This is a genomic window from Paraburkholderia sp. A1BS-2L (assembly GCF_051125205.1).
In the GTDB taxonomy this organism is placed as follows: Bacteria; Pseudomonadota; Gammaproteobacteria; order Burkholderiales; family Burkholderiaceae; genus Paraburkholderia.
Genome location: NZ_CP120429.1, coordinates 1,429,093 through 1,541,402 on the forward strand (window position 1 = coordinate 1,429,093; position 112,310 = coordinate 1,541,402).

103 protein-coding genes and 4 pseudogenes (2 of these 107 only partly in view) are annotated in these 112,310 nt (G+C 65.8%); 45 read left to right on the plus strand and 62 right to left on the minus strand.

The genetic code is table 11. The annotated features are described in order from the left end of the window. On the minus strand, window positions 1–916 hold the 5' portion of the coding sequence (gene phnD, locus P5W98_RS21190) for a phosphonate ABC transporter substrate-binding protein (RefSeq protein ID WP_421026130.1). It extends 71 nt beyond the left edge of the window; the window shows 916 of its 987 coding nt (coding positions 1–916); it begins with the start codon at window positions 914–916; its stop codon lies beyond the left edge, outside the window. A 41-nt stretch (window positions 917–957) separates the two neighbouring features. After that, window positions 958–1,822: pseudogene (gene phnC / locus P5W98_RS21195) on the minus strand (phosphonate ABC transporter ATP-binding protein). Between the two features lie 306 nt (window positions 1,823–2,128). Here phnC and P5W98_RS21200 point away from each other — a divergent pair. From P5W98_RS21200 to P5W98_RS21225, 6 genes and pseudogenes are all read left to right on the plus strand, one after another. Then, the gene (locus P5W98_RS21200) at window positions 2,129–3,163 is read left to right on the plus strand and encodes a M14 family zinc carboxypeptidase (protein WP_421026129.1); all 1,035 of its coding nucleotides are present in this window, start codon (window positions 2,129–2,131) and stop codon (window positions 3,161–3,163) included. Next, window positions 3,160–3,930: an alpha/beta fold hydrolase gene (locus P5W98_RS21205; RefSeq protein ID WP_421026128.1), complete on the plus strand. Its 771-nt coding sequence runs from the start codon at window positions 3,160–3,162 to the stop codon at window positions 3,928–3,930. Before P5W98_RS21200 ends, P5W98_RS21205 begins: the two co-directional genes overlap by 4 nt. Before the next feature lie 43 nt (window positions 3,931–3,973). Continuing rightward, a complete protein-coding gene (gene selD, locus P5W98_RS21210; protein ID WP_421026127.1) occupies window positions 3,974–5,050 on the plus strand; it encodes a selenide, water dikinase SelD in 1,077 nt (358 codons plus the stop codon). Continuing rightward, window positions 5,047–5,952, plus strand: coding sequence for a cation diffusion facilitator family transporter (locus P5W98_RS21215; protein ID WP_421026126.1), 906 nt, complete (start codon window positions 5,047–5,049; stop codon window positions 5,950–5,952). Before selD ends, P5W98_RS21215 begins: the two co-directional genes overlap by 4 nt. A gap of 524 nt (window positions 5,953–6,476) precedes the next feature. After that, a pseudogene (locus P5W98_RS21220) lies at window positions 6,477–6,560 on the plus strand (ESPR domain-containing protein); the annotation flags it as partial. A 64-nt stretch (window positions 6,561–6,624) separates the two neighbouring features. Next, on the plus strand, window positions 6,625–8,799 hold the full coding sequence (locus P5W98_RS21225; protein WP_421026125.1) for a YadA family autotransporter adhesin: 2,175 nt from the start codon (window positions 6,625–6,627) through the stop codon (window positions 8,797–8,799). Between the two features lie 179 nt (window positions 8,800–8,978). Here the strand turns inward: P5W98_RS21225 and P5W98_RS21230 are convergent, their stop codons facing one another. After that, window positions 8,979–9,983, minus strand: a complete 1,005-nt coding sequence (locus tag P5W98_RS21230; protein ID WP_421026124.1) for a LysR family transcriptional regulator — start codon at window positions 9,981–9,983, stop codon at window positions 8,979–8,981. Window positions 9,984–10,182: 199 nt separating this feature from the next. Here P5W98_RS21230 and P5W98_RS21235 point away from each other — a divergent pair, with 199 nt between their 5' ends. The 5 genes from P5W98_RS21235 (at window position 10,183) to P5W98_RS21255 (ending at window position 18,704) form a co-directional block, all read left to right on the plus strand. Then, on the plus strand, window positions 10,183–11,085 hold the full coding sequence (locus P5W98_RS21235) for an alpha/beta hydrolase (protein ID WP_421026123.1): 903 nt from the start codon (window positions 10,183–10,185) through the stop codon (window positions 11,083–11,085). 66 nt (window positions 11,086–11,151) lie between these two features. Beyond that, the gene (locus P5W98_RS21240; RefSeq protein WP_421026122.1) at window positions 11,152–12,381 is read left to right on the plus strand and encodes an efflux RND transporter periplasmic adaptor subunit; all 1,230 of its coding nucleotides are present in this window, start codon (window positions 11,152–11,154) and stop codon (window positions 12,379–12,381) included. A gap of 70 nt (window positions 12,382–12,451) precedes the next feature. Continuing rightward, window positions 12,452–15,637 carry an efflux RND transporter permease subunit gene (locus P5W98_RS21245; protein ID WP_421026121.1) on the plus strand — a complete coding sequence of 1,062 codons (3,186 nt, stop codon included), beginning with the start codon at window positions 12,452–12,454 and terminating at the stop codon, window positions 15,635–15,637. 54 nt (window positions 15,638–15,691) lie between these two features. Further along, window positions 15,692–17,251 (plus strand): efflux transporter outer membrane subunit, encoded by a 1,560-nt coding sequence (locus tag P5W98_RS21250; protein ID WP_421027041.1) that lies wholly within the window; start codon window positions 15,692–15,694, stop codon window positions 17,249–17,251. Between the two features lie 127 nt (window positions 17,252–17,378). Then, window positions 17,379–18,704, plus strand: coding sequence for an Nramp family divalent metal transporter (locus P5W98_RS21255; RefSeq protein ID WP_421026120.1), 1,326 nt, complete (start codon window positions 17,379–17,381; stop codon window positions 18,702–18,704). A gap of 119 nt (window positions 18,705–18,823) precedes the next feature. Here the strand turns inward: P5W98_RS21255 and flhC are convergent, their stop codons facing one another. Continuing rightward, a complete protein-coding gene (gene flhC, locus P5W98_RS21260; protein WP_421026119.1) occupies window positions 18,824–19,426 on the minus strand; it encodes a flagellar transcriptional regulator FlhC in 603 nt (200 codons plus the stop codon). A 10-nt stretch (window positions 19,427–19,436) separates the two neighbouring features. Then, window positions 19,437–19,757: a flagellar transcriptional regulator FlhD gene (gene flhD / locus P5W98_RS21265; RefSeq protein WP_175195331.1), complete on the minus strand. Its 321-nt coding sequence runs from the start codon at window positions 19,755–19,757 to the stop codon at window positions 19,437–19,439. Window positions 19,758–20,408: 651 nt separating this feature from the next. On the opposite strand from flhD, the gene P5W98_RS21270 reads away from it, so the two are divergent. Continuing rightward, a complete protein-coding gene (locus P5W98_RS21270; protein ID WP_421026118.1) occupies window positions 20,409–20,867 on the plus strand; it encodes a universal stress protein in 459 nt (152 codons plus the stop codon). Window positions 20,868–20,890: 23 nt separating this feature from the next. Here P5W98_RS21270 and P5W98_RS21275 read toward each other — a convergent pair whose 3' ends face one another. The 7 genes from P5W98_RS21275 to P5W98_RS21305 form a co-directional block, all read right to left on the minus strand. Next, entirely contained in the window at window positions 20,891–22,207 is a 1,317-nt protein-coding gene (locus P5W98_RS21275; RefSeq protein ID WP_421026117.1) for an MFS transporter, read from the minus strand. A gap of 23 nt (window positions 22,208–22,230) precedes the next feature. Continuing rightward, a complete protein-coding gene (locus P5W98_RS21280) occupies window positions 22,231–23,028 on the minus strand; it encodes a peptidylprolyl isomerase (RefSeq protein ID WP_421026116.1) in 798 nt (265 codons plus the stop codon). A gap of 20 nt (window positions 23,029–23,048) precedes the next feature. Further along, window positions 23,049–23,732, minus strand: a complete 684-nt coding sequence (gene narI, locus P5W98_RS21285; protein WP_421026115.1) for a respiratory nitrate reductase subunit gamma — start codon at window positions 23,730–23,732, stop codon at window positions 23,049–23,051. 52 nt (window positions 23,733–23,784) lie between these two features. Further along, entirely contained in the window at window positions 23,785–24,483 is a 699-nt protein-coding gene (gene narJ / locus P5W98_RS21290; RefSeq protein ID WP_421026114.1) for a nitrate reductase molybdenum cofactor assembly chaperone, read from the minus strand. Next, the gene (gene narH / locus P5W98_RS21295) at window positions 24,484–26,007 is read right to left on the minus strand and encodes a nitrate reductase subunit beta (RefSeq protein ID WP_421026113.1); all 1,524 of its coding nucleotides are present in this window, start codon (window positions 26,005–26,007) and stop codon (window positions 24,484–24,486) included. It lies immediately after the preceding gene. Beyond that, window positions 26,004–29,810, minus strand: coding sequence for a nitrate reductase subunit alpha (locus tag P5W98_RS21300; protein WP_421026112.1), 3,807 nt, complete (start codon window positions 29,808–29,810; stop codon window positions 26,004–26,006). The genes narH and P5W98_RS21300 overlap by 4 nt, the downstream gene beginning before the upstream one ends. 487 nt (window positions 29,811–30,297) lie before the next feature. Continuing rightward, window positions 30,298–31,143, minus strand: a complete 846-nt coding sequence (locus P5W98_RS21305; protein ID WP_421026111.1) for a helix-turn-helix domain-containing protein — start codon at window positions 31,141–31,143, stop codon at window positions 30,298–30,300. A gap of 230 nt (window positions 31,144–31,373) precedes the next feature. On the opposite strand from P5W98_RS21305, the gene P5W98_RS21310 reads away from it, so the two are divergent. The 3 genes from P5W98_RS21310 to P5W98_RS21320 all read left to right on the plus strand — a co-directional run bounded on the left by P5W98_RS21310 (window position 31,374) and on the right by P5W98_RS21320 (window position 32,583). After that, a complete protein-coding gene (locus tag P5W98_RS21310) occupies window positions 31,374–31,535 on the plus strand; it encodes a hypothetical protein (protein WP_421026110.1) in 162 nt (53 codons plus the stop codon). Window positions 31,536–31,801: 266 nt separating this feature from the next. Then, window positions 31,802–32,233 carry a DoxX family protein gene (locus tag P5W98_RS21315; RefSeq protein WP_421026109.1) on the plus strand — a complete coding sequence of 144 codons (432 nt, stop codon included), beginning with the start codon at window positions 31,802–31,804 and terminating at the stop codon, window positions 32,231–32,233. Between the two features lie 80 nt (window positions 32,234–32,313). Then, window positions 32,314–32,583 carry a hypothetical protein gene (locus P5W98_RS21320; RefSeq protein WP_421026108.1) on the plus strand — a complete coding sequence of 90 codons (270 nt, stop codon included), beginning with the start codon at window positions 32,314–32,316 and terminating at the stop codon, window positions 32,581–32,583. On the opposite strand, the gene P5W98_RS21325 is transcribed toward P5W98_RS21320, so the two are convergent. Continuing rightward, window positions 32,580–34,100: an MFS transporter gene (locus P5W98_RS21325; RefSeq protein WP_421026107.1), complete on the minus strand. Its 1,521-nt coding sequence runs from the start codon at window positions 34,098–34,100 to the stop codon at window positions 32,580–32,582. The two genes, P5W98_RS21320 and P5W98_RS21325, sit on opposite strands and share 4 nt — an antisense overlap. Window positions 34,101–34,321: 221 nt before the next feature. On the opposite strand from P5W98_RS21325, the gene P5W98_RS21330 reads away from it, so the two are divergent. Continuing rightward, window positions 34,322–35,044 carry a response regulator transcription factor gene (locus P5W98_RS21330; RefSeq protein WP_421026106.1) on the plus strand — a complete coding sequence of 241 codons (723 nt, stop codon included), beginning with the start codon at window positions 34,322–34,324 and terminating at the stop codon, window positions 35,042–35,044. A 113-nt stretch (window positions 35,045–35,157) separates the two neighbouring features. On the opposite strand, the gene P5W98_RS21335 is transcribed toward P5W98_RS21330, so the two are convergent. Both P5W98_RS21335 and P5W98_RS21340 read right to left on the minus strand, forming a co-directional pair. Then, the gene (locus tag P5W98_RS21335; protein WP_421027040.1) at window positions 35,158–35,427 is read right to left on the minus strand and encodes a hypothetical protein; all 270 of its coding nucleotides are present in this window, start codon (window positions 35,425–35,427) and stop codon (window positions 35,158–35,160) included. A gap of 201 nt (window positions 35,428–35,628) precedes the next feature. Further along, on the minus strand, window positions 35,629–35,961 hold the full coding sequence (locus tag P5W98_RS21340) for a hypothetical protein (RefSeq protein WP_421026105.1): 333 nt from the start codon (window positions 35,959–35,961) through the stop codon (window positions 35,629–35,631). Between the two features lie 328 nt (window positions 35,962–36,289). Between P5W98_RS21340 and P5W98_RS21345 the strand changes: the two genes are divergently transcribed. Continuing rightward, window positions 36,290–39,520 (plus strand): transglycosylase domain-containing protein, encoded by a 3,231-nt coding sequence (locus P5W98_RS21345; protein ID WP_421026104.1) that lies wholly within the window; start codon window positions 36,290–36,292, stop codon window positions 39,518–39,520. A gap of 11 nt (window positions 39,521–39,531) precedes the next feature. On the opposite strand, the gene P5W98_RS21350 is transcribed toward P5W98_RS21345, so the two are convergent. Both P5W98_RS21350 and P5W98_RS21355 read right to left on the minus strand, forming a co-directional pair. Further along, the gene (locus P5W98_RS21350; protein ID WP_421026103.1) at window positions 39,532–40,053 is read right to left on the minus strand and encodes a YMGG-like glycine zipper-containing protein; all 522 of its coding nucleotides are present in this window, start codon (window positions 40,051–40,053) and stop codon (window positions 39,532–39,534) included. A gap of 21 nt (window positions 40,054–40,074) precedes the next feature. Then, the gene (locus P5W98_RS21355; RefSeq protein WP_421027039.1) at window positions 40,075–40,425 is read right to left on the minus strand and encodes a hypothetical protein; all 351 of its coding nucleotides are present in this window, start codon (window positions 40,423–40,425) and stop codon (window positions 40,075–40,077) included. Window positions 40,426–40,829: 404 nt separating this feature from the next. Here P5W98_RS21355 and P5W98_RS21360 point away from each other — a divergent pair, with 404 nt between their 5' ends. From P5W98_RS21360 to P5W98_RS21385, 6 genes are all read left to right on the plus strand, one after another. After that, a complete protein-coding gene (locus tag P5W98_RS21360; protein WP_421026102.1) occupies window positions 40,830–41,300 on the plus strand; it encodes a DUF2844 domain-containing protein in 471 nt (156 codons plus the stop codon). Between the two features lie 14 nt (window positions 41,301–41,314). Continuing rightward, the gene (locus tag P5W98_RS21365) at window positions 41,315–42,751 is read left to right on the plus strand and encodes a DUF3443 family protein (protein WP_421026101.1); all 1,437 of its coding nucleotides are present in this window, start codon (window positions 41,315–41,317) and stop codon (window positions 42,749–42,751) included. Window positions 42,752–43,005: 254 nt separating this feature from the next. After that, complete coding sequence (locus P5W98_RS21370) at window positions 43,006–44,703, plus strand: methyl-accepting chemotaxis protein (protein ID WP_421026100.1); 1,698 nt, start codon at window positions 43,006–43,008, stop codon at window positions 44,701–44,703. Window positions 44,704–44,718: 15 nt separating this feature from the next. After that, complete coding sequence (locus P5W98_RS21375; protein ID WP_421026099.1) at window positions 44,719–45,570, plus strand: CheR family methyltransferase; 852 nt, start codon at window positions 44,719–44,721, stop codon at window positions 45,568–45,570. After that, window positions 45,557–46,054, plus strand: coding sequence for a chemotaxis protein CheD (locus tag P5W98_RS21380; RefSeq protein WP_421026098.1), 498 nt, complete (start codon window positions 45,557–45,559; stop codon window positions 46,052–46,054). The genes P5W98_RS21375 and P5W98_RS21380 overlap by 14 nt, the downstream gene beginning before the upstream one ends. An 80-nt stretch (window positions 46,055–46,134) precedes the next feature. Beyond that, the gene (locus P5W98_RS21385; RefSeq protein WP_421026097.1) at window positions 46,135–47,634 is read left to right on the plus strand and encodes a chemotaxis protein CheW; all 1,500 of its coding nucleotides are present in this window, start codon (window positions 46,135–46,137) and stop codon (window positions 47,632–47,634) included. Window positions 47,635–47,693: 59 nt separating this feature from the next. Here the strand turns inward: P5W98_RS21385 and P5W98_RS21390 are convergent, their stop codons facing one another. Both P5W98_RS21390 and P5W98_RS21395 read right to left on the minus strand, forming a co-directional pair. Continuing rightward, window positions 47,694–48,704 carry a DUF2891 domain-containing protein gene (locus P5W98_RS21390; RefSeq protein ID WP_421026096.1) on the minus strand — a complete coding sequence of 337 codons (1,011 nt, stop codon included), beginning with the start codon at window positions 48,702–48,704 and terminating at the stop codon, window positions 47,694–47,696. A 64-nt stretch (window positions 48,705–48,768) separates the two neighbouring features. Further along, window positions 48,769–49,515 (minus strand): TetR/AcrR family transcriptional regulator, encoded by a 747-nt coding sequence (locus P5W98_RS21395; RefSeq protein ID WP_421026095.1) that lies wholly within the window; start codon window positions 49,513–49,515, stop codon window positions 48,769–48,771. A 270-nt stretch (window positions 49,516–49,785) separates the two neighbouring features. On the opposite strand from P5W98_RS21395, the gene P5W98_RS21400 reads away from it, so the two are divergent. The 6 genes from P5W98_RS21400 to P5W98_RS21425 all read left to right on the plus strand — a co-directional run bounded on the left by P5W98_RS21400 (window position 49,786) and on the right by P5W98_RS21425 (window position 56,980). Further along, window positions 49,786–50,967: an isovaleryl-CoA dehydrogenase gene (locus P5W98_RS21400; protein WP_421026094.1), complete on the plus strand. Its 1,182-nt coding sequence runs from the start codon at window positions 49,786–49,788 to the stop codon at window positions 50,965–50,967. A gap of 24 nt (window positions 50,968–50,991) precedes the next feature. Continuing rightward, the gene (locus P5W98_RS21405; protein WP_421026093.1) at window positions 50,992–52,599 is read left to right on the plus strand and encodes a carboxyl transferase domain-containing protein; all 1,608 of its coding nucleotides are present in this window, start codon (window positions 50,992–50,994) and stop codon (window positions 52,597–52,599) included. Between the two features lie 23 nt (window positions 52,600–52,622). Next, the gene (locus P5W98_RS21410) at window positions 52,623–53,414 is read left to right on the plus strand and encodes an enoyl-CoA hydratase/isomerase family protein (protein WP_421027038.1); all 792 of its coding nucleotides are present in this window, start codon (window positions 52,623–52,625) and stop codon (window positions 53,412–53,414) included. A 48-nt stretch (window positions 53,415–53,462) separates the two neighbouring features. Beyond that, complete coding sequence (locus P5W98_RS21415) at window positions 53,463–55,481, plus strand: acetyl/propionyl/methylcrotonyl-CoA carboxylase subunit alpha (protein WP_421026092.1); 2,019 nt, start codon at window positions 53,463–53,465, stop codon at window positions 55,479–55,481. Window positions 55,482–55,586: 105 nt separating this feature from the next. Further along, the gene (locus P5W98_RS21420; RefSeq protein ID WP_421026091.1) at window positions 55,587–56,753 is read left to right on the plus strand and encodes a DUF4382 domain-containing protein; all 1,167 of its coding nucleotides are present in this window, start codon (window positions 55,587–55,589) and stop codon (window positions 56,751–56,753) included. A gap of 68 nt (window positions 56,754–56,821) precedes the next feature. Beyond that, window positions 56,822–56,980, plus strand: coding sequence for a hypothetical protein (locus tag P5W98_RS21425; protein WP_421042716.1), 159 nt, complete (start codon window positions 56,822–56,824; stop codon window positions 56,978–56,980). Between the two features lie 5 nt (window positions 56,981–56,985). Here P5W98_RS21425 and P5W98_RS21430 read toward each other — a convergent pair whose 3' ends face one another. Next, the gene (locus P5W98_RS21430; RefSeq protein ID WP_421026090.1) at window positions 56,986–57,459 is read right to left on the minus strand and encodes a carboxymuconolactone decarboxylase family protein; all 474 of its coding nucleotides are present in this window, start codon (window positions 57,457–57,459) and stop codon (window positions 56,986–56,988) included. Between the two features lie 66 nt (window positions 57,460–57,525). Between P5W98_RS21430 and P5W98_RS21435 the strand changes: the two genes are divergently transcribed. After that, window positions 57,526–58,029, plus strand: coding sequence for a MarR family winged helix-turn-helix transcriptional regulator (locus P5W98_RS21435; protein WP_421026089.1), 504 nt, complete (start codon window positions 57,526–57,528; stop codon window positions 58,027–58,029). Here P5W98_RS21435 and P5W98_RS21440 read toward each other — a convergent pair. The 5 genes from P5W98_RS21440 to P5W98_RS21460 all read right to left on the minus strand — a co-directional run bounded on the left by P5W98_RS21440 (window position 57,959) and on the right by P5W98_RS21460 (window position 61,717). After that, on the minus strand, window positions 57,959–58,747 hold the full coding sequence (locus tag P5W98_RS21440) for a CDP-diacylglycerol diphosphatase (RefSeq protein WP_421026088.1): 789 nt from the start codon (window positions 58,745–58,747) through the stop codon (window positions 57,959–57,961). The two genes, P5W98_RS21435 and P5W98_RS21440, sit on opposite strands and share 71 nt — an antisense overlap. 178 nt (window positions 58,748–58,925) lie before the next feature. Then, window positions 58,926–59,237, minus strand: coding sequence for a DUF6587 family protein (locus tag P5W98_RS21445; RefSeq protein WP_421026087.1), 312 nt, complete (start codon window positions 59,235–59,237; stop codon window positions 58,926–58,928). Then, entirely contained in the window at window positions 59,234–61,093 is a 1,860-nt protein-coding gene (gene feoB, locus P5W98_RS21450; RefSeq protein ID WP_421026086.1) for a ferrous iron transporter B, read from the minus strand. The genes P5W98_RS21445 and feoB overlap by 4 nt, the downstream gene beginning before the upstream one ends. Continuing rightward, the gene (locus P5W98_RS21455) at window positions 61,090–61,371 is read right to left on the minus strand and encodes a FeoA family protein (RefSeq protein WP_421026085.1); all 282 of its coding nucleotides are present in this window, start codon (window positions 61,369–61,371) and stop codon (window positions 61,090–61,092) included. Before P5W98_RS21455 ends, feoB begins: the two co-directional genes overlap by 4 nt. 211 nt (window positions 61,372–61,582) lie before the next feature. Beyond that, window positions 61,583–61,717 carry a hypothetical protein gene (locus P5W98_RS21460; RefSeq protein ID WP_421026084.1) on the minus strand — a complete coding sequence of 45 codons (135 nt, stop codon included), beginning with the start codon at window positions 61,715–61,717 and terminating at the stop codon, window positions 61,583–61,585. Window positions 61,718–61,852: 135 nt separating this feature from the next. On the opposite strand from P5W98_RS21460, the gene P5W98_RS21465 reads away from it, so the two are divergent. Next, window positions 61,853–62,293: a hypothetical protein gene (locus tag P5W98_RS21465; protein WP_421026083.1), complete on the plus strand. Its 441-nt coding sequence runs from the start codon at window positions 61,853–61,855 to the stop codon at window positions 62,291–62,293. A gap of 66 nt (window positions 62,294–62,359) precedes the next feature. Here P5W98_RS21465 and P5W98_RS21470 read toward each other — a convergent pair whose 3' ends face one another. The 7 genes from P5W98_RS21470 to P5W98_RS21500 all read right to left on the minus strand — a co-directional run bounded on the left by P5W98_RS21470 (window position 62,360) and on the right by P5W98_RS21500 (window position 69,382). Next, entirely contained in the window at window positions 62,360–63,163 is an 804-nt protein-coding gene (locus P5W98_RS21470; RefSeq protein WP_421026082.1) for a transporter substrate-binding domain-containing protein, read from the minus strand. A gap of 73 nt (window positions 63,164–63,236) precedes the next feature. Beyond that, window positions 63,237–64,691 (minus strand): indoleacetamide hydrolase, encoded by a 1,455-nt coding sequence (gene iaaH, locus P5W98_RS21475; protein ID WP_421026081.1) that lies wholly within the window; start codon window positions 64,689–64,691, stop codon window positions 63,237–63,239. A gap of 41 nt (window positions 64,692–64,732) precedes the next feature. Further along, window positions 64,733–65,665: a ferritin-like domain-containing protein gene (locus P5W98_RS21480; protein ID WP_421026080.1), complete on the minus strand. Its 933-nt coding sequence runs from the start codon at window positions 65,663–65,665 to the stop codon at window positions 64,733–64,735. 64 nt (window positions 65,666–65,729) lie between these two features. Next, on the minus strand, window positions 65,730–66,014 hold the full coding sequence (locus P5W98_RS21485) for a transcriptional regulator (protein WP_421026079.1): 285 nt from the start codon (window positions 66,012–66,014) through the stop codon (window positions 65,730–65,732). Window positions 66,015–66,366: 352 nt separating this feature from the next. Next, window positions 66,367–67,053 (minus strand): NADPH-dependent FMN reductase, encoded by a 687-nt coding sequence (locus P5W98_RS21490; protein WP_421026078.1) that lies wholly within the window; start codon window positions 67,051–67,053, stop codon window positions 66,367–66,369. A 369-nt stretch (window positions 67,054–67,422) separates the two neighbouring features. Continuing rightward, on the minus strand, window positions 67,423–67,860 hold the full coding sequence (locus P5W98_RS21495) for a hypothetical protein (RefSeq protein WP_421026077.1): 438 nt from the start codon (window positions 67,858–67,860) through the stop codon (window positions 67,423–67,425). Between the two features lie 241 nt (window positions 67,861–68,101). Further along, window positions 68,102–69,382 carry a cyanate transporter gene (locus P5W98_RS21500; RefSeq protein WP_421026076.1) on the minus strand — a complete coding sequence of 427 codons (1,281 nt, stop codon included), beginning with the start codon at window positions 69,380–69,382 and terminating at the stop codon, window positions 68,102–68,104. Window positions 69,383–69,564: 182 nt separating this feature from the next. On the opposite strand from P5W98_RS21500, the gene P5W98_RS21505 reads away from it, so the two are divergent. Continuing rightward, on the plus strand, window positions 69,565–70,347 hold the full coding sequence (locus tag P5W98_RS21505; protein WP_421026075.1) for a GntR family transcriptional regulator: 783 nt from the start codon (window positions 69,565–69,567) through the stop codon (window positions 70,345–70,347). 42 nt (window positions 70,348–70,389) lie between these two features. Here P5W98_RS21505 and P5W98_RS21510 read toward each other — a convergent pair whose 3' ends face one another. Further along, complete coding sequence (locus tag P5W98_RS21510; protein WP_421026074.1) at window positions 70,390–71,022, minus strand: glutathione binding-like protein; 633 nt, start codon at window positions 71,020–71,022, stop codon at window positions 70,390–70,392. 156 nt (window positions 71,023–71,178) lie between these two features. On the opposite strand from P5W98_RS21510, the gene P5W98_RS21515 reads away from it, so the two are divergent. The 3 genes from P5W98_RS21515 to P5W98_RS21525 all read left to right on the plus strand — a co-directional run bounded on the left by P5W98_RS21515 (window position 71,179) and on the right by P5W98_RS21525 (window position 72,280). Then, window positions 71,179–71,373, plus strand: coding sequence for a DUF1653 domain-containing protein (locus P5W98_RS21515; protein ID WP_035528235.1), 195 nt, complete (start codon window positions 71,179–71,181; stop codon window positions 71,371–71,373). A 29-nt stretch (window positions 71,374–71,402) separates the two neighbouring features. After that, window positions 71,403–71,597, plus strand: a complete 195-nt coding sequence (locus tag P5W98_RS21520; protein ID WP_035527789.1) for a YqaE/Pmp3 family membrane protein — start codon at window positions 71,403–71,405, stop codon at window positions 71,595–71,597. 140 nt (window positions 71,598–71,737) lie between these two features. Continuing rightward, entirely contained in the window at window positions 71,738–72,280 is a 543-nt protein-coding gene (locus P5W98_RS21525; RefSeq protein WP_421026073.1) for a hypothetical protein, read from the plus strand. A 140-nt stretch (window positions 72,281–72,420) separates the two neighbouring features. Here P5W98_RS21525 and P5W98_RS21530 read toward each other — a convergent pair whose 3' ends face one another. Next, entirely contained in the window at window positions 72,421–72,684 is a 264-nt protein-coding gene (locus P5W98_RS21530; protein ID WP_421026072.1) for a DUF4148 domain-containing protein, read from the minus strand. A gap of 355 nt (window positions 72,685–73,039) precedes the next feature. Between P5W98_RS21530 and P5W98_RS21535 the strand changes: the two genes are divergently transcribed. Next, entirely contained in the window at window positions 73,040–73,330 is a 291-nt protein-coding gene (locus P5W98_RS21535; protein WP_421026071.1) for a DUF4148 domain-containing protein, read from the plus strand. 136 nt (window positions 73,331–73,466) lie between these two features. Here the strand turns inward: P5W98_RS21535 and P5W98_RS21540 are convergent, their stop codons facing one another. The 4 genes and pseudogenes from P5W98_RS21540 to P5W98_RS21555 form a co-directional block, all read right to left on the minus strand. Continuing rightward, window positions 73,467–73,781, minus strand: a complete 315-nt coding sequence (locus P5W98_RS21540; protein ID WP_421026070.1) for a 2Fe-2S iron-sulfur cluster-binding protein — start codon at window positions 73,779–73,781, stop codon at window positions 73,467–73,469. Then, window positions 73,778–74,908 (minus strand): VIT1/CCC1 transporter family protein, encoded by a 1,131-nt coding sequence (locus P5W98_RS21545; protein ID WP_421026069.1) that lies wholly within the window; start codon window positions 74,906–74,908, stop codon window positions 73,778–73,780. Before P5W98_RS21545 ends, P5W98_RS21540 begins: the two co-directional genes overlap by 4 nt. A 93-nt stretch (window positions 74,909–75,001) precedes the next feature. Next, window positions 75,002–75,310, minus strand: coding sequence for a helix-turn-helix domain-containing protein (locus tag P5W98_RS21550; protein WP_421026068.1), 309 nt, complete (start codon window positions 75,308–75,310; stop codon window positions 75,002–75,004). Further along, window positions 75,280–76,192: pseudogene (locus P5W98_RS21555) on the minus strand (sigma-54-dependent Fis family transcriptional regulator); the annotation flags it as partial. The pseudogene P5W98_RS21555 and the gene P5W98_RS21550, both read right to left, overlap by 31 nt. Window positions 76,193–76,548: 356 nt before the next feature. Between P5W98_RS21555 and P5W98_RS21560 the strand changes: the two are divergent. Further along, window positions 76,549–76,767 carry a DUF2964 family protein gene (locus P5W98_RS21560; protein WP_421026067.1) on the plus strand — a complete coding sequence of 73 codons (219 nt, stop codon included), beginning with the start codon at window positions 76,549–76,551 and terminating at the stop codon, window positions 76,765–76,767. Window positions 76,768–77,067: 300 nt separating this feature from the next. Continuing rightward, complete coding sequence (locus P5W98_RS21565; RefSeq protein ID WP_421026066.1) at window positions 77,068–77,361, plus strand: DUF1488 domain-containing protein; 294 nt, start codon at window positions 77,068–77,070, stop codon at window positions 77,359–77,361. Between the two features lie 94 nt (window positions 77,362–77,455). Here P5W98_RS21565 and P5W98_RS21570 read toward each other — a convergent pair whose 3' ends face one another. From P5W98_RS21570 to P5W98_RS21585, 4 genes are all read right to left on the minus strand, one after another. Continuing rightward, a complete protein-coding gene (locus tag P5W98_RS21570) occupies window positions 77,456–77,989 on the minus strand; it encodes a cytochrome b (RefSeq protein WP_421026065.1) in 534 nt (177 codons plus the stop codon). A 175-nt stretch (window positions 77,990–78,164) separates the two neighbouring features. Beyond that, the gene (locus P5W98_RS21575) at window positions 78,165–79,466 is read right to left on the minus strand and encodes an NCS2 family permease (protein ID WP_421026064.1); all 1,302 of its coding nucleotides are present in this window, start codon (window positions 79,464–79,466) and stop codon (window positions 78,165–78,167) included. 315 nt (window positions 79,467–79,781) lie between these two features. After that, the gene (locus P5W98_RS21580) at window positions 79,782–80,036 is read right to left on the minus strand and encodes a DUF4148 domain-containing protein (RefSeq protein ID WP_421026063.1); all 255 of its coding nucleotides are present in this window, start codon (window positions 80,034–80,036) and stop codon (window positions 79,782–79,784) included. Between the two features lie 112 nt (window positions 80,037–80,148). Next, on the minus strand, window positions 80,149–81,273 hold the full coding sequence (locus tag P5W98_RS21585) for an AraC family transcriptional regulator (RefSeq protein ID WP_421026062.1): 1,125 nt from the start codon (window positions 81,271–81,273) through the stop codon (window positions 80,149–80,151). A 121-nt stretch (window positions 81,274–81,394) separates the two neighbouring features. Between P5W98_RS21585 and P5W98_RS21590 the strand changes: the two genes are divergently transcribed. The 4 genes from P5W98_RS21590 (at window position 81,395) to P5W98_RS21605 (ending at window position 86,306) form a co-directional block, all read left to right on the plus strand. Continuing rightward, window positions 81,395–82,528: an acyl-CoA dehydrogenase family protein gene (locus P5W98_RS21590; RefSeq protein WP_421026061.1), complete on the plus strand. Its 1,134-nt coding sequence runs from the start codon at window positions 81,395–81,397 to the stop codon at window positions 82,526–82,528. A 72-nt stretch (window positions 82,529–82,600) separates the two neighbouring features. Then, window positions 82,601–84,316, plus strand: coding sequence for an AMP-binding protein (locus tag P5W98_RS21595; protein WP_421026060.1), 1,716 nt, complete (start codon window positions 82,601–82,603; stop codon window positions 84,314–84,316). Between the two features lie 19 nt (window positions 84,317–84,335). Further along, window positions 84,336–85,121, plus strand: coding sequence for an enoyl-CoA hydratase (locus P5W98_RS21600; protein WP_421026059.1), 786 nt, complete (start codon window positions 84,336–84,338; stop codon window positions 85,119–85,121). 3 nt (window positions 85,122–85,124) lie between these two features. After that, the gene (locus P5W98_RS21605; RefSeq protein ID WP_421026058.1) at window positions 85,125–86,306 is read left to right on the plus strand and encodes an enoyl-CoA hydratase/isomerase family protein; all 1,182 of its coding nucleotides are present in this window, start codon (window positions 85,125–85,127) and stop codon (window positions 86,304–86,306) included. 139 nt (window positions 86,307–86,445) lie between these two features. Here the strand turns inward: P5W98_RS21605 and P5W98_RS21610 are convergent, their stop codons facing one another. Continuing rightward, on the minus strand, window positions 86,446–86,766 hold the full coding sequence (locus P5W98_RS21610; protein WP_421026057.1) for a pyrimidine/purine nucleoside phosphorylase: 321 nt from the start codon (window positions 86,764–86,766) through the stop codon (window positions 86,446–86,448). Between the two features lie 328 nt (window positions 86,767–87,094). Here P5W98_RS21610 and P5W98_RS21615 point away from each other — a divergent pair. After that, a pseudogene (locus tag P5W98_RS21615) lies at window positions 87,095–88,160 on the plus strand (TonB-dependent receptor); the annotation flags it as partial. Between the two features lie 105 nt (window positions 88,161–88,265). Here the strand turns inward: P5W98_RS21615 and P5W98_RS21620 are convergent. After that, window positions 88,266–89,066, minus strand: coding sequence for a family 1 encapsulin nanocompartment shell protein (locus P5W98_RS21620; RefSeq protein WP_421026056.1), 801 nt, complete (start codon window positions 89,064–89,066; stop codon window positions 88,266–88,268). Beyond that, the gene (locus P5W98_RS21625; protein ID WP_421026055.1) at window positions 89,059–90,138 is read right to left on the minus strand and encodes a Dyp-type peroxidase; all 1,080 of its coding nucleotides are present in this window, start codon (window positions 90,136–90,138) and stop codon (window positions 89,059–89,061) included. Before P5W98_RS21625 ends, P5W98_RS21620 begins: the two co-directional genes overlap by 8 nt. 218 nt (window positions 90,139–90,356) lie before the next feature. Between P5W98_RS21625 and P5W98_RS21630 the strand changes: the two genes are divergently transcribed. Then, window positions 90,357–90,626: a hypothetical protein gene (locus tag P5W98_RS21630; RefSeq protein WP_421026054.1), complete on the plus strand. Its 270-nt coding sequence runs from the start codon at window positions 90,357–90,359 to the stop codon at window positions 90,624–90,626. Between the two features lie 43 nt (window positions 90,627–90,669). On the opposite strand, the gene P5W98_RS21635 is transcribed toward P5W98_RS21630, so the two are convergent. The 7 genes from P5W98_RS21635 to P5W98_RS21665 form a co-directional block, all read right to left on the minus strand. After that, complete coding sequence (locus P5W98_RS21635) at window positions 90,670–92,724, minus strand: VTT domain-containing protein (protein WP_421026053.1); 2,055 nt, start codon at window positions 92,722–92,724, stop codon at window positions 90,670–90,672. A 247-nt stretch (window positions 92,725–92,971) separates the two neighbouring features. Then, window positions 92,972–94,663, minus strand: coding sequence for a cation acetate symporter (locus P5W98_RS21640; RefSeq protein ID WP_421026052.1), 1,692 nt, complete (start codon window positions 94,661–94,663; stop codon window positions 92,972–92,974). After that, entirely contained in the window at window positions 94,660–94,983 is a 324-nt protein-coding gene (locus P5W98_RS21645; protein ID WP_421026051.1) for a DUF485 domain-containing protein, read from the minus strand. The genes P5W98_RS21640 and P5W98_RS21645 overlap by 4 nt, the downstream gene beginning before the upstream one ends. A gap of 43 nt (window positions 94,984–95,026) precedes the next feature. Beyond that, entirely contained in the window at window positions 95,027–96,241 is a 1,215-nt protein-coding gene (locus P5W98_RS21650; protein ID WP_421026050.1) for a CaiB/BaiF CoA transferase family protein, read from the minus strand. Between the two features lie 85 nt (window positions 96,242–96,326). Continuing rightward, the gene (locus P5W98_RS21655) at window positions 96,327–97,463 is read right to left on the minus strand and encodes an acyl-CoA dehydrogenase family protein (protein ID WP_421026049.1); all 1,137 of its coding nucleotides are present in this window, start codon (window positions 97,461–97,463) and stop codon (window positions 96,327–96,329) included. A 21-nt stretch (window positions 97,464–97,484) separates the two neighbouring features. After that, window positions 97,485–98,693 (minus strand): acyl-CoA dehydrogenase family protein, encoded by a 1,209-nt coding sequence (locus tag P5W98_RS21660; protein ID WP_421026048.1) that lies wholly within the window; start codon window positions 98,691–98,693, stop codon window positions 97,485–97,487. A gap of 41 nt (window positions 98,694–98,734) precedes the next feature. Then, the gene (locus P5W98_RS21665) at window positions 98,735–100,882 is read right to left on the minus strand and encodes a 3-hydroxyacyl-CoA dehydrogenase NAD-binding domain-containing protein (RefSeq protein ID WP_421026047.1); all 2,148 of its coding nucleotides are present in this window, start codon (window positions 100,880–100,882) and stop codon (window positions 98,735–98,737) included. Between the two features lie 170 nt (window positions 100,883–101,052). On the opposite strand from P5W98_RS21665, the gene P5W98_RS21670 reads away from it, so the two are divergent. Continuing rightward, on the plus strand, window positions 101,053–101,976 hold the full coding sequence (locus P5W98_RS21670) for a LysR family transcriptional regulator (RefSeq protein ID WP_421026046.1): 924 nt from the start codon (window positions 101,053–101,055) through the stop codon (window positions 101,974–101,976). Here P5W98_RS21670 and P5W98_RS21675 read toward each other — a convergent pair. The 10 genes from P5W98_RS21675 to P5W98_RS21720 form a co-directional block, all read right to left on the minus strand. Next, on the minus strand, window positions 101,964–102,401 hold the full coding sequence (locus P5W98_RS21675; RefSeq protein ID WP_421026045.1) for a Na+/H+ antiporter subunit G: 438 nt from the start codon (window positions 102,399–102,401) through the stop codon (window positions 101,964–101,966). The two genes, P5W98_RS21670 and P5W98_RS21675, sit on opposite strands and share 13 nt — an antisense overlap. A gap of 24 nt (window positions 102,402–102,425) precedes the next feature. Then, window positions 102,426–102,701: a K+/H+ antiporter subunit F gene (locus P5W98_RS21680; RefSeq protein ID WP_421026044.1), complete on the minus strand. Its 276-nt coding sequence runs from the start codon at window positions 102,699–102,701 to the stop codon at window positions 102,426–102,428. Continuing rightward, window positions 102,695–103,189, minus strand: coding sequence for a Na+/H+ antiporter subunit E (locus P5W98_RS21685; protein WP_421026043.1), 495 nt, complete (start codon window positions 103,187–103,189; stop codon window positions 102,695–102,697). Before P5W98_RS21685 ends, P5W98_RS21680 begins: the two co-directional genes overlap by 7 nt. Before the next feature lie 2 nt (window positions 103,190–103,191). Further along, window positions 103,192–104,895, minus strand: coding sequence for a monovalent cation/H+ antiporter subunit D (locus P5W98_RS21690; protein WP_421026042.1), 1,704 nt, complete (start codon window positions 104,893–104,895; stop codon window positions 103,192–103,194). Further along, window positions 104,892–105,269, minus strand: a complete 378-nt coding sequence (locus P5W98_RS21695; protein ID WP_421026041.1) for a Na+/H+ antiporter subunit C — start codon at window positions 105,267–105,269, stop codon at window positions 104,892–104,894. Before P5W98_RS21695 ends, P5W98_RS21690 begins: the two co-directional genes overlap by 4 nt. Beyond that, window positions 105,269–108,070: a monovalent cation/H+ antiporter subunit A gene (locus P5W98_RS21700; RefSeq protein ID WP_421026040.1), complete on the minus strand. Its 2,802-nt coding sequence runs from the start codon at window positions 108,068–108,070 to the stop codon at window positions 105,269–105,271. Before P5W98_RS21700 ends, P5W98_RS21695 begins: the two co-directional genes overlap by 1 nt. Window positions 108,071–108,304: 234 nt before the next feature. Then, on the minus strand, window positions 108,305–108,790 hold the full coding sequence (locus P5W98_RS21705) for a carboxypeptidase regulatory-like domain-containing protein (protein ID WP_421026039.1): 486 nt from the start codon (window positions 108,788–108,790) through the stop codon (window positions 108,305–108,307). Window positions 108,791–108,917: 127 nt separating this feature from the next. Continuing rightward, window positions 108,918–110,639, minus strand: a complete 1,722-nt coding sequence (locus P5W98_RS21710) for a lactate permease LctP family transporter (RefSeq protein ID WP_421026038.1) — start codon at window positions 110,637–110,639, stop codon at window positions 108,918–108,920. A gap of 78 nt (window positions 110,640–110,717) precedes the next feature. Further along, window positions 110,718–112,196, minus strand: a complete 1,479-nt coding sequence (locus tag P5W98_RS21715; protein ID WP_421026037.1) for a LutB/LldF family L-lactate oxidation iron-sulfur protein — start codon at window positions 112,194–112,196, stop codon at window positions 110,718–110,720. Continuing rightward, on the minus strand, window positions 112,193–112,310 hold the 3' portion of the coding sequence (locus tag P5W98_RS21720) for a LutC/YkgG family protein (protein ID WP_421027037.1). Its footprint extends 668 nt past the window's final position; the window shows 118 of its 786 coding nt (coding positions 669–786); its start codon lies off the right edge, out of view; it ends in the stop codon at window positions 112,193–112,195. Before P5W98_RS21720 ends, P5W98_RS21715 begins: the two co-directional genes overlap by 4 nt.

Sequence of the window (112,310 nt, forward strand, 5' to 3'; positions counted from 1 at the left end):
CGTCGGAGAGGTGCGTGTCGGCGGCGATCTTCTCTTTCTGGCGGGACAGCGCGACTTCGCGGATCGGCACCAGCTGGGCGTCGGAGGCGGGCGCGAAGCCTGCGTAGCCCGTGATGCCGGCCATGATCTCCTTCTCCTTCGGATCGGCTTTCGCATAGCGATAGAAGAAGTCGCGCAGCTTCTGTTTGGTCGCTTCGGGCAGATCCTTGCGCCACACGAGCGGATCGGACGGGATCAGCGGTGAGGTCCACAGCACGCGGACCTGGGCGAACTGGTCCGGATGCTTTTGTTGCAGGTTGGCGAGCTCTAGCGTGTTGTTGGTCGCGATGTCGACCTTGTTGTTGACTACCGCGAGCAGGTTCGCTTCGTGGCTCGACGGCAGCACCGTCTTGAACGTCGACGCATTCACCTGGACGCCGCGCTGCGCGAACAGGTAATAGCCCGGAATCAGCGTGCCCGAGGTGGAATTCGGGTCGCCCCAGCCGAGCGTGAGATCCCTGGTGTTCCTGAATACATCGTCGAGCGTCTTCACGCGGCTGTTGACGTTGGTGATGAGCACCGACTTGTAGCCCGCGGCGCCGTTGGCGTAGAGCACCTTCGCGAAGATCTCTCCGTTCGAGCGGTCCACGGCTTCCATGGCGGAGGCGTTGCCGAAGTAGCCGATCTGCACCTTGTTGAAGCGCATCGCTTCGATGATGCCCGAGTAGTCGGTGGCGAAGAATGCGCTCACGTGCAAGCCGGTCTGGCGGTTCATGTCGTCGATGAACGGCTGCCAGCGCTGCTGGAGCACCGCGGAGGAATCGGTCGAGATAATGCCGAAGTCGATGTCTTCCGCGTGAGCGGCCGCGGCGCCCAGCGAGGCGACCGCGACGGCGCCGGCGGCGCACCAGGAGAGCATGGAACGGAGCAGTTTCATGAGAGGGCGGGTCCGTATGTGTGAGGGGAAGGTTGGCGTGATCAGACTGCTTTGGACTGCGCGCCGAAGCACTGCTCGACCGCGTGAGCAGCCGCATCGGCTTCGAGCAATTCGAGCGCGGCGCTGCCGTAAAGCTGTTGCAGCAGGGCGGGCGTGAGCGCGGCGGACGGGCCGTCGTAGACCACGCGGCCATCGCGCAGTGCGACCGTGCGCGGGCAGTACTGCATTGCGATATCGACCTGATGCAGCGACACCACCACCGTGAGCCCGTGATCGCGGTTGAGCATGCGCAGCATGTCCATCACGCGGCGCGACGATTCCGGGTCGAGCGAGGCAATCGGTTCGTCGGCGAGAATCACGCGCGCGCTGCACCAGCGCGCGGGCGAGCGCGGCGCGCTGCTGCTGGCCGCCCGAGAGATTCGCGGCGCGTTCGCCGGCCTTGTCGCCGATGCCCACTTGCGCGAGCGCCGCCGCCGAGCGTTCACGCTCGCTGCGCGGAAAGCACCCGGTGAGGCGGCGCCACGGCGGCAGGCGCGCGAGTGCGCCAATCGGCACGTTGGTTTCCACCGTGAGCCGGTTCACGAGATTGAACTGCTGAAACACGAAGCCGATATCGCGGCGAATGCGGCGCACTTCGCGCACGATGCGTCCGTTGCGCTGAATCGGCCGGCCAAGTATTTCGATCTGCGAAGGTTGTGGATCGGCAGCCACGAAGCCAGCGATATGGCGCAGCAGCGTAGACTTGCCCGAGCCCGATGCGCCGAGCAGCGCGACCATCTCGCCCACGCTCACGTGCAGATTGATTTCGTCGAGCGCCTTGCGGTTCGCGCCTCCGGCTGAGGCGCCCTTGCCAGGGCGCCCCCCACCAAAGGTCTTCGAGAGACGTTCGATACGGATTGCGTTCATGCCGATTCGTCGTGTGGCCACGCGTCGTTGATTGAGTCCGGGACATTCCAGGAAGCGACTATGACGGTTGAGTGAAGGCATCGCGACGTCTAGACGACTACACGTCTTGCGGGACCGTGCGCTTTTCGAGTGATTTCTGTGCGCTTCGGGCGGGTCCGAAACATGTCGGTCACATGACAGCGCGAGCGCGCGTGACATCTGTGTGATGCCTCTCACGTGTCACGCGCAACGCCCGGCGAACGGGCTATATTGTGGGCAGACGTGCGTGCTGGCCCCGGTTTTTCATGGCAAATCCATTGGACAGAGATGCCCGGACTAAGCTTCCTACCCGATAGCTTCGCGGAATACGAGGACCTGAAAACGCTTCTCGATGCCGGCGCAAACTGGTTCGACATCCGCAGCGCGGGCGAGGTCGAAGTGCGCGGCCGCGCGTTCTCGCTTTACGTGGCTGCGGCGGGCTCGCGCGATCCGGATGCGCCTGCGATCGGCTTTTTCGGCGGCATTCACGGGCTTGAGCGCATTGGCTCGCAACTCGTGCTCGATTACATGCGCGCGCTCATCGGGCGTCTCGCGTGGGACGAACTGCTGATGCGCCAGCTCGAATCGGTGCGGCTCGTCATCATGCCGATCGTCAATCCCGGCGGCATGTGGCTCGCCACGCGCGCGAATCCGAACGGCGTCGACCTCATGCGCAACGCGCCGCAGGACGCCGACGAGCATGTGCCGTTTCTCGCGGGCGGCCAGCGCGTAGGCTCCTGGCTGCCGTGGTATCGCGGCGAGCGCGGCGCGCGCATGGAGCCGGAGGCGGCGGCGCTGCTGAAGGTCGTCGACGAGGAGCTCGCGCATCGGCCACTCGCGTTCGCGCTCGATTGTCACTCGGGCTATGGCTGGAGCGACAGCATCTGGTTTCCGTACGCGCGCACGCGTCAGCTCATGCGCCACTTGCCCGAGATGTACGTGCTCAAGACGATGTTCGAGCGTGCGCATCCGCATCACGGCTATACGTTCGAGCCGCAGAGCCACCAGTATCTGCTGCACGGCGATCTCTGGGATTGCGCGTACGACCGCGCGCCCACGGCCAGCATATTCCTGCCGCTCACGCTCGAATTGGGCTCGTGGCTCTGGATCAAGAAGAATCCGCGCCAGCTTTTTTCCCGCCAGGGCATGTTCAATCCGGTCATGCAGCACCGCACCGCGCGTGTTTTGCGGCGTCACGCGAACCTGTTCGAATTCCTCACGCGCGCCGCGTTTTCGTCGCCGCGCTGGCTGCCGCAGGGCGTGGCGCGCCAGCAGGTGCTGCAAAGCGCGATCGGGCACTGGTACCGGAAGCCGGGTTCATGACGGCGCGCTGGATCCTGCTGCGCGGCCTTACGCGCGAGTCGCGCCACTGGGGCGCGTTCGCGCCTCTGCTCGAAACGCGTTGCGGCGCGGTGCTGCCGCTCGACTTGCCCGGCAACGGCATGCTTGCGCATCTGCGCTCGCCCATCGATGTCGATGCCTATGTGGACGCCGTGCGCGCAGAAGTGCAGCGGCGCGGCGCGCGGCCGCCGCATCGGGTGCTGGCGATGTCGCTGGGCGGCATGGTGGCTTCGGCGTGGGCGCTGCGCTTTCCCGACGAGATCGAGCAGCTCGTGCTCGTCAACACGAGCATGCGGCCCTATAGCCGCTTTTACGAGCGGCTGCGGCCCGCCGCGTGGCCCGCGCTGCTGCGTGCGGCCTGGCACTGGCGCGATGGCGTGGCCGAAGCGGCAATCCACGCGCGCACCTGCGCGCGCTGCGACACGCTCGCCTCCGATCTCGACGACTGGTGCGCGATCCGCGCGAGCGCTCCCGTGAGCCGCGCCAATGCGTTGCGCCAGATGCTGGCGGCGGCGCGCTACGAGGTGCGCGGCGTGCCGCCTTGTCCGGCGCTCGTGCTGTCTTCGCGCGAGGATCGTCTCGTGAATCCAGCATGCTCGGCGCGGCTCGCGCGGGCGTGGAGCGCGGCGCATCGCGAGCATCCGTGGGCGGGCCACGATCTGCCGCACGACGACCCGCAATGGCTCGTGGATGCGGTTTGCGAGGCCGGGCCGCAGCGCGCCATCGCGCCCGCGGGGTTTGCCCCATAATATGCGGACCGTTTTTCCGGCTTTCCCCTGGAACACTCCGCATATGACGCACACGAACGACAACGACCGCCCCGCGCCCGCCGCGCCGCGCCTCACGAGCCTCTCGCACGGCGGCGGCTGCGGCTGCAAGATCGCGCCGGGCGTACTTTCCGCGCTGCTCGCGCGCAGCACGCCGCTCACGGCCACGTTTCCGAACCTGCTGGTCGGCACCGAAACGGCCGATGACGCCGCCGTCTACAAGCTCAACGACGAGCAGGCCATCGTCGCGACCACCGACTTCTTCATGCCGATCGTCGACGATCCCTACGATTTCGGCCGCATCGCGGCCACGAATGCGCTCTCGGACGTCTATGCGATGGGCGGCAAGCCGATTCTCGCGCTTGCGCTGGTGGGCATGCCCATCAACGTGCTGCCGCACGAAGTGATCGCCCAGGTGCTGCGCGGCGGTGAGGACGTGTGCGCGGCAGCCGGCATTCCGGTGGCGGGCGGCCATTCGATCGATTCGGTCGAGCCGATTTACGGGCTCGCCGCGCTCGGCATCGTGCATCCGGAGCGCGTGAAGCGCAATGCCTCGGCGCGCGCGGGCGACGTGCTGGTGCTCGGCAAGCCGCTGGGCGTGGGGGTGCTGTCGGCCGCGCTCAAGAAGGACCTGCTCGACGACGCCGGCTACCGCGCGATGGTTGCGGCCGCCACGATGCTCAACAAGCCGGGCGCGGCGCTCGCCGAACTCGATGGCGTGCACGCGATGACCGACGTGACCGGCTTCGGCCTGCTGGGCCATACGCTCGAAATCGCGCGCGGCGCGAATCTCACGGCGCGCGTGCGCTATGCCGATCTGCCGTGGCTGCCGGGCGTGGAGGCGTTCGTGGCGCAAGGTGTGTTCACGGGCGCGTCGGGCCGCAACTGGGCCTCGTATGGCGAGAGCGTGACGCTCGCGGCCCAGTTGCCGGACAGCGCACGCACGCTGCTCACCGATCCGCAAACCTCGGGCGGCCTGCTTGTGGCTTGCGCGCCGGAGCAAGTGGATGCCGTGCTTGCGCGCTTCCACGCGGACGGCTTCGCGGATGCGCGCGTGATCGGCGAATTGACGGACGGGCCCGCACGCGTGGAAGTCGCATGAGCGGAGAGTCGCCGAAGGCCATTATCTACGCCCTCGCGGCGAACACCGGCATCGCGATCTGCAAGTACGCAGCGGCGGCGTTTACGGGTTCGGGCTCGATGTTCGCGGAGGCCATCCACTCGACGGCCGATTGCGGCAATCAACTGCTGCTGCTGTTCGGCCTGCGCCAGTCGCGCGAGCCACCCACGCCGCTGCATCCGATGGGCGCGGGCCGCGCGATCAACTTTTATTCGCTGCTCGTGGCGCTGCTGCTGTTCTTCGTGGGCGGCGCGTTCTCGGTGTACGAAGGCATTCACCGGCTGATCGCGCGCGAGCCGCTGCAATACACGTATGTGGCGCTCGCGGTGCTGGGCATTTCCGTGGTGCTCGAAGCGCTCTCGCTTTACGGGGCGCTGCGCGAAATTCGCAAGGGCGCGCCCACGAAGTCGCTGTGGCGCTGGGCGCGCGAAACGCGCGACTCCGATCTGCTCGTGGTGGCCGGCGAGGACATTGCCGCGCTCGCAGGTCTCGCCATTGCGTTCGCGGCGGTGCTGGCGACGGTCATCACCGGCAATCCGGTATGGGACGCGTGCGGCTCGATCGGCGTGGGCGTGCTGCTGATGCTGATTTCATGGTTCATCGCGCGCGAGGTGAAGTCGATGATCGTGGGCGAATCGGCGAGCCCGGAAATGCGTCGCGACATCGAGGCGTTCTTGCGTGCGCGGCCGGAGATTCGCGGCATCATCAGCCTCATCACGCTGCAATGGGGCAAGGAGGTGGTCGTCGCCGTGCAGGCCGAGATGATCGATTACGACCATAGCCGCACGATGGTCGAGGCGATCAATGTAATCGAAGCCGATTTGCAGGCGAGATTTCCGGTGGTGCGCTGGGTGTTCTTCGAACCGGATTTCGTAAAGCGCTAAGCGCGATTTAATTTAATCTGCATGGGCCATGGCGACATCGATGAACGCCATGGCCTTTATCCTGACCCCATCATAGTCCCGCTGTTCGTCACGAATCGGCTGACGACGTCACTTTCGGGCCTCTCCGAATCTCCTTTAATATCCGCCCCTAAATACTTGGGGCGGTGGTGCATTGTCCGCTGCGCCCGACAGCGCACCGCGAGTCAAAAGGCTTTTGCGGCAGGTTCCTGGATTCCTATATCGAAATAGAAATCGTCTTATTCATTGCCAGGTCCTGTGCGAATAATCCTACAAACGTAGTCGATGAGCTTCAGTGATCTCCCGTGAGGTGGCGCGCACGAAACCCGCACCCGCCGGATTTCACGGTGATGAACCTATAGCTGTGTTGCTGAAAAAGCAGGACTGCAAATTATTCGTCAAGTAATAAATCGCTGGATTGGCAACTGAGGATTTTGATCCGCGGACGTATTGCGTTCCGCGCGGACCACGCCTGTCCAGTCATTTCCTGGCTCTGGTGGAAAATTATGAATAAGGCATATCGCGTCGTCTGGAATGAAACTACCGCAAGTTGGGTTGCGGCTTCGGAATTGGCTTGTGGGCGCAAGAAGGGCGCTTCGCGCAAGGCTCGACTCTTGTCGTCGATTGCCGCGATTGCGCTGACGACCCTGACGTTTGGCCTGGCCGCGCCGGGGGATTGCCGAGGCCGGTTCGGTGGCGGCCAACGGCACGGCGCTGTACGGCACCTACGACAGCGCCACGACCGACTACTATCAGTATCTCTACCGCAACGGCGCGTACGCACCCACGAAGGGTTGGGACAACCAGTATGCACTGGGCGCCTATGTGTCGATCGGTATCTATGCGTCCACCAAGGTCAACAAGGCCGACGACGCGATCTTCAAACTCGACGGCTACAACAGCAATGGCCGCGGCGGTGGCGTTGCGCTGGGCGACAGCGCTTCGGTGATGGGGGAGACCGGCGTTGCGTTGGGCGCGCATTCCTCCGCAAGCCGAAACTTTTCCATGGCGCTTGGCGGCAACTCGACGGCTGGCGGTCTCGGTGCGATCGCCATGGGCCGTGAGTCTCTCGCCAATGGCAACTACAGCATCGCCAACGGCTTCGTCTCGACCGCTACCGGCACAGGCGCCATCAGCATGGGCCAGTCCGCCAATGCCGAGCGGGCTGCGCTCCATCGCCATCGGCACGTCGAATCGAACACGTCGTCGATTGAAGCCAACACGGCTTCGATCACGAATCTTGACGGCCGCGTGACGCAAAACAGCACGGACATCACCTCGATTCAGGGCGACATCAGCACGATCAACAACAACCTGAATAGCGGCACGATTGGCATGGTGCAGCAGGCATCGGCGGGCGCGGACCTCACCGTTGGCAAGGACACGGATGGCGCAGCGGTGGATTTTGCCGACAAGAGCGGCAACACCCGCACGCTGAAGAGTGTGGCGGCCGGTGCGGTGACTGCCGCGAGCACCGATGCGGTGAATGGCTCGCAGCTCCATGGCGTGGCCAGTTCGACGGCGAGCGCGATGGGTGGCGGTGCAAAGGTCAATCCGGATGGTTCGATCTCGGCCCCGGCGTATGTGGTGGGCGGCAAGACATTCGACAACGTCGGCGACTCGCTCACGAACCTCGATGGGCGCGTAACCAGTCTTGCCGACGAGATTAGCAGCGGTTCGGTGGGTCTGGTGCAACAGGACGCGGCGACACGCAACATCACGGTCGCGAATAGCACGGACGGCACGGTCGTGGACTTCGCGGGCACGGCGGGTACGCGCGCGCTGACCGGCGTGTCGGCGGGCAAGGTGAATGCCGCAAGCACCGATGCCGTGAACGGCTCGCAACTCTTCGCACAAGCTGTTTCTACGGCTCGCGCGCTGGGCGGCGGATCGGCGGTGAGCAGCGATGGCACGGTCACCGCGCCTTCGTACGTGGTGGGCGGCATGACGGTCAACGACGTGGGCTCGGCGGTCACGAACCTCGATGGCCGCGTGACGCAGAACACGACCGATATCGCCAGCCGCCAGGGCAACATGTCGAACCTGAGCGGTCAGGTGGCGAATGCAGTGGCGTACGATTCGTCGGCGCACGATTCGGTGACGCTCGGCGGCAACGGCTCGGCCACGGCGGTTGCGCTCCACAACGTGGCGGCCGGTACGGCTACTACCGATGCAGTCAACGTCGGTCAGTTAAACGATGCAATTACCACGGTGACCAACATCGCGCAGAACGGCGGCACCCCGATGTTCGCGGCAACCGGCGACCGCAACAGCGAAGTCGCGGCTGCAACAGGCGCGCACGCGACTGCCGCGGGCGCGAATGCCGTGGCGGCCGGCGGCCAGTCGACGGCGGTCGGCGCGGGCGCGGTGGCACGGGCGCACAACTCGGTCGCGCTGGGCGCGGGCTCGATGGCCAACCGCGATAACTCCGTTTCGGTTGGGGCGGGCGGCAGCGAGCGTCAGATCACCAACGTCGCGGCCGGCACCGAAGGCACCGATGCGGTCAACCTGAACCAGTTGAACAACTCGATCGCGCAGCAATCGAACACGTTCGGCCAGCAGGTCGGCAATCTGCAGAGCTCGATCAACATGGTTTCGAAGAACGCATACGCGGGCGTGGCGGCGGCGATGGCCATGCCGAACCTCACGCCTTCGGGTCCGGGGCGCACCGTGGTCGCGGCCGGCGGCGGCTACTACATGGGCGGCAGTGCGGCGGCCGTGGGCGTGACGTATCGTTCGACGAACATGCGCTGGCTCGTGAACGGCGGCGTATCGGTCACCAACACCGGCAATACCGCCGCGCGTGCTCAGGTCGGCTACGAGTTCTGATCGAAACCTGGTTATGCGCCGTCGCGGCCTACCTGTGCGGCGGCGCGTGACCGGGCGGGGCAATCAACACCCCGAAGACTGGATCTCCGTCCAGCCGTTGGGGTGTAGTTCATTTTGACGGGGGCGAATGGAGGTCCGCAAGCTTCAGCGTCCATGCCGCCCGGCCTATGCCGCCCAGCCTATGCGGCCCATTCCGAAATCACCGGCGTTTCGAGCGCCGGTGCGTTTTCCCGCTCTTCGAGCGTGCGCATCGTGCAGGTCTTGTCGAGCGAGGCGCGGCCGCTCAACAGCGGGCAACGGTCGAAGACTTCGGCGATCCAGTCGACGAACACGCGCACTTTCGGCGACAAATGCCGGCTATGCGGATACACGGCCGAAATCGGCATGGGCAGCGGCTTGAAGTCGGGCAGCACTTCGACGAGCGCCCCGGACTTCAGGTGCGGCAGCACCATGTAGCGCGGCCCCTGAATCAGGCCGAAGCCTTCGATGCCGCAAGTCACATAGGCGTCGGCGTCGTTCACCGAAACCATGCTCTTGAGCTTGATTTCCACTTCCTTGCCGTCGACGAGAAACGCCCAGTCGATCACGCGCCCCGTGCGCTGCGAAAAATAATTCACGGCGCGATGCTCCGCGAGCTCTTCTAGCGTTTGCGGCGTGCCGTGGCGTTCCAGGTACGAAGGCGACGCGCACGACACGCCTTCGAACAAGCCGATGCGGCGCGCGACCAGCGACGAATCCTGCAGCGCGCCCACGCGCACGACGCAATCCACGCCCTCCTGGAGCAGGTCGACGGGACGGTCGGTCAAGCCCAGTTGCAGATCGATGTCAGGATAGCGCCCATGAAATTCGCATAGCGATGGAATCACGATGAGGCGCCCGATCGAACCGGGCATGTCGATGCGCAGCTTGCCGTGCGGCTTGCGATTGCGGTCCTGGAAGGTTTGCTCGGTCTCTTCCACGTCGGAAAGAATGCGCACGCAACGCTCGTAATACGCTGCGCCATCGGGCGTGAGCGAAAGACGACGCGTGGTGCGGTGCATGAGGCGCACACCGAGAAACGCTTCGAGATTCTGGATGATCGTCGTGACCGAGGCGCGCGGCATGTCGAGCGTCTCGGCTGCGCGCGTGAAGCTGTTGGTATCGACGACGCGGGTGAACACCTGCATGGCCTGAAGGCGGTCCATTGCCACTCTCCGAAAGACATCGGACGCACACCGCGCCGACCCGCACCCGCTTTTGCCGGGCCGGTCGCGCGAATAAAAGGAAACTGATTGTTCAGGTGCGCCGAATTGTGTTGACGGATTATAGGCATTTATTTGCAGATCTGCCGAACCCACAATGCGCATCATTCGAATCTAATCTCGCGCATTGCGCTGTTTCGACATGGATCCCTTCAAACGCTCGACGCCGTGGATTTCCGCTGACTTGTCCGTGCTCGCCGATAAACCCGCGCCCGTGCGCCAGGCAGCGGCCTCTTCGGCGAAGACACGCGCGCCCAAGCCCATCGACGTGAGCGAAGCGACGATCCCCGGTCATGCGCAGGACATCGTGCTGCGCATGTACCGCCCGCGCGGCGCGAACAATTTGCCGGTGCTGCTGTATTTCCATGGCGGCGGGTTCGTGCGCGGCACGCTCGACGACGCCGATCGCGCCGCCCGCTTTTTCGCAGAGCACTTACCAGCGCTCGTGGTTTCGGTGGATTATTCGCTCGCGCCCCGGTTTCCGTTTCCGGCCGCGCCCGAAGACGCGTATCTCGCTGCGCAATGGGTGCGCGCACGGGCGCGCGCATTCGGCGGCAACGCGAAGCGCGTCGTTGCGGCGGGGCATGACGCGGGCGGCCAGATCGCCAATGTGCTCGCGTTCATGGCGCGCGATCGCGGCGATGTGCGCCTCGCCGCACAGGCGCTGTTTGCGCCGATGCTCGACCCGAGCCTCACGCGCCTGGGTGACGAAGCACGGCTCGCTTCGGACATTTCCGCGAGCGAATGCGCGGCCTGCTATCGCGCCTATTTGCCTGAAGCCTCGCAGCGCATGCATCCGTATGCAGCGCCGCTGGAGTCTTCGCGCCTCGCCGGCTTGCCGCCCACGTTCATCGTCACGGCGCAAAACGATGTTCTGCATATCGAAGCGGAGAAGTATGCAACGCGCCTGATCGAAGCGGGTGTGCGCACGCACGTAATGCGTTATCCAAGCGTTTCGCATGCGCAGATTGGTGCGCATCCCGAAGCGCTGGCCGAGGCGGTGCGCTTTTTCCGCTGTTGTTTCGAAGCCGGCGTGGTCTGGTAGCGCCGCCGCAGCGGCGCGCAAAAGTATTTATCGAAAAACAATCAATCCATTTCGCTGGAGCTCGCTATGTCTCTCAACTCGCATTCACGTACGCGCATTGCACTCGTGGTGGCCGCTGTTCTCGTCGTTGCGGGGCTCGGCTCGCTCGTCGCCATGCGTCTCGATTCGCACCCGGCCGTGGCCGCCGAAGCGCCACCCGCACCCGAGGTGGATGTCGCCGCCGTACTCAAGCGCAACGTCACCGACTGGCAGAGCTACTCGGGCCGCATGGCCGCCGTCGAGAAAGTCGAGGTGCGCCCGCAGGTTTCCGGCACGATCGTCTCGGTGAATTTCCGTGATGGCGCGCTCGTGAACAAGGGCGACACGCTGTTCGTGATCGACCCGCGCCCGTATCAAGCCGCCGTCGATCAGGCCGCCGCGCAACTGGCCGCCGCGCAGGCGCGCACTGGCTACGCGCAGAGCGACTGGCAGCGCGCGCAGCGCCTGATTGGCGATAACGCCATTGCGAAGCGCGACTACGACGAAAAGCAGAATGCCGCGCGCGAGGCGAATGCGAATTTGAAGGCCGCGCAAGCGGCGCTCGAAGCCGCGCAGATCAACCTCGGCTATACGCGCATCGTCGCGCCGGTGTCGGGCCGCGTTTCGCGCGCCGAGATCACGGTGGGCAACGTGGTGTCGGCGGGGGCGAGCGCGCCGCCGCTCACGACGCTGGTTTCGGTGTCGCCGATCTACGCCGAATTCGACGCCGACGAACAGACCTATCTCGACTACATCAGCCGCATGAAAGACGGCTCCAAAGTCCCCGTTGAACTGGGACTCGCGAACGAAACCGGTTATTCGCGCAGCGGCACGATCGAGTCGGTGGACAACCGGCTCGACACGTCCTCGGGCACGATCCGCGTGCGTGCGCGCTTCGACAACGCCGACGGCGCGCTCGTGCCGGGCCTCTATGCACGCATCAAGGTGAGCGGCAGCGCGCCTCACGCTGCGCTGCTCGTCGACGAAGCGGCCATCGGCACGGACCAGGACAAGAAGTTCGTGTATGTCGTCGATGGCGCGGGCAAGGTCGCGTACCGCACCGTGCGCACCGGCGGGCAGCAGGGCAATTTGCGCGTGATCGTGGGCGGCCTGCAGGCAGGCGAGCGCGTGATCGTGAACGGCACGCAGCGCGTGCGGCCGGGCGAGGCCGTGCGCTCCCACGAGGTGCCGATGAACGGCGACCCGGACGCGGGCGTGGCCAATGCGGCTGCGCCTTCGCCTGAAAATTCCCCTGCCAGGGCGGCCAAGGCTTCCTGAAGCGCGGTGCTCGCCCTCTGCGCGAGCGCGATCTCGCCGCCAGTTAGTCATCCGAAATATAGAGCGACCCATGAACATTTCGAAATTCTTCATCGACCGGCCGATCTTCGCGGGCGTGCTGTCCGTGCTGATTCTGCTGGCCGGGGTGATAGCACTGTTCCAGTTGCCGATCTCCGAGTATCCCGAAGTCGTGCCGCCTTCGGTGGTCGTCCATGCGCAGTATCCGGGCGCGAACCCCAAGGTGATTGCCGAAGCCGTGGCCGCGCCGCTCGAAGAGCAGATCAACGGCGTCGAGAACATGCTGTACATGCAGTCGCAGGCCAATAGCGACGGCAATCTCACGCTCACGGTCACGTTCCGGCTGGGCACCGACCCCGACAAGGCCACCCAGCTCGTGCAGAACCGGGTGAACCAGGCGCTGCCGCGCCTGCCCGAGGACGTCCAGCGCCTTGGTATCACGACCATCAAGAGCTCGCCCACGCTCACGATGGTAGTGCACCTGATCTCGCCGAACAATCAGTACGACATGACGTACCTGCGCAACTACGCGCTGCTCAACGTCAAGGACCGTCTCTCGAACATTCGCGGCGTGGGCCAGGTGCAGCTGTGGGGCTCGGGCGATTACGCCATGCGCATCTGGCTCGATCCGCAGAAGGTGGCGCAGCGCAATCTCACGGCGCAAGACGTAGTGAATGCGATTCGCGAGCAGAACGTGCAGGTCGCGGCGGGCGTGATCGGCGCGTCGCCGAGCGTGCCCGGCACGCCGCTGCAACTGAACGTGAATGCGCGCGGGCGTCTGCGCACGGAAAGCGAATTCGGCAACATCATCGTCAAGACCAATCCTGATGGCGGCGTGACCTATCTGCGTGACATCTCGCGTATCGAACTCGCCGCGTCCGAATATGGCCTGCGTTCGCTGCTCGACAACAAGCCGGCCGTTGCGCTCGCCATCAACCAGGCGCCGGGCGCGAATTCGCTCGCGATTTCCGACCAGGTGCGCGAGGCGATGAAGGCGCTCAAGGAGGACATGCCCGCGGGCGTGGACTACCGCATCGTCTACGACCCGACGCAGTTCGTGCGCTCCAGTATCGAGGCAGTCGTGCATACGCTGCTCGAAGCCATCGCTCTGGTGGTGGTCGTGGTGATCGTGTTCCTGCAAACGTGGCGCGCGTCGATCATTCCGCTGATCGCCGTGCCGGTGTCGATCGTGGGGACGTTCTCGCTGCTGCTGGCGTTCGGTTTCTCGATCAATGCCCTGTCGCTGTTCGGGATGGTGCTCGCGATCGGCATCGTGGTGGACGACGCGATCGTGGTGGTGGAGAACGTCGAGCGCAACATCGCCAGCGGGCTTTCCGCGCGCGACGCCACCTATAAAGCCATGCAGGAGGTGAGCGGGCCGATCATCGCGATCGCGCTCACCCTCGTGGCCGTGTTCGTGCCGCTCGCGTTCATGAGCGGCCTCACGGGCCAGTTCTACAAGCAGTTCGCGATGACGATCGCGATTTCGACGGTGATTTCGGCGTTCAACTCGCTCACGCTTTCGCCAGCGCTCTCCGCGCTCTTGTTGCGCGGCCACGGCGAGAAGGAAGACTGGCTCGCGCGGGTGATGAATACGCTGTTGGGCGGTTTTTTCCGGCGCTTCAACAAGGTGTTTCATCGAGGCTCGGAGGACTATGGGCGCGGCGTGAACGGCGTGCTGCGCCACAAGGGCGCGATGCTTGCGGTGTACGCGGTGCTGATCGGCGCCACGGTGCTGATGGCGCGCGTCGTGCCGGGCGGCTTCGTCCCCGCGCAGGACAAGGAGTACCTGATCGCGTTCGCGCAATTGCCCAATGGCGCTTCGCTCGACCGCACGGAAACCGTGATTCGCGACATGAGCGCAATCGCACTCAAGCAGCCGGGGGTGGAAAGCGCGGTGGCGTTCCCGGGCCTTTCGGTGAATGGCTTCACCAATAGCTCGAGCGCGGGCATCGTGTTCGTCACGCTCAAGCCGTTCAAGGAGCGCAAGAGCAAGGCGCTCGCGGCGGGCGCGATTGCGGGCGCGCTCAACCAGAAATATGGCGCGATCAAGGACTCGTTCATCGCCGTGTTTCCGCCGCCGCCGGTGCTCGGCCTCGGCACGCTGGGGGGCTTCAAGATGCAATTGGAGGACCACGGCGCGCTCGGCTATGAGGCGCTCAATCGCGCAACCGAGGACTTCGTGAAGCGTGCGGCGAAGACGCCCGAGCTGGGCCCGACGTTCTCGAGCTATCAGATCAACGTTCCGCAACTGAATGTCGATCTCGACCGTACCAAGGCCAAGCAGCTTGGCGTGCCGGTCACGGATGTGTTCGAGACCATGCAGATCTATCTGGGCTCGCTCTACGTGAACGACTTCAACCGCTTCGGGCGCGTGTACCAGGTGCGCGTGCAGGCCGATGCGCCGTTCCGCCAGAAGGCCGACGACATCCTGCAGCTGAAGACGCGCAACGCCGCCGGAGATATGGTGCCGCTCTCGTCGCTCGTGACGGTGACGCCCACTTACGGTCCGGAAATGGTGGTGCGCTACAACGGCTACACGGCCGCCGACATCAACGGCGGGCCCGCGCCGGGCTACTCGTCGGGCCAGGCGCAGGCGGCGGCCGAGCGCATCGCGGCTGAGGTGCTGCCGCGCGGCGTCAAGTTCGAATGGACCGACCTCACGTATCAGCAGATCCTCGCGGGCAACTCGGGCATCTGGGTGTTCCCGATCAGCGTGCTGCTGGTGTTCCTCGTGCTGGCCGCACTCTACGAGAGCCTGACGCTGCCGCTCGCGGTGATCCTGATCGTGCCGATGAGCGTGCTATGTGCGCTGACCGGCGTGTGGCTCACCCAGGGCGACAACAACATCTTCACGCAGATCGGCCTGATGGTGCTGGTTGGCCTGGCTTCCAAGAACGCGATCCTGATCGTCGAGTTCGCACGCGAACTCGAACACGACGGATATACGCCCCTTTCGGCCGCCATCGAGGCAAGCCGGCTGCGCCTGCGCCCGATTCTGATGACGTCCATCGCATTCATCATGGGTGTGGTGCCGCTCGTGCTGTCGTCGGGAGCGGGCTCGGAGATGCGTCACGCGATGGGCGTAGCGGTGTTCTTCGGCATGCTCGGCGTGACGGCCTTCGGCCTGTTGCTGACGCCGGTGTTCTATGTCGTGCTGCGCACGATCGCGGGCGGCAAGATCCACGTCGCGCAAAAAGATAACGCACGCACCACAAGGTCCACGGTGGACGCGTAAGCAAGGATGATAAAGATGACTAACTATTCAGCCTCGCCCGCGCAACATCGCGGCATGGAAGATATAAGCCGATTCTGGCGCGTGACGCGGCTCGCCGCGGGCGTGGCGCTTTTCGCCTGGCTGGCCGCGTGCTCGGTCGAGCCCACCTACAAGGTGCCCGATGCAGGTGTGCCGAAGGCGTACAAGGAAGCGCCGCTGCAAACGCAGGATCAGCTCGCCGGTCCGCACGACGTAGGCACTTGGACGCCCGCGCAACCCGCCGACGATGCGCATCGCGGCGAGTGGTGGAAGGCGTTCGGCGACCCCACGCTCGATCAGCTCGAGGAACAGGCGCAAGCCGCGAACCAGGACCTCAAGGCTGCAGCCGCGCGCGTGCAGCAAGCGCGCGCGGTGACGCAGGCGGCGCGCGCCTCGTGGTTCCCGTCCATCGACGCAGGCTTCGGGCCGACTCGCGAGCGCGCCTCGCCGGCCTCGCTGTATCTGCCGCAGAACGCCAACGTGCCTGCGCAGACGCTGTGGCGGGCACAGGCGACGGCGAGCTACGAAGTCGATCTGTTCGGCCGCGTGAGCTCGAATGTGCACGCAACCCAGGCCGATGCGCAGCAGAGCGAGGCGCTGTTCCGTTCGGTGCAGCTCGCGTTGCAGGCCGATGTCGCGCAGAACTACTTCCAGTTGCGCCAGTTCGACTCCGACGTCGATCTCTACCGGCGCACGGTCGCGTTGCGCGAGGACGCGCTCAAGCTCGTCGAGCGCCGTTTCAAGGAAGGCGACATCAGCGAGCTCGACGTTTCGCAGGCGCGCAACGAACTCGCGAGCGCGCGCGCCGACGCCGTGGGCGTGGCGCGCCAGCGCGCGGCTTCGGAGCATAGTCTCGCGATCTTGCTGGGCAAGGCGCCGGCCGACTTCACGTTCCCCGCGACGCCGCTTGCGCCGGTGGTCGTGCAGGTGCCAGCCGGCCTGCCTTCGACCTTGCTCGAACGCCGTCCCGACATCGCCGCCGCCGAGCGGGCGATGGCGGCCGCGAACGCGCGCGTGGGCCTTGCGAAGGCGGCGTTCTTCCCGAAGCTCGATATCACGGGGGCGTTCGGTTATGAATCCGCGACGCTCGGCGATCTGTTCATGTGGTCGAGCCGCGCGTTCCTGCTCGGGCCGCTCGCGGGCACGGCGCTCACGCTGCCGCTGTTCGACGGTGGCCGGCGCCGGGCCAATCTCGCGCAGTCGCGCGCGAAGTACGACGAGGATGTCGCGCAGTATCGCCAGCAGGTGCTCGTGGCGTTCCGCGAGGTCGAGGACAATCTCTCCGACCTGCGCCTGCTCGGCGACCAGATCGGCGCGCAGGACGATGCGGTGAGCGCCTCGCAACGCGCCGCGCATCTCTCGCGCACGCAGTATGAAGAAGGCGAGGTGAGCTATCTGAATGTGATCGACAGCGAACGCTCGGTGCTGGTTTCGCAGTTGCAGGCGAGCCATTTGCAAGGCTCGCAGGCGGTGGCAACCGTCAATTTGATCCGCGCGCTGGGCGGCGGGTGGGGCGATGCGAAGCCTGATTCAGCGCCTGCTGCCGGTGCGCCCGTCGCAAGTTCGGCGACTGCCGCGCCGCTCGCTTCACGCTGAGCGCTGCCGTGGCGACATGCGCGCGAGCCGCAAGGCGGCTGGCGCGCACGCGCGGGAACGACCTGAACCGAACCGGTACACTCGAGAAACTGGGCGCGCGACAGCCCGCTTCCCGAGGAACGTTCCGTTGGAGTTCAAACTACCGACCACGGCGACGGCGCCGTTTTGCCCGTCCGAAGTGCAGGGCAGCGTGGAGGTCTCGCCGCGCGCGCCATTCTGGAAGAAGTTCTGGCAGTTTGCCGGACCCGGCTTGCTGGTGTCGATCGGCTATATGGACCCCGGCAACTGGGCCACCGATATCGAGGCCGGTTCGCGCTACGGTTACCAGTTGCTGTTCGTTGTGATGCTGTCGAGCATTGCGGCCATGGCGCTGCAATGCCTCGCGATGCGCCTTGGCATCGTCACCGGGCGCGATCTGGCTGAGCTTTCGCGCACGCGCTACGCCAGGCCGGTTGCGCTCGGGCAGTGGGCGCTGGCCGAAGTCTCGATCATCGCGTGCGACCTGGCCGAGGTGCTGGGCGGCGCGCTCGCGTTTCATCTGCTGCTGGGCTGCTCGCTGCTATGGGGCGTGGTGCTCACCGCGTTCGACACCGTGATCGTGCTCGGCCTCAAGGGCAAGAATTTCCGCACGCTCGAAGCAATCATGGCTGGCCTCATCGCCACCATCGGCTTGGGCTATGTGATCGAGCTGACGCTCGTGAAGCCGCATTGGCCCGCCGTGTTCGCGGGCGCGCTGCCCTCGTGGCAAGCGGTCTCGTCGCAGGAGCCGCTGTATCTCGCCATCGGCATTCTCGGCGCGACCATCATGCCGCACAACCTCTACCTGCATTCGTCGATCGTGCAGACGCGCGCCGTGAAGCGCGATCACGCGAGCCTCGCGCAGGCTATCGGGCTGTCGCGGCTCGACACCATCGGCTCGCTCACGCTCGCGCTGCTGATCAACGCGGCGATTCTGATTCTCGCGGCGGCGGCCTTTCATGCGACCGGCCACAACCAGGTCACCGAGATCGAAGATGCCTACAAGCTGCTCGCACCCGTGGTGGGCAGCGGCGTTGCGTCCGCGCTGTTCGCCGTGACGCTGCTGGCCTCCGGGCAGAGCTCGACCTTCACCGGCACGGTGGCGGGGCAGGTCGTAATGGAAGGTTTCCTGCAGATGAAAATCCCCTGCTATCAGCGGCGTCTCATCACGCGCGTGCTTGCGCTGATTCCTGCTTTCGTGGGAGTGTGGCTGCTCGGCAATGGCGCGGTGGGCAAGCTGCTGGTCGCAAGCCAGGTGGCGTTGAGCCTGCAATTGCCGTTCGCGCTTTGGCCGCTCATCCGCATGACGAACGATCGCGCGCTGATGGGGGATTTTGCGAACCGGCTGCACACGCGCGTGATTGCGTGGCTGCTTTTCGCCGTGATCACGGCGGCAAATTCCTGGCTCGTCTGGGGGACGCTGAGGGGAAGCTGAAGAAGGGAAAGGCGCTTCGCCGTCCGGCTCTCGTTCCGAGCGCCGGACGGTTTCGCGTCTGATTTGATGCGTCCGGTTTTTGAGCGTGCTCCGCCCGCCGGATCTTTGGTCTCCTACGCTTATGCAGCCTCGGCAATGCCATCCGGTAACTGCTCCGGAAGGTCGCGGTCGGTCTGCTCGGCGCCCCGTCGCGCTGCAGCGGCCTTTTTCGTCTTGCCCGCGCGCGAAGGCGGCTGGCATGCGCCGCACACGACGTTGTGCTGCAAGTCGTGGCGGTGCGCGACGAACCTGCCGCTACAGCGGCAGCAAGGCGTCATCTGCAGAATATCGGCATCAAAAAAACGCACCAGGGTCCATGCGCGCGTGAGATCGAGCACCGGCTCGGTCCCGCTGTGGCTGCAGTGTTCCAGATAAAGCCGGAACCCCTTGGTGAGCGCGTCGAGATGCGAGCAACGCGCTTCATTCTTCAAAAACAGGTACGTGTTGTAGAACAGCGATGCATGAATATTCGCCAGCCACGTCATGTACCAGTCTGCCGAAAACGGCAGCATGCCCTTGGGCGGCGACACGCCGCGGATCTCGCGATACAGGCGGATCATGCGGTCGCGCGAAAGCGAGAGCTCGCTCTCCAGCACCTGCATGCGCGCGCCCAGTTCGATCAGCGCAATGGCACGAAAGACTTCTTGCGCGTCTTCGGTGAGGCTGCGCCGGTTCGTCGACATGACCCGTTCCTCAGGCGAACTGCACAGCGGGCTGTCCTGCAAGCAGGATGGCCGTGTGCGTGGCCGCCACGTCGGCATGCCGGGTTGTCTGCGTGAGCGCGGACAGCATGGCGTGATCGTCGAAGCGGAACAAACAAAGGAGCTGGTCGGAAGCGGCCAGCTTCACGATCTGCGCGAGCGACAGACCGGAAAGCAGATCGGCCAGTTCCGACGACAGGCCCAGTCGGAACATCCCGACTGGCTTGTCCTCGCGAAGCATGCGCTGCGCGAGCATCAGGTACGACAAGTTAATTTCGCGGATTGAATCCAGCGTCTCGCTGCTGCGGTCCATTTTCTCTTTTCCGAAGCCCCGATTAACCCCCCGGCGTTGTGCGCCGTTGTAACTTTTATGGCTCTTGGTCGGCCCGCTCATGAGTGGCGCGCCTGACTTTTTGATACAACACGTTACAACTCGTAACATGTTGGAGCGAATTGTATGAGGGGAGATCTCAGAAATCAATCCCTGTGACAAAAAATAATCGGTCTGTTACAAATGAATTCGGTAATTTTTTCTGTTTGCCGGGGAGTGACTCCGATTGGCATCGCGTTTCCCCTTATTGGATAAGGAGTTTCACGTAAGGTGCCGTAATAAAAGGACTTTTTCGGACGGCATGTGCGTATGCGAAATGGATTGCGAAAAACACTTTGGCGGGCTTTTTGAAGTAATAGAGCTGAAAGAATTGGATCGAATCGGAAATAAATTCCCATTACAAACCCCATCCATCTGACAATAAACTTGTAACAGGTGTATCGACCCTGTGTAACGAGTCATGTCTAAATGTGACAGGCGGGACTCCGGCGGCGGACTTTGTAACACGGTTTGGTTACACAACCAGGGCAATTGCGGGGTAAGTGAGCTTTTCTGTCAACTTATATCATGACGTGATATAAATAATGTAACAGGCAAGCTCGTCAGAGCAGCAGGGAGACAGGGAGAAGCGAAATGGGCGCGTTCAACCGCATTCTGTTGTGTTACGACGCCACGCAGGAAGGGCGCCGCGCGCTGCGCGAGGGCAAGGATCTGGCCCTCGAATGCAGGGCGCAGACGCATTTGCTCGCGGTGCTCGACCAGTCGCCGCTGCAGTGGGGCACCGACATTGCATCGGCGGTGCCCTATGAAGCCGCGGAGGCGGCCGCGAAGGACATTCTGGAAGACGGTGTGGCGCGCCTGAAGGCACTCGGGCTGGAGGCAACGGGGCATTTCGCCGTCGGCCGCGCGATAGACGAGATCGCGCGCGCGAGTGAGTCGTTCAACGCCGACCTCATCGTGCTGGCCCATCACCGCAGAGGTCCGCTCAGGCGCTGGTGGGAAGGCCGGGACGACCGCAAGCTGCTCGACCGGGTGTCGTGCAGCGTGCTGGTGGTGACGGCGCCGGAGGCCGCCGAAGCGGCGGCTGCCTGAGTGCGTGGGTGAGGCGAGCGCGCCTACGAGCGCGCGGGCACCCCGGCTTGCCGGGCTGCTTTGTCGCCGAGAATCGGTGCGCGCTTGACCTCGGTGATATAGAGCAGGATGAGCGAGACCCACACCACGCCGTAGAGCAGCATGAAACAGCTCGAGCGGATCTTCAGCAGGTCGAGCAACACGCCGAACAGGATCGGCAGCAGGAAGCCGCCCAGCCCGCCCGCGAGGCCCACCACGCCGGTCACCACGCCCATATTGGTGGGAAAGTCGTCGGCCACATACTTGAAAGTCGACGCCATTCCGAACGCCAGCACGCCCCCCAGCACGAACGTGAGCGCGACGAAGCCCGCGAGCGGCATGCTGATATGCAGTGTTTCGGTGCCGTCGATGGTGTGAATCACGAAGTCCGTGGCTGGGTACGAGAGGATGAAGAGGCAGATCCACGCGACCCACAAGCCCCACCATGTGACGCTGTGCGCGCCGAACTTGTCGGCGAGTACGCCGCCCACCGCGCGCAACACCGACCCGGGCAGCGAGAAGCCCGCCGCGAACGCGGACGCCATCACGATCGACATTCCGTACTCGGCTTTCAGATATTGAGGAATCCACAGCGAAAGCGCCGTGAACCCGCCGAACGTGATCGAATAGTACTGGCACAGGCGCCAGACGCGGGAGTCGCCGAGCACCTTGAATGCGTCGAGCCACGAGCCGTTCGTCTTGCCCGCGCCGGGGTCGCGTGCGGAGCCGAGCCAGAAGATCACGGCGGTCACCAGCAGCGCGACCGCATAGGCGCGCGGCACGAAGCGCCAGCCATAGAGCTTCTCGAGTTCCGGTGTCACGAACAGATTGACTGCAGCGCCCACGGTGCCCGCGCCGAAAAAGCCCATCGCGAAGCCACGCTGTTTGGGCGGAAAGAAGCGCGCGACATAGGGCGTGCCCACCGCGAAGGAAGCACCCACGCAGCCGAGAAAAAGGCCAATCGCGAGGAATTGCCAGAACTGATTGGCGTAGCTGACGATATACACCGGCACTGCGCAGACCACCAGCAGGATCGTCATGACGATGCGCCCGCCGAAACGGTCGGTCCACGTGCCGAGCGGCAGCCGCATCACCGCGCCGGTCAGCACGGGCGTGGCCGTGAGCAGGCCGAACTCGGTGCTATTGAGCTTGAGTTCGTCGCGCAACTCCACGCCGATCACTCCGAACATCATCCACACCACGAAGCAGACGAGGAACGCGAAGGTGCTCACAAACAGTACGGACCATGCTTTGGCGTCGGCCGTGACAGGCGGGGCGTCGGCATTCGCGGGCTTGCGTGCCGGGATGTTGCGCTGATTCATGACATCTTCCTCGGTTGCCTGGCTTACTGGACCAGCGGGCTCGTGGCGGCATCGACGGCGGCATTTTCGAGCGTGGCCTCGGAAGCCAGAATCGATACGTATTGCTGAATGGCCTTGTGGCGGACCCGCTCCGCAAGAAAGCGCGCGATGCCGTCGGCGGCGTCCTCGAACGCGACCGGCTCGCCGGCCACGCGGCGCTCGATGCGCACGAGGTGAAACCCGAAGCGCGTGCGCACGAGACGCGGCAGCAGGCCTTCGTCGGCATGGTCGAACAGTGCGCTCTCGAACTCGGGTACGGTGTCGCCGCGCATCAACTGGCCGAGGCTGCCGCCCACGCCCGCCGAGGGGCAGTTCGAAAGTTCGCGGGAGCGCGCCTCGAAGGTCTCCGGCGCGGCCAGCAGCGCATTGAGCGTTTCCTCGGCTTTCTGGCGCAGCAGCGCGAGCGGCACGCGGTCCGTCACGGCAAAGAGAATATGGCTCGCGTAGACGATCTCGTTGCGGATGAAACGCGTGGGGTGTTGTTCGTAGAAGCGCCGGCAGTCTTCGGGCGTCGGCTCCGGCGTGCGCAACTCGCGCGTGAGCAGCGCTTCGAGCACGTCGTCGTCGAGCGGGCTCGCGGCGTCGATCAATTCGAGCTGCACCGCGCGCTGGCGCAGCAGTTCGCGCACCACCAGCGAGCGGCGCGCTGCGAGCTGCGGATCGGGGTCGTCGCCATGATGGCGGCTTTCCTCGGCGATCGCGTTCAGATCGATTTCGACATGGTTCACGCGAGCGGGCGCATCATGTCCGGCGTCCGCCACGGTTTGCGAATCGGCATTCATGGACCGGTTTCCTTGATGTTTCAGCGCTTGCGCACGAGCTGGTACGGACGCAGCAGATAGGCCACCGAAGCGATGCCGCTCCAGATATGCACCATGCGCGTGAACGGCGAAACGAGGAAGATCGTGAAGCCGAGCGCGATGTGCGTCTGGTAGACGAGCGGCACGCCGTCGAGCAGACCGGCGATGTTGCCGCGGAACGTCACGATGCCCTTCACGTAGTCGGTGAGCTGCTCGAACATCGCGCCGTCCATGTGGCCCGCCGAGAGCACCACGGTGCCGAGTCCCAGCGCGAGCTGCACCCACAGCATCAGCACGATCACGATGTCCCATGTCCTGCTGTTGTGGCGGATGCGCGCATCGCCGAGGCGCCGCGCGATCAGCATCGTGAGTCCGATGATGGCGAAGAGGCCTGCGGTGCCGCCCGCGACCATCGCAAGCAGCTGGTGCACGGACGCCGAGATGAACGGCGCCACGAGCCAGTGCGGCGCGAGAAAGCCCACGAAGTGACCCATCACCACGACCAGGATGCCCCAGTGAAAGAGGTTGCTGCCGGCGCGCAGCGCGCCGCGCCGCAGCAGTTGCGACGAGTCGCTCTTCCAGGTGTATTGCTCGCGGTCGAACCGTACCAGCGAGCCGAACAGCAGCACCGCCAGACAAATGTACGGATAGATGCCGAACAGAAACTGGTGGAAATATTGGCCCATGACTGCTCCTTGCTGAATGCGCGGCAGGCCGCGCGGTGTACAGGTGCGGCTTTCAGCGCGACGGCCGGCGCGCATGGAACTCCACGGGCGCCACCGCCGGCTGCGCATTGCCCATGAATTTCACCGGCTCCTCGCTCCAGGCGGCATCGAGCGCATCGAGATCCTGGCCGTCGTGCGGCGCGTTCGCGTCGTCGTCGTGGGCCTCCTCAGGCAGCGCCGTTTCGGTGTTGCCCGCGAGCGCGAGCACCGCACCCGTCACATACGCGTAATGGCTGTTGCGGCGGCTCAGCTCGGCAGTGATCGCCTGCAGAATCGAGAGGGTTTCGCCGAGCAGCGAGCGCGCCTCGCCGGCTTCGAGGATCGACAGATATTCGAGGAATACCGGCAGGTAGTCGGGCAGCTGCGCGGGGCCGAGCAGCAGCCCATGGCGCTCGTACATCTGCTTCAGGTCGATCATCGCCTGGCCGCGCTCGCGCGACTCGCCGTGCACATGCTCGAACAGATGCAGCGAGGTGGCGCGGCCGCGGTCGAACAGCGCAACGTAGTTCTCCTGGAGCGAGAGCAGGTCGCGCGAGCCGAGATAGTCGAGAAAGCGCAGCAGATGCTCGCGCGTCTCGCCGCGCAGCGCGCGTTCGCCTTGCACGAGTTCGCGCGCCTCGTCGAGCGCGCTGATCAGCGCTTCGGTCGGGTACTCGAGGCACGCGGCAAGCAGCCGGAACGTGAGGCGATTGGGAGGGCGTGGCGCAAACATTCAGATCTCCTGAATCGGAATACGGCGCGAGCCGGTCTTGGGGGCAAACAGGCTGGCCTCGCTGCGGCCGTCCGAGCAGCCGTTGCCGAAGGTGAAGCCGCAACCCGAGCGCAGATCGAAGGCGTCTTCCGCATATTCGCGGTGCGTGGTGGGAATCACGAAGCGGTCTTCGTAATTCGCGATCGCGAGATAGCGGTACATCTCCTCGACCTGATGCAGCGAAAGCCCCGCTTGATCGAGCACCTGGGTGGCATCGACGCGGTCCACGTGACGCGCGCGCATGAACGCACGCATCGCGAGCATGCGCTCGAGCGCCAACTTTACGGGTTGCTCGTCGCCGGCGGTCAGCAGATTCGCCAGATAGCGCAGCGGAATGCGCAGCGCCTCCACGTCGGGCAGGTAGCCGTTCATGCCGAGGTCGCCGCTGTTCGCGGCCGAATTGATCGGCGAGAGCGGCGGCACGTACCAGACCATCGGCAGCGTGCGGTACTCGGGGTGCAGCGGGAACGCGATCTTCCAGTCGATCGCCATCTTGTAGACCGGCGAGCGCTGCGCGCCGTCGATCCACGCCTGCGGAACGCCGTCGCGCGCGGCCTGCTCGATCACGGCCGGATCGAACGGATCGAGGAACACGTCGAGCTGCGCCTGATAGAGGTCCTTCTCGTCGGCCACGCTTGCGGCTTGCTCGATGCGGTCGGCGTCGTAGAGCAGCACGCCAAGGTAGCGGATGCGCCCCACGCAGGTTTCCGAGCACACCGTTGGCTGTCCCGCCTCGATGCGCGGATAGCAGAAGATGCACTTCTCGGCCTTGCCGCTTTTCCAGTTGTAGTAGATCTTCTTGTAGGGGCAGCCGGACACGCACATGCGCCAGCCGCGGCACTTGTCCTGGTCGATCAGCACGATGCCGTCTTCCTCGCGCTTGTAGATCGAGCCGGAGGGGCAGGAGGCCACGCACGCCGGATTGAGGCAATGCTCGCACAGACGCGGCAGATACATCATGAAGGTGTTTTCGAACTGTCCGTAGATGTCCTTCTGCACGTTCTCGAAGTTATAGTCTTTCGCGCGCTTCTCGAACTCGCCGCCAAGAATCTCTTCCCAGTTCGGCCCCCATTCGATTTTTTCCATGCGCTCGCCGCTCACGAGCGAGCGCGGCCGCGCGACCGGCATCGCCCTGGTGTTGCCGGCTTCCTGCAGATGCGCGTAATCGAAGGTGAACGGCTCGTAGTAGTCGTCGATCTCGGGCAGATGCGGGTTGGCGAAGATCTTCGCGAGCAGGCGCCACTTGTTGCCCTGGCGCGGCTCGATCTTGCCGTCGGCCTTGCGCACCCAGCCGCCGCGCCACTTCTCCTGGTTCTCCCACTCCTTCGGATAGCCGATGCCGGGCTTGGTTTCGACGTTGTTGAACCACGCGTACTCCATGCCCTCGCGGCTCGTCCAGACGTTCTTGCAGGTGACCGAGCACGTGTGGCAGCCGATGCACTTGTCGAGGTTCAGCACCATCGCAATCTGCGCGCGCACCTTCATGACGTTTCTCCTTCGCGGGCGGCCGCATTGACTGGAGCATTGACGGGGGACGGCAGGTTGCCTACGGGCGTTTCTTCGCTGTCGAGCCAGTCGATCTTCTTCATCTTGCGCACGAGCAGGAACTCATCGCGGTTCGAGCCGACCGTGCCGTAGTAATTGAAGCCGTAAGCCAGTTGCGCATAGCCGCCGATCATGTGCGTGGGCTTGACCGAAATGCGCGTGACCGAGTTGTGAATGCCGCCGCGCGTGCCGGTGATTTCCGAGCCCGGCGTGTTCACGATCTTCTCCTGCGCGTGGTACATCATCACCATGCCGCGCGGAATGCGCTGGCTTACCACGGCTCGCGCGCATAGCGCGCCGTTCGAGTTGAAGCACTCGATCCAGTCGTTGTCGACCACGCCGATCTGCGCGGCGTCCTTCTCGGAGATCCACACGATCGGCCCGCCGCGCGAGAGCGTGAGCATGAGCAGATTGTCGGTGTAGGTGCTGTGAATGCCCCATTTCTGGTGCGGCGTGATGAAGTTCAGCGCGATCTCGGGATTGCCGTTCGAGCGCGTGCCTTCCATGTGCGCGTAGCTGCCCGTGTCGATGGGCGGCTTGTACACGCACAGGGCTTCACCGAATGCGCGCATCCATTCGTGATCCTGATAAAGCTGCTGTCTGCCGCTCAGCGTGCGCCACGGGATCAGCTCGTGCACGTTGGTGTAGCCCGCGTTATACGACACGTGTTCCGATTCGATGCCGCTCCACGTGGGCGACGAAATGATCTTGCGCGGCTGGGACTGGATATCGCGGAAGCGAATTTTCTCGTCGGCACGCGCCTCGGCCAGATGTTCGTGCCGCACGCCGGTGATCTTGCCGAGCGCTTCCCACGCTTTGACCGCCACTTCGCCATTGGTTTCGGGGGCAAGCGAGAGAATCGTTTCGGCTGCGTCGAGCGCGGTTTCGATGCGCGGGCGGCCCGCGGCGTCGCCGGACTTCGGCTCGTTCGGATAGCGATAGTTGAGGGCGCCGAGCTCGTTCACTTCGTCCTCGGTGTTCCAGCTGATGCCCTTGCCGCCATTGCCGAGCTTGTCCATCAGCGGCCCGAGCGAGGTGAAGCGGTGATACGTCTCGGGGTAATTGCGCTCGATCACGGTCACCCCAGGCATGGTCTTGCCCGGCACCGGCTCGCACTGGCCACGTTTCCAGTCGGCGACGCCGAACGGCTGCGCGAGCTCGCCCGGCGCATCGTGCGCAATGGGCGAGAGCACCACGTCGCGCTCCTTGCCGAGGTGGCCCACGCTCAATTCCGAAAAGCGCTTCGCGATGCCCTTGAAGATTTCCCAATCGCTCTTCGCTTGCCAGGCCGGATCGACGGCCGCGGAGAGCGGGTGAATGAACGGATGCATGTCGGACGTATTCATGTCGTCCTTCTCATACCAGGTGGCCGTGGGCAGCACGACGTCCGAGTACATGCAGGTGGTGGACATGCGGAAGTCCAGCGTGCAGAGCAGGTCGAGCTTGCCGCGCGGCGCTTCATCGTGCCAGACGACTTCTTCGGGACGCGCTGCGCCATTCTTCGCGACTTCCTCGCCCTGCACGCCGTTAGTGGTGCCGAGCAAATGCTTGAGGAAGTACTCGTGCCCCTTGCCCGAGGAGCCGAGCAGATTGGAGCGCCATACGAACAGGTTGCGCGGGAACGAGGCGGGGTTGTCGGGGTCCTCGCAGGCGAGCTTGAGGCTGCCGTCCTTGAGCTTGCCCGCCACTGCCGCGCCTGCCTGCGTGGCGTCGCCGAGCGCGCGCCCGAGTTCGAGCGGATTGCACCCGAGCTGCGGCGCCGAGGGCAGCCAGCCCATGCGCTCGGCGCGTACGTTGTAGTCGATGGGCGTGCCGTGATACGCCGACTTGTCCGCGAGCGGCGAGAGCAGGTCGGTGGGGTTCATCGGATCGTAGCGCCACTGGTCGGTGTGCGCGTAGAAGAACGAGGTGGCGTTCATGTGGCGCGGCGGGCGGCTCCAGTCGAGCGCGAATGCCAGCGCGGTCCAGCCCGTTTGCGGGCGCAGCTTCTCCTGGCCGACATAATGCGACCAGCCGCCGCCCGACTGGCCCACGCAGCCGCACATCACCAGCATGTTGATGATGGCGCGGTACGCCATGTCCATGTGATACCAGTGATTAATGCCCGCGCCGATGATCACCATCGACTTGCCCTGGGTCTTGTCCGCGTTTTCCGCAAACTGGCGAGCGACGTTGATCACGTCGGCGCGCTTCACGCCGGTGATCGCTTCCTGCCATGCGGGCGTGTACGGCACGTCGTCGTCATAGCTTTGCGCGACGTCCTTGCCGCCGAGGCCCTGATCGAGGCCGTAGTTCGCGATGAAGAGATCGTAGACGGTGGCCACGAGCTTCTCGCCGTCGCGCGTCGCCACGCGGCGCACGCCAATGCGGCGGCTCAGCACCGACTGATGATCGGTATGCGAATAGTGCGCGTGCGCGAGGTTGCCGAAGTATGGGAACGCCACGTCCACCACTTGATCGTGGCCTTTGACCAGCGAGAGCGCCGGCACGAGCGATGCGCCCTGGGCGTTTTCCTCGCGCAGGTTCCACTTGCCGAGGTCGCCGCCTTCCTGCTGGCCCCAGCGGAAGCCCGCCGAGCCGAGCGGCGCCGCGAACGCGCCGTTCGCGGAATCGATCACGACGGTCTTCCAGTCCGGATTGTTGGTCTGGCCAAGAGAATCGGCGAAGTCGGAGGCGCGCAGGTAGCGATCGGGCACGTACTGGCCGTCGCGCTCCGTGAGCGTGACGAGGCACGACATGTCCGTGAAGCGGCGGCAATAATCGGCGAAATATGTGCTTTTGCCGGCGAGATGATATTCCTTCAGGATCACGTGGCCCATCGCGAGCGCGAGTGCGGCGTCGGTGCCTTGCTTGGGATGCAGCCAGATGTCGCCAAACTTCGCGCCTTCGGCGTAATCGGGGAAGATCGACACGATCTTCGCGCCGCGATAGCGCGCCTCCACCATGAAATGCGCGTCGGGCGTGCGCGTTTGCGGCACGTTCGACCCCCACAGCATGATGAACGAGGAGTTGTACCAGTCGGCCGATTCCGGCACGTCGGTCTGCTCGCCCCACGTTTGCGGCGAGGCCGGCGGCAGGTCGCAATACCAGTCGTAGAACGAGAGGCATACGCCGCCGATCAGCGAGAGATAGCGCGAGCCGGCCGCATACGAGACCATCGACATGGCGGGAATGGGCGAGAAGCCCACCACGCGGTCGGGGCCGTGTCGCTTGATCGTATGGACGTTGGCCGCGGCGACGAGCTCGGTCACTTCGCTCCAGTCGGCGCGCACGAAGCCGCCGAGGCCGCGCCGCGACTGGTAGCTCTGGCGCGCCTCGCCGTCGTCGACGATGGCGGCCCACGCTTGCACGGGCGAGAGCGTGCGGCGCTTCTCGCGCCACAGCTTCACGAGCGCGCTGCGCACGAGCGGATATTTCAGGCGGTTCGCGCTATAGAGGTACCAGGAGTACGAGGCGCCGCGCGAGCAGCCGCGCGGCTCGTGGTTGGGCATGTCGGGGCGCGTGCGCGGATAGTCGGTCTGCTGCGTTTCCCACGCGACAATGCCGCCCTTCACATAGATCTTCCATGAGCACGAGCCGGTGCAATTGACGCCATGCGTGGAGCGCACGATCTTGTCATGGGCCCAGCGCGTGCGATAAGCGTCTTCCCATTTGCGGTCTTCGTCGGTCACGGCGCCGTGGCCGTCCGCGAATTGCGGCCTGGCAGTAGTGAAGTAACGCAGACGATCAAGAAAATGACTCATGGCATCTCCAGCTACTGTGGCAGGGACAGGTGTGATTTAAGGGGAAGATCGTAAAGAAGTAAAGAGAGTGCAAGAAATAAATTCCATTGGCGATGCGGATTTTTACGCACCGTGCATGCAATGCAATTTGAATGAATACTGGTCCCTCGCGGTCATTGTGCACGATTGGGTATTCAGCCGTTTTTTGAATGGTCGGGTTTAAATGTTTGGAATCGTTTTCGTTATATTTTTATGGGAATAGCGTGGCAATGATTATTCGAGGAATTTCCGGGATTGCTAGAGGGGATTGGGGAAGCCCCCGGGGGGCGGTCGAGGGGGCGCGCGCAACGAATCGAAGCCGTCGAACGCGATGAGTCGCACAAAATTCCAAAATCCGCATCGAATCGATTAAGCAACGGTTTTCATGATCTTGATGAATACGTCGGAAATCTGAATTAGCGCTTGGCTCGAATTTTGAATCGAGGCACCACGCCATCTATATGGCGTCTCAAACTGATTGTGTGCGCAACGTTTGTGCGGTTTGTGAATCGGCGGGGAAAAACGCTTCAATCGCGAGTTCGGAAAGCGTAATGTCGACGGGCGTGCCGAATACGGTGGTCGTGCTGTAAAACGATAGCTCGCCGAGCGCGGTTCGTATGCGCAGCGGCACGGCAATTGCGTGCTGAACCGGCTCGGCGCTGGCGGGAGTTGCCTGCGGCGGCGCGGGATAGGCGGCCAGTTCGTCGTGGAGTGCGACGAGGGTGGGATCGGCGCTCGCTTCGATCTGCCGCTGCAAGCGCGTGAGCAGATGCGCGCGCCACGCATGCCAGTTGACGACGCGCGGCGCCACGCCCTCGGGATGCAGTGAAAGACGCAGCGCATTTACGGGCGCGGCCAGCAGCGCGGCTGAGGCGTCGCCGACGAGCGGCGCGAGCGAGGCATTGGCCGCCACGATATTCCAGTGCCGGTCGACCGCGAGCGCGGGGTAGGGCTCGTGGCCGCGCAGCACCAGCTCGACCGCTTCGCGCGCCGCCGCGAGCTGCGGGTCGTCGAGCGCGCGCTCCCGGTAGAGCGGCGCATAACCCGCCGCAACCAGCAGCGCGTTGCGTTCGCGCAGCGGCACGTCGAGGCGTTCGGCCAGATGCATGACCATCTCGCGGCTGGGCAGCGAGCGGCCCGACTCCACGAAACTCAGGTGCCGCGTGGAAATGTCCGCTTCGTTCGCGAGCAGCATCTGGCTCATGCGGCGGCGCAATCGCCATTCGCGCAACAGCTCGCCCACGCTGCGGCGCGCCGTGCCGATGGCCGGCTGGAAGGCGGAGGAGGCCACGAAGGCGTTCGCGAGCGGGTTCATGCGGCCGATTCTAGCGAAAAGACGCGCCCGGTCGATTACCGGTGAGGTAATGGTCCCGTGTCATAAGCAATCCGCGCGAAAAAATGTTTGCGACGTTCGCGCAAGGCGCTTATCGATGTCCCCGCGTTTCGCCTAGAATTCATATCTCACAATTTGGTTGATAGCATGGCGGGCGTTGCATGGGTGGGACCAAGCGCTAAAGCACCAAGTCCCAACGACAGGAGATGGCCATGAGGGAAACGGTTGTTGCTTATCTGCTAGGCCCGATCGTGATGGTGGTGGTGAGCGCCGCCATCTGGGCCGTGTCGCGCCATAGCCGGGGCGTGCTCGAAGAGCGCGTGTCGCGCTGGCTCGACGCACACCGCGGACACGGCATGCGTCATAAGCATTGAGCGTGCCAGCAAGCCGGTCTCCGAAGGCGAGCGCGTGCGGGTAAACGCGGATCGCGGGCGCCGCAAGGGCGTTTCCGGCTGCCACATAGATGGCAGTGCAAATCAATATCTGCCGGGGCGGCGACTGCTGCCGCCCGATGTCGGTTTCGTTCACGGGCGCTGACTCGCGGTCCGCCGATCTGTCTGTTGATATACGCGTAATCCATTAAGTAGGGAACTGTAGGAAGAGACCGATGTCACTGCCATATTGCATATCGGAGCCCTTCATGACACGTCCCGCGGATTCCCTGATCATCTTCATCGCCCGAATTGCGCTCGCGATTCTGTTTTTATGGGGCGGCGCCATGAAGCTTTTGGGGTACGCGGGGTTCATCGCTTATCTGCATGCGCATGGCGTGCCTTATGCGCAATTCATGGCGCCCGTTGCCACCGGAGTGGAGTTGCTCGGCGGACTCGCGCTCGTGTTCGGCGTGCGCATGCGCTTCGTGGCATTCGTGCTGGCCGCTTACACCATCGTCACGGCGGTACTTGGGCATGACTTCTGGAATATCACCGAGGCCGCGCGTCAACAGGACGCGGTCGTGCATTTCTGGAAAAACATCGCGATCGCGGGCGGGTTCCTGCTGCTCGCGGTAACGGGCGCGGGACGTGCTTCTTTCGATGGGCTGCGTGCGCCGCGCAGCGGGCTGCGGGGCTGAAGGCTAGCCCGGTTGCCCACACCGTTACATGCGGCACGCCTATAACGAACAAGATCCACCAGGAAACTTGGGAGCCCGCTGTGATAGAACACTTCGAATTCAACGTGGGGGGCCGGGCCGGGCAGTTCTGCGCGAGCCTGGCCGAGGACGGCACGCGCCGCGTGCTGATCAGCACCGCCGATACCGCGAAGACGCTGGTGATACTCGATGCCTCGGGGCTGCTCGGCACACTCAAGGCCGAACTCGAGGAGCCCGACCGGCTGATCGCGCATGCCATTCGCAAGGCGCAAACCGAAGGGCTGATCGAACGTGCGCTGAGCACGGGTGCAATTCAGGAAGCGTCGCTCTAGCCGCGCGCGGCTTCGTTGTCTTCCACGCCTGATTCGTATGCGCGTTTTCCCCGGCGCGGTGCGCTCGTGTGCGTGACGTTGAGAGTGGCAGGGGCCGTCGCGTCCGAGCGCATGCTCCAGGCGAGGCATGCCGCCACCAGAAGCAGCATGGCCGAGATTGCCGTATCCGCGTGCAGGCCGCTCACGACCTGCGCCGCCGCGCCGCTGCCCGTGAGCGCGCCGAACGCCGCCACGCCCACCGCGCCGCCCGCCTGGCGCGCCGTATTGAGCAATGCCGATGCCGTGCCCGCGCGGGCCGGTTCGACCGAGGCCAGCACCGTCGTGGTCATGGCCGGCACCGCGAGTCCCATGCCGCCGGGAATCAGCAGAAACGCCGCGAGCAGCGCGATCAGCGGCGTGTTCGCATCGACAGGAATCAGCAGCGCATAGCCGAGCCCCGCCACCAGCGCGCCGCCGATCATCGGCAAGCGCGTGCCGTAGCGCGCGACCACGTGTCCGCTCGCGATGTTGGAGAGCAGGAAGCCGCCCGTGAGCGGGATGAAGGTGAGCCCGGCCTGCAACGGCGACTGGCCGCGCGCATGCTGCAGGAACAGCGCGAGCACGAACACGGTGCCGTAGTAGGTCAGATTCACGCACACGCCGAATAGCACGGCCGTGCTGAAGATGCGGTTGCGCAGCATGGCGAGCGGCAGCATGGGGGCTTCGATGCGCGCTTCGAGCGTGACGAACGCGGCGCCTGCGGCCAGCGCCAGCACGAAGCCGCCCCACACGGCCCAGTGCGCGAAGCCGAGCGGCCGCCACTCGATCACCGCGCCGGTGAACGCCGTGAGGGCGACGACGGCAAGCAACTGGCCGCGCAGGTCGAGGCTGCGCGGGCGCTGCGCCGGGGCGTTCGCAGCCACGCTGCTTGCGTTGCGCGATGCAGGAATCCACGCCAGCGTGGCCGCGAGGCCTGCCGCGCAGAGCGGCAGATTGACGAGAAAGATGCTGCGCCAGCCGAAGGCGGCGATCAGCAGGCCGCCGGCAATCGGTCCGGCGGCGATCGAAATCGCGCCGGCGGCGGTCCAGAAACCCACGGCACGGGCGCGCAGCGTGCGTTCGTGGCGGCAGGCCTCGTTCAGGAGCGCGAGCGAGTTGGGCAGCATCGCGGCCGCGCCGGCGCCTTGCAGCGCGCGCGCCGCGATCAGCAAGGCCGGGTTGGCCGCGAGCCCGCAGGCCAACGAGGCGAGAGCGAACATCACGAGCCCGGCCGCGTACATGCGGCGCGCGCCGTAGCGATCGCCGAGCACGCCGCCCGAGAGCATCAGCACGGCGAAGGCGAGCGTGTAGGCGTCGACGATCCATTGCAGCCCGGCGACGTTCGCGTGCAGGTCGGTAGCGATGCGCGCCAGCGCGATGTTGACGATGGTGACGTCGAGTTGCGTCACGACGAAGCCCACGCTCACGGTGCCCACTACGCGCATGAGCGCGGGCGTGAAGTATGGGGAGCGGGGCGAAGGGGCCGATGGCGTATTCATGCGACGTATCTTAGAACGCGGGCCGCCATGACGTTTCAGTGCGACGTGAAAGATCGAAGCATGGCGGCGCCTGCCATCGTCTCGGCAGCGGGCCTGTCAGGTCTTCACGCCGACGTCGCAGGAATTACCCGCTCCTGGTTGCAATTCAGAGTCCTCTTATGGGCTGCCTTTGCACATCTCCACAGAATTGCTCGCGCTTTGTTCGGAAAAGGGAGGTTTCTATGCGCATCGCAATTCTCCAGCGCGACGCTGGCCAGCGCGGGTTGATCGAGCGGACGCTCACGCAAAGCGGCCACGCATGCATGCCGTTCAGCGACGGCATCACGCTCGCCAAGGCGCTGGCCGCGTCCACCGTCGACATGCTCGTGCTCGACTGGCAGGGATCGCGTCTTTCGGGCGCGGAATTGCTGAAGACGGTGCGCGCCGTGAACGGCAATCAGATTCCGGTGCTGTTCGCTTCCGAGGACGACTCGGACGAGAGCGTCGTGCGCGCGTTCTCGGTGGGAGCGGACGACTACGTGAGTCTGCCGGTGTGTCCGTCGGTGTTTCGCGCGCGCGTGAATGCGCTGCTGCGGCGCGCCTTTCCGGATCGTTACGACAACGTGGCGCTCGAGGTCGGCCCGTATCACTTCGACATGCGCCGCCAGACCGTCACGGTGCATGGCAAGCCCGTCGAATTGTCGGGCACGCAGTACCGGCTCGCTTCGCTGTTTTTCGCGAATATCGGCCGCGTACTCTCGCGCGATCATATCTACGCGATGGTCTGGGGGCGCGAGCTGCATACGCTCACGCGCACCATCGACAGTCATGTCTCGCGCCTGCGCGTGCTGCTGGAGATCGAAGAGCACAACGGTTTTCGTCTGCAGCCCGTCTACAAGAGCGGCTACCGGTTGCTGCGCTTGCAGGACGAATCGGTGTCGCTCGACGAACTCGCGGCGGCGTGATGCACGGCACCCATGACGGAGTGATTCGCGTCACTGGCCAATGAAAAACGGCGGCACGCTTTTGGCGTGCCGCCGTTTTGCTATTTCTTGCTTGCGCCCGCTTGTGAGCAGTATCAGCGCGCGATGCCGAGCCCCTGCAGCACCGCATTGCCCTCGGGCGTCAGGCGGATCAGCGCGTCGCCCGCGGTGGTGTCGCCGGGCACTTGCTCGACGAGACCGGCTTCGCGCAGCGTGGTGATCTCGGGCTTGGCGCTTGCATTGATGGGCGCGTGCAGCAACAGCAGCAGCGTGGCGAGCTCGTGATGGCTCAGCAGGCGCCGCAGTATCGTGCGCTTCGCGGGCCTGGCCGGCCGCGCTTCGGTTGCTGCTTGATGCTTCTTCAATCCAGTCCAGTCCACGGGCATCTCCTGCTGCGTTTCTTCCGGGGTGAGGCGATGATGCGGACGAAGACTTAAGCGATTCTTAAATCCCGCTTCTGGCGATATGTCGCCGTACTACATGCCGTTACAGCCCGTAATCAATTTGAACGCGCCCGTAAGCGCGTGTTAAGCAGGCTTGCGCTGCGTGGCGCAAAACACGTTGCCTCAGGGCGCGCAGGTCTTGCTCGCGCTCTCGATCCACAGGTTCCCCGAATGACGCTTGCCGGGGTAGAAGCGATAGGTGGTCGTGCCGTTGTCGGCGCGAATCTTGATGATGTTCGAATCGCCGAAGTCGAGCATTTCGCCCTGCGGCAGCGCGCTCGTCTGGAAGCTCACACCGTGCCTGGTGGCCTGCGCCGTCAGGCACGAGACGACATCCTGAACCGACCGGTTGGTCGTGGAATCGATGACGGGCTGGCCGGAATCCGGATTGCCCTGGAACCAGGCGCAAGCGCCGAGGCTGAGCGAAAGGGCGAGGGGTACGGCAAGTTTCTTCATATGTCTCGTTTGCGACCGGGTGGGCGACCGGAACGGGCGGCCGCGAGCGACAAGGAACTGAAGATTATAGCGGCAGCACATCGCGTGCCGGCGTCGTGCGATGTCCGTGGGCCAACGCCATGCGCGCGACACACAGCCCGCATACAGTGGAAACACGAGTAGCGATTCGGGCTCGGCTGTGCAGGGGGCCCTGCGCGCCGGGCATGGCTGTTGCGGGCACGCGACTGACGTCGCCGCAGCGCGATACGGCCGCCCACGAATCACCCAGGCGAGATAGACTATCTCAGCGGTGTACCCGCGATCTGGCGCGACGTCAGGGAGAATAACCATGAGCCGCCCGTCGGTCCGTTTTCCTCTTCCTGCCACCCATGCCGGTTCGGTCTGGCGGTGGATCAAATGGGGTTTCGTCCTCGCGATTCTGGTTGCCATCGCTATCCTAGTGCGCATCGTCCAGATCGAAATCGATACGTCAAGACTTCAGGCGCGCTATTTCTCCGAACTCACGCGCGACATCGGCTTCGCGGTCGAGCCGGGGCAGAGCCACAGCATTCGCTTCCCCACGACGAATGGCCCTTACGACGTGCGGCTTGGTTATGCCCAGTTGCCGGCGTTCACCGCGCGTCTCGAACAGCGCGGCTTCACCGTGGCAGCGCAGGCGCGCGATTCCGCGCGCATGATCGCGCTCGCCGACGAAGGCCTTTTCCTCCCTTATGAAGAAAAGGACCAGGCCGGCATCGTGCTGCGCGATACGAACGGCGCGACGCTGTTCCACACGCGTTATCCGCAGCGCACCTACGAGAACTTCGACGCCGTGCCGCCGCTCGTGCGCGACTCGCTGCTCTTCATCGAAGACAAATACCTGCTCGCCGCCGATCAGCCGAACCGCAATCCGGCCATCGACTGGGGGCGCTTTAGCCGCGCACTCGTCGATCAGGGCGCTCGGCTCGTGAACCGGCATCAGCACACGCCGGGCGGCAGCACGCTCGCCACGCAAATCGAGAAGTTCCGCCATTCCGATGGCGGGCGCACCGCGACGCCGCCCGAGAAGCTGCGCCAGATCGCGTCGGCCTCGGTGCGCGCCTATCTCGACGGCCCGCAAACCATGCCCGCGCGCCAGCAGATTCTCGTGCATTACCTGAATTCCGTGCCGCTCTCGGCGAAGGCTGGCGTGGGCGAAGTCAACGGTCTCGGTGACGGCCTCGCGGCCTGGTACGGGCGCGACTTCCGCGACGTCAACCGCATTCTGCGCGAGCCCGTGTCGGAAACGACGCTCGACGAGCAGGCGCTCGCATTCCGCCAGGTGCTCTCGCTCTTGATCGCCCAGCGCGCGCCCTCGTATTTCCTGCAGAAGAACAACGACGCGCTTGCCAAGCTCACCGACAGCTATCTGCGCCTGCTCGGCAGCGGCGGCGTGATTTCGCCCGCGCTGCGCGACGCCGCGCTCGCGACGCAGCTCACGCTCGATCGCACGAAGTCCAAGCCGCGCGCGCCGGCCTCCTACGTTGAGCGCAAGACGGTGCTCACGATGCGCACGCAATTGATGCAGTCGCTAGGGCTGAAGACGATCTACGATCTCGACCGTCTCGATCTGTCCGCCACGTCCACGCTCGACGACGCCGTGCAGCAGGCTGTGAACGACCGGCTCGCCGATGCGGCGACCAAGGACGGCGCGCGCGCGGCGGGGCTGGTGGGCGACAAGATGCTCACGCCCGCCGACGATCCGTCGAAGATCGCCTATAGCTTCGCGCTGTTCGAGCGGCGCGGCAACGAGAACGTCGTGCGCGTGCAGACCGACAGCGTGAACCAGCCGTTCGACATCAATTCCGGCGCGCGGCTGAATCTCGGCTCGACTGCGAAGCTGCGCACGCTCATCACATATTTGCAGATCGTGAGCGCGTTGAACTCGAAGTACGCCAACGAAGATCCCAAGACGCTGCGCGCGATGATCCCGCAGGTCGACCCGAGCGACGCGCTCACGCGCTGGGCGCTCGACTATCTCTCGACGACGCGCGATCATTCGCTGCCCTCGATGCTCGAAGCGGCGGTGCAGCGCAAATATTCCGCGAATCCGGGCGAGACCTTCTACACGGGCGGCGGCGCGCAAAGCTTCACCAATTTCGAGTCGAGCGAGAACGCGCAGATCCTCACCGTGCAGAGCGCGTTCCAGCATTCGGTGAATCTCGTGTTCGTGCGGCTCATGCGCGACATCGTCCACTACGAGATGATCCAGGTGTCGGGGCCGCCCTCGGCTTACCTCGACGATCCGGCGGTGCGCAACCACTACCTCACGCAGTTCGCCGATGGCGAGAGCCAGGTCTACATGAAGCGCTTCTACATGCGCTACGCGGGCAAGAGCAACGACGAGGCGCTGCAGATCCTGCTCAAGCACACGCGCAAGGGGCCTGCGCGGATCGCGACGGTGCTGCGCAGCGCGAACCCGGACGGCGACCCGGCGTGGTTCAACGCGCAGATGCGCGCGCAACTGAAGAACACCAAGTTCCAGTGGCTCAGCGACGACGATCTCGCCGGGTACTACAACAAGTATGCGATCGACAAATTCAATCTCAACGACCGCGGCTATATCGCAGGTATTCATCCGCTCGAACTGTGGCTGCTCAACTACCTGCACACGCACCCCGAGGCGACGCTCGCGCAGATCCAGGCGCAGAGCCGCGACGTGCGCCTCTATACCTACAAGTGGCTCTTCAAGACGCGCTATTACGCGACACAGAGCCGGCGCATTCGCCGCATGATCGAAATGAAGGCGTATGCCGAGATCGGCAAGTCGTGGCGTGCGCTCGGCTACCCGTTCGACAACATCACGCCTTCGTATGGCGCGGCGATTGGCGCGTCGGGCGACCGGCCTTCGGCGCTCGCTTATCTGATCGGCCTCATCTCCAGCAACGGCGAGAAGTTGCCGACGCATAGCTTCGAATCGCTCGACTTCGCGCGCGGCACACCGTACGAAACGCGCTTCGTGCATGCTGCCACGCCGCCGCAGCCGCTCATCTCGCCGGAAATCGCGCAGGTCGCGCGCGAGTTGCTGGCTTCGGTGGTGGAAGGCGGCACGGCCAAGCGGCTCGCCGACGGCATGGCGTTCCCCGGCGGCAAGACGCTGCCGGTCTACGGTAAGACCGGCACGGGCGATCAGCGCTTTAACGTGTATGCGCCGGGCGCCCGCCTGATCGAGTCGCGCAAGGTGAACCGCTGCGCGACGTTCGTGTTCGTCATCGGCGATCGTTTCTACGGCACGCTCACTGCGTGGGTGCACGAGCCCTATGCGGCCCGCTACTCGTTCACGAGCGCGCTTTCAGTGCAGTTGCTGAAGTCGCTCGCGCCGGTGCTGCAACCGCTGCTGGAGGACAAGGGCGCGCCGGATGGCAAGATGAGGGCCGGAACCGGCTCGCAGGAGATGACGTTGATCGATCGGCAGACAGGCGCTGTGCAACGCGTGAGCCTGCCGCTTGCGCACCCACGCGTGGCCGCGGACGGGGCCAGCACGGCGCACGGCGCTTATTCGGATGCCGAATCAGTTCAGGTGAAGGCGAGCATGAAATAACGCAGCGCCGATCAATACGAACCCGGGGGCGGCGGGGGCGGCGACCCGGGCGGCGGAGGCGGCAGATAGCGCTGCTGAGGCTGATAGTACGGCTGTTGCGTCTGCATGCCGCCCGGCACGGGAACGCGGTTGCCGGTGGCGTACATGCACTGGAGATACGCGTAGTCGTAACGGCGCTGGACGTCGTAGGCCGAGCCTTGTACGTTGCCCATGCCGACCGCGCTGCCCGCGAGCAGGCCGGCGCCCGCGCCGATGGCCGCACCGTTGCCGCCGCCGAACGCGGCGCCCGCGGCAGCGCCGAGCGCCGTGCCGACCACGGCGCTGCCCACGGCGGTATTGGTCGTGGCCTGGTTGGTGGTGGCGCCGCCCACCTGCTGGAAGGCGAACTGGCGACAGTTGTAGTCGTCGTTGCGGAACTGGTCGAAGCTCTTGCCGGTGCCCGGCAGGGCCATCACGCTCGGTCCGGCCGGGACCACGGCGCATGCGCTCAAAAGGCCCGCAGCGGCGAGCAGCGCGAGACAGGTCGTTTTCATGTGCAACTCGATGTAGTCGGATCAGTTCGAAGGCGCGGGCTGGGCCGGCACGGCGCGCCAGCCTGACGAGCATTGCTTCACATACGGATAGTAGGTTTTTGACGCGTCGCAGTAATACCACGTGTCGCTGTTTTCGCTCTCGTTGTAGTCGTTGCCTGGCGCTTGCGCCTGTTGCTGGCCCTGCTCGATGTACTCGGGCGCTTGCGGGGGCGGCGCGACGATCACGGGCCCCGGCGCATAGTAGTAAGGCACCGGGGCTACCGGGTAGTAATAGGGTACGCCGCCGCCGATGAAAACACCCACGCGCGCGGCGTTTGCCGCGCCGCTCGCGCCGGCAAGGGCAGCCAGAGCGGCCGTGGCGGCCCCGAACATCCATTTCGACCTTTTCACGACGATCTCCAGAACGGGATTGGGCGGTGCGCTCGTGCCGGTCTGACCTTGCGCGCCCGCGCATCCTGAAACGCTAAGACATAGCGCCCTTCAATGCAATTACGCGAGCGCCACTGATTTTTCGAGTTGTTACAACGATGCGACAGGACCGTTCGCCAGGGCGGTCCGTGGCCTCTCGTCGCCGTGCCTGAGCACGTCCGCCCCCCATGAACAAGGGCTTTCAGCGTGTAAGACGCTGATGCGTCGTAATGGCGTGAAGAATTCAAATAGTCATTTCGATTAGCCGGTCACCGTGTGCACGCCGCGACCCGCTTAGACTCGCTCGCACGCTCGGTGCGAGGCGTCGACTATTGATTGCACGTCACCGATTTACTAAGGACTACAACATGAAAGGAATTCTGACGGTGGGTACGGCGGTGGCGATAGGACTCGCCGCTGCGCCCGCATGGGCGGGATTGGGCGGCGCGCTCGCATTTCCTGATGCGCAGCGGACGCCGGCTACGCGCTTGATGGCAGCCGTCAACGCGGCCACCGTGACGTGGACCGTCACGACGACCATGCTCGAAAACGACACCGTGATCCATGAGTATCTCGACGCCAGCGGCACCGTCTTTGCCGTTTCCTGGCGTGGCCCGCGTATCGGCTCGCTCGACGCGCTGCTGGGCCGCAACTACTTTCCCGTCTGGCAAAAGGGGCTGGCGGTGGCGCAGTCGGCACGGCGCGGCGGCTACGGGCCGGTTGCCATGCATCAGCCTGACCTCGTCGTCGAGACGGGCGGCCATATGGGTGCATTGACGGGCCGTGCGTGGTTGCCCAAGGCGCTGCCGCAAGGCTTCAACGCCGACCTGATCCAATGAGCTGGGAACGCGCAATGAACAGGATCATGATGGTTTGTGCGCTCAGCGCGAGCATGCTGCTGGCGGGTTGTGGCGGCGGCGGGGACGGCCCGGCCGTATCGAACAGCACAGCCGCAGGGGCCTCGGCGGCGTCGGACGCGGCAAGCGGCGGCGCGTCGGGCGGCAAGAGCCCGAGTTCGGGTGGTTCAGGTTCGGGCGGATCGAGTTCGGGCGGTTCGGGTTCGGGCGGTTCGGGTTCGAGCGGTTCGGGTTCGGGCGGATCGGGTTCGGGGGGATCTGGTTCAGGCGGTTCGGGTTCAGGCGGTTCAGGCTCCGGCACTTCGTCGGGTGGCGGTTCCGTTGCCGATATCGGCAATACGATTCCGGTGCTCGTTTCATCGGCAAGCGCCGTGCGCAACTTCCCGCTCGTGAGCGTTACCGTGTGTCAGCCCGGCAGCGGCGTGCAGACGAATTGCGCGACGATCGACAACGTGTTGCTCGACACCGGCTCATTCGGCTTGCGCCTCTACGCAACGGCGATTCCTGCCTCGACGCTCGCCGCACTGCCCGTGCAAACCGATCCCGCCAGTGGCAAGAACGTGGCGGCGTGTGGCGCGTTCGGCTCGGGCTATACGTGGGGAAGCTTGCGCGCGGCGGATGTGAAGCTGGCGCGCGAGGTGGCTCCCGACGTGCCCATCCAGGTAATTGGCGACGCCGCCATCGCCTCGCCTGCGCCGGCATCGTGTGTCTGGAATACCGCGCTCACGAGCCCGGCGGTGCTGGGCGCGAACGGCGTACTCGGCGTGGGCGTCGCGCGCTACGATTGCGGCGCGGCGTGCACGCGACCCACGCCGCGCACGGGCTACTACTACGCCGACACCGGGCTCGCCACGCCCATCTCGATGCCGCTTGCGAACCAGGTCACGAATCCGGTGGCGCTCTTTCCGGTCGACAATAACGGCGTGATCGTGGACACCCCGGCGATTGCCGCCGATGGCGCGCCCACGGCGACCGGCACGGTGATCTTCGGCATCGGCACGCAGGCGAACAACCAGTTGGCGGGTGCGGGCGCAACCGTGCTCGCGACCGATCACTGGGGCAATTTCAAAGGCAGCGTCGGCAACGGCAGCACGGTGCAAACGTTCATCGACTCGGGGTCGAACACGTTGAGTTTCGAGGACTGGTCGATCATCCAGGATAAGGGCTTCTATGTGCCCGCCACGCCGCTCAAGCGTTCAGTCGCGCTCTCCGACACGAACGGCGCGACTGGCGCCGCGGACATCGTCATTGGCAATGCGGATGCGATGTTCGCGTCGCTGAACTTCGCGTTCAGTACGCTTGCCACGTTCCTTGCGCAAACCGTCGATCTGGGCATGCCGTTTTTCTACGGCCAGCGCATCTACTACGGGATCGAAGGCACGTCGTCGGGAGCGGGGGCCACGGGACCCTATGTTGCGTATCTCTCGCGATAGTTTTTCCGGTCGACTGTCATGAGAAGCGCGCCGCAAAACGGCGCGCTTTTTCTTTAAAGGCATAAAAGAAAATATCCGGAGCGGCACCAGCGCAAACGTTTGCCCTGGCGGAAACCCCTGGTCAAGCCGTGTCGCGCAAGCGCCGATATAGCGCTGGTAGGAGCGGCCAATTCGTGAGCGCGAGGGCTGCCGCATGGGATTTCCGTTCTCGATCGGCTCGAAAGCCACGCGCACACAATAACGAGGGTAAATCGATGGAACATGCGACGCCGGACCGTCAGCTCGAACTGGTTGAGTTGAGTGCAGTGAGCGCGGCACTGAACCGTGTGCAGGCCGTGATCGAGTTCGACTTGCAGGGCATCGTCCTGCATGCCAATGATAATTTCCTGGCGGTGCTCGGCTATACGCTCGAGGAGGTGCGCGGCAAGCACCACCGAATGTTTTGTGATCCTGATTATGTGCGGGGCGAAGCGTATCGCCAGTTCTGGGAGCGCCTCGGACGCGGCGAGTTTGAGCGCGGCGAATACCGCCGCATTGGGCGCGGGGACCGCGAAATCTGGATCAACGCTTCCTACAATCCCGTGCTGGGCGAGGATGGCCGTCCCTATAAGGTCATCAAGTTCGCCACCGATATCACGGCGGCCAAGGAGCAGCACGCCGAATACGAGGGGCGTTTGCGTGCGATCGACAAGGCTCAGGCCGTAATCGAGTTCGACACGAACGGAATCGTGCTGCAGGCGAACCAGAATTTTCTCGACACGCTCGGCTACCGCCTCGAAGAGATCCAGGGCAAGCACCACCGCATGTTTTGCGAGGACGCCTACGTCCAGAGCCCCGACTATAGCGAGTTCTGGGCCAAGCTCAATCGCGGCGAGTTCGATTCGGGCCGCTACAAGCGCATCGGCCAGGGCGGGCGCGTGGTGTGGATCCAGGCCACCTACAATCCGATCTTCGACGCAAACGGCCGCGCCTATAAAGTCGTCAAGTTCGCAAACGACGTTAGCGCGCAGGTCGAGCTCGAAGAAAGCGTGAAGCGCCGCGCGCAGAGCGATCAGCTCAAGGTCGAGAAGCTGCTCGCCGTGGTGCGCAACGCCGCGTCGGGCGATTTGACCGGCCACGTGGAAGTGGCCGGGGACGAGCCGATCGATCAGCTTGCCGCAGGCATCAAGAGCATGATGAGCGATCTTTCGGACGTGATCGGCAAGGTCGTGGAATCGGCGGGCACGTTCAAGGACTCGTCGCAGGACATTGCCGCGCGCGCGGACACGGTGGCGGGCGGCGCGCAGTTGCTTGGTGCGACCGTCGAGGAAATGAACGCATCGATCGAGGAACTGACCGCTTCCATCAACTCGATTGCCGACAACTCGCGCGGCGCCGATCAGCTGGCCAAGGACACGCAGCAGGAAGCCGAGCGCGGCGCGAAGGCGGTGACGCGTTCGATCGAAGCGATGGAGCTCATCAATCGCTCGTCGGAAGACATTGGCGAGATCATCAAGGTGATCGGCGAGATTGCGAGCCAGACCAATCTGCTTGCGTTCAACGCCGCAATCGAGGCGGCGCGCGCGGGCGAGCATGGACTCGGCTTTTCGGTCGTCGCCGACGAAGTGCGCAAGCTCGCCGAGCGTTCCTCGCAGGCGACCAAGGAAATCTCGAAGCTCATCAACGAGTCGGTCAAGCGGGTCGCGCAGGGCAGCGAGATTTCGAAGCAGGCGGGCGAGGCGTTCGAGAAGATCGTGGCGGGCGTAGCCCGCACCACCCAGGCGATCTCCGAGATTTCCTGCGGCGCCGACGAGCAGCTCGTGGCCGCGCGCGAAGTGAGCGCGGCGATCCAGCAGGTGGCGGAGGAGACCGAGAAGTCGGCGGGCGCGTGCGACACCATCGCGCGCGCGGCGGCATCGCTCAAGGGCGGCGCCGAGGGGCTCGACAACACGGTTGCGCGCTTCGTGGTCTAGGACGCCGGGGGAAGTGTGGATATCGATCAGGATGTCGAACCGTCGGTGCAGCGCGCGTTGTTCGAGCAGGTGCGCCGCCACACCGGCATCGCCATGAACGAGCGCAAGTGGACCATGCTCAAGGGCCGCCTGCGCCGCCGCGTGATGGCGCTCGGTTTGCCGGATTACCGCGACTATCTGCAGGTGCTCGATACGAATGCCGATGAGGTGGGCGATTTCATCGACCTCGTAACGACGAACGAGACATCGTTCTTTCGCACGCCCTGCATCTGGGAGTACTTTGCGCAGACCTTTCTGCCGCAATGGCACGCGGCCCATCGCGGCGAGACGCTGCGCGTGTGGTCGGCGGCGGCGTCGAGCGGCGAGGAGGCCTGGTCCACGGCCATGCTCTGCGAGGAGTTCCGGGCGCACGAGGCTGCGTTTCGCTATGCGATCGTCGGCACCGATATCTCGGACGGCATCCTGACGAGCGCGCGCGCGGGCAGTTACAAGGGGCGCAGTTTCGAAGGCTTGCGCGAGCGCAATGCCGCGCTGCTGCAGAAGTATTTTCGCAGCGATGCGTCGCAGGCGGACGTGGTCGACGCGTTGCGTGCCCATGTCGCGTTTCGCCGCCACAATCTCTATGCCGCGCCGCGCGATCTGGGCCAGTTCGATCTGGTGCTGCTGCGCAACGTGCTGATCTACTTCGACCTCGAAGGGCAGCGGGCCGTGCTCGCGAACGTGCGCCGCGCGATGCGCCCCGATGCCGTGCTGATCGTGGGCGAATCGGAGTCGCTGAGCCGCGTGACGACGGGCTTTACGTTCGAGCAGCCCCTTGTCTATCGCAACGGCCAGCTTCGCGAGGAGCGCGACCATGAGCACGCGTGACGTGCAGGTGCGGATGTGCGAGATCGCGGTGAGCACCCGCGAAGACGCCCGCATCCTGCGCGCGACGCTGGGTTCGTGCGTGGGCATCGGACTGCTGTGGCGCGCGCGCGGCGCCTGCGGGCTTGCGCACTGCTTGCTGCCGCAGCCGGTGGGCAAGCTGCGCGGGACGGCAGCGGAGCGCGCCGGCCAGGACGCCAAATACGTGGTGGACGCATTGCCCGCGCTGATCTCGATGATGGGCGCGCAGGGCGCGGCCGAAGGAGAAATCGAAGCGGTGCTGGCGGGCGGCGCCAACATGATGCATCACCGCACCACGATTCACGAGCCGATAGGCGAGTTGAACGTGCGCATGGCGCAGCAACTGCTCGCGCATGCGCGCGTGCGCGTGATCCATACCGATGTGGGCGGCGAGTGCGGCCGGCAGTTGACCATCGATTGCGGGCAGCAGGACTACGCCGTGCGCCGCTTTTCGCGCCCGGGGTGAACCATGCGCCCGCCGCGCATTCCCGGAGCTCGCGCATCGAGTTCGCCGCTTCTCGTTCTCATTAGCTACGGAGCTTCACGATGAACCATCGAACGCTCGCCACGGGCGGCCAGCTCGAGCTGTACGGATCGTTCCTGCTGGCCGGCACGGAGCTCGCGCTGCCCGTCGCGGCGCTCCAGGAGGTCGTCAATCACCCCGAGGCGCTGACGCCGGTTCCGCTCGCGCCGCCCTATCTGCTCGGGCTGTTCAATCTGCGCGGCACGCTGATTCCCGTCGTGGATCTGCACCAGTTGCTGCACTTGCCCGACGAAGGCACGGCGCTCGCACGCAAGATCGCCATTGTGGAGGCGTCGGGCATGCGCGTGGGCCTGCGGTTCGACGCGACCGGCGAGATTCTGCGCGTGCCCAAAGATCAGGTGATTGCGATTGAGCCCGTCGAAGGCGGCGCGTCGGCGGCGATCGGCGCGGTGCTCAAGCTCGACGGCGGCGAGCGCATTCTGCAGGTGCTTTCCGCGGCGGCGCTGCTCGGGCTGCGCGACGTGCCGCATTTCGCGCAACCAGTTGCGCGCACAACGGAGCGCAGGGCGCAGCAGGGGCAGCGGCGCCAGAATGTGTCGTTCAAGGTGGGGGGCACCGCGCTCGCGCTGCCGATGGGGGCGATTCAGGAGATCATCCGCGTGCCGGCGCTGCAGCATTCGCCGATGGCCGACGACGTGTGCATCGGCATGCTCAACCTGCGCGGCGCAACCGTGCCGGTGCTCGATTTCGGCGCGTTCCTCGGCTTTGCGCGCGCGCCTGATGTCGCTGCGGCCACAGTGGCCGCCGAGGAGCGGCGCATCGTGGTGCTCAACCGGGACGAGGGATGCTTCGGTCTGCTGGTGGACGAAGTCGCGAGCATCGTCGCGTACCACGAAGACGAGCTATTGCAGATGCCTTCATATGGGGGCGCGCATCGCTCGTTGTTCGCGGGCTACCTCGCAGCGGGGGACTCGACCGGCGTGCTGCTCGTGAACGCCGGCGCGCTCTTTGCGAACGAGCGCCTCGCGACGCTGGCGGCGACGCATCGCGATCTCTACCGCAACGCGGCGCAGGCGGCCGATTCCGCTCGAAAGCGGGGCGGCACGCGCCAAACCCTCGTGACCTTCCGCATCGGCCAATTGATCGGCGTGCGCATTGCCGAGTTGCGCGAGGTGATCGACTACCGCGACGACATCGTCAAGACGCCGGGCCTGCCGTCGTTCGTGCGCGGCGTGCTGAACTTGCGCGGTGTGCTCGTGACCGTTATCGACGTGCGTTCGATGTATGCGATGCCGCCCTACGAGGACCTCGCGCGCGCGAAGATTCTGATCGTCGAGCATCGCGGCGAAAAATACGGACTGCTGGTCGATTCAGTGGAGGACATCGTCACGCTCAACGGCAGTGCGCAGTTGACGATGCCCGAGATGTTCACGCGCGCTGCTGGCACGCAGACCCGCGGCGACATGCGCGAGGCGGTGGAGTTGCCGGGACAGGGCACCTTGATGCTGCTCGACCCTGTCCCGCTGTGCGAGCGGGTGGCCGAGGAAGCGGCAGCGTTTTGAACGTGGGTTTGCGCGCCGCCGCTGAGCCAGCGGCGCGCGCGATCTGCAATGCGCGGCGTTCAGGCTTCGAGCGCGAGCGTTGCGAAGCTGGCGAGCCAGTGCTCGCCCATATAGTCGCCGGCGACGTGATCGAGCGCTGCGTCCAGGTGCGTCTGCGCCGCTGCGCGCAGGACGTCCGCGCGCGCGTCGCCCGCAGGCAGCGTGCGCGCGAGCGTGCGCTGGCACCACGCGCGGCTCAGGTTCAGGCCGTCGAGATGGGCGATCTTGCCGTCGGTGCGGTCGGTGACCGTGGCGGGCTGAAACAGCGTGGCCGGCTCGCGCGCGGCCAGCGCGGGCAGGAAGCGCCCGAACCACGCGAGGAATTCTTCACGGCTCATAACGCGGCTCATCAGCACGGCTTCCATCAGCGTGGGCGAGAGGAACTCGTCGCCCGACGGCTCCCACGCCTGGCATCCCGCATCGTTCGTATGCCAGCGCCGCGCCGTGTCTTCGATCAGGCGCGCAAGTGCATCGCGCGAAGTCTGGCGCGCGAAGTCGTACGCGAGCGTGAGCGCGAACGCGGTGTTGAAGTGCGTGCCCACGCGCAGCGGGTACGTCGCTTTCGGCAGGAATTCCTCGAAGCGCTCGACAAACGCCTCGGTGAGCGGCGTGAGCGTGCGCGACCAGCGCTGCGCCTCGGGCGACTTCATGCCGTGCAGTTGCGCCGCGAGCGCGAGCAGCCAGGCCCAGCCATAAGGGCGCTCGAAGCCGCGATTATGTTCGAGGTCGAGATAGGCGCGCTCGCCGGCCATCTTCGCATCGGTGAAATGCTCGTCGATCACGGCGACGATGCGTGGCGCTTCGGGCAAGTCCGGGAAGTGCTCCAGCAGATGCGCGACGAGCCAATAGCCATGCACGCACGAATGCCAGTCGTAGCTGCCGTAGAACACCGGATGCAGCGCGCGCGGCCGCTGTACGTCCTGCGGCCCGGCCAGCGAATGGGTGAGCTTGTTCGGATATTCGCGCGTGAGGTGAGCGAGCGCGAGAGATGCGAAGCGGGAGGCGAGCGCAGCGGTGAGCGTAGCGTGCATGGCGGTCTGTGCGTGGCGACTGGGCGTCGGGGCGCTGGAAGCGCGCGGATGCGAAAGCGCCAGCTTAGCGCGAAACCTGGCCGCCCGCCTTGCGCGGCGCGCGTTCGCTTTCGAGGCGGCGCATCGCCTCGTTCACGTCCTGGCTGAATTGCGCTAGCGCGGCCAGTTCGATATTGGGCGGTTGCAGTGCATTCCACAACACATCGGCGAGCTTCTCTGCCGTGGCGTCGATATCGGTGCGGCGGTTAGCGAGCGTTGCGTCCCAGAGCACATGCTCCATCGGCCCGAAAATGAGGGAGCGCAGCAGGCGCAGCGGCATGTCGTTGCGGATCTGCCCGCATTCCTGACCGCGCGCGAGCACGCGCATGAGCGGCGCCGTGTAGCGGCGCTGCATTTCCGTCAGCGCCTCGCTGAGTTCGTGATGGCGCGTACGCCCTTCCGAGAGCACCAGTTCGCAGATGCCCGTGCCGCTCTCCAGCATCAGGCGCAGATGCATGCGCACGATGAATGCAAACTGCTGGCGCACGGTGCCGTCGTGCGGCAGGCCCGCCTCGATGGCCTCGATCGATTCGTCATACCAGTCGCCGATCACGCGCGCGCATAGTTCGCGCTTGCCGCGAAAGTAGCTGAACACCGTGGCTTCGGAAATGGACAGGCGCTGCGCGATCTCGGCTGTGGTGGCGCGCGCGTAGCCCTTTTCGGAAAACACCTCGCGCCCCGCCTCGAGAATCTCCTTGACGCGCTGCTGGGACTTGCGGCCCGCCGGCTGGCGGCGCGACGCGGGCATGAAGGAAGTGGGTGCGGTCGACATTCTGAGCTAAATTCAGTTCTCGGCGGGATTGATGCAGATTATGCACCAGGTTTCCCGCTTTTCAAGGCGGTAATCATGCAGTTCCAGCGGTGAAATAAGAAATCTGAGTGCAGCTCAAAAATACCTATTGACGTTAACGTAAATGTGGCGTGAAATATGTCCCCGAAGGGCCAGTCGCGTCACCCGCGAAAAGGCCCGCGTCCAATTGAGCTTTGCATGGGATAGGACCTGGCGCTAAAGCGCCAGGTCCTATCGACAGGAGACACGCAGATGAGCAACGTACCCGGTTTGCAGTTCCCGCTTGGCGAAGAAGTCGAAATGCTGCGCGACAGCATCGCGAACTTCGCGGCAAAGGAAATCGCCCCGCGCGCGGGCGAGATCGACCGCACCGACCAGTTTCCGATGGACCTCTGGCGCAAGTTCGGCGATCTGGGCGTGCTCGGCATGACCGTCTCCGAGGAATACGGCGGCGCGAACATGGGCTACACCGCACACATGGTGGCGATGGAGGAAATCTCGCGCGCCTCGGCGTCGGTCGGCCTCTCGTATGGCGCCCATTCGAACCTGTGCGTGAACCAGATCCACCGCAACGGCACCGAGGCGCAAAAGCGCAAGTACCTGCCGAAGCTCGTTTCGGGCGAGCACGTGGGCGCGCTCGCAATGAGCGAGCCGAACGCCGGCTCGGACGTGGTCAGCATGAAGCTGCGTGCCGATAAGAAGGGCGATAAATACGTGCTCAACGGCACGAAGATGTGGATCACCAACGGCCCCGATTGCGACACGCTCGTGGTCTACGCGAAGACCGATCTCGAAGCGGGCCCGCGCGGCATCACGGCGTTCATCGTCGAGAAGGGCATGAAGGGCTTCTCCGTGGCGCAAAAGCTCGACAAGCTCGGCATGCGCGGCTCGCACACGGGCGAGCTCGTGTTTCAGGACGTCGAAGTGCCCGAGGAAAATATCCTCGGTCAGCTCAACGGCGGCGTGAAGGTGCTCATGAGCGGCCTCGATTACGAGCGCGCCGTGCTCGCGGGCGGCCCCACGGGCATCATGGCGGCCGTGATGGATGCGGTCGTGCCGTACATTCACGAGCGCAAGCAGTTCGGCCAGGCCATCGGCGAATTCCAGCTCATCCAGGGCAAGGTCGCGGATCTCTACACCACCTTCCAGGCCTGCCGCGCGTATCTCTACGCGGTTGGCCGCCAGCTCGACTCGATCGGCACGGAGCACGTGCGCCAGGTGCGCAAGGACTGCGCTGGCGTGATTCTCTACACCGCCGAAAAGGCCACGTGGATGGCCGGCGAGGCCATCCAGATCCTCGGCGGCAATGGCTATATCAACGAGTATCCGGTCGGGCGCCTCTGGCGTGACGCGAAGCTCTACGAAATCGGCGCGGGCACGAGCGAGATTCGCCGCATGCTGATCGGCCGCGAGCTGTTCGCGGAAACCGCCTGATTCGCAATCCTGAGGATAGACGAGATGCCGATCATCGAATCGAAGCTCAATCCGCGCTCGGATGACTTCAAGACGAATGCCGCCGCGCTCGAGGCGCTGGTCGCGGACCTGCGCGAGAAGATCCAGAAGCTGTCGCTCGGCGGCGGCGAGGCGGCGCGCGACAAGCACGTCTCGCGCGGCAAGCTGCTGCCGCGCGAGCGCATCGCGCAACTGCTCGACCCGGGCACGCCGTTTCTCGAGTTCTCGCAACTTGCGGCCTACGGCATGTATCACGACGCCGCGCCGGGCGCGGGCATCATCACGGGCATCGGACGCATTGCGGGCCAGGAATGCGTGATCGTCTGCAACGACGCCACCGTGAAGGGCGGCACGTACTATCCCGTGACCGTGAAGAAGCACGTGCGCGCGCAGGAAATCGCGCAGGAAAACCATCTGCCGTGCGTGTATCTCGTCGATTCGGGCGGTGCGAATCTGCCCAACCAGGACGATGTGTTCCCCGATCGCGACCACTTCGGCCGCATTTTCTATAACCAGGCGAATCTCTCGTCGCAAGGCATTCCGCAGATTGCCGTGGTGATGGGTTCGTGCACCGCGGGCGGCGCTTACGTGCCGGCGATGAGCGACGAGTCGATCATCGTGAAGAACCAGGGCACGATTTTCCTGGGCGGGCCACCGCTCGTGAAGGCTGCAACCGGCGAAGAAGTGAGCGCCGAGGATCTCGGCGGCGGCGACGTGCACACGCGTCTTTCCGGTGTGGCCGATCATCTCGCGCAGAACGACGCACATGCGCTCGCGATCGCGCGTTCGATCGTCGGCAACCTGAACCGCACGAAAACGCCACCTGTCGTGTTGCGCGACCCGCTGCCACCGCGCTACGACGCAAAGAGCGTCTACGGCGTGATTCCCGTGGATACGCGCAAGCCTTTCGACGTGCGCGAGGTGATCGCTCGCATCGTCGACGACTCGGCCTTCGACGAATTCAAGGCGCGCTACGGCACCACGCTCGTCACGGGCTTCGCGCATATCTGGGGCCACCCGGTGGGGATCGTCGCGAACAACGGCATTCTCTTTTCCGAGTCGGCGCTCAAGGGCGCGCACTTCATCGAGCTGTGCTGCCAGCGCAAGATTCCGCTCGTGTTCCTGCAGAACATCACGGGCTTCATGGTGGGCCGCAAGTACGAGAACGAAGGCATCGCGCGCAACGGCGCGAAGATGGTGACCGCGGTGGCCACGGCAAAGGTGCCGAAGTTCACGGTCATCATCGGCGGCTCGTTCGGCGCGGGCAATTACGGAATGTGCGGCCGCGCATACTCGCCGCGTTTCCTGTGGATGTGGCCGAATGCGCGCATCTCGGTGATGGGCGGCGAGCAGGCTGCTTCCGTGCTCGCCACGGTGCGCCGCGATGGCATCGAAGGCAAGGGCGGCACGTGGAGCGCGGAAGAGGAAGAGGCCTTCAAGCAGCCGATCCGCGACCAGTATGAGCGCCAGGGGCATCCGTATTATGCGAGCGCGCGCCTGTGGGACGACGGCGTGATCGATCCGGCCCAGACGCGCGACGTGCTCGGTCTCGGGCTGTCGGCCACGATGAACGCGCCGATCGAAGACACGCACTTCGGCGTGTTCCGCATGTAAGCGCGGAGAACCAGACCATGACGATGCAATACGAAACGCTGCTGGTCGACGTGAAGGCCCAGGTCGCGACCGTGACGCTCAATCGACCCGACGTGCGCAACGCGTTCAACGAGACGATGATTGCCGATGTCACGGCCGCCTTCACCGCGCTCGGCGCACGCGACGACGTGCGCGTCATCGTGCTCGCGGGCAACGGCAAGGCGTTCTGCGCGGGCGCGGACCTGAACTGGATGCGCAAGATGGCCGGCTACTCCGACCAGGAAAACCGCGCCGATGCCCTGCGCCTCGCGCACATGCTCTCCGCTGTCTACCGCTGTCCGAAGCCCGTGATCGCGCGCGTGCACGGCGACGCGTACGCCGGCGGCATGGGTCTCGTTTGCGCGGCCGATGTCGTCGTGGCCGCGCAGACCGCGAACTTCTGCCTTTCCGAAGCGCGCCTCGGGCTCATGCCCGCGACCATCGCGCCGTATGTGATTCGCGCGCTCGGCGAGCAGGCGTCGCGCCGCTACTTCGTCACGGCCGAGGCGCTCGATTGCGCGACGGCGCTGCGCCTCGGCCTCGTGAGCGAGGCGGTGAGCGCGGACGAACTGGACGCCACAGTGGCGCGCATCGCCGGCACGCTTTGTGCAAACAGCCCGAACGCGGTGCGCGAATGCAAGCAGCTCGTGCAGGACATCGCGGGCGAATCGATCGACGATGCGCTGATCGAAGACACCGCCATGCGCATTGCCCGCATTCGCGCGAGCGAGGAGGGTCGCGACGGTGTGTCGTCGTTCCTCGAAAAGCGCACACCGCGCTGGCGTGATCCCGCGTGATCGCAGCGTAATCGACAGGCGAACCCGAGCCAAAAAGCGAGACCTCTCATGTTCAACAAGATTCTGATCGCCAACCGGGGCGAGATTGCCTGCCGCGTCGCGGCCACCTGCCGCCGCCTTGGCGTGAAGAGCGTGGCCGTTTATTCGGACGCCGATGCGAACGCCAAGCACGTTGCCGCATGCGACGAAGCCGTGTACATCGGCGAGGCGAGCGCGCAGCAGAGCTATCTGCGCATCGAGCGCATCATCGAGGCCGCGAGGGCGACCGGGGCGCAGGCCATTCACCCGGGCTACGGGTTTCTTTCGGAAAACGAAGATTTCGGACGTGCGTGCGAAGCGGCCGGCATCGTCTTCATCGGACCGCCGGTGGAGGCGATCGCCGCGATGGGCTCGAAGGCCGCCGCCAAGGCGCTCATGCATGCAGCCGCGGTGCCGCTCGTGCCGGGCTACCACGGCGACGACCAGGATCCCGCGCTGCTCCAGCGCGAAGCCGACGCGATGGGCTATCCCGTGCTGCTCAAGGCGAGCGCGGGCGGCGGCGGCAAGGGCATGCGCGTGGTCGAGCGCAGCGAGGACTTCGCGGCGGCGCTCGCATCGTGCAAGCGCGAGGCCGCGAGCAGCTTCGGCAACGACCGCGTGCTGATTGAGAAGTACCTCATGCGCCCCCGTCACGTGGAAGTGCAAGTGTTCGCGGATAAGCACGGCGGCGCGGTGTATCTGTTCGACCGCGATTGCTCGGTGCAGCGCCGTCACCAGAAAGTGCTCGAAGAAGCGCCAGCGCCGGGTCTCGATGCGAGCGTGCGGCGCGCGATGGGCGAAGCCGCGGTGGCGGCGGCGCGCGCGGTGAACTACGTGGGCGCGGGTACCGTCGAGTTCATCATGACGGGCGCGGACTTCTACTTCATGGAGATGAATACGCGCTTGCAAGTCGAACACCCGGTGACGGAAATGGTCACGGGCCTCGATCTCGTCGAATGGCAATTGCGCGTGGCCGCGGGCGACCCGCTGCCGCTCGAACAGTCGCAGCTCACGGTGACGGGGCACGCGCTGGAGGCGCGCATCTATGCAGAGAATCCGGCGCGCGGCTTTCTGCCGTCGACGGGCACGCTCAAGCATTTGCGCATGCCTGCGGGCGTCGAGTTCAGCATCGGCAATGGTGGCGATGGCAGCGAGCGCGCAAGCGTGCGCATCGACAGCGGTGTGCGCGAGTGCGACACCATCACACCGTTCTACGACCCGATGATCGCCAAGCTCATTGTGCACGGCGCAACGCGCGACGATGCACTCGCGCGCATGCGGCGCGCGCTGGAAGAGTGCGAGGTTGTCGGCCCGCATACGAACGTCGAGTTCCTGCACCGGCTCGTGACTTGCGAGCCGTTCGCGAATGCGGATCTCGACACGGGCCTCATCGAGCGTCATCACGATGCGCTGTTCGCGCCTCAAGCGAAGCCGTTGCGCGCGGCGCTCGCGCTGGCCAGCGCGGCGCTGATCGCGCGCGAGGGTGGCCTGGGCCGGGGCGCATCGCCGTGGCAGGCGCTCGCGCACTGGCGTCTGAATGGCGGCTTCGAGCAGACCTTCGGATGGCGCGACATCGAAAGCGATAAGACATTGTCGACGGTGTTTACCCATGACGGCGGCGCACAGACGCTCGCATGCGTGGGTAGCCAGGAGCGCTACACGTGGTGGCGTGGTGAGGGTGCGAACGAATACGGGGCGGCCATCGGCAACAATCGCGTGACGGGCCGCGTGTTCATCGACGGCGACGTGTTCCACGTGTTTTGCCTTGGCGCGAGCATGGCGTTCGAGTGGCAGAACCTGCTTGCGCACGCAGCGGATGCCGAGCACGGCGAAGGCCGCCTCACGGCGCCCATGCCGGGCAAGGTAATTGCTGTGCTCGTGGAGGCGGGCGCGGTGGTGGAGAAGGGCGCGCCGCTCATCGTGATGGAGGCCATGAAAATGGAGCACACCATCGGTGCGCCGGCGGCTGGCAAAGTGACCGAAGTGCTTTATGCAGTGGGCGACCAGGTGGCCGATGGCGCCCAGCTGCTGGTGCTCGAAGCCGGCTGAACGGAGCGGTGAGCGAGTTGTTACGATCGGTTTCAAAATTGTCCAAACTGTGAGCTGACAAAAAGCTATGCTTCGCGCACCAACAACATGAGGGAGGCGAACATCATGAACGCAACGTGGAAGGCTTTAGTCCTCACAGGCCTGATTCCGCTCGCACTTGCAGGGTGTGGCGGTGGAGGCGGCAGCGATAGCGGCAGCACCGCGCAGACCGGCACGCTGAAGGTCGCCATGACCGACGCACCGTCTTGCGGCTTCGATCACGTGTTCGTCACGGTCTCGCAGGTTCGGGTAAACGCGAGTGCAAACGCGGGTGACAACGACGCCGGCTGGTCGACCATTACGCTGGCGACGCCTGAGAAGATCGACTTGCTGTCGCTGACCAACGGCGCGCTCGCCGACCTCGGCCAGACCGCGCTGCCGGCTGGCCAATATCAGCAAGTCCGTCTTGTGCTCGTGCCGAACACAGGCAATACGCTATCGAACTCGGTCGTGCCCACGGGCGGCGCCGAACAGCCGCTCGCGACGCCGAGCGCGACCCAAAGCGGCTACAAGATCATCACGCCGTTCACGGTGCAGCCGAACACACTCGTCGATCTCATCCTCGACTTCAACGCGTGCAAGTCGATCGTGCAGAAGGGCAATGGCGGCTATCAGATGAAGCCGGTCGTGACCGCGACGCCCACCGTCGTGAGCGGTTCGATCTCGGGCTACGTCGCGCAAGCCGAGGCGGGCGCAACCGTGTATGCGGAGCAAAACGGCAAGGTCGTCAAGGGGACGATTGCCGACAGCACCGGCAAGTTCGTGCTGTCGCCGCTCGTCCAGAGCTCGACGCAGGGCAACTACGACGTCGTGATCGTGGAGAACGATTTTGCGTCGGGTATCGTCCGCTCGGTGCCCGTGGTGGTGAACGCGGACACGCCGGTGTCGACCTCGGCCGCGCCCATCACGCTGCCGGCATCGCCGATGGGCAGCGTGAGCGGCAACGCGACGTCCTCCGCGCAGGCACTCGTGCGCGCCCTGCAGGTGATCGGCGGGAGTCCGTATGAGATCTCGGCTATCAATGCGAATGCGGATACCGGCAACTACGCGCTGTCGCTGCCGACGGGCGCGCCGTTCGCCGGGACCTACTCGAATGCACTGCCGATCTCGCTCACGGCGGCGTCGACCGTTGCGGGGCAATACACGATCGAGGCCGATGCGGAGTCTGGCGCGGTGCAGTCGGCGAACGTGAACGCGGCGACCAACCCGACGGGTGTCAACTTCGCGTTTTGAATGACGAATCAGGCAGTATGATTGGAAAGGGTCGCTTGCGGCCCTTTCCTTTTGTTGCGGAGAACGAGATGAAAAAAATCGCGATTGGGCTTCTGGCTGCGGCAGGGCTGGGATTGAGCGGGTGCGCGGTATACGTGCCGCCGCCGGCGGGCGTCGTGGTCGCGCCCCAAGGCGGTCCGGGCAATGGCTTCTGCCCGCCTGGTCAGGCGAAAAAAGGCAACTGCTAGGACCTTTACGTCCCCTCATTCACCGGTGGCGCAAACCGCAGCGCCACCGCAATCCGGTTCCACGCATTGATATTGGCGATGGCGGCCGTCAAGAACGCCAACTGCTCCCCGGGAAACTGCTCCGCCACCTTCCGGTACAGCGCATCGCTCACTCCTTCGTGCACCTTCGAGGTGAGCGCTTCCGTATAGGCCAGCGCGGCTTGCTCGCGCTCGCTATAAAGCGTGGGCGCCTCATGCCACGCAGCCACCAGATCGAGCTTCGCGCGCGCCACGTTCTTTTCGCGCGCGATATTCAAATGAAATTGAATGCAGAACGCGCAGCCATTGATTTGCGACGCGCGGATCTTCAGCAACTCGGTGAGGGTTTTTTCCAGGCCTGAATCGTCGACGGCCTTGCTCATGGTCGAAAGCGCGCTGGCCACCTGGGCGGCTTCGCGCCGGAAGTCTTCGTAGCTGATGCGGGAGGATGGGCTGGACATGACTGGACCTCGCGTCGGTTGCCGGATAACATCAGAGCACGAACATCATATTCGAACTCTGACATCATGCGCAAGACCGCGAAATCCGCGACAAAAACCCAGGGCGAGCGCAGCGCGCCCATTCCCGCCCCCGGCGAAGGCAAGCGTGGCGAGTCCGGCCATATGGGCTATCTGCTACGCCAGGCGGGCGCGGCGCAGCGCTTGCGCATGGAGCGCGCGCTGGCCGATCTCGGCATCACGCCGCCGCAATTCGTGGTGCTGACGATGCTCGCCGCCTATCCCGGCGTGTCCGGCGCCGATCTTGCGCGGCTCGCGGTGCTGACGCCGCAGACGGTTAGCGTGATCGTCGCGAATCTCGAACGCAGCGGCGCGATCGAGCGCCGGCCGCATCCGGTGCACGGCCGCATTCAGCAGATCGAGGTGACGAGTGGGGGCGAGATCTTGCTCAAGCAGTGCCGCGCGCGCGTGAAGAAACTCGAGGCACAGATGACCGAAGGCTTCACCCAGGACGAAGAGCAGGTGATACGCCGCTGGCTCGCGCGTCTGGCGCGCGAAGACGAAGCGGTGTGAGCGTCGTGCCCGGCGCGCGAGCGAGTGCGCACGAATGATCGAGCAGCCCTTCGGCGGTGCCGATGCCGCCTTCCACGTCCAGCCCGCTATTGACGACGAGCCAGCCGTCGCGCGCGGTGTCGGGGCCGGCGCCGGTCACGAGAATCGTCTGCACGGCCATGCTTTGCTTCGGCCCCAGACCGCGCTCGACGATGCGGAAAGGATTGCCCTGATCGGAGAGGCTCATCACGCGCGTGACGCGATAGCGCTTGCCGTCCAGCGTCGTCCAGCGCCACGTGCCGGGCGCGTCGTGGCGATATGGCGCGAGTGCGTCGGCAATATCGTTGCGCATGCAATCGACATGGATGTGCAACTGGTTTTGCGAGCGCCGCTGTGAAGCATTGATTTCGAGGCCGAGTTGTGTGGGCGCGAGCGTCATCTTTAGTTTTGCGTCCACGTAACGGCCCGCGGCCCACGCACCAACCCAGTATTCGGGCGATCCGCCATAGAGAATCTCGGGGCTTTCGATGCCGGGCACGCGGTCGGTCGGGATCAGCAGATATTGCGCGCGCCCGTTGATGTCCTTGAGCACCGCATAGCGCTTCTGGAAATCGACGCTCGTGCAAGGGCCGGGATCGCCTTTGTCGCGCGCGTTCGGCACGCATTGTTCGCCAACGACCTTCCAGAGCCCGTTTGAGTCGAGCGTGGAAAGACGCACGCAACTGGTGGTGAGCAACACGGTGGCCAACGCTGCAGCGAACGAAGCGAAACGCGCGGCACGGAGGGAGGATGCAGCAAAGGAAACTTGAGGCATCGGCGCTATACGGACGTATGAGGCAATTCGGAAATGGGCCGCGCGATGCGCTCGCGCGGGCTCGCCTTGCTGCCGCGAGTGTAGCCGATGCAGTGTGGCGGGTTTATTTACGGCGCGGGTGAAACGTGACGGGTTGTTCGCGCGATGCCGCGCCGGCGCGCGAAGTTGGGTCGGCGGGCCCGCACGTTCCGCAGGTGTCGCAGCCGTCGCCGCAATGGCCGGTGGCGCCTTTGGGCTGCACGAAGCGCCCCATGCGCTGCGCGAATGCACCGCGTTGAGGGCGCAGCAGCGCCGCCGCGGCGGCGGCTTGCCAGCGCGTGGTCGTCTTCGGCGCGAGCTTGCGCAGCGCGGTCCAGAGACTCGCTGCCACCAGCAGCGCGATAACCGCATATTGAAGAACGAGACTCGTGCTCACAGGAAACGGCTCGCGATCTGGTAGGTGATGAACGAGGCTATATAAGCCACCACGAACATATAGCTGAACGAGATCGCCACCGCGCGCCACGAACGCGTTTCGCGGCGGATCACGGCGAGCGTCGACATGCACTGCGGCGCGAACGCGAACCACACCATCAGCGAAAGCGCGCTGGCCACCGAAAAGTTTTGCGCGAGCGTGTGGCCGAGCGCGGCAATGTCGCCGTCGCCGCTCGCCACTGAATAGACTGTCGCGAGGGCGGCCACCGCCGTTTCGCGTGCGGCGAACGCGGGAATGAGCGCGAGGCTCATCTGCCAGTTGAAGCCGAGCGGTGCGAACGGCCATTGCAGCGCGTTGCCCAGATAGCCGGCGATCGTGTAGTCGATGGCGGGCAGCGTCGCGCCTTCGGGCGGCGAGGGGAACGTGGAGATGAACCACATCAGCACGGTCAGCGCGAGGATGATGCCGGTCAGCCGCTTCAGAAAGATCGCGCCGCGTTCCCACAAGCCGATGGCGATGTCGCGTGCGCGCGGCAGGCGGTACGAAGGCAACTCCATCAGCAGCGCCTGCTCGCCATGGTCGCGGCGCAGCTTCTTCATGACCCAGCCCACCGCCATCGCGCCCACGATGCCGGCCGCGTACAGCGCGAACAGCACGAGCCCCTGCAGGTTGAATACGCCGAGTATCAGCCGGTGCGGAATGAACGCGCCGATAAGCAGCGCGTAGACGGGCAGCCGCGCCGAGCATGTCATGAGCGGCGCGACGAGTATTGTGGCGAACCGGTCGCGGGGATCGGAGATGCTGCGCGTGCCCATCACGCCAGGAATCGCGCACGCGAAGCTCGATAGCAAGGGAATGAACGAGCGGCCCGTCAAGCCCACGGAGACCATCAGGCGATCGAGCAGGAAGGCCGCGCGCGGCAGGTAGCCCGATTCCTCCAGCACGAGGATGAAGAAGAACAGCACCAGAATTTCGGGCAAAAAGCCGAGCACGGTGCCCACTCCGCCGAACAGCGCATCGGTGACGAGGCTGCGCAGCGGGCCGTCGGGCAGTGCCGCGCCTGCGGCGGCGCCCAGCCAGCCGAAGCCGTCGCCGATGGCGTCGGTGAGCGGCTTGCCCAGCGAATACACAGCCTGAAACACGAGGAACATCACCACCGCGAGAATCAGCGGGCCCAGCACGGGATGCAGGGCGAAGCGGTCGATGGCGTCGTCGCGCGCATCGGTGGCGCGCGGCATGGTCACGGTCGCGGCGAGAATGCGCCGGACCGTGGTGTGCACATCGGCGCGCGCATCGACGTCGTCGTTCGTGCTGTGTTCGGGTGAAGCGGGCGTCGCATCGTTGCCCACGCGTTCGATCAGCTCGATGAGCCCGTGCGCCCCGCCGCGCCGCACGGCCACGGTTTCGACCACGGGCATGCCGAGTTCGCGCGAGAGCGCGGCGACATCGACTACCACGCCACGGCGTCGCGCAGCGTCCATCATGTTGAGCGCCAGCACGACCGGACGGTCCATGCGTTTGACTTCGAGCACGAAGCGCAAATGCAGGCGCAGGTTGGTGGCGTCGGCCACGCAGACGATCAGGTCGGGCGTGGCCTCGCCCGGATAGCGGCCGAGCAGCACGTCGCGGGTGACGCGCTCGTCGGGGCTGGTCGATTCGAAACTATAGGCGCCGGGCAAGTCGAGCACCTGGATATGGCGGCCGCCCGGCGTGGCAAAGCGGCCTTCCTTGCGCTCGACGGTCACGCCCGCGTAGTTCGCCACCTTCTGGCGCGCGCCCGTGAGCAGATTGAAAAGCGCGGTCTTGCCGCAATTGGGATTGCCGACGAGGGCGATGCGCAACGGTGCCTGGCTCATGCGGCGGCTCCGTGAGCGCCGTCAGCGGTTGCTCCCGCGCTGGCGTTCAGGTTCACGCTCACGCGTTGCGCCTCCGCACGGCGCAGTGCGAAGCGCGTCGAGCCGATCTGCACGAGTAACGGGTCGGCGCCCCACGGCGCGCGCGCCACCACGCGCACGGGCTCGCCGGCCACGAAGCCGAGCTCGCGCAGGCGCTGGGCGATCGGGTCGCGTGCCGAGACATCCTCGACGCACTCGACGCATGCAGCGGCGTTCTTGGGCAGGTCGGTCAACCGCATGGAGAATTCTGTCGTATTGAAATGAGAACGGTTCTCATTGTAACGGCGATGCGGCTGCTTGGGGGCGCAGCCGGGCAGGCTGCTATCGGCGCGAAAGCCGCGCGGAGCGGGGGATCCGGCGCCGGAGCGGGAGCCGGGCGGCTTAGTGTGCCGATTTGCCGCATCGAAGCCCCCCAGCCCTCGGTGCGTCTTCAGTGCCTCTTTAGCGCGTTCAGAGCTTCGAGCCGGTCATCCGGTCCATGCGGACCTTGGGCCTACTGTTGGGCGGATTCAAGTGCAGTGTGCCGGTGATTGCCTTGTCGCCGACGAACGCGTCGTGGAACTGCGCGCCGTTCGGGACTTGCAACGCCAGCATCCTGAACCCGCAGCGTCCGGCACATTCGGGTGAGTCGACGTAATGCCTGAAATTGGCGAGAATGCTGCGCGGGAATATTCATGAGTGGCTCCATCGCTGGCGCCGCTGCTCGATCTGGAAAGCACAATGAAACGACTGTTACTCGCCGCGCTCGCGGCCGCTCTCGCCACCGCCTCGCTCGTCACTGGCGCGCACGCGCAAAGCACTGCGTCCGGGCCATTCGCCACGCCGTCGGGCGAGCTGCAATTCGTGCGCGACGATCGCGATTTCGTGTCGATGCTCAACAGGGAAAAATTCGATCGCTTCGACGCGAAGACGCTTACGCACTTCGACGAGGTCGGTGCGAACGGCACGATCACGCGCACGCTCGTGCAGACGGCTTACGGCCCGGTGGTGTACGACCTGCACCGCAATCCGCCGCTCGTGCAGCGCGCGAACGTGCGCATGACGGTCAAGCGCGTGTTCTGGCAGCCCGACGAAGCGGTGATGCAGAGCCCGGAAGGCTGGTTCCGGCTCAAGAACGGCACGCTAACGAAGCTGCAAGCGACGAAGACGACCTACCACTGATCACGCGCGCGCCGCCATCGTTGTCTTTCGGTTTGGTCGCGGCGCGCGCAACCGCCGCTCAGGCGATTACTGTGCGACCGGCACGGTGACATCGGAGCCGAACCAGTGCTCCGAGATCTTCTTGAGCGTGCCGTCCTGCTTCAGCGAAGTGAGCGCATCGTTGAGCGCTTTCTCGAACTTGGGATTGCCCTTGCGGAACGGGATGCCCATCTCCTGATTGGCGCCCTTGAGCACTGCGCCCGGACGTAGCGGCAACTGCGAAGTCTTGATGATGTACGGCAGCATCAAGCGATCGTCGATGGTGGCGTCGATGCGCTTGGCGGCCAGATCGCGGAGCTTTTCCGGCGCGCCCGGATAGGTTTGCACATTGATGCCCTGCACGGCGCGCGCCATCTGGTCATAGTTCGTGCCGAGCGTGACGCCGAGTTTCTTGTCGCCCTTGAACTCGTCGAGCGACTTGAATTCGCGCTTGTCGTCGGCGCGCTGGATCAACTGGGCCGCGGAATAGGTATAGGGCTGGCTGAAGTCGAGCGCCTGCTGGCGCTGCGGCGTGATGGTCACCTGATTGACGATCACGTCGAATTTTCCGGCTTGCAGCGCCGCGATAATGCCGCTCCATTCGGTCGGAATGAATTCCGGCTTCACGCCGAGCTTGGCCGCCACCGCCTTCGCGACGTCGACGTCGAAGCCCACCAGCTCGCCCTTGCTGTCGCGCGAGTCGAACGGGGGATACGTGCCTTCGAGGCCGATCTTGAGCACGCCGGCTTGTTTCACGCTGTCCAGCAGATCTTCCGCATGAGCGGCAACGGCGGTGAGGCCGAGAGCCGATGCGGCAAGCACGCTGGTAAGAAGGAGCTTCGATAGCTTCATGGCACGTCTCCTGTTTTTTCGAATTGAGGACTGCGGTGGAGTGCGCGATGCCGCGCGAAGGCATATTACCGCGTCAAATTTCCGGTGCCGGCAGCGTCCCCAAAATCTCTTCGAAGGCGAGCCCGATCGCGAGCAGCCGGCGGTCGCTGCCGGTTGGGCCGTCGAGCTCGAGGCCGACTGGCAGGCGCGCATCGGTGAGCCCCGCAGGCAGCGCCAGACCGGGAATGCCCGCGTTGCTCGCGGGATCGGTATTGCGCAGATATGCCTCCAGTTCGTCAATGGGCGCGCCGCCGTCGATCGACACGCTCGACGATCCGTTCATCTCGTCGATCTGCACGGCCGCGAGCCGCGTCGTTGGAAACACCAGCGCATCGAGGCCGCTGGCGGCGAAGGTCTGCGCATAGAGCTGCTGCAGCCGCGGACGCCAGAGCGTCATCGCCGTGGGGTAGTCGCTGCCGCGCGCGTCGGCGAGGATGGCGTCGTAGGCCGCGCGCACGTCCGGGCTCGCGATGCGCGCCGCTACGTCCGCGACGGTCCGCGCGCCCGGGTGGTTTGCGTCGAGCCACGCTTGCAGGTCTTCAATCGGTTCATGCAGCGCGATGGCCATGCTCACGCGGTCGTTGAGCGCGAAAATTTCGCTCATTTCCACGGGCACGAGCGTTACGCCAGCCGCTTCGAGTTTCGCGAGCGCCGCGCGCGCGACGCGCTCGGTCGCGGCTTCCAGGCCCGACCAGAACGGCGCGGGCAAGCCCACGCGCAGGTTCGTCACGGCGGCTCGGGCGAGCGGGCCGTGCCCGGTGATCACGCCGTCGATGAGCGCGACGTCGGCGACGGTGCGCGCCATCGGCCCGACCGTGTCGCGCGTGCGGCTGATCGGCACGACGGCATGCGGGTCGTGGTAGCGGCGCTGCGTGCCGCCGTCGCCCACGCTCGGACGCAAGCCGACGATGCCGCACAGCGCGGCGGGGATGCGCGTGGAGCCGCCGGTGTCGGTGCCGAGCCCGGCCGGCACGATGCGCGCCGCGATGGCGGCGGCCGTGCCGCCCGACGAGCCGCCGGGGATTCGTTCGGGATCCCAGGGATTGCGCACGGGGCCCGCATGCGGTGCGAGATTGGTGCTGGTGATGCCGAACGCGAGCTCGTGCATGTTGGCCTTGCCGAGCACGATCGCGCCCGCATCCACGAGCCGCTGCACCGAGGGCGCGTGGCGCGCGGGCAGGAAGCCTTCGAGCGCGGGCGTGCCCGCGGAGGTTTGCAGGCCGCGCGTATTGATGTTGTCCTTCACGACCACGGGCAGCCCGGCCAGCGGCAGGTGCGCGCGTTCATTCGGTCCGAGCCCGTCGATGCGCTGTGCGGCGGCGAGCGCGCCTTCCACGTCGAGCGTCGTGAGCGCGTTGAGGTTTTCCAGCGCCTGTGCGCGCGCGAGCAAGGTTGCGGCGTAGTCGGTCGCTTTGACCCGCCCTTCGCGAATGGCCGCGACGGCTTGCGTCGCGCTCAGTTCCAGTTGCTGGTCGACAGTCCAGGTCATGCGGTTTCCTCCGCGTGCGGCCGTGCAGGTGGCGGCGCCCGCTATGGCTTCATGAAGCGCAGCGCGAGGCGGGCGAGCGCGGGAACGAGCGTCGGGCGCAAGAGGCGCGAATCGTAGCCGCTCATGCGCTGCTGGTCTTCACGCAGACACAGTTCGATCATCTCGCGCGGCTTGAGCGAGTCGCCCAGCACCTCGCGGTTGGCGGGCAGGAAGTTCGAGTCGTGCGCAACGCCTTCGGCATCGATGCCCCGCGCAATCGCCACGCGATCCCATACCAGTTTGACCCAGATTGCCCCGACTTTCAGCGAGTGCCAGGGCCGGCGCCACCATGGCAAATTCTTGCGATACCACGCCACCCAGTTCACGAAAAAAAGAATATGGCGCGCTTCTTCCTGGATCACGGGCTCGAAGGTTTCGACTAGCGAGGCAGGGAAAAATCCCGAGCGCTGCGCGGAGCGGAACAGGCCGAATGCGAAGAAGCTGTCGATGCATTCGCTGTAGCCCGTGAACATCCACGCCCACTCGGGGTCTTGCGGCGGCGGATAGCCCGGTTCGGGCGCGAGGGCGATGCCATAGGCCTCGACGAGATGCGAGAGCACGACTTTGTGGCGCGCTTCCTCGTCGCCGTCCATCTCGATGGCCGCGCGCAGGAGCGGATCGCTCACGGTGGCCGCATAGGTTTTCACGCGGATCGACGCGCGGCCTTCGGTCTGCACCGCAATGTCCCAGATCGGCAGCGAAGTCAGGCGCCGCAGCGCGTCAGGCTCGAGCGTCGGCCAGTCGAGCACGGCCGGGCGATAGGGATCGTGCGTGTCCAGCAGCATCCGGCAGAACATCGTCCGGTGCTCATCCGATCCGATCCGGATCGGCCCTGGCGTGGCATGAGTCCAGTGCCGCAGCGCGGCGTCCTGGACGGCGAGGGCGCTGTCTTCGTCGTTAGCGCCTTCGGCTGCATGCGTCAGGGTGTCGGACATTGAGCGTAATGGATGGCGGTGATTTGGCTCCTATTCTGTCATATCTGTAAGGGATGGGGAGACCTCACGCGCAGCGTCGCTGCTCGTCGATCCACATGCGTGCCCAGCGGCATGCGTAGGCGAGTGCGTGGCGTTCGTCGAAAAAGTAGTCGAGCGCGTCGAACGAAACGAGTGCGCTGCGCAGCGTTTCCGATGGACTTGCCTCGGTGCCGGATGCCGTCGCGGTTTGCGATGGCGTTTGGGTGGCTGCAAGCGGGCCGATCGTGAGATTGGCGGCGTACAGGCCGTTGGGAAGCCGCTGGGCGCTCGGCGCGACTTCGTAGCCCTTGTAACGGATAGGTGCGTTCATGGCTTCTGGATCCTGCGGGTACTCCTGCCTGGGTGCGTGTTACGCATGGGCGCCTCGTTGCTCGTATGCCGGTACGGGGGAAGCGTAGGGGCTACGGTGCGCACCTGGAACCACTCATTCGTCGCAAGCTAATCACGGGTGGCCGGGAACGGTCAGCAGGTTGATCCGGATGAGGCGAGATTACGGGATGCATTCAATGTGGCCCGTGCAGCGCGGGGCGTCTGTGGTCTGGATGACGCAACGCGCATGCCTGTGTGCGCTAGCGCGCAAATCGCGCAGCGTGGTGAAACACGGGGGGATCGGGACGCGTGCGGAAGGCGCCGCGGCGCGCGCATGGCACGCCGGAAACGCATCAAACGGCGACGCTCAGGCGGTCTTCATTGCGCGCCGCGCCGGCACCCGCTGCGATCGCGCGTGTGGCGCCGGCCTGCGAGGCCGCGCGCTGCGTGTCGGACACAATCCCGAATGCGAGCGCGAACTGTGCGGCTTGCTGGCCGACCATGAAAAGCTGATCGACGACTTTCTCGTCTGAGCATTGATGGGCGCTGTCGAAGCGCGTCTCCAGCGTGTTGATGCCGGCGCCGAATGGCGTCGGCCAGCCGCGCAGCGCATGCACGATCGAGCGCAGCGAGGTGAGCACCGAGCCCGCGGCTTGCCAGCCATAGGCGGTCACGATGCAGCCCACGGCGCGGCCGTCGAGATAGGGGCGGGCGTCGGCGCGCAGTTCCTCGAGCGTGTCGAGCGCGTTCTTCACGAGGCCCGAAACGCCGCCGTGATAGCCGGGCGTGCCGATGATGACGGCGTCCGCCGCGCGCACGGCGTCGATCAGTTCGCGCTGGGCGTCGGTGAGCGTGGCGTTTTCGGGGGCGTAATGAGGCAGGCTGTGCAAGAAGGTGCCGCCGAACAGCCGCGTGCGCGCGCCGGCCTGCTCCGCGCCGCGCAGCGCGAAGGCGAGCGCGCGCTCGGTCGACGACGCTTCGCGCGTCGTGCCGCCAATGCCAACGACGAGCGGGCGGTGTCTGGAATCGGGGATGCTCAAGGGGTGCTCCTGGGATTCATGGCCGGGGTCGAGGCCCAAAGCGCCATCTTAGTGAGCACGCCGCGTGGCGCGAAACGACTTTTTTTTCTAAGGATATGCCCACGAGGCGGGGTGGCTGTGCATGCCACTCGCGATATGCATAGCTGAAAGCATTGGTTGGTGCGCTTCAGGAGAACTGCGAGGATGGAACGGTCTCCTGTCGATGGGACTTGGCGCTTTGGCACTTACTCTGGTCCCATGCAAAGCGCTGGCCCCATGCGGAGCACATGAGCATCTCCTTGACATGGGATTCGGCCCCGCACCGCAAGGTGACGGGGCTCTTTTTTATCTGCGGATTTACCCGGCGAGCAGGCTCTGGGACGGCGGCGCTCAGCGCGCGCCAGCGGCGGACGGAGCGATGGACAAGGGCGCGAGCGGGCTTTGTGCACGGCGCGCGGGCGCGGCATAGCTCACTTGCAGAACGTTGCCGTCGGGACCGATCTGGGGTGGGATGAAGGGCACGCGGTCGCGGTTCGACTTCGAGCCGTTGGGCGCAGCGTTGTTGGGCAGCATCGGCACGGTAGCCGCCGAAGCGCGCACTGCGGGCTCGGCGATCTTGCGCGTATCGAGCCTGCCGGTGCTGGCGAGCTTGTGCTTCGTGCCGTGGTGCGCGTGCGCCTTCTTGTCGGGTGTGGACGGATGCGCGCCGGGCAGGCGTGCCTCGGGCTGACGCGCCTCGGGCGGATTCCAGACCTCGGTGTAATGTTCCCCAGCGAGCGCGGTGGATGCGAGGACGCACAGCAAGGTCCCCGTCAAGATGAATCGCACGTCGTGATCTCCGTATCGGTGAGCCGGCCCGCCTTGCCACATCGGCCTCGCGCGATGCGAGACTGGCGCGCCCGCCCGAGGGGAGGGCGCGGCGCGGAAGGCCGGCTGCACGCACTGTACATTCGTACAGAGGTGAATGCAAACGTTTGACGGAGCATCCCACACCAATGTTGCGTGGATGTTGCGCCGGGATTGCGTCCGGGTGGCGTCGATGCGGTAACCGATGTGCGAGCGTCTCGGCTCAGGCCTCGGGCGTGGCGCGGCCATGCCGGCCGAGCCAATGGCCATAGCTGTGCGGCGAGAAAGCGAGCGTGAGCACGATCATCGCGGAGATGGAAATCGCGAGCATGATCCATGCGCCCGTGAAGCCGCCGGTGAGGTCGCGCACGCGGCCGGCCACGACTGGCGCGATCGCCGCGATCACGAAGCCGAGCCCCTGCACGAACGCGACGAGGCTGGCGGCGATGCGGTGGTCGCCCGAGTGGTCGAGCGCGGTCACGAGCGAGACCGAGAAGGTGCCCCCGAGCCCCGCACCCGCGAATGCGACCCACAGGACCGGTGCGGCCTCGGGCCAGGCCGTGAGGCCGATGATGCCGATCAGTTGCGCGGCGAGCCCGGCGATGAGCCAGGGGCGGCGGTCCGCGAAGCGGGCTGCCGCAAGCGGCAGCAGCAGCGCGCAGACGGCCTGGAAGACGGTCATGGCGGCGAGCAGCGAGCCGCTGGCCGCCACGCTCGCACCGTGTTGCTGATAGTAGGCGGGCAGCCAGGCCACGAGGCTCGTATAGCCGCCGTTCACGAGGCCGAAGTGCAGGCCGAGCGTCCACGCGCGGCGCTTGCGCCAGACCGGCACGTGGGCGCTGGCGGCGGCCGCGCTTGTGCCGGGATGGGCTGCCTGCCTGGTGCGGGTTTGCGCGCCGCGGTTGAGCCCGACCCACAGCGCGAGCGCGGCGAGCGCGGGCAGCGCCCAGATGGCGAGCCCCGTGTGCCACGAGCCGCCAAGGTGCACGGCCAGCGGGCTCAGACTCGCGCCAAGGCCGCCGCCGCCCATGATCGATGCCGAAAAGAGCCCCATCGCGAGCGGCACGCGGTGTGCGAAGCGCTGCTTCATCACGGCGGGCAGCAGCGCCTGAATGGCCGCGACACCTGCGCCGGCCGCAGTGGCCGTGAGCATGAGCGTGCCGCCCGTCGAGGCGAACGCGCGCGCGGCACAGGCCGCCGCGATTGTGACGAGGCCGAGCGCCACGCCGCGGGTCTCGCCCAGGCGCCGCGCGAGCATGCCGGTGCCGAATGCGCCCAGTCCCATCGCGACTACGGGCAGGCTCGTGAGCAGCGAGGCGCCGTAGAACGACAGGCCGGTGGCATCGCGGATGGTCGCCATGAGCGGACTGATCGACGTGAGCAGCGGCCGCAGGTTCAACCCGATGGCGACGATGGCGGCGTACCAGACGAGCGCACTCGTGCGCGCCGACACGACGGCCGTGGCGCGCTGGCAAGAGTCAAAAGGGTCTGAAGTCGTGCTCATCGGGTCAACCTTAATTGCAACTTTTGGTTAACCATTATACAAAATGATTGTCGACAATGATGCCGGCTGCTGCTATGCCGGGTATAGCGCGAGAATTCGTGGCGGCGCGCGCACTGCGTATTTCATCGGTGGATGCGCGTCGCTACAATGCCGCCTGATTCCGTTCGCATGCGCGATTTCACATGGCTTCTACAACACGGTCTGCACGATCCATCCGCGCGGGCGAGCCGCCTCACGCTGCTCACCTCGACGAAGCGGCCGGCAAACCTGCCGAGCCCGCTCCAGGCGAAAGTGCCGACGACGTCGAAGCACTCGTCTACGCCTCCATCAACTCGGCGCTGCTGCAAGGCAAGCTCGCGCCGGGCCAGCAGCTCGTGGAGCGCGAGCTCGCGGCGGCGTTCGGCTGCACGCGCGGCGCGCTGCGCAAGGTGCTTGCACGCCTCGGTTTCGAAGGCAAGCTCGTGCTCGAACCCAATCGCGGCGCATTCGTGCCGTCGCCGTCCGAGGAAGATATCCGCGCCACCTACCGCGCGCGCCAGGTGGTGGAGGCGGGCGTGGCTGTGACGCTGTGCGGCGCGCTCGACGCGGGCATGCGCCGCAAGCTCGCCGCGCACGTGCGCAGCGAGAAGAAGGCGCTGCGCGAGGGCCGCGTGGACGAAGCGGTGCGCCTCGCAGGCCAGTTCCATCTGATCCTGACCGAGCTTGCGGGCGGCGCGTCGCTGGTGGCGGCGCTCGCGCAACTCGTCGCGCGCACGGAGCTCTACAAGGCGCTTTTCGATCCGTCGAAGGCCACCTCATGCGCGCCCGACGAGCACGGGCAGATCATCGCAGCGCTGGAGGCCGGCGACCAAGCGGCGGCGCTCACGACCCTGCGCGAGCACCTTGCCGAAATCGAGGAGCGCGTGGTGCGCCAGGCGCGGGCGCGCCGCGATCTGAAAGCCGTGTTCGCCGATTTCGCAACTTGAGCGCCGGCGCGCACCGGCGAACGCCTTGCCCCTGCTTGCCGGCTACTTCTGCTTTTCGCGTTCGCGCCGGAAAAATTCGAGTTCTTCGGCCATGGCGCGCGCGACCGCCGGGCGCTCGCGCATGCGCCGCGCGTAATCGGCAACGGCGGGCCAGTGCGCGAGATCGATGCCGGCATACGGCGCCCAGTTGAGTACGGTAACGAGATAGGCGTCGGCGACGCTGAACGCATCGAGCAAATACGCGCGCCCCGTCAGATGCGCTTCGAGCCGTGCGAAGCGCCGCTCCACCTTGTCGCGCGCATAGCGCTTCACCGGTTCTTCCACACCTTGCCCCAGCAGCGGCACGAACACGGCCTTGTGCAGCTCCGTACCGATAAAGCCGAGCCATTCCTGCATGCGCGCACGCTCGCGCGTGCCGGCGGGCGGCGCGAGCTGTGCCTGCGGAAAGCGGTCGGCGACCCACGGCAGCACGGCGGTGTTCTCGGTCAGCGTCCAGCCGTCGTCCTCGCGCAGCACCGGCACCTGGCCGAGCGCGGTGACGGCGTAAAAGTCGCCGCCCTCCGCCATGCGTTTGGACTGCGTATCGACTTGAATGAAGCGGGCGGTTGCGTTCGCTTCATAGAGCGCGATGCGCGTGGCGAGCGAGCACGCGAGCGGGGAAAAGTACAGTTCCATCGTCATCCTCCGTGGCAGCGTTGCGCGCGACGGCGGTGGCCGGCGTGGCGCTGATCTGCGGCACGCCGGCGCAAGCCAGCGCGCCCTGGGGGAGCCGTCCGATCCGTTGTTAAACTACGCGTTTGCGCGATCGGCGCGATCGACGAGGAAAAGAAAATGGTGCGTTATCGGCACTACAAGGGTGGCATCTACGAACTGGTTTGCGAGGCGACGCTCGAATCCGATCCATCGGTCACGATGATCGTGTACCGGGCAGCGAACGGCACGATCTGGACACGGCCCGCCTCCGTTTTCTTCGAACAGGTCGAATTCGAAGGCGCGCTCGTGCCGCGATTCGCCCCTGTCAACTAACGCTTTTTACTTACGAGGCTCGTCTCGCAATGCGTCTATTGATTGCACTCGTTTTGCCCTGGTTGCTGTTCTTCACGATTGGCCGGCCGATCGCCGGCATCATCTGCCTGATCCTGCAATGCACGTTGATCGGCTGGATTCCCGCCGCCATCTGGGCCGTGTACTCGCTCAGCCAATTCAAGACCGATCAGAAGATCGACGCTGCGCTGGGTCGCCGCAATTAAATACAAATCATGAAGTGGATGGATGGTGGATTAGGGGAATGCGGCCGGCCGTGCGGTTACATTCTTAACTCATGCTCACAATTCGGCGAGAACCTAAGACGAGCGCCACTTTCTTACAGACGGAAAGGAGGAGCTTCGTCATGTTCAAGTATGCGCTGATGGCTGGCGCTGTCGCCCTGCTCGCAGGGTGTGTGGCGCCGGGTTACGACTACGGTTACGGTCAACCCGGTTATGACAATTACGGCTACGCGCCGGGCTATGGCCAGCCGGTTTACGGCGGCATGAATGTCGGCATCTGGGGCGGCGGGGATAGTTATCGCGATCGCGATTACGATCGTCGTGGCTGGAACGACAGCGGTCGTGGCGGATGGTGGGGCCGGCCCACCGGCGATTCGCGCAGCTGGCATGGCGGCGATCGCGGTGGCGATTCGAACGGCTGGCGCGGCGGCGGCAACCGTGGCGGCGATTCGAATGGCTGGCACGGCGGTGGCCGAGGTGGCGATTCGAACGGCTGGTCCGGCGGCGGTCGCGGTGGCGACTCGGGCGGCTGGCGAGGCGGCGGTGGCCGCGGCGGCGACGCGAATAGCTCGCGTGGCGGTGGCGGAGGCCGTGGCGGGTCGTGGAGCAGTGGCCGCACTGGCAACGGTAACGGCGATGGAGAAATCCACGAAAGCCGTCACTGACCGTCACGGCTGATCTGGCAGGAGCATCGCGCCGATACAGCAATGGTAAAAACAATCAGGCCCGCCGCTCTCACGAGCGGCGGGCCTTATTCATTTCGGCGCTGCCTGGCGGGGGAAAACGCAGGGCAACCGTGTGGGAATTACTGACCCGATTGCGAAGTGCCGGTCGTCGACGGACCGTAAGCCGTATTGGACTTCTCGGCGGCAATGCGCGCTTCTGCTGCCTGAATGTTTTGCGGATAGTGCATCCAGTCGCTCGGATCGTAGCCTGCTGCGCGCAGCTGGGCGAGTTCGGCGCGGACTTCTGCACGCGTGACGGGTTGCTGTTGCTGCGCTTGAGCGAACGAAAGTACCGGAACAGCGGCGATGGCGGCAAACACTGCAGCCTTGATAAACGAATTCATAACAATGACCTCCAAGTTCTTTTTTAGTGGCTCGCACGATGGCGTGACCCATGGCAGCACTGTAGGGCTTCTTGGACTAAGGGTAAATACTAATAAAGCGAATTCAGTGTTCTTCCAGATGAAATAATCCGCGCCACGATTCGTCTGATTATTTCGATCGCGAAGCCGGCCAGAAACTGTCTTTGGAGGCGTATTCGAGCCGCCAGGCGTCCGGATTATTGCGAAATTTGCAACTGGAATTCGCCGTAATCACGCTATATCCGGCACTGGAGCTTGCCTAGAATCCAGTCAACGCCTGCGCTGCACGACACGATCCCGCACCCAGGCGATTCATACAATTTCGGAGGTAATCGTCATGAAGTCGCTCATTCAAGCCGTTGTCATCGCCACTGCCTGCGCCGCGCCGCTGGCCGCTTTCGCCCAGTCCAGCCAGGGTCTCACGCGCGATCAGGTGCGCGCCCAACTCGTCGAATTCCAGCAGACCCAGCGCAATCAGAATATGGTTACGGCAGCCGCAGCCACGCCCGTTGCCGAGGGCGACAGCGCGTACGGCGGCGTGAGCAACTCCACGTCAATGGCCGGCGCGCGCTACGTTTCCGAGGCGGCTCGCAAGGGTTCGCAATCGGTGTATTTCGGCGGCCAGTAACGCCGTCCGCCAGGGCGCTATCCACCGGGGCACCCGCCGCCGGGGTGCCGTCCGCCGGCTTCCGCATAAGGCAACCGGCCCGCGATGTGACGTCGCGGGCCGGTTTTGCTTTTTGGGCGGGCGCGGCCTGCAAAAACTACAAAAGCTCGGCGTCGGGCACGTCGAGTACGAGATCCGTGCGCGCCACGGCTACGCAGGTCAGCACGTAGCCCTCGGCTTTTTCTTCGCGTGACAGCCCCGGCCATTCGATCGTGAAGCTCGCCTCGCCGCTCACGACGCGGCACAGGCAGGTGCGGCACGTGCCATTGCGGCACAGGCGCGGCAGGCGGATGCCGGCGAAGGCGGCGGCCTCGAGCAGCGTCAGTTCGGGCGGCGCCTCGAACGTGCAGCCCAGCGGCTCCACACGCACGAGCGGCACCGCTGGCGTTGCGGGCAAGTCGTGGGCGCTCATGAGACCGATACCCCCAGCAAGTGGCCCGCGCCCGCCGTGAACGCGGCAGCGGCGAGGCCGATGGCGATCTGCCGGAACGCAGAGAATGCCGCGCTGCGTCCATTGAACAGCGACGTGAACACGCCAACGGCAGCGAGGCCGAGCGTGCTCAGCGCGACGCACTGGACGATGGCTGCCGTGCCGTGCGCCCAGAGGAACGCTGCTGTCGGAAACGCCGCGCCCAGCGCGAACAGGCAGAACGACACGGCTGCGGCCGTCCACGGATTGCCGCCCAGCTCTTTCGGATCGATGCCCAGTTCCTCGCGCGCGAGCGTGTCGAGTGCCTCGTCCTTGTCGCGCATGATCTGCGCGGCTACGCGGCGGGCTTCGTCGGCGTCGACGCCCTTGGCCTGATAAATGAGCGCGAGTTCGTGGCGCTCGGCGTCGGGGGTGTGCTCGAGCTCGTCGGCTTCCTTGGCGAGCTGGGTGCGCGCGAGTTCGCGCGCGTTGGTCACCGAAAGCCATTCGCCGAGCGCCATCGAGCACGCGCCCGCGACCAGCCCGGCGAGGCCCGTCAGCAGGATCGCCCGGTTGGCGCTGCCCGCGCCGGCCACGCCCATGATCAGGCAGAAGTTCGAAACGAGTCCGTCGTTCGCGCCGAGCACGGCGGCGCGCAGGTCGTTGCCCGAGGTCGCGCCTTTGTGCCACGACTCGGCGCCCGCGATCTGTGCGCCCTTCGACTGGCCGTGCGTGCGCTTGCTCGCGACGATCGACTGGACGATCGCGGCGTGCTGATGTTCCTGTGCCGAGAGCGTTTCCGCGCCGGGCTCGCGCGCGTAGCGGTCGCGGTCGGCGTATTCGGCGGCTGCGACGGTGGGCAGCACGAGCGAGGGGCCGAAGATGCGTGTAAGCGTTTGCAAGAGATGTGTCTTCGCGCTGCGCCGGTGCGAGCGCACGCGTACCCCGTTGGCGGCGAGCTTGTCGTGCCAGACCTGGGCGTGCTCGCGTTCCGACGCCGCGAGCTCGGCAAAGATCTGGCGGCGGCCGGCGTCTTTTTCGACGGCGCTGAGCGTGTCGTAGACAGCGGCGCTGTCGAGTTCGTCGGCGAGATTGCGCCGGTAGCGGTGGAGTTCCTGGGCGGAGGCCATGATGCGCGTGGGAAATGCGTTCCAGCGAAGCTTAACCTGGCTCGTTTCGCCGCGCGTGGCACTTGCGTGCTTCCGGCGGACCGCGCGCGTCCCTCAGCGCCGCCGCAGATGCCGATAAACCGTATTGCGCGCGAGCCCCAATTCGCGCGCTGCCGCCGAGACGTTGCCGTGGTGGCGCGAGAGCGCATCGTCGATCAGGCGCGCCTGCCAGTCCGCGAGGCGCGCGGGCCGCGAGGCATCGACGCTTTCCTTTGGAGCGCAGGCGGCGAAAGGCGCAGGCGCGCCATGCGTCTCGCCGGTCGATGCGCCCGACGCGTTGGCGTCATCGCCGGCGGGCGCGCAGTCGTGCGCGAGATCTTCGGGCAGATGCGCGAGGTCGATGGCGTCTTCGCCTTCGGCCATGATCGCGGCGGTGCGCAGCACAGCGCGCCGGCGACCGCCGCGCCCGGCGTGCCGCGCGCGAGCACGCGCACGCCGCTTGGCGGCGTGAGCGCGATGAGCTCGTCGCGCGCTTCGCTGCGTGCGCGCATGAGCTGCGTCTGAACGCCGGAAACGGCTCACCGAACAGCGCCTCGAAACCGCGCTGCTGCAATGCCGCAAGCGACGCGCTGAACCGAACTGGAACAGCGCACCGCGGTTGGCGCATAGCAGCGTGCCATCGGCGGAGAAAGCGGCCAGTCCTTCGTACAACGTACCGATGAATTCCGCGCGCGCATGAAATTGCAGCTTAATCGCGCCCGCGAATTCGGTCTTGAACAGATGGTTCTCGATCACCTGCGCCGACATGCGCACGAGCGCGAGCGTGTGCGTGTGCGCGCCGTGCGATTCCCCGCTCGCGTCGAGCGCGCCGCAGCGTGCGGCCCCACGGATCGGCGATGGGCGGGCACGAGCAAGTGAGGATGTGGTTCGAGTGCAAGAAGTGCTCGCCCGCGTGAATCGTGGTGGGCTGGCCGTCGACGAGCGCCGTGCCGATCGCATTGGTGCCGCGGTCGCGCTCGGCCCACGAGACGCCCGGGCTCAACGCCACGCGCCGCGCCTTTTCGACAAAGCCAGTGTCGCCGAGGCTGTGCAGGATCACGCCGTTGCGGTCGGTGAGCAGCACCATGCTTTCGGTTCGACGATCTGCGCGTGCAGCGCATCCATCACGGGCCGCGCCTGGGCGTAGAGCGTGCGCTTCGCGTCGATCAGCTCGCGCAGATCGGTACGGCCGAGCGGCCGGAAATCCGGCGTTTCGGCGACGCGCAGACCGATGGCGCGCGAGCGCGCGTGCGCTTGCGCGATCATGTCCGCGCGGGCCCTCTTGGGGGCTGGACGGTGACGGAGGGGTGTCGGGTCACGCGTGTCTCCAAATTTGATTTGACGCTGCACCGGGCGTTGCGCCGCAGCATCCCGATGCGCTCCCGCATCGGTCGGGTCATGGCACAGGAAGGCGGGCGTGCGCCCAGGCGATTGCGGGCCAATTCTGCCGCCCGCGGCCAGGTGCGGAGTGGGCGTCGCAACCTCGGCATCACGTGCGGCTTGCCTTTGCGCACACGAGTGCCAGGATGAAGACAAGGGCGTGCGCATGCGCGTCCCGGCGGCGGCGCAGCGGGTATGACGGGGTCTTTGGCGCGGCCGCGGCGTCTTGCGGAGGGGCTGTCATGGTCCAAGGCGAATTGAGGATCCTGGTGGCGGCGCTCGCCGTCTTTGTCGCGCTCGCGGGTCTCGCGGTCGCGATTCACGGCTTGCTCTTCGACGAGTCTCGGGTCGTGCTGTACGGCATGACGATCGTGTCATGCGGCATCGTCGCGTTCGTGGCGATGCTCACCGTGCACCCGAAGGACATCGAGATCGAGCATCGACGGCATCGCGAGTCGTGAGCGCGTGTGATGTTGCAGTGCGCCATGCCGCGTGCGGCGCGGAACGTGCTTGCGCGCGCAACGGCCGGTTCGCAAAACGCTGAAGAAACGCCGGAAAAACCCGGCCGCGCGAATCTTTTCGCGCGTGTGACAAAGTCGCCCTTGCGGGTCGCGCGAAGTATCCTAAAGTGAATCCAGACGGCCGCCGCAATCGTGTCGAACGTAGCGACACTTGCGGCGGTCGGCATTTGATCCGCGCGTATGCCGAGGAGGTGCATCGTACAAGCGCGGCCCGCTGACCCTCAACCTAAGGCCATTCCCATGCAGATCCAGTTTCCGAATGAGGCGCCCGAGTACTCGGGACCCGATTTGACCTTGGCGTTTCCGGCAATGATCGATGGAGAGCGGGTGGAATGTACGATCACGGCGGCGGCGCTGGAGGACCACTTCGGCGCGGCGTCCCCGCGCGCGGAAGACATGCTTGACGCTTTCGATCACCATCGCGAGCGCATCGAGGCGGTCGCGCGCCGCCTGCTTTCCGAAACGCGCGCACAATGCCTTACGCTGCGCAGCGGCTACGTGCGCTTCGTGCAGGCGCACGGCGCGGCGTCCTGAATTTTCTGTTGCTGGTGTTTCGAGATTCCCCCGCGACCTGACAGAGGCCGCGGGGCGTTTGCGTTTATTTTCTGCGCGGGCTCGCGCGTGCGCGTCAGATCATGCGGCGCAGCGTGTTGTCGCGGAACATCACGTGGTGCGCGATGGCCGCGAGCGCGTGAATGCCGATGATCCAGTAGAACGCGTTGCCGATGAATTCGTGCGCGGCCTTGACGGCCTTGCGCGCGACCGGGTCCGCGCTCACCAGCATGATCTGCAGGTCGATGCCGGCGAGCGTGACGGGCTTGCCGGCCAGATTGATCGTCAGGATGCCGAGCACAGGCTGCACGAAGATGAACACATAAAGCGCCACGTGCACGAGCCGCGAAAGGAACGTGAGCAGGCGGTTCGAATCGATGTCCTGCGGCGCGCCTTCCCACATGCGCCAAAACAGGCGCAGCACGGCGAGCGCGAGCACGAGCGTGCCCGCCCAGTAGTGCACATTGCTCCAGAACACCCGGCTGTCCGAGCCTTTGGGGCCGCGCACTTCGATGGCGAGATAGGCCAGCGCGACGAGCAGGAAGACAGCCCAGTGAAAGAAGATTGCGGGCTTCGAGTAGCGTTCTGCGGAGGCGGGGTAGGTGGCCACGGGGCGGCTCCTTTTGGATGGATCGTTATCGTCGGGATGGTCGAGTATCCGTATGATAAGGATGCCGCCGTGCACCGTGCGGCTGCGTGGCCGGAATCCTTGATATGGCTCCGCCGGATCCGCATCACGGGCGCACGCCGCCGGGGCGTGCGCGAACACCAGAGATCTGAAGGACTTACGCCGAGCCCAGGTAGAAATAGCGGAACAGGAAGACCGCCGCGATGATCCAGACGATCGGGCGCACCTGGCGCATGCGGCCCGTCAGCAGTTTCAGGCCTGCATACGAGATGAAGCCGAAGGCCACGCCGTTCGCGATCGAATACGTGAACGGCATCGCGAGCGCCGTGAGCGCGGCGGGCACGACTTCGGTGGCGTCGTCCCAGGGCAGCTCGGCGAGCTCGCGCAGCATCAGGCACGACACATAGAGCAGCGCCGGCGCCGTGGCGTAGGCGGGCACCACGCCCGCGAGCGGCGCGACGAACAGGCTCGCGAGAAACAGCACGGCCACGGTGAGCGCCGTCACGCCTGTACGCCCGCCCGCCTGCACGCCCGAAGCGCTTTCGATATAGGCCGTGGTCGACGAGGTGCCGAGCACCGAGCCCGCGAGAATCGCGGTGCTGTCCGCGAGCAGCGCGCGGTTCAGACGGTGCATCTTGCCGTGCACGAGCAGGCCGGCGCGGTTGGCCACGCCCATCAGCGTGCCGGTTGCGTCGAACAGCTCCACGAGGAAGAACACGAGCACCACGTTCAGGATGCCGGTCGAGAGCGCGGCCTTGATGTCGAGATGCGCGAAGGTGGGCGCGATCGAGGGCGGCGCCGAAAAGATGCCGTGGAACTGATTGCCGCCGAAGAAGAACGAGAGGATCGTCACGCCCACGATGCCGATCAGGATCGCGCCGCGCACCTTGAGCACGTCGAGCGTGACGATGGCGAAAAAGCCGACGATCGCGAGCAGGGTGTGCGGGTCGTGCAGGTTGCCGAGCTCGACGAGCGTGGCCGGGCTCGCGACGATCACGCCGGACGTCTTGAGCGAGATGATCGCGAGAAAGAGTCCGATGCCGGCCGTGATCGACACGCGGATCGAATGCGGAATCCCGTTGATGATGGCCTCGCGCACGCGCAGCAGCGTGACCACGAAGAACAGGCACCCGGAGATGAACACCGCGCCGAGCGCCGCCTCCCACGTGAAGCCCATGCCCTTGACGACGGCGTACGCGAAGTACGCGTTCAGGCCCATGCCGGGCGCGAGCGCGATCGGGTAGTTCGCATAGAGCCCCATGATGATCGAGGCGAGCGCCGAGACGAGGCAGGTGGCGACGAACACGGCGTCTTTCGGCATGCCGGCATCGCCGAGAATCGCCGGGTTCACGAAGATGATGTACGCCATCGTGAGAAAGGTGGTAAAGCCGGCTAGCACTTCGGTGCGCAGGTTCGTGCCTGCTTCTTCGAATCCGAAATAGCGTTTGATGGCGTCCATGGAGGTTGAGCCTCGAGAGTCGTGCGGGTTGTTCGTTTTGGCGTTCGGCGAGGGCGAGAGACGATGGGACGTCGCCCGCGGGGCCGGCTCACGCGTTGATGGGCGCGATTGTAAACAATTGTTCCGCGAGCGCAGAAAAGCTTGGACGAGCGTGGAAGGGCCGCAACAGTTTGCCGTGCGTCAAGTGAGTCGGCTGTGGGAAGCGGCGCGTGCGGGCTTGTTCAGCCGGCAAAAAAGCGCAAAACGGGAGCATCGGTCCGCGCTTGCTGGCGGATCGGTGCTCCCGTAAAAGGGAGGGCCTTCAGCGTAATGCGCTTACTGCGGCGATTGCGGCATCATTCCCGAAGCGCGGCGTTGCGCGACGATTGCCGCGGCGCGCTGGGCGTTTTCGGGGTAGTGAATCCAGTCGAGCGGATCGTAGCCCGCCGCGCGCCAATCAGCGAGGTCTGCGCGTACCTGGGCGCGCGTCATTGGGCCCGACGAATTGTACGGTTGGCTCAGCGCGCTTGCCGACACAACGCAACAAGCCGCTGCCAGCACGCCAAGCGTCACACGCGAAAGAGTGTTCATGGTCATGCCTTTCGTATTAGGGATAACCCTAAAATTATAGGTCTTATCTCGCTAATAGTAAGGTTTGCAATTAGATCGACGCCCTCGCTGCGCGCCCATCCGAGCGTCGTGTTCAGCGCGCCTTCGGCTCCGCCAGTATGTGCGGCTTCCGATATTCGGCAGGGCGCCGCCCGGTCCACTTGCGGAACGCGCGATGGAATGCGCTCGGCTCGGCGAAGCCCACAGCGGCCGCGACGTCGGCGACCGAGCGCGCGGGGTCGCGCAATGCCTCGAGCGCGAGGTCGCGGCGCAGTTCGTCCTTGATCGACTGGCAACTGTGGCCTTCCTGGTGCAGGCGCCGGCGCAAGGTCGCGGGCGCGACGTTCAGGCGCTGTGCGAGGGTGTCGGCGTCGGGCCACGCGTGAGCCGGCAGGGCGCGTAGCGCGCGCCGCACACGCGCCGCGAACGAGGCCGGATTGCGGTACTTCACGACGAAATTGCCGGGCGCGTTGCGCAGGAAAGCGCGCGCCGAGGCAGCGCTCTGAATCACGGGCAGGTCGAGGAACGCGGGTGCGAGGTCGAACCACGAATCGGGCTGGTCGAAGGCCATGTCCTCGCAGATCATCAGTTGGTACTCGCGCGCGTCGGGCGGCGCAGCGCAGCGAAAGCGCGCCGCAAGCACCGGAATGCGCCGCCCCACGAGCCAGCACAGCAAGCCGTAGACGAGGATGAACCAGGTGGCGTAGGCGAACATCGCCGGCACGGGCGTGCCCGCGCGCTGGCGGAACGCGATGCGCACGCGCGTGGCGTCGATATCGACTTCGCCGGTCAGGTCGTCGAGCACGAGGCGCATGAAGTGCACGCTGCGCTGCAGCGCCTGGCGGCCCGTCTGCGCGCCCAGCGCCGCGTGCGTCATGGCGATGAAGCTGCCGCTCTTCATGGCATGCGAGTCCTGGCCGAGGAATTCGTCGTCGAGCGTGCGCGCGATGCCGGACCACAGCGCGCCGTACTGCGCGGCGCTCACGCGCACGTGCGGCGCATCGAGCGCGCTCGCCGCGATGCCTGCCGCCTCGACGACGGGCGCTACGTCGAACCCGCGCACGCGCGCGCGCGCCACCGTCTCACGCACGAGGCTTATCGCGATCGTGCCTTTTTCGCTCACTTTGCTGGTTTGCCCTGGCTGCAAGGATTGGCCTCCGGTGCGGTTATCGAAGACATTATGGCAAATTCGCTCATTGACTTTGATCGTGGCGGGCATCGAATGGGGGCGCGCGGATGCCTAAACTTTTCATGGGCCTTGCGGCGGCGGCTGCACGGCGCGACAGTGGATGCACCCAACGCGCGTCTCGCGGCGCGAGCGCGCAGCGAAGGAGACAGAGATGGACGAGTTCTATACCGACGACCAGCGCATGATCCGCGACGCCGCGCGCGACTTCGCGAGCGAGCGCCTCGCGCCCAACGCGGCGCAATGGGACCGCGACGGCAAGCTGCCCGATGAGGTCGTCAAGCAACTGGGCGAACTGGGCTTTCTCGGCATGATCGTGCCGCAGGAACAGGGCGGCTCTTATACCGACTACGTGGCTTACGCGCTCGCGATGGAGGAGATTGCCGCGGGCTGTGCGTCGTGCGCGACGCTCGTGAGCGTGCACAACTCGGTGGGCTGCGGGCCGATCCTTCAGTACGGCAATGCGGAGCAGAAGGACCGCTGGCTCACGAAGCTCGCGAGCGGCGAGTTGATCGGCGCGTTCTGCCTGACCGAGCCGCAGGCCGGCTCCGAGGCCAACAATCTGCGCACGCGCGCCGAGCTGCGCGACGGCAAGTGGGTGCTCAACGGCAACAAGCAGTTCGTGACGAACGGTTCGCGCGCGAAGCTGGCGATCGTGTTCGCGGTGACCGATCCCGATGCGGGCAAGCGCGGCATCTCGGCCTTCGTCGTGCCCACCGATACGCCGGGCTTTAACGTGGGGCCGCACGAGAAAAAGATGGGCATTCGCGCCTCGGACACCTGCCCGATTTCGCTCGTCGATTGCGCGGTTCCCGAGGCGAACCTGCTTGGCCAGCGCGGCGAGGGCCTCAAGATCGCGCTGTCGAATCTCGAAGGCGGGCGCATTGGCATTGCGGCGCAGGCGCTCGGCATCGCGCGCGCAGCCTTCGACGCGGCGCGCGCCTATGCGCACGAGCGCGTGCAATTCGGCGAGCCGCTGATCCGGCATCAGAGCGTGGCGAACATGCTCGCCGACATGCAAACGCGCATCAACGCCGCGCGCCATCTCGTGCATCATGCGGCGAAGCTGCGCACGCTCGGCAAGCCCTGTCTTTCCGAGGCCTCGCAGGCCAAGCTCTATGCGTCGGAAATGGCCGAGGAAGTGTGCTCGCACGCGATCCAGATTCACGGCGGGTATGGCTTTCTGAACGATTACCCGGTGGAGCGCCACTACCGCGACGCGCGCATCACGCAGATCTACGAAGGCACGAGCGAGGTGCAGCGCATGGTGATCGCGCGTGAGCTATAAGAAAGGATGGCGAAGTAATTGATGCACCGATAAAAAAGCGCACATGCGCCGCGATTCAATCAGGAGACGACGATGACCGGGTTCACCCCTTCCGCGCAGGCCTTCATCGACGCACGCGAGCTGCTGCTGCGTCACCGCACCGACTACGCGCGTGCGTATGAAGCGTTCGCGTGGCCGCAGCTCGACACCTTCAACTGGGCGCTCGACTACTTCGACGTGATGGCGCGCGGCAACGACAACCCGGCGCTCTGGATCGTCGACGATCTCGCGAAAGGCGGCACGCGCTATTCGTTCGCGCAGATGTCCGAGCGTTCCTCGCGCATGGCAAATTTCCTTCGCGAAAACGGCGTGGGCCGCGGCGATCGACTCCTCTTGATGTTGCCCAACCGTGTCGAGTTGTGGGACGTGATGCTGGCGGCGATGAAGCTGGGCGCGGTAGTGCTGCCCGCCACCACGCAGCTTGCCCCCGACGACGTGCGCGAGCGCGTGGAGGCCGGCGGCGCGCGCTTCGTGGTGGTCGATGCAGCCGAGCTCGCGAAATTCGATGCGCTCGACGCGAGCGTGAAGCGCATCGCGGTGGGCGGGGCGCGAGACGGCTGGATCGATCTCTCGCGCGCCTGTGAAGCGAGCGCCGCGTTCGAGCCCGATGGCCCGACGCGCGCAAGCGACCCGATGCTGCTCTATTTCACCTCGGGCACCACCTCGAAGCCGAAACTCGTCGAGCACACGCATCAGAGCTATCCCGTTGGGCACCTCTCCACGATGTACTGGATCGGCCTCATGCCCGGCGACGTGCACTGGAACATCAGCTCGCCGGGTTGGGCCAAGCACGCGTGGAGCTGCTTCTTCGCGCCGTGGAATGCGCAGGCCTGCGTGTTCGTCTACAACTACGCGCGCTTCGTGCCGAAAGACGTACTCGGTGTGCTCGTGCAATGCGGCGTGACCACGCTGTGCGCGCCCCCCACGGTGTGGCGCATGCTCGTGCAGGAACCGCTCGCGAGCTACGCAGTGAAGCTGCGCGAGATCGTGGGTGCGGGCGAGCCGCTCAATCCCGAGATCATCGAGCGCGTGCGCCACGCGTGGGGCATCACGATCCGCGACGGCTATGGCCAGACCGAGACCACCTGCCAGATCGGCAACTCGCCGGGCCAGCCCGTGGTGGCGGGCTCGATGGGCAGGCCGCTGCCGGGCTACCGTGTCGAGCTCGTCGATCCCGACGATCAGCCCGTGAGCGAAGGCGAAATTGCCTTGACGCTCGGGGCCGATCCGGCTCAACGCCCGCTCGGCCTGATGACCGGCTACGCGAACAACGCGAAGGCCACCGAGCAGGCGATGCGCAACGGCTACTACCACACGTCCGACGTGGCGATGCGCCGCGACGACGGCTACTTCGTCTACGTGGGCCGCGCCGACGACGTATTCAAGTCATCCGATTACCGCCTGAGCCCGTTCGAACTGGAGAGCGTGCTGATCGAGCACGAGGCGATTGCCGAGGCGGCCGTGGTGCCGAGCCCCGACCCGTTGCGGCTTTCGGTGCCCAAGGCGTTCGTGATCGTGCGCCAGGGCTACGAGGCGGGACCCGATCTCGCGCGCGAGGTGTTCCGCTTCTCGCGCGAAAAGCTCGCGCCGTACAAGCGCATTCGCCGGCTTCAGTTCAGCGACTTGCCGAAGACGATCTCGGGCAAGATCCGTCGCGTCGAGCTGCGCCGCCGCGAAATGGAGCGCACGGATGAACCCGCGCGCCAGCCCGATGAATACTGGGAAGAGGATTTCCCCGAGTTGCGATGAAAACAGAGTGGAATCCGAAATGATCGAATTCGAGTACATGTGTGACGACACGGTGGCGCTCATCACGCTGGCGAGAGCGCCCGCGAACGCCTTTACCGTCGATGGCCTGTGCCAGCTTCAAGAGGTGATCGAGGCGTTCAACCGCGAGGCGAAAGTTCGCGCCATCGTCATCACCGGCAACGGCACGAAGTTCTTCAGCGCGGGCGCGGACCTGAACGCGTTCGCCACGGGCGATCGCGAAGTCGCGCGCACGGCAGCCTCGGCATTCGGCGCCGCATTCGAGGCGCTGCAGAACGCACGGCCCGTGGTGATTGCAGCGATCAACGGCTACGCGATGGGCGGCGGGCTCGAATGTGCGCTCGCTTGCGATATCCGCATCGCCGAGGAGCATGCGCAACTCGCGCTGCCCGAACCCGCCGTGGGCCTGCTACCGTGCGGTTGCGGTACGCAGACGCTGCCCTGGCTCGTGGGCGAGGGCTGGGCCAAGCGCATCGTCCTGACCGGCGAGCGCGTGGATGCCGCCACGGCGCTGCGCATCGGCCTCGTGGAGGAAGTGGTGCCGCAGGGCGGTGCGCGCGACGTCGCGCTCGCCATGGCCGCGCGCGTGGCGTCGCTGAGCCCGCAGGCCGTGTCGTTCAGCAAGTCGCTCATTCACCAGGCGCGCAACGGCGTGCCGCGTGGCGCGGCGCTCGCCGTGGAGCGGGAGCGCTTCATCGACCTGTTCGATTCGCCCAACCAGCGCGAAGGTGTTAACGCCTTCCTCGAGAAGCGCAAGCCGCAATGGCAAATTGATACGGAGAATTAAGCAATGAATGCAACACCCGCTTCCGCTCAAACAGCATCGGAGGCCGGCCCGGACGTGCTGTTCCGCGTGGTCAACCGCGTCGCGATTATCACGCTGAATCGTCCCGCCGCGCTCAACGCGCTCTCGCATGCGATGGTGCGCGAGATTGCGGTGCTGCTCGAACGCGTGCGCCATGACAACTCGATCGTCGCGCTCGTGCTCGAAGGTGCGGGTCCGAAGGGCTTTTGCGCGGGCGGCGACGTGCGCGCGATCGATAGTCTCGCGCGCGCGGGCAAGCGGCTCGGCGACGATGGCTGGCAGCAGTTCTTCGTCGACGAATATCGGCTCGATTTCGCGCTGCATACGTTCGACAAGCCGCTCGTCGCGCTGCTCGACGGCGTAACGATGGGCGGCGGCATGGGCCTCGGCCAGGCGGCGGCACTACGCGTGGCCACCACGCGCACGAAGATCGCGATGCCGGAAACACGCATCGGCATGTTGCCCGACGTGGGCGCCACGCATTTTCTCGCGAAGATGCCGGTGGAGACCGAGCTGTATGTGGGGCTGACCGGCGTGCTGCTCACGGGCGCCGACGCGCTCCACTGCCACCTCGCTGATATTTGCGTGCCGGGCGAATGGCTCGACGGTTACGAGGCGCGCCTCGCGCAAGCGAGCATGGATGGGGACGTGCTCGCGGCGCTGCGCGCGGTGTTCGACATGGCGCCCGATGCGCCGGGTGCATCAGGGGTATCAAGTGAATCAAGCGCACCGGCAAGCGCATTGGCTGCGCGCGCACCGCTGATCGCGCGGCACTTCGTGCGCCGTGCGCGCGTCGAGCAGATCGTCGATACGTTGCGCGCCGATCTCGAGCACGAGCAGCCCGAGGACGTGCGGGCATGGCTTGCGGCCACGCTCGAAGCGCTCACGCATTACTCGCCGACCATGCTCGAAGTCACGCGCGAGGCGCTGCTGCGCGGCCGCCAGATGACGCTGGCGGAGAGCTTTCGCATGGAGCTCGGGATCGTTGTGCGCGCAATCGAAGAGGGCGACGTCTGCGAAGGCGTGCGCGCGCATCTCGTCGACAAGGACCGCAAGCCGCGCTGGGCGCCCGCGACGCTCGCCGAACTGCGCGACGAGCGTGTGCAGCATTTCCTGTGCTCGCCGTGGCGCGAGGAGACGCATCCGCTCGCCGCTCTGGGTGCCTGATGCGCGCCGCGCGATGGATCTGCGCGGCGTCTCCATCGGCCCCATAAGCCCCCCATAGACCCGCACGAAGAAATAAAAATGCCCGCCGTGCGCGAAGCAGGGCGGGCAGGGCTTGCAACTGCAAGCGCGCCGGTGCGCTTTACAGATAGCTGCAGCAGTAGTCGAGCGTCTCGATCACGTCGATGTCGAAGCGGCTCTTGCCCGGCACCGAGAACGACTCGCCTGCGCCGTAGGTCTTCCACTCGTCGCTGCCGTCGAGACGGATGCGGCACTTGCCGCCTTGCACTTCCATGAGTTCGGGGGCGTCGGTGCCAAAGTTCAGCTGGCCTGGCAGGATCACGCCGAGCGTCTTGCGCGTGCCGTCGGCGAACAGCACGGTGTGCGAGACGCACTTGCCGTCGAAATAGACGTTGGCCTTGCGGACCACGGAAACCTGGTCGAATTGTGTTGCAGCCGTCATGGCGGTCTTCCTCTGAGTCTTCGTGAAATGGATGCGTTGGCGCGTGGCGGGCGCGGTTCTGCGCGCACGCAGCGGGACCGACATCATACCGGCACTCGCCGCGCGCTTTCAGCGAAATCCCGCGAAATCCCCCGTGAAATGCGCCGTGTGTGTTTACACCTCGCTGATGATTTATTACAATCGATTTAGTAAATGAAAATCATACGCATTCGCAAGTGAGGCTCAACACAGGATTCCTTTGACGCGGGCGGCCCGTGACGCCCGGCTCAAGACGTCTCCGCCTTCGATCCACGGGCGGCACGCCGGTGCCCACCGATCGTGGCCAGTCAGCCACGAGCAGGACCGCTACGAGGGCTATCTCGTGACCGATTCGAAGGGCAACAACATCCGCTCGGGCGGGCCGTGCTCGGTGGCCTACAACTGCACGCCGCTCGCGTACTGGCACCCGAACAACCCGTTGACCGGCAGCGTGCTGCTCAACGGCGACAAGAGCTTCCCGGGGCCGACCACGAACCCGCAGACCAACATCGCTTCGGCCTACCTGTTCGATAGCGTGCAGCTTTCGGAGCGCTGGATCTTCAACGCGGGCCTGCGCTTCGACCGCTATGACGTCACGGCGCAGCAGGCGGGTGTGCCCGATCTGTCGAACACCTCGAATCTCTTCAGCTACCAGTTCGGCCTCGTGCTCAAGCCGGTGCGCACGGTGAGCCTGTACGCGTCGTACGGCACGTCGGCGAGTCCGCCGGGCGCGAATTCGGGCCTCGGCGGCGGCACCGACCAGATCACGGCGACCAACCAGGACCTCGCGCCCGAGCGCGCGCAATATCGAATTGGGCGCGAAGTGGGATGTGCTCCACGAACGTCTTTCGCTCACCACCGCGCTGTTCCAGACCGACAAGACCAATGCGCGCGTGAGCGATGGCCTGGGTGGCACCATCAACGCGGGCTCGCAGCGCCTGCGCGGCTTCGAGTTCGGCTTCGCGGGCAACGTGACGAACAAGTGGGCCATGTTCGGCGGCTATTCGTATCTCGATGCGATCACGACCAACGCAGGCCCGACCAGCCCGCAGAATTCGGGCTTGCCGATGGTGATGGTGCCCAGGCACAACTTCACGCTGTGGACCAGCTATGACGTGATGCCCAAGCTCACGCTGGGCGCCGGCGCAACCGTATCGAGCGAGACATATGCGTCGGTCACGTCGACCACGCGCAAGTGGATTCCGGGCTACGCGCGCTTCGACGCCTCGGTGCCGTGGCGCGTGACGAAGTCGGTGGACTTGCAGCTGAACCTGAACAATCTCTTCGACAAGAAGTATTACCAGAGCGCGTATCCGATCTACGCAACCTGGGTGCCGGGCCGCTCGGCGATGGTCACGCTGAATTTTTGTCAGTGAGGCTTTGAGCCGGGGATGTAAACGAGGCAGGGGGCGCCTGAAGTACAACGGGCGCCCCCTGCGTTTTCTTGCACGCGCGCCATGCAGGCGCGCCCCGATGTTCGCTTACTCTCCCGCAACCGTGACCGAAGCCTCGGACGTGAGCATCATGAACGTGAAGCTCTCCTGCAGATAGAGGCGCACGGTGTTCTCGTCGTGCGACGCATAGCCGATCGAAACGTCCTGGCCCAGGTGCAGCGCGAAGTCGCCGCCGCGCGTCGTGAGGATGCTGCCGCCTTCGAGCGCCGGCGCCCAGATGATCTCGCCTTTCACGAGGCGGCGGATGTGCTCGAGAATCGGGTAGCCCGAATCGCTCGCCTCGCTCACGGCCGTGTAGGCGTCGGAGCCGAGCAGCACCGCGTACGGGCCGTCCACGCCTTGCAGGCGCAACTGCTCGAGCGCTCTCGCGATCACGACCGGATAATCGGCAACGTCGGCCGGCATCTGCAAGATCGGGTTCGAGGTGCCTTCGCGGATGCCCGTGATCTGCGCCGCCTTGTAGCCGTCGAAAATCGCGCGATCTTCGGCGAACGCGAGACGCGTGGCCGCGTCCTTGGCCGGCTGCCAGTCGGAATCCTGCGCGCCGCGCTCGACATCGTCGATGGCTTCGCGCGACAGTTCGAACGGCACGCGCAGCTCGACCAGCGCCTTCACCTCGCGCTGGCGCGCGCGGATGCCTTCGAGCGGCGATTCGATGCCGCTCTGGTGACCGGTGCCGACGCCGGCGAGATCCACGCCGCCGGGGCCGTTCACGTCGACGACGCGGCGGCCCGCGAGCGAGCGCTTGAAGGTGCGCGCGACTTCTTCTTCGATTTGCGACCATGCGGCCGCGGAAATGGGCGCCAGCTCGCGATGGAGATTATTCATGCCGGGGTGCTCCTTTGAGAGATCCAATGGCGAGCGAGCCGTCCGCGCAGGCCGCGGCGGCGGGCTCGAATGAGGGTTGGTCTTCCAGGCTCGTGCTCACTGCGCCGGCCAGGCTCGGCTCGCGCTCGGCGAGCGCTTCGAGCAGCGGCTGCGAAGGCACGAAGAACAGGCTGCCCGTGACCGCGCGGCTGAAATCGAGCAGACGGTCGTAATTGCCGGGCGGCTTGCCGACGAACATGTTTTCCAGCATCTGCTCGATGGGCGCGGGCGAGCGCGCATAGCCGATGAAGTAGGTGCCGAATTCGCCCGAGCCCGGCCGGCCGAACGGCATGTTGTCGCGCACGATCTTGACTTCGTCGCCGTTGGCGTCGGTGAGCGTGGTGAGCGAGCTATGCGAGCAACTCGGCTTCACGTCTGCGTCGAGCTCGATGTCCTGGAGCTTGGTGCGCCCGATGATGCGCTCCTGCGCCTCCACGGTCAGCGCATTCCAGCCTTTCATGTCGTGCAGGTACTTCTGCACCAGCACGTAGCTGCCGCCCGCGAACTCGGCGTCTTCATCCGCGCCGATCACCGTGAAGTGCTCGGCTTCGTTGCCGGTGGGGTTCTCGGTGCCGTCGACGAAGCCGATCATCGCGCGCATGTCGAAATTGCGGAAGCCGTGTACTTCGTCCACGGTCGTGACCGCGCCTTCGAGGCGGTTCATCAGTTGCGTGGCCAGCTCGAAGCACAGGTCGGTCTGGTCCGCGCGGATGTGCAGCAGCAGGTCGCCGGGCGTGGCCGCGGCCACGCGCTCGCCCGAGCCGAATTCGCGGAACGGATGGAGCTCGGCGGGGCGCGGGTCGCCGAACAGGCGATCCCATGCATCAGACGAAAAGCCCACCACGCACGAGAGATTGCCGCCCGGCACGCGCTTGCCGACTGCGCGCGCGAGGTTGGCGACGTCGGCGCACCAGGCGCGCACGGTAGCGCGGCTCGCGGCGTCTTCGTTGACGGTCGCGACGATGAAGATCGCGTTGCGGGTGACGGTGGTGGAGACAGGCTGGGGATCGGGCGTTGAATTGGGCTGCGTCATGGTGTGGGCGGGTCGCTGGACTGGGTTCTGCGTCGGGGGCGGCTTGTGGTTGGTTTGTGGTTGGTGGTTGGTTGGCTTGCGGCGGTTCCGGGCACGGGCGTGGCGCAGGCGCGCCGGCTGCCCGCATAGTGTAGCCAAACTCGCGGAAACGGGCGGTTTGCAGGCGAGTGCCCTGACGTGCGACGATAGGCATCGTCACAGCGTTCGAGAGACAGACCATGTGGGATCACACCGAGCATGAAGGTTTCGAGATCTGGGTGCTGCCGATTCCGGCATTTGGGCCGCGCTCGCCCGAGCCGCTGTTTCACTACAGCGGCTACATCTGCCGCCATGGCGCGGACGCGCATGTGGAAGGGCGCAGCGTCCGCTTCCACGATCTGATGCGCAACCATGTCGGCGCCGACGCCGCGCTCGATGCGGCGTATGCCGATGCGCGTGAGCGCATCGATCGCTTTCACGCGACGGGAAGCTGGGGCGAAAGCCATTAGCCAGGGCGGCTAACGCGCGAGCATCGGCGGAGTCAGGACGGGTTCAATGCCCGCCTGAAACGATCAGCATCACGGAGCGGCCCTCGCAGCCCTCGCTGCCGGGCATGGTGATCGCGCGCCAGTTTGTCGGCTGGCCGGGTGCGGCCAGCTCAGGGCCGGCGCTGTCGTGGCTGCCGGCATAAGTCACCAGCATGTTGAACGGCCAGGACGCGCGCCGCAAGCGCTCGTGCACGAGCGAGCCCACCCAGATCGGCGTGGGCGCGGCGCCGTCCGCGGCTTGCGCCGGAGCCAGCGCATAGCCCGTGGGCCAGAAGCGCAGCACGTCGCGGCGGCTGCCCGGACGTGCGGGGTCATTGGGCAGATGCGCGCGCTCGAACACCAGCGGCGAGGGCATGCCGTTGTTCAGCTTCGGCAGCAGCGGCAGCGCAAGCGCGTCCACGTTCGGCGCGACCAGCGAGAGCACGCTCCTCAGCGAGAATTGCGCGCCCTCGCTCCAGCCGGCTTCGTGCAGCGCCACGCGCAGGTCGGCGGCGCTGGCGGCCCACTGGATCGTCATCGGTTCCCGACGCTCGCCTTTCATGTCGATGCGGTAGCACGCGAAGGTCCTCCAGAGCGAATCGGTCCACACGAGCTGCGTGATGGTTTGCGGCGGCGCTTCGGTACGCGAAGCTTGCGCCTCCGCGCGCTCCGCCGCGCCGCGCTGCAGTGCGAAAGCCAGCGCGAGCACGGCGAACACGACCGATGGCATGAAGTTGCGATTCGCTGGCCGCTGCGGATAGCGCCACAGCGAGAGCAGCACGACCATCCACACCCAGATCGAGGCGAAGGCCGCGCCGCCGATGGCATCGGAGAACAGGAAGCGGTCGAAATAGAGCCCCGCGAACGTCACCGCCACTACGATCGCATTGCCGAACATCGCGACCATGGCCGCCTGCACCACGTTCACGCGCCGCACGAGCAGGAACATCGCGAAGCCGTAGACGATCACCATCGAGGCCACGCGGTCGCTCGGGAACACATAGGCGCCCACATGCGCGGCGCCGGCCACGTCGTGGTGGATCGCCACGCGCAGCGCGACGATGAGCGCCTGCGAGACGCCTGCGGCGAGCGCCCAGTAGCCGATGGTGCGCCAGCGCCGCTCGAATGCGAGCCAGAGCGTGATGGTGGCCACGAGCGCCGCGAGCGTGTAGTTGCTGCCAAGCGTCTCGACGTGAATGAGGACATCGTCGGCCCAGGTGGTATGGATCGACTGGAGAAACTGGCGCACTGACTGGTCGATCTGCACGAGCGGGTCGCCGTTCAGCAGATCGCTGAGCACGTAAGAGAACACCGTCGCGCACAGTGGCACCAGCGCCGTGACGGCGATTAACGCGCCGAGCGCCGGCTCCCGCGGATCGAGCACCCGCGCAAGACGGCGCCCGGCCTGGCCCCGGTGGCCCGCCGCCCAGCGCGCCACGGCACGGCGCGACGCGCTGGCCCAGGCGTCCAGATGGCCGAGCGTAATCCGCGTGATGCTCCACACCAGCCAGCCCGCGAATACGATGATCGCGAGCGCGACCACGAGCCGGAACGACACGGCGCCCGCGAGTTGCAGCGATGCGCCGAACACCACGCCCGGCAAGATGTGCGCGGGCGCCCAGACGAGCGCCGAGATCACGTTCATCACGAAGAAGCGCATCGGCGACATCTCCGCCATGCCCGCGACGACCGGCACCACGGCGCGCATCGGCGCGACAAAGCGCGCGAGAATCACGCTGCGCGTGCCGTGGCTCTGGAAGTAGACCTGCGCTTTCTCGAGGATCACGGGGTAGCGGCTGAACGGCCAGACTTGGGCGATCGAGCCGCGATAGCGGCGGCCGAGCCAGAAGCTCAGCGCGTCGCCGGCTACGGCGCCCGCGATGGCCCAGGCGAACAGCCAGCCCAGATTGAGCGCGCCGGTGCCGGCGAAGGCGCCCGCGATGAACATGGCCGTGCTGCCCGGGAAAAACGTGCCGACCAGCGCGAGCGATTCGGCGAAGGCCGCGAAGGCCACGAACGCGAGCGTCCAGCCCGGATAGGCGGCAAGCAGGTGCAGCAACTGGACGTAGGCGTGCTCCATCGGAAAGGCGACTGGGTGCTGGCGGGGCGGCGGTTGATCGGCAAAGGGCAACGGGCAGGGGCTGCACGCGGCGCCCCATGCGCAATATAACCGGCTGCGCAAATGCGCGCGTGGAGCGGGGGCGGCCGGGTGCCGGTTGCCTCGCCAAAAGCACTGCGCCCCGCAGCGTGCTTGACGCTGCGGGGCGCGATGGTATGCAAAGCGGCGCTGATGCTCCGTCGCGGCTTCTCAGTCGCTTCTCAGTGCCTCAATGCTCCACGGCCTCCATCGGCAGAAGCCCGGTCTGCCCATAGAACTCCTGCGCGGCGAACGCCTCGCGCTCCTTGCGCGCGCGTGCGCTGGTGTCGAGCCGGGATACCGCCCAGATGCCGACGAACGCGAGCGGCACGGAGACCAGCGCCGGATTGTCGAGGAACACGGGGGCATGCGCATGATGGAGCACGTCCACCCAGACCGACTTCGAGAACACCGTGAGCAGCACCGAGGAAACGAGCCCGAGCACCCCGCCGGCCACCGCGCCGCGCGTGGTCATGCCGCTCCAGAAGATCGACATCACGAGCACCGGGAAATTGGCGCTGGCCGCAACGGCTGCGACGAGCCCCACGAGAAATGCCACGTTGGCATGCTCGAACAGGATGCCGAGGCCGATCGCCACCGCGCTGAGCACGAGCGTCGCCACGCGCGAGATGCGCATCTCGCGCTGCTCGTTCTTGCGCCCGCGCGCAAGCCAGCTTGCGTAGAGATCGTGCGAGACCGTGGTGGCGCCCGAGAGCGTGAGGCCAGCGACAACGGCGAGGATTGTCGCGAACGTGACCGCCGCGATGAAGCCGTAGAAGAGATTGCCGCCCACCGCCTGGGCGAGCTTCACGGCCACCATGTTCGAACCGCCGAGCAGGTCGGTCGTGAGATTGAAGTGGCCTGCCGCGTCGACGCGGAAGAACTCCGGATGCTGCGCGAGCAGCGCGATCGCCGAGAAGCCGATCACGAAGGTGAGCAAATAGAAGTAGCCGATGAACCCCGTCGCGTAGAACACCGACTTGCGCGCTTCCTTGGCGTTGGGCACCGTGAAGAAGCGCATCAGGATGTGCGGAAAGCCGGCCGTGCCGAACATCAGCGCGATGCCGAGCGAGAGCGCGTTGAGCGGATCGCGGATCAGCTTGCCCGGTGCCATGATGGAGAGCGCGCCCGGGTGCACGTTGACGGCCTCGCGGAACATCTCGTTCGGGCTGAAGCCGAAGTGCGCGAGCGCGAGCACGGCCATGAAGGTCGCGCCGCACAGCAGCAGCCCCGCTTTGATGAGCTGCACCCACGTGGTGGCCTTCATGCCGCCGAAGAACACGTAGATCACCATCAGCGCGCCCACGACGATCTCGGCAATCCAGTACGGCAGGCCGAACAGCAATTCGATCAGCTTGCCCGCGCCCACCATCTGCACAACCAGGTAAAAGATCACGACCATCAGCGCATTGGCCGAGGTCATCAGGCGGATCGGGCCTTGCTCGAAGCGATACGCAATGACATCGGCGAACGTGAACTTGCCGAGGTTGCGCAGCGGCTCGGCGATCAGGAACATCACGAACGGCCAGCCGACCAGAAATCCGATCGAGTAGATGAGGCCGTCGAAGCCGAACATGAACACCATGCCCGAGAGACCGAGGAACGAGGCCGCCGACATGTAGTCGCCCGCAATCGCGAGACCGTTCTGCAAGCCGCTGATGCCGCCGCCGCCCGTGTAGAAGTCGCGCGCGGTGCGCGTGCGGCGCGCGGCCCATTGGGTGATGCCTAGCGTCACGAGCACGAACAGCAGAAACATGCCGATGGCGACGGGGTTGTGCTGCGGCTTGGACATGGGCGCGGCCGCGCCGCCCGGCATATTGGCAAGAGCGAGGCTGCTGGCGGTGGCGAGTGCGAATGCGCAGAAAAGGCGAAGGGACTTCATGCCTGCACCTCGCCCTGGAACTTCGCGACGAGCGCGCGCATGGCGGGATCGAAGCGGTGGTTGGCGCGCAGCACATAGAGGCCGGTGAGCGTGATGGCGCCGGCGATGATAGCCACGCCCACGACAATGCCGACGCTGATGGTGGCGCCCGCATAGAGCGGCTGCGCGAGCCGGTGCGGCGCGAGCGCGACGATCAGGATGAAGCCGTAGTAGAGGGCGATCATGAGCGCGGTGAGCGTGAAGCTGAAGCGCCGGCGCACGGCAACGAGCTGCCGGTATTCTGGGTGTGCCTTGATCGTGTCGATCGCTGGGGTCGTCATGGTGTCTCCTGTGTCTCTTGTGTTTTTATGTCGAGTGTCTCGATCAAATCACGCCTTTGCTCTTCAGCTCGGCGATTCTTTCCGCCGAATATCCAAGCGTCTCCTCCAGCACGTCGCGCGTGCCTTCGCCGAGTTGCGGCGGTGCGCGGCGCACGGGCATGCGTTCGCCGTCGAAGCGCCACGGCGGCGCGAGCACCGGCGTCGTGCCGCTTGCCGTGTGCGGATGCGGCTGCTGCGTGACGAGCCCGCCCTGCATGGCGCGTGGCGAGAGCAGCGCTTCGCGCAGGCCCGCCACCTCGCCGCATGGAATGCCGGCGTTGGCGAGACGCTCGAGCAACAGCTTGCGCGGGCGGCTGCCCAGTTCGCGCGTGAGTTCGGGCACGAGCGTCTCGCGGTTCTGCCCGCGCAGGATGTTGGTCTTGTAGCGCGCGTCGTCGGCGAGGTCGTCGCGCTCGATCACCTCGCGGCAGAAGCGCTCGAACTGCGCGTTGTTGCCCACGGTGATGACGAGCGGACCATCGGCGGCGTCGAACACGCCATAAGGCACGATGGACGGATGCGCATTGCCGTAGCGCGGCGGGTCTTCGCCCAGCAGCAGCGCTTCGAGCCCGTAGTAAGCGGTGATCATGAGGCCGCAGTCGAACAGCGCCATTTCGATGTGGCGCCCGTGCCCGGTGCGCTCGCGCTCGTACAGTGCGGCGAGCATCGCCTGCGCCGAGTACATGCCCGTGAACAGATCGACGGCGGCAACGCCGAACTTGAGCGGCGGCTGATGCGCTTCGCCATTCAGCGCCATCAGGCCCGCTTCGCCCTGCACGACGAGGTCGTAGCCGGGACGCTTCGCCTCGGGCCCGGTGCTGTCGTAGCCGGTGATCGAGCAATAGATGAGGCGCGGGTTCTCCGCGCTCAGCGCCTCATAGCCGAGGCCCAGCTTCGCCGCGCCGCCCGACTTGAAATTCTGGATGAAGATGTCGCTGGTCTTCGCGAGCTCGCGCGCGATCTGCTGGCCCTCCGGCGTTTGCAGATCGAGCGTGATCGAACGCTTGTTGCGGTTCACGCTATTGAAGTAGGCCGTCTCGGTCTTGCCGACGCGCACGCCCCAGTCGCGCGTGTCGTCGCCGCGGCCGGGATGCTCGACCTTGATGACCTCGGCCCCCAGGTCGCCGAGCACCATCGCGCTCCACGGTCCGGCCAGCACGCGCGAAAGATCGAGGATGCGTACGCCTGCGAGCGGCAGGCTTTTGTTGTCGGTCTGCATCAGCAGGCACTCCTGGTTCGTTGTGAATGAAAGGCCGCGCCGCGCATGTCCGCCATGGGAAGGCGGCCGTCGGCCCTCGCAACGGTCATGCCGCGGCGGATTCCAGCGCGATGTAGCGCGCGAGATGATGATCCTCGTCGCCGAGCTGATGGTCGATCATCACGAGGCGCTTGGCGTAGTGCGCGAGCGGCAGCTCCCACGTCATGCCGATGCCGCCGTGCAGTTGAATGGCTTCTTCGGCTACGCGCGCGCCAATGCGCCCGATCGAGTACTTCGCCGCCGAAAGCGCGCGCTCGCGCGGCACGCGCGGTGCGTCGATGGCGGCCGCCGCGTTGATCACGGCAGAGCGCGCCTGCTCGATTTCGAGCAGCACGTCGGCCATGCGGTGCTGCAGCGCCTGGAAGCTGCCGATGGGCACGCCGAACTGCTTGCGCGTGCGCAGGTATTCGAGCGTGTGATCGCGCGCGACGTCCATCGCGCCCACGGCTTCCGAAGCGAGCGCGAGCAGGCCGTAGCCGCGCGCGTGCTCGAGCGTCGCGAAGCCCGCGTCTTGCGCGCCCACGAGCGCGTCGGCGCCGAGTGTCACATGATCGAGCGTGACTTCCGCCGCGCGTCCGCCGTCGATCTTGCCATAGCCGCGCACGCTCACGCCCTTCGCGTCGCGCGGCACGAGGAAGAGCGCAATGCCGGCTTCGTCGAATTCGCTTCCTGCGACGCGAGCGGAAACGAGCAGCACGTGCGCATGTTCCGCATGCTGCACGACGCCTTTCGCGCCTTGCAGCACCCAGCCGTCGGCGTGCTTTTCGGCGCGCGTGACGACGCGCGAAGCTTCGTAATGCGAGCCCGGTTCGTCGTGCGCAAGCGCTGCGATCTGCGAGCCGTCGATGAACGACGCGATGCGCGCGCGTTGCGCCTCGCTGCCCGCGTGCGCGAGCGCGCGGCCCACGATCAGCGTATCGAGAAACGGCTCGACCACGAGGCCGCGCCCGAGCGATTCGAACACGACGGCCACATCGAAGCCCTGGCCGCCGAATCCGCCAACGGCTTCGTCGAACAGTGCGCCGATCACGCCGAGCTCGGCGAAGCGCTGCCACATGTCGGGGCTGAAACCCTCGCTGGAGCGCGCAATCTTGTCGCGCGCGTCGAAACCATATTGCTCCGCGATGAAGCGATTGAGCGTGTCCGCAAGCATGCGGCGGTCTTCGGTGTGCTGGAAGTTCATGACCGGGTCTCTCTTACTTTCTTAAAGACCGAGAATCATCTTGGAGATGATGTTCTTCTGGATCTCGTTGGAGCCGCCGAAGATCGACAGCTTGCGGTTGTTGAAGTAAAGCGCGGCGGCGCTGGCGGCTTCGTCGGGGCCGATGGCCTCGCCTTCGTAGCCTTCCTGCAGCGCTTCTTCGACGAAGGGCGCTGCGTACGGGCCCATCGCGCGGCGCAGCAGCGACGAGATCTCCTGGCGGATCTCGGTGCCGCGAATCTTCAGCATCGAGCTCTCCGCGCCCGGCACGCCGCCGCCCGCCACGGCTGCGATCACGCGCAGGTTCGTGGTCTTCATGTTTTCCAGGTCGATCTCGACCTTGGCCATGCGCGCCGCGAACTGCGGGTCCTGCGCGAGCGGCTTGCCGTTGCGCGTGACCTGTTGCGCGGCGCGCTTCAGGCGCGCGAGCGCGGCCACCGAAAAGCCCACGCCCGCGATGTTGGTGCGCTCGTAGGTCAGCAGGTATTTTGCGTAGGTCCAGCCCTTGTTCTCTTCGCCCACGAGGTTTTCCGCCGGCACGCGCACGTCGGTGAAGAACACTTCGTTTACCTCATGTTCGCCGTCGAGCGTGATGATCGGGCGAACCTCGATGCCGGGAGTGTTCATGTCGATCAGCAGGAAGCTGATGCCTTCCTGCTTGCGCACGTCCGTGGCGGTGCGCACGAGGCAGAAAATCATGTTCGCGTAATGGCCGAGCGTGGTCCACGTCTTCTGGCCGTTCACCACGTAGTAGTCGCCGCTCGCGTCGGTCTTGCGCACGGCGCTCGTGCGCACCGAGGCGAGATCCGAGCCCGCGCCCGGCTCCGAATAGCCCTGGCACCACCAGTCCGAGCCGTCGAGAATGCGCGGCAGCCAGTGGCGTTTTTGCGCCTCGTTGCCGTACTTGATGAGCACGGGGCCTAGCATGTTCACGCCGAACGGCACGATGCGCGGTGCACCCGCAATCGCGCATTCGTTCTCGAAGATGAACTTCTGCACGGCGCTCCAGCCCGGGCCGCCATACTCCTTCGGCCAGTGATTCGCGAGCCAGCCCATTTCGTTGAGCGTGGCGTGCCACGCGGCCATGTCATCGCGCGTGAGGTGCTTGCCGCTGCGCACTTTTTCGGCCACCCGCCGCGGCAGGCGCTCGCGCAGGAAGTCGAGCACTTCGCTGCGGAAGGCTTCTTCTTCGGCGGTGAATTTCAGATCCATGAGTCTTGCTCCTTGCTGCCCCGCATGAGCGCAGGCCGTGTTCAGTCGATGTGATTGAGGCTCGCGAAGTCCGCGCCGCGCTCGACCAGTTCGACGAGCAGCGGCGAAGGACGCCAGAACAGCGGGTCTTCCTTCGCGAATTCGCGGATGTCGGCGAGCACGTTCGCGAGGCCCACGGTGTCGGCATATTTCATCGGGCCGCCGCGATAGCGCGGAAAGCCATAGCCGTACAGCAGCGTCACGTCCACGTCGAGCGGGCGCAGCGCGATCTTTTCGTGCACCACGTTCGCGCCTTCGTTGATCATCGCGGCCATGTAGCGGCGCATGATGTCCTCGTTGCTGAACGTGCGCGGCTTGATGCCGGCGCGCTCGCGCTCGGCGGCGATGATGGCTTCCACTTCCGGATCGGGCGTGCCCGCGCGTGCCCCTTCGGGGTACAGGTAGAAGCCACGGCCCGTTTTCTGGCCGAACCAGCCGCGCTCGCACAGGCGGTCGGCGATCTGCACGTAGCGCGCGTTCGGGTCGCGCGTGGCCGCGCGGCGCTTGCGCGTGGCCCAGCCGATGTCGCCGCCCGCGAGATCGACCACCTGGTACGGGCCCATCGGGAAGCCGAATTCGCGCACGGCCCGGTCGATCTGGTACGGCGAGGCGCCGTCTTCCATCAGATGATCGGCGGCCGTGCGGTACACGGCGAGGATGCGGTTGCCGATGAAGCCGTCGCACACGCCCGCGCGCACCGGCACCTTGCGCAGCTTCTTCGCGAGCTCGAACGCTGTGGCCACCACATCGGGGCGGACGGCCTTCGGCACCACGACTTCGAGCAGCTTCATGATGTTCGCGGGCGAGAAGAAGTGCAGGCCCACCACGTCTTGCGGACGCCCGATGCTGGCCGCGATGGCGTCGATGTCGAGATACGAGGTGTTGGTCGCGAGCACCGCGCCCGGCTTGCAGACGCGGTCGAGCTCGGCGAACACGGCCTGCTTCACGGCGATGTCTTCGAACACGGCCTCGATCACGAGGTCGGCATTCGCGAGTGCATCGTACGCGGTGCTGCCGTTCAAACGCGCGAGGATCTGCGCCTTCGCTTCGGGCTTCATGCGGCCCTTGGCGATCAGGCCGTCGTAGACCTTCTCCACATGCGCGCGGCCGCGGGCGAGCGCGGCGTCGTCGCGCTCGATCATCGTCACGGGCAGGCCCGCGTCGAGCACGGCCACGGCGATGCCCGCGCCCATCGTGCCGCCGCCGATCACGCCGACGGTGTCGATCGCGCGCGGCGCGGCGCGCTTCGTTTCAGGCGCTTTCTGTACTTCGCGCTCGGCGAAGAACGCATGGATGAGGCCCGCGCGCTGCGGGCTTTCGAGGCAGGCGAGGAACTGCTTGCGCTCGAAGCGCAGACCTTCCTCGAACGATTCGTCGAGCGCGGCCTGCACGCAATCGACGATCTTCATTGGCGAGAACAGGCCGCGCGACTTCTTCTCGGTGTCGGCGCGCGCGGCGTCGATGGCGGCTTGCGCGGCGGCGCGGTCGGCGAGCCCTTGTGCGTCGCGCGTGCGGCGCACAAGGGCATGCGAGTTTGCGTGATTCGCCAGCAGTTCCTGCGCATAGGCGAGGCCTTCGGCGAGGATGTCGTCGCTCGCGCCCACGCGGTCGACCAGACCGAGCTTGAGCGCTTCCTGCGCGCCCACGTGGCGGCCGCTCAGCATCAGCGAAAGCGCGGCTTCCGCACCGATCAGGCGTGGCGCGCGCTGCGTGCCGCCCGCGCCGGGCAGGAGGCCGAGCTGGACTTCGGGCAGGCCGAGCTTCGCGCCCCCCACCGCGAGCCGGTAGTGCGCGGCGAGCGCGACTTCGAGTCCGCCGCCGAGCGCCGCGCCGTGAATCGCCACGATCACCGGCTTGTGGCAGCCCTCGATGCGGTTGACCACGTCGGGCAGCGCGGGCGCTTGCGGCGGCTTGCCGAATTCGCGGATGTCCGCGCCGGCGATGAAGTTGCGCCCCGCGCCGACGATCATCACGGCCTGCACGGCCGCATTCGCCTCGGCGTGCTCGATGGCGGCGGCAAGACCGCGCCGCACGTCCACGCCCAGCGCATTCACGGGCGGATTGTCGACGGTGACGAGCAGCACCTTGCCGCGCAGTTCGTGACTAACCGGGGAAAAAGCGGAGGAGGGGGCTGCCGTGTCGATTGCCATGAGGGATGTCTCCAGAAGAATTAGGGTGCCTGATCGGTGGCCGGCCGGCGGCTGGCCGGCCAGGATCGCGGTTCTCCAATGTGGGCTTCATTCTGTGGATGCCAGCGCCAATTGACAATCCCATGGTTGATTGACATGCTGTCAAAGATTATTTGACAATGAGGTCGATCGTGGACGTCAATTCATTGACCTTGCTGGTGGAGATCCTCGACGCCGGCAACCTGAGCGAGGCCGCGCGGCGTCTCAAGATGAGCCGCGCGAATGTGAGCTACCACCTCAACCACCTCGAAAAATCCATCGGCCTGCAACTCGTGCGGCGCACCACGCGCCGCGTGGAGCCCACCGAGATCGGCCTGAAGCTCTACGAACACGGACGCGCGATCCAGAACGCGCTGCTCGCGGCGCACGAGTCGGTTTCCACGCTAGGGCAAAGCCTCCAGGGGCGCGTGCGCTTATCGGTGCCGAGCGGCTATGGGCAGCTCGTGATGTCCGAGTGGCTGATCCGCTTCAAGCGCCTGTATCCGGGCATCGTGCTCGACGTGATGTTCGAGAACCGCGTGGAAGACCTGCTGCGCGACGAAGTGGACATCGCGGTGCGCGTGATGCACGAGCCACCGCAGAATCTCGTGGCGCGCGACATGGGCGCGGTGCGATATGTCGCGTGCGCGTCGGCGCCCTGGGCCGCGGAACACGGCATGCCAGAAACGCTGGAAGACCTCGCGCGTGCGCCAGTCATTACCGCGACGGTGGTGGGGCGGCAACTGCGCCTCGCGGGCTACCTCGGCGAGGAACGGCACGAGGTGCTGCTCGAACCGTCGATCATTTCGGAAAATTTTCTGTTTCTGCGCCAGTCGATTCTGGAGGGGCTGGGCGTGGGCATCGTGCCCGACTACGTGGTCCACGACGACCTGCGCAACGGCCTGGTCGTGACCTCGCTCGACGCGTGGCGGCTGAGCATCTTCGGCACGCATATGTACCTGCTCTACATGCCCAACCGCCACCATACGCGCGCGGCTTCGACCTTCATCGACTACGTGTTGACCGAGGCGCGCAAGAGCGGGCGCGGCGCTGTCGTTGGCGATCAGGTGTCGTGAGCGGGTTTGCCTGGCGCGCGCGAGGTTTGCGCGGCTTCATCGTCATCGCTCGCTTCGTGCGTCTCGCGCGTGTCGCCACGTTGCGCGCACGCGCCGGTCGTGGGCGGGCGCCCGCGCGTGGCCGCCGTGACTCGCACGCGCTGCTGGATGCCGGCCTTCGCGAGCATGTGCGCGCTGATGGGCGCGGTGAGGAACAGGAACGCGGGAATCAGCAACTCGTGCAGGCTCGCGAAATTGTTGTGCGTGCTGAAATAGATCACGGAGGCGAGCACGATTCCGCCCACGCCTAGGGTGGTCGACTTCGTCGGCCCGTGCAGGCGCATGAAAAAATCGGGCAGGCGCGCGAGCCCGATCGCGCCGATCAGCGTGAACAGGCTGCCGATCAGCAGCAACGCGCTCACGATTGCTTCGACAACGGTTTGCATCGGCTGGCCTCTTCGTCAGTTCAGTCAGTTCAGTTCGATGATGTCGCCGCGCTGCAGATACTTCGTGAGCGCGACAGTGCCCACAAACCCCATCAGCGCGATGAGCAGCGCGGCTTCGAAGAACACCGTCGAGCGCAGGGTGATGCCGTACACGACGATCAGCGCGATCGCGTTCACATTGAGCGTGTCGAGCGCGACGATGCGGTCGGGCAGCGAGGGGCCGCGCACGAGGCGCACGAGCGTGAGCAGGAAGGCGATGCCGAGGATCGCGAACGAGACCGGGATCACGATGGCTAGCATGCGAAGATCTCCATTAACGGGGCTTCATAACGGGACTTGATGAGCGCGACCAGCGCCGCTTCGTCGTCGAGGTCTAGCACGTGGACGATGAGGCGCGTGCGGTCGTCGCTGAGTTCGGCGCACAGCGTGCCCGGGCTCAGCGACACGATGCTGATGAGCATGGTGAGCGCGATTTCGTGCGTGCTGTCGAGCGGCACGTCGATGAACGCGGGCCGCAGGCGCCTGGTGGGGCCGAGCACCAGCAGCGCTACTTCCACGTTGGCCACGACGATGTCGATCAGCACGTGCACGAACAGGCGCACGAGCAGCCACGGCTTGCCGAAGCGCACCGGCTGCAGCCACAACCCCCTGGCCACGCAGAACGAGATCACGGTGCCGAGCACTGCGCCCAGCAGCAGATTGCCGGGCGAGACATCGTTCATGAGCAGCACCCAGCAGACGAGCAGCACGACGGTGAGCCACGGGTGCGGAAAGAGCCTTTTTAGCATCGTCAGCTCCCGTTGGTCTGGGTGGGCGCCGGCGCAGGTGCGGGCGTGCTCAGGATCGCGCGCACGTAGGCGTCGCGGTCGAACAGTTGTGCGGCGGTGGCGTCGAGATACTGCCGCAGCGGCCCCGCGCCGAGCGTGGCCGCCGCCACGCAGGCGAGCAGCAGCGCGCAGGCCGCGAGCTTGGCCGCGCTGCCTCTGGGGGCGCAAGCGGGCGCGAAGGCGGCGGCGCGCGCGGCGGGCTCGGCCCACAGCAGGCGCGTGCCGGTGCGGCTCAGCGCGACGATCAGCAGCAGGCTCGAGGCCAGCACGGCGGGCCATAGCACGGCCGCCTCGTGCGTGGGCGTGGCCGCGAGGACCATGGCCTTGCCGAGGAAGCCGGAGAGCGGCGGCAGGCCCGCTGCGCCCACTGCAGCGGCGAGATAGAGCAGGGCGGCGGCGTTCGAGGGCCACGGGGCGCGCGCCTGTTCGATGCGTTGCGGCGCGCTCGCCTTTGCCGTAGCGGGTGCTTCGCGGTCCGGCTCGGGCGAGATGGCCGCTGCTGCCGCGTCGTCGAGCGCTTCGAGCGAGCCAGGTTCGACGCTGTTCGTGCCTTCTGTGGCGTTCGCTGCGTGCGCCGGGTGGGACGCCATGGCGGACTCGGGCTCCAGCGTATCGGCGAGCAGGAACAGCGCGCCCGTGCACAGCGTCGTGCTGATCAGGTAGTAGAGCAGCGCACTCCACGCCAGCGGCGTTTGCTGCGTGACGGCTGCAATCAGGAGTCCGACCGAAACCAGCACGAGGTAGCCCGTGGTGGTTTTCAGGCTCGACACGGCGAGCGCGCCCAGCGCGCCGAACGCGATGGTCGCAATGGCGAGCCACCATACCCAGTCGTGCATGAACGCATCGAGCACGCCACCGTTGCCGCTGCCGCCGCCGAACACCAGTGCGTCGCAGCGCAGCATCGCGTAGATGCCCACCTTGGTCATGATCGCGAACAGCGCCGCCACCGGGCCAATCGCGCTGCGGTACGCCTGGGGCAGCCAGAACGACATCGGAAACACCGCGGCCTTCAGGCCGAACACGAGCATGAGGGTCGCGCCGGCGAACTGCGCGAGCGGCAGCGATCCGGCGTTCAGGTGCGCGAGGCGCTCGCCCATGTCGGCCATGTTGAGCGTTCCGGTGATGCCGTACAGCACGCCCAGCGCGATCAGGAAGAACGACGAGCCCACGAGGTTCATGATCAGGTAGTGCAGCCCGTTGCGCACGCGCCGCGTGCCGCCGCCATGCAGCAGCAGCGCATACGAGGCGATCAGCAGCAGTTCGAAGAACACGAACAGGTTGAACATGTCGCCCGCGAGGAACGCGCCGTTCAGGCCCATCAGCTCGAACTGGAACAGTGCGCGGAAATAGCGGCCGCGCCGTGCGTCGGCGCTCGACGTGCCCAGCAGGCAGCAGCACGCCAGCACGGCGGTCAGGAGCAGCATGAGCGCGGCAAGGCGGTCGAGCTGGAGCACGATGCCGAATGGCGCGGGCCATGCGCCGAGCGCATAGCTCGCGATCCCGCCTTGCGCCGCGCGCGCGGCCAGCACGCCTGCGACGGGCAGCAGCGCCACGGTTGCGGCCGCATTGAGCGCGCGCTGCAAGCGCTTGGCGCGAAGCGGCAGCGCGACGATGGCGCCCGCCGCGAACAGCGGGATCAGGATAGGGAGCAGAAGGGCGTGGTTCATGCGCCGCGCGTCTCCCCGTCGTTGCCCTGCGGATTGGCCTCGCCACCTTCCCCGTCCACGTGATCGCTGCCGGTGAGCGCCAGCGAGCGCAGCGCGAGCACCACGGTAAACGCCGTCATGGCGAAGCCGATCACGATGGCCGTGAGCACGAGCGCTTGCGGCACCGGGTCCGCGTAGCGGGCCGCGCTATCTGCCGCGCCGGCGATCACGGGCGGCTGGCCCGTGGCGAGCCGCCCCATGCCGAGCAGGAACAGGTTGATCGCATACGAGAACAGCGTGATGCCGAGGATCACGGGCAGCACGCGCGCGCACAGCAACAGGTAGATGCCGCACGCGCAGAGCACGCCGATTGCGGCAGCGAAGGCGGCTTCCATCAGCTTTTCTCCACGGACTGCAGGTCCTTGTCGCGCACGCCCAGGTGCGAAACGATCGTGAGCGTCGTGCCCACCACCGCGCCCAGTACGCCGAGATCGAACAGCATGGCCGTGCTCAGCTCGATTTCGCCGACGAGCGGCAGATGCAGATGTCCAAACGCGCTGGTGAGGAATGGATAGCCGAAGACGAGGCTGCCCAGACCAGTTGCGGCCGCAACTAGAATGCCGAGACCCGCGAGCGCGCGGTAGTTGATGCGGATGCGCGATTCGGTCCATAGCACGCCGCTCGCTACGTATTGGAGCAGCAGTGCGACCGAAAGAATGAGCGAGGCTATGAAGCCGCCGCCGGGCAGATTGTGGCCGCGCAGGAACACGAACACGGCCACCAGCGCGGTGAGCGGCAGCATGAGGCGCGCGAGAATCGCGAGCAGCAGCGGATGCGACTGCGACGACCACGGCAGACCGCCCGGCCCAGTGTCGGGCGCCTTCAGGCGCAGGCCGCGCAAGAGCGCCTTCACGGCGAGGCCGGCGACCACGAGCACGCTGACCTCGACCATGGTGTCGAAACCGCGGAAGTCCACGAGGATCACGTTCACGACGTTGTGGCCGCCGCTGCCGGGCAGCGCGTTGGCGAGGAAGTATGGCGCGATGCCTTGCGCGGGCGGACGCGTCATGACCTGGTACGCGACGCTGCCTAGCAGCGCGCCGCCCGCGAGTGCGAGCGCGCCGTTGCGCATGCGCGCGGGAATCGGCTCGATGGCGGTTTGCAGGTTGGGCAGGAAGTAGATGGCCAGTACCAGCAGCAGCACCGTCACCACCTCCACGGAGACCTGCGTGAGCGCGAGATCGGGCGCGGAAAAGCGCGCGAACGCGAGCGTCACCAGCAGCCCGCAGGTGCTCAGCATCACGAGCGCGTAGAGCGTGTGCGTGCGCACCATCACGACGCCCACGGCGAGCAGCGCCATCAGCACGAGGCCCCACAGCGTGATCGTGTCGACGGGCAGGCGCACGAAGTCGCCGCCCCACGCGCCCAGCGCGACGAACGCGGTGCCGGGCACGATGATCATCGCCGCGATCATCCACGCGAGATAGTCGGGCAGCGAGCGCGTCTCGAACACGCGCACCACCACGCCCGCGCCTTTTTCCAGGCGCTGGATGAGGCGGTCGAAGCCTTCGCTCGCGTTCATGTCCGAGAGCATCGATCGATGATGACGGAACGCGTCGCGGCGCAGCACGAACAGCAGCGCGCCCGCCGCGAACGACACCACGCTCATGACCAACGGCGTGTTCACGCCGTGCCACAGGCTCAGGCTGTACGCGGGCAGCTTGCCGCCGAGCGTGAACCACGCCGCCGATTCCAGCATCCTGCCGATGATCCGCTGCGGAAACAGGCCGATCAGCAAACAGACCACCACGAGAATCTCGACCGGCAACTTCATGAAGCGCGGCGGCTCGTGCGGCGGGTAATGCGGCAGGTCGCGCGGCGCCGCGCCGTCGAAGAACACGCCCCAGACGAAGCGCAGCGAGTATGCCACCGAGAGCGCGGCGGCCACGATCGCGATCACGGGAATCGCCCAGTTGAATGGCCCGAACATGCCTTGCGCGAGCGTCTCGCCGAAGAACATTTCCTTCGAGAGAAAGCCGTTCAGGAGCGGCACGCCCGCCATCGCGAGCGAGGCTACGCCCGCGAGCACGGCGGTGTGCGGCATGTACTTCGCGAGCCCGCGCAGGCGGCCCAGATCGCGCGTGCCGGTTTCATGGTCGATGATGCCGGCGGCCATGAAAAGCGAGGCCTTGAACACCGCATGGTTGACGGTGTGAAAGAGCGCGGCCACGGTGGAAAGCTGCGTATCGAGGCCGAACAGCAGCACGATCAGGCCGAGATGGCTGATGGTCGAGTAGGCGAGCAGCCCCTTGATGTCGCGCTGGAACAGCGCCATCGACGCGCCGCCCACCAGCGTGACGAGCCCGGCGAGCGTGGCCGAATAGGCCCACCAGGCGGTGCCCTCGAACACCGGGTAGAGGCGCGCGAGCAGGAAGATGCCGGCCTTCACCATCGTCGCCGAGTGCAGATACGCGGAGACCGGCGTGGGCGCCGACATCGCGTGCGGCAGCCAGAACTGGAATGGGAACTGCGCGGATTTCGTGAACGCCGCGAACAGCGTGAGCAGCAAAATGGCCGGAAAGAGCGGGTCGTGCTGGATCGTGTCCTTTTGCGCGAGCACGTCGTTGAGTTCGAAACTACCGCATACGTGGCCGAGCAGGAGCACCGCCGCGAGCAGCGCGAGCCCGCCCGCGCCCGTGATGGTGAGCGCCATGCGCGCGCCGCGCCGTGCATCGGGCCGCGATGGCCAGAAGCCGATCAGCAGGAACGAGACGAGGCTCGTGAGTTCCCAGAAGATCACGAGCAGCAGCAAATTGTTCGAGAGGACCACGCCGAGCATCGCGCCCATGAAGAGCAGGAGCAGCAGGTAGAGGCGCGGGAGCGTGTCGCTGCCGGCCAGGTAATAGCGCGCGTAGATGAACACGAGCAGGCCGATCGCGAGCACCAGCAGCGCGAACATGAACGAGAGGCCGTCGAGGCGCAGCGAAAGCGCGAGGCCGATCTCGGGCACCCACTCGCGGCGCCACTGCAGGACGCCGTAAGTGGGCATGCCCACGCGCTCGCTGAGGACCAGTCCGAGGCCGAGCAGCGCGGTCGCGAACGCGATCCACGTGGCGAGCGCGCGGGCGTGCCGGGCCGCGAATGCGACGAGCGCCGCCCCCACGAACGGAAGTACGACGAGCCACTCCAATGCCATCCGGCTTCCTCCGGGAAATTCGCTGCGTGCGGGTTGAGGACGTGGACTGCCCGCGTGGCGCGGGTAAGGCTGGGCAGGCGCGCGCGAGGCGCGCCTGTGGGCCGCAGATCACGATCATAGCCGCAAACGGGGCCGGAGTTGATGTGGATGGCATCGATGTACGCGGCGCGTCACATCATGACAGGGAAGCGTGCGCCGCTGGACCGTGCGCCAGTGGCGCACGATCGTGCCGGATTACATCGGCCAGACGAAGGCTTCGTGCGCGTGCGAGGTCTTGCCGATATCCACGGGACGCTGGACCGTCTTGCCGTTGTGGCTTGCCGTGATCACGTAGTGGCCGTTGGGCAGCGTCACGAGCATGAACGGGCCGTTGGTGCGGGTGGAGACGAGCGGCTGGCCGTGCGAGTCGGCGATCTTCACGGGCACGTTAGCGAGGTACTCGTTGCCGTTCGCCGACTGGCGCGCGAATTCGAGCGAGAGCGGGTAGCGCGACATCGCGGCCTTGAACGCCGCCGACTGGTCGCTGCCGATGCCGCCGGACAGGTACGAGACGTTGCCGGCATGGTGCGCCGGCGGCAGGGCGCTGGCAGCGGCCGGGGCGGCCGGGGTGTTCGTGGCGCTCGCGGTCGCGGCGAAAGCGCCTTGTGTGCCGAACGCAAGCGCGAGTGCGGCCGCGAGCGAGATGGCCGTGCCCTTCCACGGAGTCGAGCGTGCTTTCATTTTTACCTCCTATGTCGGATACGCCGGCGCGTGTGACGCGCCGGACGAATCCAGCCTAGGCAGCGCGGCTTAAAAGTCCCTTAAAACACAGGGCGAGCGCGTTTTCGGCGGTTGCCGGCGCGCTTGCTCACCGCACGATCATGCCGGTGAGCACATAAGCCTGGATCAGCGTCATGACGCCGACTACCGCCGCGAAAAAGAGGCTATGACGCACCGTGAAGCGGAACAGCTCCGCTTCCTTGCCGACGAGGCCCGTGGCCGCGCAGGCCACCGCGATCGATTGCGGCGAGATCATCTTGCCGCTCACGCCGCCCGAAGTATTGGCGGCGACGAGCAACGTGTCCGACACGCCGATCTGGTGCGCCGTGGTGTGCTGCAGCGAGCAGAAGAGGGCATTCGACGAGGTGTCCGAGCCGGTCAGGAACACGCCGAGCCAGCCGAGGAACGGCGAGAAAAACGGGAACGCGGCGCCGGTGCCGGCCAGCGCGAGCGCCAGCGTCGACGACATGCCCGAGTAGTTCGCGACGAACGCGAAGCCCAGCACGAGGCCGATTGAGAGCACCGGGCGGCGCAATTCGCCGAGGGTTTCGAAAAATGCTGCAACGGCGGCGCGCGGCTTCATCTTCAGCACGATCGTGGAGACGATGGCGGTGAGCATGATCGCGGTGCCCACGGCGGAGAGCCAGTCGATTTTCAGCACGGCTTCATAGGGCTTGGCCGAAGCCACGATGGGCGCGGTGCGCACCACCAACTGATCGAGTCCCGGCACATGAAAGCTCAGCACGGTGCCGGCGAGCGCGCCCTTCGCGGCGAACAGCGCCTTGAACGGCTTGATGCTCCACACCGTGACGATGGCGGTCAGCAGGAAGAACGGCGACCAGGCGCGCACGGTCTGGCCGATGCTGTAAGGCGATGCCTGGCGGCTCGACAATGTGTTCGCCGCCGCGTTGCCGAAGCCGCCATCGAAGCCGCCCAGCGCCGCCGCGCCGCCGCTCACGCGCAGGCTCGCGGCCGGCGCTGCCTGCGCCGCGCGACGCGGCTGCCACACCTTGAGGAAGGCGGCGAGCGAGACGAGGCTCACGAGCGCCGAAGTGATGTCCGGCAACTCAGGCCCGATGTGATTCGAGGTGAAGTATTGCGTCACGGCAAAGCTGGCGCCGGCCACGAGCGCCGCGGGCCAGGTCTCCTTGATGCCGCGCTTGCCGTCCATGATGAAGACGAGCCAGAACGGTACGAACAGCGAGAGCAGCGGCAACTGGCGGCCCGCCATCGCGCCGATCAGGAACGGGTCGATGCCGGTCACCTGGCCCGCGACGATGATGGGAATGCCCATCGCGCCGAACGCCACGGGCGCGGTGTTGGCGATGAGGCACAGGCCCGCCGCATAGAGCGGCTCGAAGCCGAGGCCGACCAGCAGCGCCGAGGTGATCGCGACCGGCGCGCCGAAGCCCGCCGCGCCTTCGAGGAACGCGCCGAACGAAAAGCCGATCAGCAGCACTTGCAGACGCTGATCGTCGGTGATCGAGAGCACGGAGGCGCGAATGATCTCGAACTGCCCGGTCTTCACGACGATCTTGTAGAGGAACACTGCGGTCACGATGATCCACGCGATCGGCCACAAGCCATAGGCGAAGCCGAAGCCCGCCGAAACGAGCGCCTGGCGCACCGGCATGCCGTATTCGAAGATGGCCACGGCCAGCGCTAGCGCGAGCGTGATGGCCGCGGCGACGTGGCCTTTGAGCCGCAGGCCAGCGAGCGCGACGAAGAAGAACACGATGGGCACGACGGCCACGAGCGCGGACAGCCAGAGGCTGCCGAGCGGGGTATAGATCTGATGCCAGGGTTGCATTACGGTCTCCTCCGTGGATGCGGGTCGAATTTGCGATTTAATTTCGCATGCCTGATGAAATATGTTCTGGTATTCGGCCTACTGCGGTTGATCGCGCTCGCGAAGCAAGTCGTGCAGGCTGCGCGGCGCGGGCTTGAGCGGCGTGCGATGCTGCGTCCAGCCCATCTGCTGCGAAGGCGCGAGCGCGCGCAGGCGCGTCGCGGCCCAGCGCAGCGCGCGATAGGCGCGCGGATGCGCGAACGCGCCGCTCCAGAAGCGCCAGACGAACTGCTCGCTCCTGCTGTGATTCGCGCCCTGGCCGCGCAGCGGATGCGCGACGGCCTCGTCGGGCGAGCGGTTCGCCTCGGTGCGCAGACGCACCAGCAAGTCCGGAATCGGGATGCGCACCGGGCAGACTTCGCCGCACGCGCCGCACAGGCTCGATGCGGTCGGCAGGTCGGCGGTTGCGTCGAGCCCGAGCAGATGCGGCGAGATGATCTTGCCGATCGGGCCGGGGTAGGTCGTGCCATAAGCGTGCCCGCCGATGCGCGCATACACCGGACAGTGATTCATGCACGCGCCGCAGCGGATGCATTGCAGCGTGGCGCGCAACTGCGCGTCGGCGTAGGCCTGGGTCCGGCCGTTGTCGAGCAGCACGAGATGCACCTCGCGCGGCCCGTCCATTTCGCCTGCGCGGCGCGGGCTGCTGATCAGATTGAAATATGTGGTGATCGGCTGGCCCGTGGCCGAGCGCGTGAGCAGGCTCGAAAGCGGCACGATATGCGCGAGCTTCGCGACCACCTTTTCCATGCCCATGATCGCGATATGCACGTCGGGCACCGTGGTCGAGAGGCGGCCGTTGCCCTCGTTCTCGACGAGCCACAGCGTGCCCGTGTCGGCGGCGGCGAAGTTCACGCCCGATAGACCGATCTGCGCATCCACGAATGCGCGGCGCAGCGCGCGGCGGCCCGTCTGGATGAGCGTGTCGACGTCCTCCGTGTAGGGCGTATCGGGAAGGTGTGCTTCGAACAAATGCCCGATATCGCCCTTCGTTTTGTGGATCGCCGGCATCACGATGTGCGAGGGCCTTTCGCCCGCCAGCTGCACGATGTACTCGCCCATGTCCGACTCGATGCAGTCGATGCCGCGCCCTGCGAGGTAATGGTTCAGCTCGATCTCCTCGCTCGCCATCGACTTGCCCTTGATGACGCGCGTGGCCGCGTGCCGCTGCGCAATGCCGTGGACGATGCGGTTGGCGTCGTCGGCGGTCTCGGCCCAGTGCACGTGGATGCCGTTTTCCTTCAGCTTCGCTTCGAGTTGCTCCAGTAACTCGGGCAGACGTGCGAGCGCGTGCTGGCGCACCGCTTCGCCGAGGTCGCGTAGTTGCTCGAGTTCGTCGACATCGGGGAATTGCGCGGTGCGCTTGCCTTGCAGAAAATCCATCGCGCCGCGGAAGCTCTTGCGCAACTTCGGGTCGTGGAGCGCCGCGCGGGCGCGCTCGCGGAACTCGGCCGTGGGCACGAAATGCAGTGGGTTTTCGTGGTGCGCGGCTTGCGCCGGGCTGGCGGTCTTGCTCATTGCGCGGCTCCGTGCTGGGGAAAATTCGCGGGCGAGCCGGTCTCGTCGGCGGGTTCGTCGGCATTGTCATCGGTGACGACGATTACCCACAGCGCGCGCGGCCCGTGCGCGCCG

Excerpts from the sequence above, each read along its gene's own strand:
- P5W98_RS21200 (WP_421026129.1), top strand. The coding sequence starts at position 2,129 with ATGCCCGGACTAAGCTTCCTACCCGATAGCTTCGCGGAATACGAGGAC.
- P5W98_RS21205 (WP_421026128.1), top strand. The coding sequence starts at position 3,160 with ATGACGGCGCGCTGGATCCTGCTGCGCGGCCTTACGCGCGAGTCGCGC.
- selD (WP_421026127.1), top strand. The coding sequence starts at position 3,974 with ATGACGCACACGAACGACAACGACCGCCCCGCGCCCGCCGCGCCGCGC.
- P5W98_RS21215 (WP_421026126.1), top strand. The coding sequence starts at position 5,047 with ATGAGCGGAGAGTCGCCGAAGGCCATTATCTACGCCCTCGCGGCGAAC.
- P5W98_RS21230 (WP_421026124.1), bottom strand. The coding sequence starts at position 9,983 with ATGGACCGCCTTCAGGCCATGCAGGTGTTCACCCGCGTCGTCGATACC.
- P5W98_RS21235 (WP_421026123.1), top strand. The coding sequence starts at position 10,183 with ATGGATCCCTTCAAACGCTCGACGCCGTGGATTTCCGCTGACTTGTCC.
- P5W98_RS21240 (WP_421026122.1), top strand. The coding sequence starts at position 11,152 with ATGTCTCTCAACTCGCATTCACGTACGCGCATTGCACTCGTGGTGGCC.
- P5W98_RS21245 (WP_421026121.1), top strand. The coding sequence starts at position 12,452 with ATGAACATTTCGAAATTCTTCATCGACCGGCCGATCTTCGCGGGCGTG.
- P5W98_RS21250 (WP_421027041.1), top strand. The coding sequence starts at position 15,692 with ATGGAAGATATAAGCCGATTCTGGCGCGTGACGCGGCTCGCCGCGGGC.
- flhC (WP_421026119.1), bottom strand. The coding sequence starts at position 19,426 with ATGTCGACGAACCGGCGCAGCCTCACCGAAGACGCGCAAGAAGTCTTT.
- flhD (WP_175195331.1), bottom strand. The coding sequence starts at position 19,757 with ATGGACCGCAGCAGCGAGACGCTGGATTCAATCCGCGAAATTAACTTG.
- P5W98_RS21270 (WP_421026118.1), top strand. The coding sequence starts at position 20,409 with ATGGGCGCGTTCAACCGCATTCTGTTGTGTTACGACGCCACGCAGGAA.
- P5W98_RS21275 (WP_421026117.1), bottom strand. The coding sequence starts at position 22,207 with ATGAATCAGCGCAACATCCCGGCACGCAAGCCCGCGAATGCCGACGCC.
- P5W98_RS21280 (WP_421026116.1), bottom strand. The coding sequence starts at position 23,028 with ATGAATGCCGATTCGCAAACCGTGGCGGACGCCGGACATGATGCGCCC.
- narI (WP_421026115.1), bottom strand. The coding sequence starts at position 23,732 with ATGGGCCAATATTTCCACCAGTTTCTGTTCGGCATCTATCCGTACATT.
- narJ (WP_421026114.1), bottom strand. The coding sequence starts at position 24,483 with ATGTTTGCGCCACGCCCTCCCAATCGCCTCACGTTCCGGCTGCTTGCC.
- narH (WP_421026113.1), bottom strand. The coding sequence starts at position 26,007 with ATGAAGGTGCGCGCGCAGATTGCGATGGTGCTGAACCTCGACAAGTGC.
- P5W98_RS21300 (WP_421026112.1), bottom strand. The coding sequence starts at position 29,810 with ATGAGTCATTTTCTTGATCGTCTGCGTTACTTCACTACTGCCAGGCCG.
- P5W98_RS21305 (WP_421026111.1), bottom strand. The coding sequence starts at position 31,143 with ATGAACCCGCTCGCGAACGCCTTCGTGGCCTCCTCCGCCTTCCAGCCG.
- P5W98_RS21310 (WP_421026110.1), top strand. The coding sequence starts at position 31,374 with ATGAGGGAAACGGTTGTTGCTTATCTGCTAGGCCCGATCGTGATGGTG.
- P5W98_RS21315 (WP_421026109.1), top strand. The coding sequence starts at position 31,802 with ATGACACGTCCCGCGGATTCCCTGATCATCTTCATCGCCCGAATTGCG.
- P5W98_RS21325 (WP_421026107.1), bottom strand. The coding sequence starts at position 34,100 with ATGAATACGCCATCGGCCCCTTCGCCCCGCTCCCCATACTTCACGCCC.
- P5W98_RS21330 (WP_421026106.1), top strand. The coding sequence starts at position 34,322 with ATGCGCATCGCAATTCTCCAGCGCGACGCTGGCCAGCGCGGGTTGATC.
- P5W98_RS21340 (WP_421026105.1), bottom strand. The coding sequence starts at position 35,961 with ATGAAGAAACTTGCCGTACCCCTCGCCCTTTCGCTCAGCCTCGGCGCT.
- P5W98_RS21345 (WP_421026104.1), top strand. The coding sequence starts at position 36,290 with ATGAGCCGCCCGTCGGTCCGTTTTCCTCTTCCTGCCACCCATGCCGGT.
- P5W98_RS21350 (WP_421026103.1), bottom strand. The coding sequence starts at position 40,053 with ATGAAAACGACCTGTCTCGCGCTGCTCGCCGCTGCGGGCCTTTTGAGC.
- P5W98_RS21355 (WP_421027039.1), bottom strand. The coding sequence starts at position 40,425 with ATGTTCGGGGCCGCCACGGCCGCTCTGGCTGCCCTTGCCGGCGCGAGC.
- P5W98_RS21360 (WP_421026102.1), top strand. The coding sequence starts at position 40,830 with ATGAAAGGAATTCTGACGGTGGGTACGGCGGTGGCGATAGGACTCGCC.
- P5W98_RS21365 (WP_421026101.1), top strand. The coding sequence starts at position 41,315 with ATGAACAGGATCATGATGGTTTGTGCGCTCAGCGCGAGCATGCTGCTG.
- P5W98_RS21370 (WP_421026100.1), top strand. The coding sequence starts at position 43,006 with ATGGAACATGCGACGCCGGACCGTCAGCTCGAACTGGTTGAGTTGAGT.
- P5W98_RS21380 (WP_421026098.1), top strand. The coding sequence starts at position 45,557 with ATGAGCACGCGTGACGTGCAGGTGCGGATGTGCGAGATCGCGGTGAGC.
- P5W98_RS21385 (WP_421026097.1), top strand. The coding sequence starts at position 46,135 with ATGAACCATCGAACGCTCGCCACGGGCGGCCAGCTCGAGCTGTACGGA.
- P5W98_RS21390 (WP_421026096.1), bottom strand. The coding sequence starts at position 48,704 with ATGCACGCTACGCTCACCGCTGCGCTCGCCTCCCGCTTCGCATCTCTC.
- P5W98_RS21395 (WP_421026095.1), bottom strand. The coding sequence starts at position 49,515 with ATGTCGACCGCACCCACTTCCTTCATGCCCGCGTCGCGCCGCCAGCCG.
- P5W98_RS21400 (WP_421026094.1), top strand. The coding sequence starts at position 49,786 with ATGAGCAACGTACCCGGTTTGCAGTTCCCGCTTGGCGAAGAAGTCGAA.
- P5W98_RS21405 (WP_421026093.1), top strand. The coding sequence starts at position 50,992 with ATGCCGATCATCGAATCGAAGCTCAATCCGCGCTCGGATGACTTCAAG.
- P5W98_RS21410 (WP_421027038.1), top strand. The coding sequence starts at position 52,623 with ATGCAATACGAAACGCTGCTGGTCGACGTGAAGGCCCAGGTCGCGACC.
- P5W98_RS21415 (WP_421026092.1), top strand. The coding sequence starts at position 53,463 with ATGTTCAACAAGATTCTGATCGCCAACCGGGGCGAGATTGCCTGCCGC.
- P5W98_RS21420 (WP_421026091.1), top strand. The coding sequence starts at position 55,587 with ATGAACGCAACGTGGAAGGCTTTAGTCCTCACAGGCCTGATTCCGCTC.
- P5W98_RS21425 (WP_421042716.1), top strand. The coding sequence starts at position 56,822 with ATGAAAAAAATCGCGATTGGGCTTCTGGCTGCGGCAGGGCTGGGATTG.
- P5W98_RS21430 (WP_421026090.1), bottom strand. The coding sequence starts at position 57,459 with ATGTCCAGCCCATCCTCCCGCATCAGCTACGAAGACTTCCGGCGCGAA.
- P5W98_RS21435 (WP_421026089.1), top strand. The coding sequence starts at position 57,526 with ATGCGCAAGACCGCGAAATCCGCGACAAAAACCCAGGGCGAGCGCAGC.
- feoB (WP_421026086.1), bottom strand. The coding sequence starts at position 61,093 with ATGAGCCAGGCACCGTTGCGCATCGCCCTCGTCGGCAATCCCAATTGC.
- P5W98_RS21455 (WP_421026085.1), bottom strand. The coding sequence starts at position 61,371 with ATGCGGTTGACCGACCTGCCCAAGAACGCCGCTGCATGCGTCGAGTGC.
- P5W98_RS21465 (WP_421026083.1), top strand. The coding sequence starts at position 61,853 with ATGAAACGACTGTTACTCGCCGCGCTCGCGGCCGCTCTCGCCACCGCC.
- P5W98_RS21470 (WP_421026082.1), bottom strand. The coding sequence starts at position 63,163 with ATGAAGCTATCGAAGCTCCTTCTTACCAGCGTGCTTGCCGCATCGGCT.
- iaaH (WP_421026081.1), bottom strand. The coding sequence starts at position 64,691 with ATGACCTGGACTGTCGACCAGCAACTGGAACTGAGCGCGACGCAAGCC.
- P5W98_RS21480 (WP_421026080.1), bottom strand. The coding sequence starts at position 65,665 with ATGTCCGACACCCTGACGCATGCAGCCGAAGGCGCTAACGACGAAGAC.
- P5W98_RS21485 (WP_421026079.1), bottom strand. The coding sequence starts at position 66,014 with ATGAACGCACCTATCCGTTACAAGGGCTACGAAGTCGCGCCGAGCGCC.
- P5W98_RS21500 (WP_421026076.1), bottom strand. The coding sequence starts at position 69,382 with ATGAGCACGACTTCAGACCCTTTTGACTCTTGCCAGCGCGCCACGGCC.
- P5W98_RS21505 (WP_421026075.1), top strand. The coding sequence starts at position 69,565 with ATGGCTTCTACAACACGGTCTGCACGATCCATCCGCGCGGGCGAGCCG.
- P5W98_RS21510 (WP_421026074.1), bottom strand. The coding sequence starts at position 71,022 with ATGGAACTGTACTTTTCCCCGCTCGCGTGCTCGCTCGCCACGCGCATC.
- P5W98_RS21515 (WP_035528235.1), top strand. The coding sequence starts at position 71,179 with ATGGTGCGTTATCGGCACTACAAGGGTGGCATCTACGAACTGGTTTGC.
- P5W98_RS21520 (WP_035527789.1), top strand. The coding sequence starts at position 71,403 with ATGCGTCTATTGATTGCACTCGTTTTGCCCTGGTTGCTGTTCTTCACG.
- P5W98_RS21525 (WP_421026073.1), top strand. The coding sequence starts at position 71,738 with ATGTTCAAGTATGCGCTGATGGCTGGCGCTGTCGCCCTGCTCGCAGGG.
- P5W98_RS21530 (WP_421026072.1), bottom strand. The coding sequence starts at position 72,684 with ATGAATTCGTTTATCAAGGCTGCAGTGTTTGCCGCCATCGCCGCTGTT.
- P5W98_RS21535 (WP_421026071.1), top strand. The coding sequence starts at position 73,040 with ATGAAGTCGCTCATTCAAGCCGTTGTCATCGCCACTGCCTGCGCCGCG.
- P5W98_RS21540 (WP_421026070.1), bottom strand. The coding sequence starts at position 73,781 with ATGAGCGCCCACGACTTGCCCGCAACGCCAGCGGTGCCGCTCGTGCGT.
- P5W98_RS21545 (WP_421026069.1), bottom strand. The coding sequence starts at position 74,908 with ATGGCCTCCGCCCAGGAACTCCACCGCTACCGGCGCAATCTCGCCGAC.
- P5W98_RS21550 (WP_421026068.1), bottom strand. The coding sequence starts at position 75,310 with ATGGCCGAAGGCGAAGACGCCATCGACCTCGCGCATCTGCCCGAAGAT.
- P5W98_RS21560 (WP_421026067.1), top strand. The coding sequence starts at position 76,549 with ATGGTCCAAGGCGAATTGAGGATCCTGGTGGCGGCGCTCGCCGTCTTT.
- P5W98_RS21565 (WP_421026066.1), top strand. The coding sequence starts at position 77,068 with ATGCAGATCCAGTTTCCGAATGAGGCGCCCGAGTACTCGGGACCCGAT.
- P5W98_RS21575 (WP_421026064.1), bottom strand. The coding sequence starts at position 79,466 with ATGGACGCCATCAAACGCTATTTCGGATTCGAAGAAGCAGGCACGAAC.
- P5W98_RS21580 (WP_421026063.1), bottom strand. The coding sequence starts at position 80,036 with ATGAACACTCTTTCGCGTGTGACGCTTGGCGTGCTGGCAGCGGCTTGT.
- P5W98_RS21585 (WP_421026062.1), bottom strand. The coding sequence starts at position 81,273 with ATGCCCGCCACGATCAAAGTCAATGAGCGAATTTGCCATAATGTCTTC.
- P5W98_RS21590 (WP_421026061.1), top strand. The coding sequence starts at position 81,395 with ATGGACGAGTTCTATACCGACGACCAGCGCATGATCCGCGACGCCGCG.
- P5W98_RS21595 (WP_421026060.1), top strand. The coding sequence starts at position 82,601 with ATGACCGGGTTCACCCCTTCCGCGCAGGCCTTCATCGACGCACGCGAG.
- P5W98_RS21600 (WP_421026059.1), top strand. The coding sequence starts at position 84,336 with ATGATCGAATTCGAGTACATGTGTGACGACACGGTGGCGCTCATCACG.
- P5W98_RS21605 (WP_421026058.1), top strand. The coding sequence starts at position 85,125 with ATGAATGCAACACCCGCTTCCGCTCAAACAGCATCGGAGGCCGGCCCG.
- P5W98_RS21610 (WP_421026057.1), bottom strand. The coding sequence starts at position 86,766 with ATGACGGCTGCAACACAATTCGACCAGGTTTCCGTGGTCCGCAAGGCC.
- P5W98_RS21620 (WP_421026056.1), bottom strand. The coding sequence starts at position 89,066 with ATGAATAATCTCCATCGCGAGCTGGCGCCCATTTCCGCGGCCGCATGG.
- P5W98_RS21625 (WP_421026055.1), bottom strand. The coding sequence starts at position 90,138 with ATGACGCAGCCCAATTCAACGCCCGATCCCCAGCCTGTCTCCACCACC.
- P5W98_RS21630 (WP_421026054.1), top strand. The coding sequence starts at position 90,357 with ATGTGGGATCACACCGAGCATGAAGGTTTCGAGATCTGGGTGCTGCCG.
- P5W98_RS21635 (WP_421026053.1), bottom strand. The coding sequence starts at position 92,724 with ATGGAGCACGCCTACGTCCAGTTGCTGCACCTGCTTGCCGCCTATCCG.
- P5W98_RS21640 (WP_421026052.1), bottom strand. The coding sequence starts at position 94,663 with ATGAAGTCCCTTCGCCTTTTCTGCGCATTCGCACTCGCCACCGCCAGC.
- P5W98_RS21645 (WP_421026051.1), bottom strand. The coding sequence starts at position 94,983 with ATGACGACCCCAGCGATCGACACGATCAAGGCACACCCAGAATACCGG.
- P5W98_RS21650 (WP_421026050.1), bottom strand. The coding sequence starts at position 96,241 with ATGCAGACCGACAACAAAAGCCTGCCGCTCGCAGGCGTACGCATCCTC.
- P5W98_RS21655 (WP_421026049.1), bottom strand. The coding sequence starts at position 97,463 with ATGAACTTCCAGCACACCGAAGACCGCCGCATGCTTGCGGACACGCTC.
- P5W98_RS21660 (WP_421026048.1), bottom strand. The coding sequence starts at position 98,693 with ATGGATCTGAAATTCACCGCCGAAGAAGAAGCCTTCCGCAGCGAAGTG.
- P5W98_RS21665 (WP_421026047.1), bottom strand. The coding sequence starts at position 100,882 with ATGGCAATCGACACGGCAGCCCCCTCCTCCGCTTTTTCCCCGGTTAGT.
- P5W98_RS21675 (WP_421026045.1), bottom strand. The coding sequence starts at position 102,401 with ATGCAAACCGTTGTCGAAGCAATCGTGAGCGCGTTGCTGCTGATCGGC.
- P5W98_RS21680 (WP_421026044.1), bottom strand. The coding sequence starts at position 102,701 with ATGCTAGCCATCGTGATCCCGGTCTCGTTCGCGATCCTCGGCATCGCC.
- P5W98_RS21685 (WP_421026043.1), bottom strand. The coding sequence starts at position 103,189 with ATGCTAAAAAGGCTCTTTCCGCACCCGTGGCTCACCGTCGTGCTGCTC.
- P5W98_RS21690 (WP_421026042.1), bottom strand. The coding sequence starts at position 104,895 with ATGAACCACGCCCTTCTGCTCCCTATCCTGATCCCGCTGTTCGCGGCG.
- P5W98_RS21695 (WP_421026041.1), bottom strand. The coding sequence starts at position 105,269 with ATGGAAGCCGCCTTCGCTGCCGCAATCGGCGTGCTCTGCGCGTGCGGC.
- P5W98_RS21700 (WP_421026040.1), bottom strand. The coding sequence starts at position 108,070 with ATGGCATTGGAGTGGCTCGTCGTACTTCCGTTCGTGGGGGCGGCGCTC.
- P5W98_RS21705 (WP_421026039.1), bottom strand. The coding sequence starts at position 108,790 with ATGAAAGCACGCTCGACTCCGTGGAAGGGCACGGCCATCTCGCTCGCG.
- P5W98_RS21710 (WP_421026038.1), bottom strand. The coding sequence starts at position 110,639 with ATGCAACCCTGGCATCAGATCTATACCCCGCTCGGCAGCCTCTGGCTG.
- P5W98_RS21715 (WP_421026037.1), bottom strand. The coding sequence starts at position 112,196 with ATGAGCAAGACCGCCAGCCCGGCGCAAGCCGCGCACCACGAAAACCCA.